This is a genomic window from Providencia sp. JGM181 (genome assembly GCF_018257375.1).
Classification (GTDB): Bacteria; Pseudomonadota; Gammaproteobacteria; order Enterobacterales; family Enterobacteriaceae; genus Providencia; species Providencia lanzhouensis.
Genome location: NZ_JAERJY010000003.1, coordinates 1 through 83,568, shown reverse-complemented (window position 1 = coordinate 83,568; position 83,568 = coordinate 1). Strand labels below are relative to the sequence as shown.

The following is an 83,568-nucleotide window of genomic DNA, read 5'->3' as shown; positions in this document are numbered from 1 at the left end:
GATGAGAACAAGAAGATTTTTGAATTTATAAATCTAGATAGAAAATGGCAAGGTATAAAAATGAGGATTTTATTAATTGTGATAATGCTCATGAATAAAGGCTAGGATTAAAACAAAACGAATTTATTTATAAAATATATGATTTGCGTATTAGAAAGAAGGGTGATTATTAAAAGGAAGGGGGTAGTGTTCAGATCGAAAGGGACAAAAAAAGCCCTTTCTAAAATCAGAAAGGGCTTCTAAAAACACTGCATTAACCGACTAGGATTAGTTCATGCCGTATTTTTTCAGTTTCTTACGCAGAGTTCCGCGGTTGATACCCATCATCAGGGCTGCACGGGTCTGGTTTCCACGGGTATATTGCATAACCATGTCCAACAAAGGCTGTTCTACCTCAGCCAATACCAGCTCATATAAATCGTTAACATCTTGATTATTTAATTGAGCAAAATAGTTCTTCAGTGCTTGCTTAACTGAGTCACGTAACGGTTTTTGAGTTACTTGATCTTGTGAATTTACAGTAGCAACGGTTAGTACGTCAGAATTTACGCGTTGTTCGAACATAGTTCTGTCAGCTCTTATCTTTTATTTACGCAAAAATTTTCAAAAAATGCTTCCAACACCTCCAGCTGTTCGCTGGCATCCTCAATGGCGTTGAAGGAGCGCCGAAACTGGTCATCAGGTGCATGTTCTTGTAAGTACCAAGAAACATGTTTGCGCGCTATACGGGCTCCCTTGCCTTGACCATAAAAGTCGTGCAGTTCCCGTACATGCCCTAACATAATGCTTTTCACGTCAGCCATTGGCATCGGTGGCAATATTTCACCTGTGTCCAGATAATGTTGGATTTCCCGAAAGATCCAAGGTCTTCCCTGAGCTGCTCGTCCTACCATCAAGGCATCCGCCCCTGTGTAGTCTAAAACAGCCCTGGCTTTTAGCGGGTCAGTAATGTCGCCATTGGCAATAACCGGAATGGAAACAGTCTGCTTAACTGCCCGAATGTTGTCATATTCAGCTTCGCCGTTGAACAGACAGGCTCTGGTTCTGCCATGAATGGTCAGGGCTTGAATACCACAATCTTCGGCCAATTGGGCAATCTCTATGCAGTTACGCTCTTCAGGTGACCAGCCTGTGCGGATTTTCAGTGTGACTGGCACATCCACAGCGTTTACAACGGTCTCTAGGATTGATTTTACAATCTCCGGATAACGCAGTAAGGCTGAGCCTGCTAGCTTACGATTCACTTTCTTAGCTGGGCAGCCCATATTGATATCAATGATTTGAGCGCCGCTCTCAACGTTAATTTGAGCTGCAGCAGCCATTTCATCGGGATCATTGCCAGCTATTTGAACGGAACGTACCCCGAGTTCATCGCGGTGAACCATCCTGAGTCTCGATTTATCTGTCTTCCAAACTTGTGGGTTAGAAGAAAGCATCTCCGATACCGTCATTCCAGCACCCATCGCATAACACAGGGACCTAAACGGTTTATCTGTGATGCCTGCCATGGGGGCAGCAATAAGACAGTTTCTCAACTGATATTGTCCGATTCGCATAACTAAATGGGGGCCATACTGTGACTGCAAGGGCGCGTATATTACGCATTTTTTACGAGATATGAAAGGACAAACTTTGAGCAAACGGTTATTTATCACTAACTTTTTTATCTTGCTTTTTAGAAAATAATAAAATTAGTGTTATTTAACAAGTTGTTAGGTGTTTTTTAACAACAGGCGCTAAAAATAACGATTACGTTGAATATCCAAGACTCACTTCTCGAGCAGAACAGATTATCATCAGCTATTGAGCAATATTTGAGCTGTAAGATAATCCATTCTGCAATTAATTTCAAAGAAATTATTCTTTGATTTTTACCACAAAGCCATTAAAAATGCTTGACACCAGTGATACGGCACCACTCATCTTTCTCTGCAACAGGGTCAATATTGAAGTCAGCACGATAAGCATCAGCAACGCCTTCAGCTTGGCTGGCTAATACGCCAGACAGACCTAAATGACCACCGGCGCGCGGTAGCACACTGATCATCGGTGCAAGCTCACGTAAAGGGCCTGCAAGGATGTTAGCGACTACGACGTCAGCCTGAAGGTCTTGAGGTTGGTCTTTGGGTAAATAGAGCGACAGACGCTCTGAGACGCCATTACGCTCCGCATTATCGCGGCTCGCAAGAATCGCTTGTGGATCGATATCGATCCCGATCGCACGCGCTGCACCGAGCTTTAATGCCGCAATAGCTAAGATCCCTGATCCGCAACCAAAATCGATAACGGTTTTGCCTTCAAGATCCAATCCATCGAGCCATTCAAGGCATAATGACGTCGTCGGGTGGGTTCCCGTACCGAATGCTAAGCCAGGATCTAACATTACGTTAACAGCGGTTGGATCTGGCACATCGCGCCAGCTAGGGCAGATCCATAAACGTTGGCCGAAACGCATTGGGTGGAAGTTATCCATCCATTCGCGCTCCCAGTCTTTATCTTCAATTTGTTCGATTTTATGAACGAAGCCAGCGCCGAGTAACGGGCTGTTTTCTAACTGAGCGACCACCCATTTCATATCGGTTTCAGCATCATACAGACCGATAACATCGGTATCGCCCCACAGACGAGTTTCTCCAGGAAGAGGCTCGAAAACAGGGGTGTCGTGGCTGTCTTGGAAAGTGACGGACACGGAGCCCGTTTCCATGAGTTCATCGCCAAGGGCTTCTGCGTCTTTGGCGTTTGAGTTTAGTCTGATTTGTATCCAAGGCATTGTTTTTTCTCTTTTAAAATGCTCGTCATTCTTCACGCTATAGGGTTGCTCTTCATTCTTCACGCCATAGCGTTGTTGGCTGCGCTCGCTAACCCTAGTCACATACTTGTGTATGCTCCTAGGGATTAGCTCGTTTGCCGCCTAGCTATGACGCGAATTATTTAGAGCATTGCATTTGTTCATTTACATTAGGTAAAGCCAAAATCAATGAGTGCTGGTTACCTGTTCATTTGGTGCCGATTGTACTGGGTTTTTGCCAAAAAGATTACCGATTAAAAAGGCAATTAGGCTCAGAATCAGTGATGGCACAATGGCGTGGAAGCCCATAATTTCAATCTTAAATGAGGCGAAAATGGCGTAGCAAACACCGCCCACGATCATGCCGCTCAGGGCGCCAGTGCCGTTGGCTTTTTCCCAATATAATCCAAGAACCAGTGGCCACAGGAATACCGCTTCTAATCCACCAAAAGCTAATAAATTCAGCCAGATAATCATTTGTGGTGGGTTCCACGCAGCAATCAATAATAGTGCCCCTAAGATTAAGGTTGAGAAGCTGGAAATGCGCGCCAGTTTTTTCTCATTTTTAATTTGTTCAGGTGCGGCATTAAGGTAGATATCTTTCACGATCGTCGCCGAAGATTGCAGTAACTGGGCGTTAATGGTGGACATAATTGCGGCCATTGGTGCTGCCAGGAAAATCCCCGCGGCAAATGGTGGAAGAACCTGAACCATCAAGGTCGGGATCACTTGGTCTGGGATGGTTAAATCTGGCAGTATGGCACGCCCCAAGGCGCCCGCAAAGTGCATACCAAACATCAAGATTGCCATCACAATCGTACCGATGATAATACCTTTATGAACCGCTTTGCTGTCTTTGTAGGAAATACAGCGTACTGCGGTATGTGGTAATCCGATAACTCCAAAACAGACTAATACCCAGAATGAGGCCATGAATGGTCCGCTGAGGATATCGTTGGCTCCTTCTGGAGAGACCAGTTTTGGGTCAATAGCATGCATTTTTTCCACGGCAGCAGGTAAACCCCCCGCATGGTAGATAATGGCAACCAGCAAAATAACCGTACCCAGTAACATAACCAGCCCTTGTAAGGCATCGTTAAGAACACTGGCTCGGAAACCACCAATCGCGGTATACAGCGCGATAGAGACGCCAAAAATAACGAGTCCATAAGTGTAAGGAATGCCGGCAGCGGTTTCGAGTAATCGAGCACCTCCGATAAACTGCACCGTCATCGCCCCAAAGAACGCGACTAATAAACTTACGCTAGCAAACCAAACCAGAAAACGACTTTGGTAGCGGGCGTAGAGCATATCGTTGAGGGTTACGGCGTTATAGCGACGCGCTAAGATGGCAAATTTTTTGCCAAGTACGCCCAAAGAGAGCCAGATTGCAGGTAGTTGGATCATGGCGAGGAGTACCCAGCCTAACCCGTATTTGTAGGCGGCACCGGGACCACCGATGAAGGAGCTAGCGCTGATATAGGTTGCGGTGATGGTCATGGCTAAGACAAAGCCGCCCATCGAGCGATTACCTAGAAAATACTCGTTAAGAAATTCGCCTTTCGTGCGTTTTTTATAAGCGTAGAGCGAAAGGAGAAAAACGAGGAGCAGATAGCCGATTAAGGGCAGGAGAACTTCAGTCTGCATCTTTCTCCTCCAGCGAGATATCTTTGAATACGAGTTTAACCATCATGATGCATAGCAAAATAAAGATGATAGGGAGAATCAGACATGACCATTCAAACCATAACGGTAATCCGGTAACACCAAGTGTGTTACTGGGTAGATAAGCACAAAGTACCCAACCTATCATGTAGGCAATAGTCAGATATAGCGCCCAACGAGCTTCCCTGTTTGATTGAAGAAAACGTTTGTCCATCCGCTTTTCCTCCTCATGTTGACAAAAATAATCGGGGATTGTACGACAATCTGAAGAGGGAGTGTGAAAAATAGCGTAATAAAACCGATAATCCTGCCATTTATAGGCAAAAAAATACCGGAAATTGATTTTCCGGTATTTGTTTTTAATGACGAAAATGTCGATTATTCAGGGAATTATTCTTGAATACCGAGTTTTTTCTCCAAATAGTGGATGTTGGTTCCACCTTTGGCAAAGTTTTCATCATTCATGATCATCTGTTGTAATTCGATGTTGGTTTTAATCCCATCGATGATCAGTTCGTTCAGCGCGTTTTTCATACGAGCAATCGCGATTTCACGAGTTTCACCGTAAGTGATTAATTTACCGATCATTGAGTCATAGAACGGAGGAACAGAGTAGCCTGCGTAAATATGAGATTCCCAACGAACACCGAAGCCACCCGGAGAGTGGAAACGAGTGATTTTACCTGGGCTAGGCAGGAATGTGTGCGGGTCTTCTGCGTTGATACGACACTCAATCGCATGACCGTGAACATTGATCTGATCCTGAGTCACAGATAATGGTAAACCGGATGCTACACGCAGCTGTTCTTTGATTAAGTCAACGCCGGTGATCATTTCGGTCACTGGGTGCTCAACCTGAATACGGGTGTTCATTTCGATGAAATAGAATTCGCCGTTTTCAAATAAGAACTCAAAAGTACCTGCGCCACGATAGCCGATTTCGATACAGGCTTTTGCACAGCGTTCACCGATATTACGGCGAATTTCTGGGGTGATCCCCGGAGCTGGTGCTTCTTCAACCACTTTTTGGTGGCGGCGCTGCATTGAACAGTCACGTTCAGCTAAATAAACAGCATGACCTTGACCATCTGCCATCACTTGGATTTCAACGTGACGTGGGTTTTCAAGGAATTTTTCCATGTAAACCATGTCGTTGTTGAATGCGGCTTTTGCTTCTGCACGGGTCAGGTTAATGGAAGATTCGAGATCTTTCTCATTACGAACCACACGCATACCACGACCACCACCACCACCAGATGCTTTGATGATAACTGGGAAGCCGATGCGTTTAGCAATTGCTTTGTTCTTTTCAGTGTCGTTACCCAGTGGACCATCAGAACCTGGTACACATGGAACGCCTGCTTTTTTCATCGCGCTAATCGCAGAAACTTTGTCGCCCATTAGGCGGATGGTTTCAGCTTTTGGGCCGATAAAAATGAAACCTGATTGTTCTACTTGCTCTGCAAAGTCAGCGTTTTCAGACAGGAAACCGTATCCTGGGTGAATCGCTTGTGCGCCTGAAATTTCAGCCGCAGCAATGATTGCAGGGATATTCAAGTAGCTTTTTGCTGAGGCAGCCGGACCAATACAAATAGTTTCGTCTGCCAGCAATACGTGTTTTAAATCTCTATCTGCCGTGGAGTGAACCGCAACAGTTTTGATGCCGAGTTCTTTACATGCACGCAGAATACGCAGTGCAATTTCCCCACGGTTAGCGATAACAATTTTTTCCAGCATGGAAACGCCTCGTTATTCGATGACAACTAATGGCTCGTCAAATTCTATTGCATCACCGTTTTGCAACAAAATAGCTTTAACAACACCAGCTTTATCTGCTTCGATTTGGTTCATCATTTTCATCGCTTCAACGATGCAAAGAGGATCGCCAACTTTGACAGTTTGACCAACTTCAACGAATGGTTTTGCTTCTGGGCTTGGTGAGCGGTAGAAAGTACCAACCATTGGTGAGCGAACTTGGTGACCAGAAACTGCCGCAGGTGCTGCTGGAGCCGCTGCTTCTTGTGCTGGAGCAACCGCGTTAGCTAATGCAGGTTGTTGAGCAACTGGTGCTGAGTAGAACTGTTGAGGTGCAGCCATCATTTGAGATGCTGGTGATACACGACTGATACGTACTGACTCTTCACCTTCAGAAATTTCCAGTTCAGAAATGCCAGATTCTTCAACAAGTTCGATCAGCTTTTTAATTTTACGAATATCCATGGATATGATTCCGTACTCTTATATTTGAATTGAATTAATTAGTCGCACACGATTAACCGCGGCTTGTAATGCAAAACTGTAACCATCTGCGCCAAGACCACAAATAACCCCATTGGACATATCGGAGAAATATGAGTGATGACGAAAGGGTTCTCTAGCATAAATATTAGACAGATGGATCTCGATAAATGGGATACAAACTGCTAATAGCGCATCACGCAGAGCAACACTTGTATGCGTGAATGCGGCCGGGTTGATTAGGATATAATCAACATTACCTTGTGCTGCATGAATTCTATCGATAAGTTCATGCTCTGCATTTGACTGAAAATGGCTCAGTTTTACGCCTAGTTTTTCTGCTTCTTGCATCAGGTTCGATACAATTTCAGAAAGCGGTCGAGCCCCATATTTCTCAGGTTCTCTGGAACCCAGCATATTTAAGTTCGGGCCGTTAAGGAGCAAAATATGAGTATCTTCTGTCATTGTGTTGCTAACTCCGACGATATGTCAATAATCCGACAACATAACGCGATGTCGACGTTTTGTCATCTTTTATCATAAAAATAAATAGATTTTCCACTGACAAGGAAGAGCATTATAATTATTTCGTTGCATATAGCAGCAAAATACTGGTCTTATCAGAGAAATTACCCGAATTTATTTTATAAATTGTGCCGTAATCCACATTGTGGCGACACAATCACGCGTGTTGATGATTTAATTTTGAAGGTTTACTAGGGTACGCCCAGTGACTTCGTTTTTTAAGAGTTTTTTTGCGTGTTCGACACACTCTTCTAATGAAATCTCGCTGCTAACTTGCTCATAAAACGCATCAGGCAAAAGTTGCGCTAAGCGTTCCCACACTTTTTGGCGTTTTGCCGCAGGGTAGTAAACGGAATCGACCCCTTGCAGACGGATATTACGCAAAATAAATGGCATGACTGTTGTTGGTAGTGAGAACCCGCCAGCCAGCCCACAGGCCGCAACCGCACCATTATAATTCACTTGCGCCAAGATATTGGCCAGCACGTCACCACCAACCGTGTCGATAGCGCCAGCCCAACGCTGCTTATCCAGCGGTTTGGCTGGATGAGTAAATTCACTACGAGGTAGCACGCTTTTCGCACCAATTTTCAGTAAGTAGTCGTGATTTTCTGTGCGACCTGAAATAGCCACAACTTGATAGCCTAATAAAGAGAGCAATTGGGTGGCGACACTACCGACACCGCCACTAGCGCCGCTCACAACAATTTCGCCACTTTCTGGGGTGATCCCTGCATCTTCAAGGGCGTTTACGCACAACATGGCGGTAAATCCAGCGGTGCCGATGGTCATGGCATGCTTCAGTGATAATGCTTCAGGAAGAGGCGTTAAATAATCGGCGGGAACTTTCGCTTGTGTGGCGAGCCCACCCCAGTGTGTTTCTCCAACTCCCCATCCTGTTAATAGTACGTGTTGGCCAATATGAAAACGGGGATCCTCACTGTGATGAACGATGCCTGAGAAGTCAATTCCAGGTACCATTGGATATTGACGGACAACGCCGGCTTTTCCATTAATAGCTAGCGCATCTTTATAGTTAATTGTCGACCAGTGAATATCGACGATGACATCGCCAGCGGGTAATGACTCTGTAGGTACATTGAGGATTTCTGGGACGACTTTATCGCCTTGTTGCTGTAAAACGAGCGCTTTCATGATCCACCCCTAATTTTTTGATTAAATAAGTGTTTTTTTTAATTTACACACAGGTAAAATCGTTTTCATTGACGCCAGAATGGTATTCAAGCTATTACTTATGTAATTAATTTGTAAAAATGCATTTTTTTCTGGCATAACTAGGCTTTTATCATGCAAAATGTCCTACTCTGACTAATACATCAGCGTGTCGACATGGTTATGGCTTAATTTAAAGTTGATAATAGAATCAGCGAAATTTAAGTTCACTTATTTTGTTGTTAAAAAGCTAGATGTATAGCAATAATTAAAATATAAAAAATTTATTTGAACTTGTAGACATAATCGCTTGTCACACTGGGAAGAACGCAAAGATGGAGTATATAACAACCAGAGGGCTGTCCATTTTTCGTGCGCGAATGATGAAAAATTTCAAAGGCGTTTGAATTAAGGGTGATTTTCGGGGTTTTTATCTGCTTCGTTTTGTTATAGAAGCATGTACGATTTTAGTATGTGAAAATAGATGAATTAACCATATTTATGAAGTGATTGATTTACGCCTTGAGGCAGCTTCAAGTGGTTGGTAGAGTAGACGGGTTTTTATTCGTCCCCAGCTTGCAGGATAATCCTTTCGTTATGTTTAAAAAATTTCGTGGCATGTTTTCTAATGACCTGTCGATTGACTTGGGTACGGCCAATACCCTCATTTATGTCAAAGGACAAGGCGTCAAATTAAATGAACCCTCTGTAGTTGCAATTCGTCAGGATCGCGCGGGCTCGCCAAAAAGCGTTGCTGCGGTTGGTGGTGAAGCGAAACAGATGCTGGGGCGTACACCGGGTAACATTTCCGCAATTCGACCAATGAAAGATGGTGTGATTGCAGACTTTTTCTTAACTGAAAAAATGTTACAACACTTTATCAAGCAAGTTCATAGCAACAGCTTCCTGCGTCCAAGCCCTCGTGTTTTAGTCTGTGTGCCTGTTGGTGCAACTCAAGTTGAGCGTAAAGCTATCCGTGAATCTGCATTAAGCGCAGGCGCCCGCGAAGTTTTCTTAATTGAAGAGCCAATGGCAGCGGCAATCGGTGCTGGTTTACCTGTTTCTGAAGCGACAGGTTCCATGGTTGTCGATATCGGTGGTGGTACCACTGAAGTGGCTGTTATCTCCCTGAACGGGGTAGTTTACTCTTCTTCTGTCCGCATTGGTGGTGACCGTTTTGACGAGTCAATCATCAACTATGTGCGTCGTAATTATGGTTCCTTAATTGGTGAAGCAACGGCTGAGCGTATCAAGCACGGTATCGGTTCTGCTTTCCCAACTGATGAAGTTTATGAAATTGAGGTTCGCGGTCGTAACTTGGCTGAAGGTGTGCCACGCGGATTCAAAATGAACTCCAACGAAATTTTAGAAGCATTACAAGAGCCTCTGACCGGTATCGTGAGTGCGGTAATGTTAGCGTTAGAACAGTGCCCACCAGAATTAGCGTCTGATATCTCAGAACGCGGTATGGTATTAACGGGTGGTGGTGCTCTTCTGCGTAATTTAGATCGTTTATTAATGGAAGAGACTGGCATTCCGGTCATCGTTGCTGAAGATCCTTTAACCTGCGTTGCTCGTGGCGGCGGTAAAGCGTTAGAGATGATTGACATGCACGGCGGTGACCTGTTTAGCGAAGACTAAATCACGCCATAAGTGACTGAAGTTTTTTAGCTCCAGTCACTTTGACTATTTTTTTATTCTCCGACCATTAGCGAAACTTAGCCATACATGAAGCCAATTTTTAGGCGAGGTCCTTCCCTACAGTTACGCATTTTTATTGCAGTGATAATTGCATTGGTGCTGGTGGTGATTGACCATCGATTTGAGCCTTTCAATAAAATCCGTAATTATTTAGACACGGCGGTTAGCCCATTCTATTTTTTAGCTAACGGACCACGTCAATTCCTTGATAATATCTCTGACACCCTTTCAACGCGGGATCAGCTCCAGTTTGAGAATAAAGCCCTACGCCAAGAGCTATTATTAAAAAAAGCGGATAACTTGCTGCTTGAGCAACTCAAACAAGAAAATGCCCGTTTACGCGAACTGTTAGGTTCCCCATTACGCCAAGATGAACACATGATGGTGACGCAAGTCATTTCAGGTGCGAATACGCCTTATCGCGACCAAGTCGTGATAGATAAAGGCAGTAATGACGGCGTTTATGAAGGCCAGCCAGTTATTAGCGATAAAGGTGTGGTAGGTCAGGTTGTTGGTACCAGTAATTTTAATAGCCGCGTTTTATTGATTTGCGATACTGCCCATGCATTACCTGTGCAAGTCTTACGTAATGATATCCGTGTTATTGCTGCGGGCTCAGGATGTGCGGATGACCTGCAATTAGAGCCACTTCCTGGAAATACGGATATTCGTGTTGGTGATGTGTTAGTGACTTCGGGCTTAGGTGGACGATTCCCTGAAGGGTATCCTGTCGCGGTTGTTTCAGCGGTGAAGCATGATACTCAACGTGCCTATACTATCATCTCTGCAAGACCAAGCGCTGAGTTACAACGTCTACGTTATTTACTCCTGCTGTGGGGCAATGAAAGTGATCCGAAAACCCCATTACAACCATCCGATGTTTACCGAGCTGCAAATGAGCGTTTAATGAAAGTGTTGCCGCAGGTGTTACCAACACCAAGCGAAATTCAAGGACCACCATTACCACCGTCCATGCAACCTGCACAGCCTCAACCTCAGCCATAAGATAGAGTGAGGGAAACGGTATGATGAAAGGGTGGAGAGGAAGTCATAATGGATGAGTATCGCGGTAATGGGCGCATCATTATCTGGCTATCTTTTGTTATTGCACTGATTTTGCAGGTAATGCCATGGCCTGAGCAATTGGCATTTTACCGACCATCATGGTTACTGCTGATTTTAATATACTGGGTAATGGCATTACCGCATCGCGTCAGTGTGGGTACCAGTTTTATCTTAGGAATTATTGTCGATTCTATTCAAGGATCAGCTCTGGGCGTACATGCGCTCTCCTTCAGCATCATTTGTTATCTCGTGGCATACAAGCATCAGCTTTTACGTAACATGGCACTGTGGCAGCAAGCTTTGATTATTGTTGCATTAACGGTGGTGCAAGACCTTGCTGTTTTCTGGGCAGAATTCCTTTCCTCACAAGTCTTATTCCACCCACAAGTATTCTGGAATAGTTTGGTGAATGGTATTCTGTGGCCATGGTTATTTTTACTGTTACGAAAAATTCGCCGCCAATTTTCAGTATGTTAAGATTGTGGCCGTTGATGATAACTGGAATGACAATTTATGAGCTTAATTTATCTTGCATCAGGTTCACCGAGACGACGTGAATTAGTCCAACTGCTAGGTTATTCCTTTGAAATCTTGCGTCCCGAAGTGGAAGAAAAATGGCAAGAAGGGGAATCGCCTCAGGCGTATGTCCAGCGCTTAGCGCGAGATAAATCCCGAGCAGGCGTGGCAATTGCCCCGGCAGATCATCCAGTTTTGGGCGCAGACACTATTGTAGTTCTTGACGGTAAAATATTAGAAAAACCGCGAGATGCTGCCCATGCTCAGCAAATCCTCAGTGACCTTTCTGGTAAAACGCATCAGGTAATGACCGCCATTGCTGTGTCGAACAAGCATGAGACTCTAACCTCATTGATTACGACAGATGTGACATTCCGCGAGTTATCTTTGCTGGAAATACAGGATTATATACAATCTGGCGAGCCAATGGATAAAGCCGGTGCTTACGGTATCCAAGGTTTCGGTGGACGTTTTATTCGGCGCATAAATGGCAGCTATCATGCAGTGGTGGGCTTACCATTGGTCGAAACAGAAGAATTAATACAACGATTTTTAGCGTTAGGTGATGGGAAGGGGAATTCATGACTACGGAACTATTAGTAAACGTAACACCATCTGAAACGCGCGTAGCTTATATTGATGGTGGGATCTTACAAGAAATACATGTTGAAAGAGAGGCGAAAAGAGGGCTAGTAGGGAATATCTACAAAGGTCGTGTGAGCCGCGTTTTACCTGGTATGCAGGCGGCCTTTGTTGATATTGGTCTGGATAAAGCAGCCTTTTTACACGCCTCGGACATTATGCCTCACACCGAATGTATTGCGGGTGACGAGCAGAAAAACTTTCATGTTAGAGATATCGCTGAGCTGGTGAAGCAAGGGCAAGATTTAATTGTCCAAGTGGTTAAAGATCCACTCGGCACCAAAGGCGCAAGACTCACCACAGACATTACGTTGCCTTCGCGTTACTTGGTTTTCATGCCGGGAGCTTCCCATGTTGGCGTGTCTCAGCGTATTGATAGTGAAGAAGAAAGAGAGCGTTTAAAAGAGTGCGTCGCACAATATTGCGATGAAAACGGCGGGTTTATCATTCGTACCGCCGCAGAAGGTGTGGCTGAAGAGGATGTTAAACAGGATGCCGCATTTTTAAAACGCTTATGGGCGAAAGTGATTGAACGCAAAAAACGTAATGTTACGCGTACTAAAATTTATGGTGAGCTTTCATTGGCATACCGTATTATTCGAGACTTCGCTGGCGCATCCCTCGACCGTATTCGTGTGGATTCTCGTTTAACCTACACGCAGTTAGAAGAGTTTATTGCGGAATATGTGCCGGAAATGACGGCGAAGCTTGAGCTATACCAAGGCAATCAACCTATTTTTGACTTGTTCGATGTGGAAAATGAAATTCAACGCGCGATGGACAGAAAGGTTGAATTGAAATCGGGCGGGTATCTGATCATTGACCAAACTGAAGCGATGACCACCATCGATATCAATACGGGCGCATTTGTTGGTCACCGCAATTTAGAAGAAACTATCTTTAATACCAACGTTGAAGCGACTCAAGCCATTGCACGCCAATTACGATTAAGAAATCTCGGTGGTATTATTATCATCGATTTTATCGATATGTCTGATGTAGAACATCGCCGCCGTGTGTTAGCCTCACTTGAACAAGCTTTAAGTAAAGATAAGGTAAAAACCACCATTAATGGATTCTCTCAGCTAGGATTAGTTGAGATGACACGTAAAAGAACCCGTGAAAGCTTGGAGCATGTGCTGTGCGATACCTGTCCAACTTGCCAAGGTCGTGGTACGGTAAAATCGGTTGAAACTGTATGTTATGAAATTTTGCGTGAAATCGTGAGAGTTCACCGCACAATCGATGCTGATAGATTTTTAGTGTATGCATCAAAAGCAGTGGTGGATGTGTTGACCGGGGATGAATCTCACGCATTAGCGGAAGTTGAAATCTTTGTAGGGAAACAAGTTAAAGTGCAGATTGAGCCGTTATATAGCCAAGAACGCTTTGATGTTGTCATGATGTAGCATTCTGCTTGAAGGAGAAACTGGTGAAACGACTGCCACGTATCGTACTCGTGACAACCGCTGCCGTATTGTTGCTGTGTGCGTTGGTACTCACCAGTTTGCGTTTTCTATTACCCAATATCGATAATTATCGCCAAGAAATTATCACCTACGTTGAAAATCACAGTGATATCTCACTGGATATTGGTCAGATTGAAGGAGCTTGGCGCTATTATGGTCCCGAGCTTATCATTTCCGATGTTGTTGCCAAAAATCCAATAACCGATATACAAGTTAACAAAATCACCATCGAATTAGATATTTGGAATTCGCTATTATCTTTGCGTTGGCGTTTTCGTGATTTGACGTTTTATCAACTGAATGTGGATTATAAAGTCCCGCTGAGTTTTGATGGAGCGGAAGATGAAACCACGAACTATGATGGCGTAGATGACCTGTTTTTACGGCAGTTTGACCATTTTATTTTAAAAGATAGCCAAGTGACATTTTTGACGCCATCAGACCAAAAGATGACGTTACTGTTGCCTGAACTTTCATGGCTTAACCAAGATGCCCGCCACCGAGCCCAAGGTTTCGTTAGCCTTGAAACACTAAATAAGCAAAATAGTTATCTGCAAGTGAAGCTGGATGTGTCGGATAAAAACGGCGTACTCAGTGACGGCATGTTCTATTTGCAGGCTGATAATATTGATATGCAGCCTTGGCTCAGCAAGTGGTTACGGGATAACACGGGTCTGCGAGACGCCAACTTCAGTTTATCATCGTGGATCACCCTCAAGAATAATCGTATAGATAATGGTCTGATCCAGCTACGTCAAGGTGAAGCGAACTGGGGGGAAGAGCCTCTGTCGCAAAATCTTCAAGTGAATGATTTACTGGTGCGCATGAAGCGCCAAGGCAACGGTTGGCTGTTTAATATTCCTGAGCTAGATACCCTGAAAACTAATGAATACATCTGGCCGCAAGGGAGCGTCTCCGTTCTGTATTTGCCTTCATCGGCAAAATATCAAAATAAAGATCATTGGCGCATTCGCGCAAAAAATATTGAGCTAGAACGTCTAAGTGAAGTCTTGCCGACATTTTCGTTTGTTACGCCAGAATTAGTGCAAGATTGGCAGCATCGTCAACCGACGGGATTAGTCTCGGAATTTGCTCTCGACCTAACGCAAGACACTGAGGACCATACGCAAATCAGTATGGACTGGCAGGATGTTAGCTGGAAAAAATGGAAAGAGCTTCCTTCTGTAAACCATTTTTCCGGGGTACTTATTGGCGGTGCTCAACAAGGGATCCTCTCATTTTCGCTTAAAGATAGCATCGTAGACTATCGCGATGAATTTAAAGCACCTTTTGAGATTAGTAACGCCAGCGGTAAATTAAATTGGATTAATAACAGCAGCGAATTCAAATTGTGGAGTTCCGGTGTGAATTTGCAAGCTAAGGCCGTCAAAGCTAATGGCGACTTTAGCTATGCGAAAGCGAAGCAGCATGATATTGCCGATTTGGCTATTTTAGCGGGGATCAGCACCGATGATGCAGGGGAAGCTTGGCGCTATTTCCCTCAAAAGCTGATGGGACAGGAGCTAGCGGATTATCTGACCAAAGCGATCATTGCTGGACATGTAGACAATGCGACGTTGGTGTATAAAGGCGACCCCGCACATTATCCTTACTATAAAAATGACGGGCAGTTCCAAGTGTATGTGCCGCTGCGTGATGGCACATTCGAATACGATGACCAATGGCCTGCATTACTGGATTTAAACCTCGATTTAGACTTTAGCCGCGCAAGTTTAGCGATGCATACGGACTCGGTGAAATTAGGGGATGCAACGGCAGAAAATCTCGATGCAGTAATTCATGATTACTTCGATGAAATGTTATATATCGATGCGGGAGTGAGTGGAACGGGCAAACAGATCCAACAATATTTTACCCATACACCACTCAAACATTCCCTTGGCGATACGCTGGATGAGCTACAAATTGATGGCACCGTAACCGGTAAGCTTAATCTCGCCATTCCATTATCGGCTGGAAAAGATGTTGTCGCGAAAGGGCAGATCAATCTTAATAAGAATAATGTGTTTGTACGGCCAATCGATAGCACATTGCACGGATTGACTGGCAGCTTCAAATTTACCAATGGGGATTTAGTCAGTGATAACATCACAGGGCAATGGTTAGAACAGCCAGTTTCTTTGGATTTCACGACATTAACGCGCCCGAAAGATTATTTGGTGGATATTAACCTTGGCGGAAATTGGGAGCTCAATAAAGTTCCCATGCTGCCAAGTGATATCAAAGGGAAAGTCTCTGGCGTGAGTGATTGGAAAAGCCAAATTCATATCACGTTACCAGAATCATCCAAGCAAGCGACAGGCTTACAGATTGAGGTAGCCGCAGGGTTAAATAAGCTAAAAAGCCAGCTACCTGCGCTGAATACCGAACTACTGCAACAGCTTGGTAAGATAAATATTCAAGCGAAAGGCACGACGGAACAATTAACGGTAGGTGGTGATATTGGTCAGCGTCTTGGTTTTAATTCTCAGTGGTCGCTCACCAGCTCTCCATTGAAATTACAAAAAGCTCACATTGCCCCGTGGAGTAATCAGGTTCCTGCATTACCAAATAGCTCGACCATCTTAGTTGATTTACCAGCCGTAGAGGATGTCAATTGGGAGAAATTAGCGAGTGGCTTTTTATCTTCTTCTGCCAGCGAGCATGTGGGGCAAATTGGCTACCCGGATACCCTTGAGGTTAAAGCGCCATCCGTTTATTTGGCTGGACAGCGTTGGAAAGATTTGAGCTTCTCTTATGATTTATACCGTGATGAACAGCAAATCAATGTAGAAAGTGCAAACCTAAAAGGGCAGCTACAGATTTGGAAGCAGCAGCCATGGGCGTTAGATATTGAATACCTGTATTACAATCCTGAAGGTTCACTGACTTCAAGCGAAAAAACCTCTCCATCGGAAGTATTCGACTTTAGCCAGTGGCCTAAAGTGAATATCCATTGTACCGAGTGTTGGGTGAGTGGGCAAAAACTGGGCGAAATCACGGCGAAAGTCACGCCAGTGGGGCAGCACACTTTGAAATTAACTGGTGGTTCACTGAAAAACAGTGCCAGTGAGTTAAAGCTAGACGCTTTATGGCGCAGTAATGATGGTAATAAAACTGAGATTGCAGGCTCGCTTACTGGCGAGGCGTTCGATGAAACTGCTGCTTATTTTGGTGTCTTGGTACCAATTATCGACTCCCCGTATTCGATTGAATTTGACCTGAATTGGTCGCAGGTTCCTTGGGAGCCTGAGGTTGCCACGCTGAATGGGAAAATGTCAGCGAAATTAGGGAAAGGCGCGATTGCTCATATGGGGGGCGGGCGTGCTGGGCAGTTATTACGTTTAGTCAGTTTTGATGCATTATTGCGCAAGCTTCAGTTAGATTTCCGGGATACGTTCAGTAATGACTTTAACTTTGATTCGATTAAAGGCAATGCGGTCATCAATCAAGGTATTCTAACCTCGAAGGATCTTTATATTGATGGATTAGTCGCGGATATTGCCTTGAATGGGGATATTGACCTTGTTAAGCGCCAAATTAATGCGGAAGCGGTCATTACCCCTGAAATTTCTGCTACAGTAGGTGTAGCCACCGCATTCGTGATTAACCCGTTTGCGGGCGCGGCAGTATTTGCGGCATCGAAAGTCCTTGGTCCGTTGTGGAGTAAAATTTCGGTTATTCGCTATCGTGTAAGCGGTAGTTTGGATGAACCTAAAATTGATGAAGTACTACGTCAGCTTAAGGAGACTCAAGAGTAATGAAAACGGGTAATGTTGCACTTTTGCAGTTATGTAGTGGTAAGAATACAAAACACAACTTGGCACAGATAGAGCAGCAAATTAAACAGTTGCCTGATACCGTGCAGTTAGTTCTTACTCCTGAAAATGCATTGCTATTTGCTGATGCTGCAACCTATCGTAAACAGGCTGAAGCAGAAGGTAATGGCCCATTACAAGACGCTATCCGTGGGATGGCTATCCGTTACAATGTGTGGATCCTGATTGGGTCAATGCCATTGATTAGCCGTGAAGATCCTGAACGAATTACCAGCAGTAGCTTGCTGTTTGATGCGAAAGGGAATATCACTGCGCGTTACGATAAAATTCATATGTTCGATGTGAACATCGAAGATGAACAAGGCGAGTATAACGAATCGGTTATTTATCAACGTGGTGAGCACCTGACTGTGGTTGATACGCCAGTAGGTCGCTTAGGTTTAACCATTTGTTATGATTTACGTTTCCCTGGCTTATTCCAAGCATTACGTGAACAAGGTGCAGAGATTATTTCCGTCCCTGCGGCGTTTACTCGTTATACTGGGCAAGCTCACTGGGAGCCACTGTTAAGAGCCCGTGCGATTGAAAATCAGTGCTATGTTTTAGCGCCAGCGCAAGTTGGGGTGCATGGTACGCGTCGTACATGGGGACATACTCTCGCCGTAGATGGCTGGGGTAAGGTGATGAAAAAGAATGTGGATGCTGTTTCCGCGTTGGTCGTGAATGTCCAGCCAGACAGCTTAAAAGTGATGCGTGAACAGATCCGAGTGGTGAAACATAACCGCTTTAGACCACAATTAACATCATTGATTAAAAAATAAACTAAATAAGAGTAACGAATATGAGTTTAGCTTCTGTCAGCGAACATTTGCTGGCTGCCAACGGTCTTGGTCAAGATAATCTGTATGATATTTTAGGGCTGCTATCTGAGCGCCGTGTTGATTATGGGGATCTGTTTTTTCAGTCTAGCTACCATGAATCATGGGTTTTAGAAGACCGAATTATTAAAGATGGTTCCTACAATATTGACCAAGGTGTTGGGGTTCGAGCGATTACGGGTGAAAAAACGGGTTTTGCCTATGCTGACCAAATTTCACTGCTAGCATTAACTCAAAGTGCCACGGCAGCTCGTAGTATCGTCACTGAGCAAGGCTCTGGAAAGTCACAGATTTTAACCAATGTAGACTACAAAAAACTCTATTCTGAAGCGGATCCTTTGCGTAGCTTACCACGTGAGCAGAAAATTGAATTGCTGCATCGCGTTGACCAAGTAGCGCGCGCTGAAGATCCTCGCGTAATTGAAGTGAATGCCAGCTTAACAGGTGTGTACGAACAAGTGTTAGTCGCTGCCACCGATGGCACATTAGCAACGGATATTCGCCCACTGGTACGTTTATCGGTGAGTGTGCTGGTGGAACATGATGGCAAACGTGAACGCGGAGCAAGTGGTGGCGGTGGTCGTTATGGTTATGAATATTTCCTCGAAATCCATCAAGGGCAAGTAGTCGCGGAGCAGTATGCCCGTGAAGCGGTACGCATGGCGTTAGTCAACTTATCGGCAGTTGCCGCTCCTGCTGGCATGATGCCTGTAGTATTAGGAGCAGGTTGGCCGGGCGTTCTACTCCACGAAGCGGTGGGTCATGGTCTAGAAGGTGACTTTAACCGTCGTGGCACCTCTGTTTTCTCAGGAAAAATGGGCGAGCAAGTCGCATCTTCCCTGTGTACTGTGGTGGATGATGGAACCATTGCGGGGCGTCGCGGTTCATTAGCGATTGATGATGAAGGGGTTCCGGGTCAGTACAATGTGTTGATTGAGAATGGAATTCTACGTAACTACATTCAAGATAAGCATAACGCGCGTTTAATGGGTGTGGCACCAACTGGGAATGCGCGCCGTGAATCTTACGCTCATTTACCAATGCCTCGCATGACAAATACCTATATGTTAGCGGGTGAATCAACACCGGAAGAGATTATTGCCAGTGTTGAAAAAGGGTTGTATGCACCAAATTTTGGTGGTGGTCAGGTGGATATCACATCGGGTAAATTTGTATTTTCAACCTCAGAAGCTTACTTAATTGAAAATGGTAAAATTACCTCGCCAGTAAAGGGCGCGACCTTAATTGGTTCTGGCGTAGAAGCTATGCAGCAGATCTCCATGGTAGGTAATGACCTTGCGCTGGATAAAGGCGTGGGCGTTTGTGGTAAAGAAGGGCAAAGCGTGCCAGTGGGTGTGGGGCAACCAACACTGAAACTCGATAAAATGACCGTGGGTGGCACCGCGTAATCACACGTTAAGATAGTCTTTTATTTATTCGCCCTAGTTACGGATGTGACTGGGGCGATTATTTATCCGCACAGCAAAAATAATTGAGGTGTTATGAATAAGCGTATTATTTCTTTAGTGTTAATGGCAATTTTGATTGCGATTAGCCTGTACTTTAAAGGTGGCGAGCAGGGCGCACCAGAACCGTCTTCTGGAGCATCATCAACCACGCAAACTACATCAAGTACACAAAGCACACCGCCTTCCCGCGAAGCGATAACTCCGCGTGAGACGCCAAAAACGATTGATCAGCTGACCGCTCAGAATAATGTGGTCAGTTTTATGGAAAAATACCAAAAGCTCCCTGCATTTTACATGACGAAAAAACAGGCAAGAGAAGCGGGTTGGGATGCTAAAAAAGGGAATTTATGTGAAGTTTTACCTGGTAGAGCCATCGGTGGCGACCGTTTTTCTAACCGTGAAAAAGGTTTACCTATTGCTGATGGGCGCCAGTGGTTTGAAGCTGATATAAATTATCGTTGCGGGCATCGTGGTGCAGACCGTCTACTCTATTCCTCTGATGGAATGATCTTCGTTAGTACAGACCATTATAAAACGTTCCAACAAGTTAAATGATTGGGGGATAGCGATGAGCAAGACCGTCGTTTTTGATTTTCGTGAAATAGATAGCCTTGAGGAATTTTATCGGCAATTTCAGCAACAGTTCTCGCTTCCTAAATGGTTTGGTCATAATCTCGATGGGTTATGGGATGTGATTACTGGGGAAATAGAGTTGCCCGTTACGCTGATTTTTAGTCATTTAAAGGCGGCTCAGCGTACGCAATTTTCATCGGTGATTGAATTGATGAATGAAGCAGAAGAAGAGCTGGACGAAGCGTTTATTTTTCTCATAGATATTACGAATAATGAGAATGATGCTTCACAAACCCCATGATAGATTTGCGCAATGATTCTGCGTTTAGCCATTTTTTGTGGCGATTAATATTGAGGACGATTAAGTGGACGGTAAAAAAGTTATCATTGTTCATGGTTATACAGCATCACCGAATGATAATTGGTTTAACTGGTTAAAAGATGAATTAGAAGCGGTAGGGGCGACGGTTGATGTACCTGCATTACCAGAATCAAATTCTCCTGATCCGCAAAAATGGCAGAAATGTTTACTTGATGCCAATATTCAGTTTGATGAAAATACGATTTTAGTTGGGCACAGTTTAGGGTGCATTACGGTATTACGCTTTCTGGAAAATAATGCACCAGAAGGGGCTAAAATTGGCGGCTATGTGCTAGTTTCTGGGTTTGATCGCTCGCTGGATTCGTTGTCTGAGTTGGCTGACCATACTCAGTTTTCATTGAATTATAATAAGCTGATTGGCATAACGGATAAGCGAGCTTCGATTATCTCTTCCAATGATTGGGTCGTGGATCCTGATGCTTCAATTGAGTTAGCAAAAGCATTAAAAACCTCTGTCACGATGGTGGAAAGTGCTGGGCATTTTCTTGATAGAGAAGGTTATACTCGACTTCCTGCATTACTCAATCTTCTACGATTTTGGTATTAAAAAATCCCCCTATGTTTTTACCACATAGGGGGATTTGAATATTTTGAATTTATTTACTTTAGATAACTCGGCACAGAGGATTCAAATAGTTGAATCAGCTCAGGATCCATATATAGGTAGTCGTCGGGAATATCTAGTACATGGATGGGCTTATGTTCAAGTAAACGAGAAAAATCGGCTATGAGCCGATTTTTATGTTTCAGCTCCATCACAAAAATAACATCCGCCCAGCGAATGAGATTGACATTGATGGGGCGTTTGGCATTGCGGCTAGTTCCCGCTGAACGAGTTACCCAGCGCGGGTGATTGCGCCAGATCTGTTCAGCGGTAGGGCTACGCCATTGATTTCGACTGCAGATGAATAAAAGGTTCATTTGTCATTTTGCATATCTTCAAGGCTACGTCGCGCTAGTAACGCGTTACTCACTTGAGGATAATCAATGCCTAGTTGTGTGGCACGAGCCAATTTTTCACTTCGAAGGTACAAATACTTCCAGTTTTTTTCTGGAGTAAAACATTGGGTTTCTTGTGAATTTAAATTGTCGCGTGATTTGTTAATACGATCTTTGGCTCGACGCCAAGCTCTATTTCGGGTGTTATCCATATTTGCCTCATTAATTTATCGTGGTTCAGCAGCCGCGATAATACGGGTCAAAATATGACGTTGAAGATGATAGTGCGATTTGGTATCGCAAGCAACAATGGGGTGGGTTTTTAAGAATACTCCCCTAAACCACTGTGGGTATAGGGGAATAGATGATTAGTTGCTATCAGAAAGTTCTTTCAGATATTGGAAAATCTGGCGGAATGCTTTTGGTGGTTTATTTCCATCACGCTCTTTCTTCGCGTTGCGGACTAGTGCTCGCAGTTGCTGGCGATCGGTTTGTGGGAATAGCGCAACGACTTCTTCAATGACTTCATCGCCATCGGCTAATAAACGGTTACGCAGATCTTCCAGCTTGTGCAAAATAACAACTTGCTGGTTATGGCGGTTTTTCAGCTTATCAAGGGCTTCAGTGATCGGTTCAACCTCACGGGAACGTAGCAGTTTACCAATAAGCTGTAATTGACGACGACGACCTTCACGCTTAATTTTTTGCGCTAATTCGATAGCTTCAAGTAATTGCGTGTCTAATGGGATGCGCTCAAGCTCGCTTTTACTTAAATCAACAAGTTCCGCCCCCAGTTTTTTGAGGATCTCGGCATCGCGTTTAATTTCGCTTTTGCTGACCCAAATAATCTCATCGTCCTCATCATCTTGGGGCGCTGGGATATCATCCAGCCAATCTTCAGGCTGTTTGGCCATAGGGATTTTCCTTTTTACTAAACGCCGCCGTGCAATTACGAGTAATTAGCATGATTTACGGCGTTGTGAGTGTTAACATTTATAGATTAACTCTATTGTAACTGGGAAAACCCCCTTATGACTACCTGACATTGATATGTCGAGGTAGAAAATCACTTTTCCCCTCTTTATTGGACAAAATGCATGAGTGTTACTGAACAAGTTGCCGAACAACGTAAACAATTAGAACAAGCCGTCGCCCACGCATTGGAATTCGCCAAAAGCCGTTGTGATGGCGCTGAAGTTGCAGTCAATAAAAGCACCGGCATTAGCGTGAGCACGCGCCAAGGTGATGTGGAGAATGTGGAATTTAACAGTGATGGGGCGCTCGGGATCACGGTTTACCATAAACAGCGCAAAGGCAGTGCATCTTCAACAGATTTAAGCGACGAAGCCATTGAGCGTACAGTTCAAGCCGCGATTGATATTGCGTCTTATACTTCTGAAGACCCGTGTGCAGGCCCTGCTGACAAATCATTACTGGCATTTGATGCGCCGGATTTAAACCTATTCCAAGCTACAGAGCTTTCCCCTGAGGAAGCCATCAAGCTGGCATCAATTGCGGAAATGACCGCATTAAATGCAGATTCACGTATTGTGAATACGGAAGGCGGTAGCTTCAATGGACACTATGGTATCCGTGTCTTTGGTAACTCTCTAGGTCTATTAAAGAGCTACAGTTCTAGCCGTTATTCGATGTCGAGCTGCGTTATCGCTGAGCAAAATGGCGAAATGGAGCGCGATTATGCGTATACCATCGCACGCAGCATGCAGGCATTAAAATCCCCTGAGTGGGTAGGGCAAGAGTGTGCTCGTCGTACATTATCGCGTTTATCACCACGTAAATTACCGACTATGAAAGCACCTGTAATTTTTGCCTCAGAAGTGGCGACGGGGTTATTTGGTCATTTAGTCGGTGCTATCAGTGGCAGCAGCATTTATCGTAAATCATCATTCTTAATGGATAGCCTTGGCAAACAAATTTTACCAAGCTGGTTAACTATTAATGAGCAGCCACATTTAATGGGCGGCTTAGCCTCATCCCCATTTGACAGTGAAGGTGTGCGTACTACTGAGCGCAATATTGTGGAAAATGGCGTTCTGCAAACTTGGCTGATGACCAGTTATTCTGCGCGTAAGCTGGGTCTGCAAAGCACAGGTCATGCGGGTGGAATTCATAACTGGCGCATTGAAGGACAAGGCTTATCTTTTGATGCTTTGTTAAAGCAAATGGGAACAGGCTTAGTGGTCACTGAGCTGATGGGACAGGGTGTGAGTGGAATTACGGGGGATTATTCCCGCGGTGCATCCGGTTTTTGGGTAGAAAATGGCGAAATTCAGTATCCGGTGAGCGAGATTACCATTGCGGGTAATTTGAAGGATATGTGGATGAATATGGTGACTATCGCCGATGACATCGAAACGCGCAGTAATATTCAGTGCGGTTCTGTGTTGATCCCTGAAATGAGTATTGCAGGGCAGTAAGTTCTAGTTGAACAATAAGCGCTAAATAGCAAAAAGGCACTCAATGAGTGCCTGAATACCGCCTGAAGACTAACGACAGTTTCTTGATGGAAACTTTTTTCGGCTAGTCTTCTTTCTCTTGTAGATCATCGCAACTAGCGATGGAACTCGCCAGCCGCTTCAGGTTGATAAACAATCTCTAACACACGAACACGGGTTTCTACGCCATTTGGTAGTGCCCAGCTAATTTCGTCGTTAACATGTAAACCTAATAACGCTGCACCGATTGGCGCCATCACGGACAGTTGTTCTGCACTATCTTTGAGAGAGGCAGGATAAACCAGTGTGCGTGTGCGCTCTTCGTTACTGATTAAATCTAAGAAACGAACAGTGCTGTTCATTGTAACCACATCCGCAGGGATCTCTTGTGGAGAGACGATATCTGCGCGATCTAATTCGTCGTTTAGTGCTTCAGCAACAGGCGTACCCGCATAAGCGGCTTGCTCCATCAGGGCATCTAAGCGTTCTGCATCTAAATCATTGATAATAATTGTTGGCTTTGTCATACCACACTCCAATAGGGACGTACAAAGCAAACACCCCCCACCCAGAAGGCAGGGGGTGTTTGCTAGAAAATAGATTATGTAAAATATTAGGCGCTATAGGCGTTAAAGGGAAGAGATCGGGATCACGAACTCGGTGCCTATGCGTGTAAAACCATGTATATCGCTCTGTTCGCTAAGATGTAATGACGCAATGAGTTGGGCTACTCTTCGTCAAATCCACTTTCAAACAGTTTAATGATTGCGGATAACGCCAAATCTTCATCGGGTCCGCTAACCTCGATATCAATTTTACTGCCTTGTTCCGAGTCTAACATCAACATCGCAATAACGCTATCCGCCTCGGCCTCAATTTGACTGTCATTTTTTAAAATGACTCTAGAGTTAAATTGTTTAACTAAATCATAGAGAAGCATTGCTGGTCTGGCATGCATACCAAGACGGTTTTTCAGCGTAATCGTTGCTTTGACGGTCATTGCTTGCGTTTTTCCAACGTTCTGTGGCGTGACTGGACGTTTTTCCCTCGGGAACGGAAATAATCAGCCAGCTGTTCTGCCACGTACACCGAACGGTGTTTTCCTCCCGTACAGCCGATGGCGACGGTGAGGTAGCTGCGGTTATTGGTTTCTAACATCGGCAACCATAACTCTAAGTAACTACGAGTCTGGTAAATAAAGTTATGAACTTCTGTGTGTCTGTCCAAGAAGGCCGCAACGGGACGATCTAAACCGGTCATTGGACGCAGTTTTGGATCCCAGTGTGGGTTTGGTAAAAAGCGCACGTCGAAAACGTAGTCAGCATCAATGGGAATACCGTGTTTGAAACCGAAGGACTCAAACACCATGGTCAGCTCACGCTCGCGTTTGCCCATTAAGCGGGTTCTGAGCATTTCCGCTAATTCGTGCACTGACATTTCTGAGGTATCAATGACCAAGTCAGCGCGGGAGCGTAGCGGTTCTAATAGCTCGTTTTCTTCGTCGATGGCACTTTCTAAGGATAAATTTTTACTTGAAAGTGGGTGTAATCGACGAGTATCACTGTAACGACGAATTAATGTGTTGCGATCTGCATCCAGAAATAGCAGTTGTGGCGAGAAGGTTGATGGCAGTTTATCAATCGCTTCTTCAAACACTTCTGGATTGTCGGGCATATTACGCACGTCAATGCTCACGGCCGCAGAAATATTGCGATCGGCAAGTGAATTAGCCAATTCCGGCAGTAAGACTACCGGCAGGTTATCCACACAATAGAAACCCATATCTTCCAGCGCGCGTAGGGCAACGGATTTTCCCGAACCGGAACGGCCGCTGACAATCATCAGCACCATGAGCTAACTCCCTTCTGTCTCTTAAGGATTTATATCTTAATGATCGATTTCTCACTGATCACACATTTCTAATTGATCAAACACGTCTGACTATTTTGCATTTTGCGGTGTTTTACGATGCCGAATGAAAGAAATCATAACAATATCATTAGGCTGGCATCAACACATATCAGTTATTACTTACTCAATGATGATCTGGTATAACTCTTCGTCACTTTGCGCACTACGCAGACGCTTACAGAACGCTTTATCCGCTAATTTTTTAGCGATAAGAGACAACGTATGTAAGTGAGTTTTACATTGATCCGATGGAACAAGTAATGCAAAAAGCAGATCAACAGGTTGGTTATCAATCGCATCAAACGCAATGGGCTCTTCTAAATGCAAAAATACGCCAGCGGCGCGTGCACTTTCGCCTTCATTGAGTTTGCCATGAGGGATTGCAATTCCACCACCAATACCCGTGGTGCCAACTTTTTCTCTGGTTAGTAACGCTTCAAATACCGTATTTTCCGGCAATCCCAACTCGGCGGCCGCTAACTCACTAATAATTTCTAATGCTCTCTTCTTACTGGTGCAAACTAAATTATTACGTGTGCAACTGGCGGATAAAACATCGCTTAATTGGATTTCTATATCACTATTCATTTTATTATTCACTTAGGACTACAAAACCAGATGATGTATGCCACCATCTGGTTCAGAACATTAATCAGTCAACGACTGGCTAAATGTATTAGTGTTGTCTCAGTTTTTCTTTATGTTTGGTTAATTGGCGTGACAGCTTATCAAGGAGTAAATCAAGTGCCGCGTACATATCGTCGTCTTCCGCTGATGCGTGAATTTCTGCGCCGTTGAGTTGCAGGGTGGCTTCAGCAATTTGCTGAACTTTTTCCACTTTCAGAACAACTTGGATACTGTTAATACGATCAAACAATTGCTCTAATTTCTTGAGTTTTTTCTCAACCGTTTCGCGCAATGCCGGTGTAACTTCAATATTGTGTCCAGTAATCTGAAATTCCATACAATCTTCCTTATATTATTGGGTTAAACCAACTGTTTACGTTGATTTGATGGCGGAATAGATAATGACTCACGATACTTAGCAACAGTTCGACGAGCAACTTGTATACCTTGCTCTGCCAGCATACTCGTCAATTTACTGTCACTCAATGGTTTTGCTGGGTTTTCCGCAGCAACCAGCTTCTTCACCAGCGCACGAATCGCAGTGGAGGAGGCTTCTCCTCCGGTGTCCGTGCTGACGTGACTGGAGAAAAAATACTTCAACTCAAAAATGCCTCGTGGACTATGCAGAAATTTTTGAGTTGTCACACGGGAGATAGTCGATTCATGCATGTCCACCTGATAGGCAATGTCTGCCAAAATCATTGGTTTCATATACTCTTCGCCTAACTCAAAAAATTCTTGTTGTTGCTCAACAATACAGGTCGCCACTTTAAGTAATGTTTCATGGCGGCTCTCTAAGCTTTTAATCAGCCATTTCGCATCCTGCAAGTGACTGCGAATATATTGCGTGTCACTTTCGCTGGCTGAATCATTTGCCATTGAAGCATAATGATTATTGATGCTTAACTTAGGGATGCTATCTGTATTTAACTCAACTTGCCAGTGCCCACCGACTTTTTTCACCAGCACATCGGGAATAACATATTCCGATTCACCCGTATTGATTGACTGCCCTGGCTTGGGATTCAGCGTAAGGATCAGGTCAATTGCTGTTTTCAGCGCATCTTCTTTTAAGCGGGTCAGTTTGCTCAGTTGCCGAAAATCACGATTTGCCAGTAAATCAATATGATTGCTAATAATCAGTCTAGCTTCTTGCAGACCAATTGTCTCTTTTGGGTATAAAGAGAGCTGGATCAACAAACACTCTTTGAGATCCTGAGCTGCCACGCCTAATGGGTCAAAATGCTGGATACGTTTTAAAACGGCAACGACTTCTTCTAAGGTGATATCGGGGTCATCAATCCCTTCGTGGATCTCACTGATTGAGCTTGTTAGATAGCCTGAATCATCAATTGAATCGATAATCGAAGTCGCAATCGCGCGATCGGTATCGGTAAACGGGGTGAGATCCGCTTGCCAGATTAGATAATCTTGCAGTGTTTGGGTAGTTTCCCCTTGGTAAACAGGAAGTTCATCGAAGCTGTAGTCGTTGCTAGTGCCCGACGGGGTACCTGCTGTATAGATTTCATCCCAATCAGCATCTAGTGGAAGCTCATCGGGCATATCCGCGTTTTCAAGGGCATCTTTGGTATCGATTTCGCTGCTGTCAGTGTCGTTGCCTAGGTTATCTAAGTTCTCTTGCTCAGAGGATGACTCTTCTTGTTCAAGCAGAGGGTTGGTTTCAAGTGCGAGTTGAATTTCTTGTTGAAGCTCAAGTGTGGATAACTGCAACAGGCGGATGGCCTGTTGCAATTGAGGTGTCATTGCAAGTTGTTGACTGATTCTGAGCTGCAAACTTTGCTTCATGAATGTGCTTTATTCTCCATTACCACTTACACAACCAATGTCATGACAACCAACAAGGCAATACTACAAACGACAGTCTACAAACTACAGTCTACAAACTACAGTCTAAAGCCTTCACCCAAATAAACACGTTTCACTTGCTCGTTTTCAAGGATCATCTCTGGTGAGCCGTGAGCAATCAAGTGCCCTTGGCTGACAATGTAAGCACGCTCGCAAACATCGAGAGTTTCGCGGACGTTATGGTCGGTGATTAACACGCCAAGCCCATAGTCACGCAAGTGTTGGATGATTTTTTTGATATCCAAAACGGAAATCGGGTCAACCCCTGCAAACGGCTCATCTAACAGGATAAATTTTGGATTAGCAGCGAGGGCGCGTGCAATTTCTACTCGACGACGCTCACCACCGGACAGTGACTGACCTACGCTATCACGCAGGTGAGTAATACTGAACTCCTCCATCAGCTCTTCAGCGCGCTCTTTGCGCTGTTCTGAGGTTAAGTCAGGGCGAATTTCTAACACGGCCATCAGGTTATCATACACACTGAGGCGGCGGAAAATAGATGCTTCTTGAGGAAGATAGCCAATGCCACGACGAGCGCGCTCATGCAGAGGAAGTAAGCTAATATCCTCACCATCAATTAAAATTTTACCAGCATCCCGCTGAACAATGCCGACTACCATATAAAAAGTGGTCGTTTTACCCGCACCGTTAGGGCCTAAGAGACCGACGATTTCCCCTGATTTCACTTCCAGGCTGACGTCAGTGACTACGCTGCGTTTTTTATAGGATTTCGCCAGATTCTCTGCGGTTAGTGTTGCCATAACAATTATTTACTCTTACTTGTTGATGAACCCTGCGCTGCTGGGCCTTTCTCTTGTAACTGGGCTGGTAATAAGACAGTTGTTACGCGCTTGCCTTTATCGCTGAACGCTTCCATTTTTTGCGTTGGAACGACGTAAGTGATCTTATCGCCTTTGATATTACTATCGAGCTGCTCAAGGTAGGCATCACCCGTTAATGTCACCAGCTGCTGATCAACTTCATAACGTGCTTTGGATGCGTGACCTTTAATTGGTTTGCCATCGTCTTGTAACTGGAAGAAAGTCACTGGCGTACCAAATGCTTCAATGACGATTTTATCGGAATCGCTGCTTGGGCGAGTCACAACAACTTTGTTGGCACGAATATCAATGGAACCTTGCTTGATAACAACGTCATCAGTAAATGTGGTGATATTTTTTTCTAAATCAAGAGATTGCTTAACCGAATTAATGGTCATCGGTTGTTGGGTATCTGTTTTCAGTGCCATTGCCGGTAGGCTAAGAGCCAAAATTGCACTTGCAATAGCCCCTTGAATAAAACTTTTCTTAGTTACTTGATTCATTGTGTTGCTCTTTTGGTTGTAACTCATAGTGAGTTTTAACATCTTCAATTAATTCAGCGGTTCTTGTACGAAGGTTCCCCTTCATTTTTAAGCCCGTTGAATTTAGCCCGTGTCCGATAATGGTAACTTTATCGTCAGATGAAACATCTTGTGTGACTAGATTGACCACCGCATTATCTGTGGTAATGCGCTGGATTTGAGGCTCAGGAGTCAAACTGTCAACTTGAACATCGCTATACAGGTAGAGCACACGCTCTTTGGTTAATCTTGCCTTAATGGATTTCACCGTCCAAGTCGGCGTACCCGCATCGTTATAAGTGGTTAATACCGGATTGGTAAACCACGTGATTTTCCCATCGGTATAATTATCAACTTTGCTCGCGGCGAGTTTATAGGCTAAATCGCCCGCAGGATTATAGACGAAAGTTACCGAATCATCAGTTTGATAATTAGGTTTCCCGTCATTGATTTCGGTTGTTAATGGTTTGGAGTCATCGTAAACCGAAAAGTTCCAACCAATTAGCCCCAGTACAATGAGGGATAAAACAATGATTAACCACTTTTTTGCGTTGCTCATGAATGATATCTGTTCTTTAAATCGACAAGCCTTTAGCTTCTTCCAGTTTATTTTGGGATAACAGAATCAGGTCGCAGAGTTCACGTACTGCCCCTTTTCCGCCACCAATATGTGTTACATAGTCTGCTTTAGGTAATAACAAAGGGTGTGCATCAGCAACCGCAACGGATAACCCAACTTTTGCCATCACGGGCCAGTCAATGAGGTCATCACCAATGTAAGCTGTTTGCTCTTCTGTTAGTTGTAGTTTATCTAACAGTTCGCGATACGCCAAAAGCTTATCGCTTTGTCCTTGGTAAAGATATGTAATACCTAACGTTTGGGCTCTGTCTTCCAGCAATTTAGCTTTGCGTCCGGTGATAATAGCGACTTCGATACCTGAGGTTAATAGGCAGCGAATGCCATACCCATCGCGGACATTAAAGGCTTTTAATTCTTCGCCATTATTCCCCATATAAATTAAACCGTCGGACATCACGCCATCGACATCACAGATAAGCAGTTTAATTTTGGTCGCTTTTTCTATCACAGAATTTGCTACAGACCCATAGCAAGTATTCTGATAATTAGGGTTCATTCTATTTCCTTTATGTATACTTTCGACTTATACCACACCCGCTTGCAGTAGGTCGTGCATATGGAGAACACCCACTAATTGGTCGCCATCTGCCACTAATAACGACGTGACATGGCGAGATTGCATCAGGTTCAGCGCTTCAACAGCTAGCATACCTGGCGCGACTCGAATACCGCCCGGCGTCATTAAATCGGCAATTTTGGCATTATTAAGGTCGATGCCCATATCAAAAATACGGCGCAAATCCCCATCCGTGAATATCCCTTGAATATTCATATCGTCATCACAAATGACGGTCATACCCAGCTTTTTACGGGTAATTTCCACAAGGGCTTCGCGTAATGTGGCACTTTTCGGAATATGAGGGACATCGTCACCGGTACTCATTAAATCACGAACTAAGAGTAAAAGTTTGCGCCCAAGTGCGCCCCCTGGATGAGATAGCGCAAAATCGTCTGCGGTGAAGCCGCGGGCGGTTAATAATGCAATGGCTAACGCATCGCCCATCACTAATGTTGCCGTGGTACTTGTTGTTGGTGCCAAACCTAGTGGGCAGGCTTCTTGCGGCACTTTTATGCATAAATGGATATCTGCATATTTGCCCATGTTACTGTCTGGGTTATTGGTCATGCAGATCAGTGGGACTTTGATACGCTTTAACACTGGCAGAAGGGCTAAGATCTCTCCTGATTCACCAGAGTTCGAAATCGCTAATACAACGTCTTTATTGGAGATCATCCCTAAATCGCCATGGCTAGCTTCTCCAGGGTGCACGAAAAATGAAGGCGTTCCTGTGCTGGCAAGCGTCGCCGCAATTTTCCGTCCAATATGCCCTGATTTCCCCATCCCCATAACGACCACTTTTCCCTGACAAGCAAAAATTTGCTGGCAAGCAAGGTCAAAGTCATGATTAATATATTGTTCTAGGTTTTTCAGACCTTCGCGTTCGATATGGAGAACTTCTTTACCTACTTTCTGAAAATCGATATTTGACATGTCTAATTCCATGTGTGTTTTCGGGTGAATCAAAAGTGTCGGTTGGATCCAAAGTTTCGGTTAGATCAAAAAAGAGAAATCGGATTGTATAACGAATACTTAGTATCAGTAAGTATTTTGTCTCTAAGCTTTTATGAATGTCATGGTTATGAGTCTTTATTAGCGATTTGAGCTCAAAAGAGCCTTTTAGGGATTAACCGCACCGATGCCCAAAAAAAATTTTTTTAATTCTCTTACCCTTATGGTTGGATATATAAATTTCTAAGAGCTATCTTCTATTAATTAGGTAAAATATTAGTTAATACTATTTGGTTTATGTTTCTGTAAAACCCTGAATTTATTTAGGCAGAATCATAGTTTGACCTATAACGAGCTATTAAACGATGCAAGCACAGACAGAGAACTTAATCGAAGTCAAAAACATGTCATTTACGCGGGGCAATAGGAAAATATTCGAAAATATTAACCTAACTGTGCCTCGTGGTAAAATTACTGCGATTATGGGGCCTTCAGGGATTGGTAAAACCACATTGCTCAGACTGATTGGCGGACAACTGCGCCCAGAGGAAGGTGAAATCTGGTTTGATGGCGATAATATTCCTGCGCTGTCTCGTTCTAAGTTATACCAATCGCGTAAAAAAATGAGCATGTTATTCCAATCCGGTGCCTTGTTTACCGATATGGACGTTTTCAATAACGTGGCTTTCCCTTTGCGTGAGCACACTAATTTACCGGAATCATTGATTCATACGACGGTGATGATGAAATTAGAGGCGGTGGGGTTACGCGGAGCCGCTAAATTAATGCCATCAGAACTTTCAGGGGGAATGGCACGCCGTGCGGCGCTGGCAAGAGCTATCGCTCTGGATCCTGACCTGATTATGTTTGATGAGCCGTTTGTAGGGCAAGACCCAATTACGATGGGGGTTTTGGTCAAACTGATTGATGAACTCAACCAAGCGTTAGGCGTTACTTGCGTGGTGGTTTCCCATGATGTTCCTGAAGTGCTAAGTATTGCCGATAAAGCGTATATTGTGGCGCAGCAGCATGTTATTGCGAAAGGAACTGGGGAAGAATTACGTGAAAACCAAGATCCGCGCGTCAGACAGTTTATGGACGGTATCGCTGATGGCCCTGTGCCATTCCGCTTTCCTGCCAATGACTATTCGGCTGATTTATTAGGGTAAATGAACATGATAATTAAGGCGATTGCTGCCTTCGGACGTCGATGGATTGAAACATTTGCGGCTTTTGGTCGAGCAGGCTATTTATTATTTGGTGCACTATTTGGCAAACCTGAGTTTGGCAAGCAGTGGCCGCTGTTAGTTAAACAGCTTTATTCGGTAGGGGTTCAGTCTCTACTCATTGTGGCGGTGTCCGGTCTGTTTATCGGGATGGTGCTCGGCTTACAAGGTTATTTGGTACTGACGACGTTCAGTGCAGAAGCGAGCCTTGGCATGATGGTTGCGCTCTCACTATTGCGCGAACTGGGGCCTGTGGTCACTGCGCTGTTGTTTGCGGGACGAGCTGGTTCGGCATTAACCGCAGAAATTGGTTTGATGAAAGCCACTGAGCAGATTTCAAGTTTAGAAATGATGGCGGTGGATCCTCTGCGCCGTGTTGTTGCCCCAAGATTTTGGGCTGGATTCATTAGCATGCCGCTGTTATCGCTGATCTTTGTTGCCGTCGGTATTATCGGTGGTGCCATTGTTGGTGTGGATTGGAAAGGGATTGACCCGGGCTTCTTCTGGTCATCCATGCAATCTTCCGTCGAGTGGCGATTGGATTTAGTGAACTGTTTTATCAAGAGTTTAGTCTTTGCAATCACGGTAACGTGGATTGCACTATTTAATGGTTATGATGCGATTCCAACCTCGGAAGGAATTAGCCGTGCAACGACGAAAACTGTTGTGCATGCATCATTATCGGTTCTAGGGTTAGATTTCGTACTGACAGCACTGATGTTTGGGAACTAAGTCATGCAAAGTAAAAAAAGTGAAATATGGGTGGGTTGTTTTATGTTGCTGGCGATCGCCGCAATTGTGTTCCTCTGCTTAAAAGTGGCGGATTTACAATCGATTGGTAGTCAGTCAACTTACCGAGTTTCCGCCTCTTTTGAAAACGTGGGTGGCTTAAAAGTCGGCTCTCCAATCAAAGTCGGTGGCGTTGTCGTGGGACGGGTTGCGAATATTTCTTTAGATAAAAAGAACTATATTCCCGACGTTCAAATCGATTTACTCAGCGAATATGACAATATTCCTGATTCCAGCTCGCTATCAATTCGTACTTCAGGCCTGCTTGGTGAACAGTATATCGCCATGAATATCGGTCCTTATGATGAAGATATGGGGATTGCGATGTTAAAAGATGGCAGTCGTTTAGAAGACACCAAACCGGCAATGGTACTGGAAGATTTAATTGGTCAATTCTTGTATAAGAGTGGTGATAGCCAAGGTTCTGCAGCTGCGCCAGCATCTGCGCCAGAGGCTCATGTTGCGGCACCGTCAGAGCCTGTTGCTCACTAAGTTGTAATTCCCTGTGAACTTAAAAGGAATGAATTATGTTTAAACGTTTAATAATGATAGCTATGTTAGTGGTTGCGCCATTTGCGATGGCGATTGACCAAACTAATCCTTATAAGCTTATGGAAGAAGCCGCAGCGAAAACTTTCGATCGCTTAAAAGCACAGCAGCCTCAAATCAAACAAAACCCAGATTACTTACGTACCATCGTGCGTGAAGAGTTACTGCCATATGTGCAAATTAAATATGCGGGCGCGTTGGTATTAGGGACTTATTATAAAGATGCTACCCCAGCGCAGCGCGATGCGTATTTTAAAGCATTTGAGTCTTATCTTGAGCAAGTTTACGGTCAAGCACTGGCAATGTATCACGGTCAGACGTACACCATCGCTCCTGAGCAGCCGATTGGCGACAAAAATATTGTCGCTATCCGTGTGACCATCAATGATACTAATGGTCGCCCTCCAGTACGTTTGGATTTCCAATGGCGTAAAAACAGTAAAACAGGTTACTGGCAGGCGTATGACATGATTGCAGAAGGCGTGAGTATGATTACCACCAAGCAAAATGAGTGGGGTGATATTCTGCGTAAGCAAGGTATTGATGGATTGACTGCTCAATTACAACGTAGTGCTCAGGTGCCGATTACGTTAGAAGAGAACAATTAAGATGAGTAGTCTGTTATCTTGGACGAAAAATAACAAAACATTGGCTTTTTCCGGTATTTTAAATCGCGATTCTCTGGTTGAATTTTGGGACAAGCGCCAAACACTATTGACCCAAGTTGAGCAAGTTGATGTTTCTGCTTTAACTCATGTGGATTCTACCGGACTGGCAATGCTAGTACGCTTAAAAGGTGAGTATCAGTCCCAACAAAGCCATTTAGGTATTGTTGGTGTGAGTGATAATTTGAATACCTTGATGGAATTGTACGGGGTAAAATCCCTGCTGATGGATTAAGTCAAGTTATGTAAAAAATAGCGCTTCTGAGTGTTTTTATACACCAGAAGCGTTTTCTTTAGTTTAAGTGTTAAGCTGAATCCTTTAGGATAGATGGCTATATTTATTATCATAATTAATTACAAAATTGAGTCATTATGGATACCAACGAAATTAAACAAGTCTTAATGGAAAAGCTGTCACTGGATGAAGTGATAGTGAATGGCGATGGCAGTCATTTTCAAGTTATCGCTGTTGGCAGCCTTTTTGACGGCATGAGCCGTGTTAAACAGCAGCAAGCAGTCTATGCGCCGTTAATGGAATATATTGCGGACAATCGAATTCATGCGCTTTCAATCAAAGCTTATACCCCAGCGCAGTGGGAGCGTGATCGTAAGCTGAGCGGCCTATAAGTTTGAAAATGTAAGCGAACAGTTTGTAAAAATCTGACACACGAGAATACCAGAATGGATAAATTTTTAGTTAAAGGACCAACCCGCTTAGAAGGGGAAGTCTCTATTTCAGGCGCTAAAAACGCCGCACTGCCAATCCTGTTCGCTGCTTTACTGGCTGAAGAGCCAGTTGAATTACAGAATGTCCCTAAGCTGAAAGACATCGACACCACAATTAAGTTACTGAGCCAACTTGGCGTCAAAATCGAGCGTAATGGTTCGATTTTTGTTGATGCTAGCAATGTGACTGAATATTGTGCGCCGTATGATCTAGTAAAAACCATGCGTGCCTCTATTTGGGCATTAGCGCCGCTGGTTGCACGCTTTGGCCATGGTGAAGTTTCTCTACCGGGTGGTTGTGCCATTGGCGCTCGTCCAGTGGATTTACATATTAGCGGGTTAGAGAAGTTAGGTGCCAATATTGTCCTTGAAGATGGTTATGTTAAGGCAACGGTGAATGGTCGCCTGAAAGGCGCTGACATCGTGATGGACAAAGTGAGCGTGGGTGCCACTATCAGCATCATGACAGCTGCTGCGCTTGCTGAAGGAACCACTTCCATCGAGAACGCCGCTCGTGAGCCTGAAATTGAAGATACTGCTAATTTCTTAAATGCATTAGGTGCGAAAATCACTGGTGCAGGAACTGACCGTATTGTCATTGAAGGTGTGGCTCGTTTAGGTGGTGGTGTGTATCGCGTTCTGCCAGATCGTATTGAAACAGGTACATTCTTAATTGCTGCAGCGGTTTCTCGCGGTAAAGTAGTTTGCCGTAATGCACGTCCAGACACTCTGGATGCGGTGCTGGCGAAATTACGTGAAGCTGGGGCTGATGTTCAAACGGGTGAAGATTGGATTAGCCTAGACATGCATGGTAAACGTCCAAAAGCGGTTACATTGCGTACAGCTCCACATCCTGGTTTCCCTACTGATATGCAAGCGCAATTTAGCCTATTAAACTTGGTGGCTGAAGGTACCGGTGTTATCACCGAAACCATTTTCGAAAACCGTTTTATGCATATTCCTGAGTTAATTCGTATGGGTGCACACGCGGATATCGAAAGTAATACCGTTGTGTGTCATGGCGTTGAAAAGCTCACGGGGGCGCAAGTGATGGCAACAGATTTACGTGCGTCAGCAAGTTTAGTGATTGCAGGTTGTATCGCGGGTGGAACAACGACAGTTGACCGTATCTATCATATCGATCGTGGATATGAAAATATTGAAGCGAAATTAAATGCGTTAGGCGCTAATATTCAACGCGTTAAATCTGAAGACTAATCCCAGATTGCGTTGATATCATTGCAAAAACAAGATTGCAGAAACAAAAAAGGTTGTTCTTTATCGGAACAACCTTTTTTTTGGGCTTATTTTGGGTGAAAGATTTGACTGGGCAGAATTGAGGGGTTAGTTTGCTTGCCCTTCAGGAAGTTCTTCAATCACGATATCGATGTTTTGCACATTACCATCACGTAAAATCTGAACGGGAATTTTTGTTCCGGGGCGAATTTCGGCGACATAATCCATGGTTTCTGCGGCAGAAACGGCAGGTTTTCCATCTAAGGATAAAATAACATCCCCTTGCTCAATGCCTGATTTTGCAGCAGGTCCATTGGCTGAAACTTGGAAAACCCTTAACCCTTGAATTTGGTTGATATTATTTGTATTTGTGCGAATTTGCGGTAATTCACGAGCCGTAATGCCGATGTAGCCTCGCACGACACGACCATCACGGATCAGTTTTTCCATGATTTTGGTTGCTAGGGCGGTTGGAATAGCAAAACTCAATCCTTCGGAACTGACTCCTTGCCCTGCGCTGAATGAAAGGGTATTTATGCCAACCAATTCCCCTTCCGTGTTGATAAGGGCGCCACCGGAGTTACCCGAGTTAATCGAGGCATCGGTTTGCAGGAAATTTTGGCGGCGGGTGGAGCTTAAACCGACTCGTCCTGTCGCGCTTATGATCCCTTGGGTGACTGTTTGCCCGAGGTTATAAGGGTTTCCAATCGCCAGAACCACATCCCCAACATGGGTGATGCGCTTGGTATTAATGGGGATAACTGGGAGATTTTCAGCGTCTATCTTTAAGACTGCGAGGTCGGTGAGGGGGTCTGAGCCGACTAAGAACGCATCGAAAATGGCACCGTCTTGTAGAGCGACAAGGATTTGGTCAGGGTTATCTACCACATGTTTGTTGGTCACTATGTAACCATTAGCACTTAATATCACCCCTGATCCAAGAGATTGTAATTCCCGGCCAGATTGGGAAAAACTCCCCTTAGAACTGCTATAGACATACACCACCGCAGGCGCGGCACGGCGTACGGCTTTGTTATAGCTTACAGGCTCGCTATTGGTTTTCCCATACAGTAAATCAGCCAGTCCCTGTGGGCGTAATGAGGGGACAGCCACAATAATGATTGAGGCAGTGACCAATCCAAGCAGGACAGACACAAGCAGCTTTTTGACCATGTTAAAGGTTACCAAGTTCGCTATGGTGGAAATGACAGACAGAGAAATGCTTTGAGCATAACATAAAAAAACGGGTACAGCAGAGTGATACTGTACCCGTTTTATTGATTTATGTGCGGTAACTTAATGAATTAGTTTTTCATTAATAAGTAGAGCGTTTCACCACCACGCAGCACTTTCATCGCTAATACTGGCGGTTTGCTATCGATGATTTTGCGGAATTGGTCGATACTTTCTACGCGAGTGTCATTCACGCCAAAGATAAGGTCGCCTTTCGCTAAACCAACTGCTGCGGCCGGAGACTTAGGTGCTACGCTGTCAACTTGTACCCCTTTGGTATTGCTGACAACCGCATTGGAAATGGTGGCGCCTAATAAGGATTCACTCAGTTTTTCCGCGTTGGTCGCTGAACCTTCATCGCTTTCTAGTACCACTTTCACTTCCATTGGTTTGCCTGAACGGATCAGACCAAGGGTGATTTCTTTGCCTAACTGGCTGGTACCAATTTTTGCTCTTAATTCAGCGAAGCTATTGATACGTTTACCATCAACGGAGACTAAAACGTCACCCGATTTAATGCCTGCTTTTGCCGCTGATGATTTTGGAATCACTTCACTGACGAAAGCGCCACGCTGAGCATCGATATTGAAGGCTTTAGCGATATCAGAGTTCATCTCTGTACCTTTAATACCTAAAATTCCGCGTTTAACTTCACCGTGTTTAATCAGCTGCTCACTCAGGCTTTTCGCCATGTTGCTCGGGATAGCAAAGCCGATGCCAATATTTCCGCCACCCGGTGCTAAAATTGCAGTGTTAATCCCAATCAGCTCACCGTTTAAGTTAACCAGTGCACCACCAGAGTTACCACGGTTGATTGAGGCATCGGTCTGGATAAAGTTTTCTAAGCCTTCCAGATTTAATCCACTACGACCTAACGCAGAGATAATCCCGGATGTGGCAGTTTGTCCTAAACCGAATGGGTTACCAACAGCGACGGCAAAATCACCAACACGCAGTTTATCGGAGTCCGCAATAGAAACCGCGGTGAGGTTTTTGATATCTTTTGCATTGCTGATTTTTAACAGTGCAATGTCAGTTTGTGGATCTTTACCAATCAGTTTAACGTCAATTTCACGACCGTCATTGAGCTGAATTTGGATTTTGTCGGCACCATCAATAACGTGATTATTGGTTAAAACATAACCTTGTGTCGCATCGATGATGACACCAGAACCTAAACCTTCAAATGGGCGCACGCTTTGTTGTTGTGAAGGTGCATTTGGACCAAAGAAGAATTTCAGTTCTTCAGGAATCTGTTGATTTTGTACACGGGTGCCTGAAACATGGATATTCACGACGGCAGGCAGCACTTTTTCCAGCATAGGCGCTAAACTCGGCATGTTTTGGCTTTGTGCGGTTGCCGGTAATGTGGCCGGTAAAGCGGCGCTGCTGATTGCTGGGATCGTGGACAGGGTTAAACCTAAACTCATTGCGACTGCTGTCAGAAAGAAATTTTTTCTTTTCATCATTCCGTAGATTCTCTCAATAGAAAATATCAGCTCATATGAATGGTACCTATAAACGGTACACTAAGGTCATATGGGCGGAGGTATTTTGGGGTCTCAAATAATATTTTACTGATGACTATGACCACGGATTATGCGGAAAAGTTCCCTATGCGGATAGTACTTATCCACAATTTTACATCCATTTACATGATGTTTAGGTGAAACGCTAACTTCTATACAGTAGCTAAACTAACTATAAGATTTTATTCGGAATTGGAATGATACAGTGAGGGAAATAACACCACCAGTAACGGGCGCTACTGGTGGCATAATCAAAAATTACTTCTCTTTTTCATCGAGAGGGCGGAACAGCCCTGAAGCACCTTCAGAGTAATCTCTCGGTGGCATTTTAACCGGTGCTTGGTCATTATCGGCTTCAGATTCAGTTAAACGATAATGGAATGGGTTATCTTGCATATCCGGCATTAACTCGGAAGAGCTTTGCGCCATATGTTGATACAGTTGGCGATAGTCGCGTGCCATTTTATCCAATAACTCTGCGCTGCGAGCAAAATGGCTAACGAGTTCTTTACGATACTCTTCCAACTCAGTGCTTTTTTTGTCTAATTCAGCTTGTGCTGTTTTTTGTTGACGAAGTTTTGGATTGCCATAACGCACAACCAATGCGCCGATGATAAAGCCAACAACTAATCCTATTAGTGCATACTCCCAAGTCATGCTAACTCCTTCGTTTACTTCAATCAAAATTCACAGAAAATGGTCGCCAAAATTTAGCTCGATTACCCTAACTATACCTGCTAATAGCAAATCTGTTAATGCTAAAGAGTGGAATAATAAAGCGAAATTCCTTACTCTATGCCGAATAGTTAATCGAAAGTTAAATGCTAACAGAATCTGGTTATAATAAAGGCAGTGTATATCATATAACGGTAAAAAAAACCGAAAATTTTAAGGATCACTGAGTTGATGTCACCGATGACCCCTACCATGCGTTACCAACAAGCTCTTGAGCAAGGCAATTACCAGCCGGATGACGTACAAAAACAAGCCGTAGAGCGATTAGACAAGATTTATCAGCAACTTTGCAGCGCTACGCCTTGCTTCCCAAATGAAAAACCAAACGGTCTAAAACAGCGCTTTGGGCGCTTGTTAGGGAAATCATCCACAAAAACCTGTGAGCCAGTTCAGGGGTTATATATGTGGGGGGGCGTAGGTCGCGGTAAAACATGGTTGATGGACATGTTCTACGACAGTTTACCGGGAGAACGCAAATTGCGTTTACACTTTCATCGCTTTATGAAGAAAGTGCAGGAAGACTTAATGGCGCTACAAGGACAGGAAAATCCGCTCGACATTATTGCTGATGAATTTAAAAAACAGACGGATGTTTTGTGTTTCGATGAGTTTTTTGTCTCGGACATTACCGATGCGATGATTTTAGGAACCTTATTAGAAGGGCTCTTTGCGCGAGGCATCACGTTAGTCGCGACATCCAATATCATCCCTGACAACCTTTATCGCAACGGTTTGCAACGCGCTCGCTTTTTGCCAGCCATCGAACAGATAAAAAAATATTGTGACGTAATGAATGTGGATGCGGGGATTGACTATCGCTTGCGTACGCTGACTCAAGCGCATCTATTTTTATCGCCAATAAACGAACAAAATCGCCATCATTTAGATGAGGTGTTTGTAAAACTGGCAGGTAAAGAAGGCCAGCAAAATCCGGTATTAGAAGTTAATCATAGGAAAATGCAGGCAATTCGCTCCGCGGAAGGAGTATTGGCAATCAGCTTTAAGGTTTTATGTGAAGAGCCTCGCAGCCAAAACGACTATATCTACCTCTCAAATTGTTATCATACGGTATTGCTTTATGACGTTCCCGTGATGGGGATGAAAGATGAAAATCCTGCCAGACGTTTTCTCGCGCTTATTGATGAATTCTATGAACGTAAGGTAAAATTGATGATCAATGCACAGGTGCCGATGGATTCACTTTATCAAGGGCAACTTTTGGCGTTTGAATATCAGCGCTGCCTTTCTCGCTTGCAAGAAATGCAAAGTGAAGAATATTTGAAAATCCCGCATTTATCATAGAAGCCAAAGAGGAAATGGGTCTCAAGGACGCCATTTTCTCTCGGGATTTATGCGTGCTTTTTGAATAGGTGGCACTAATTATTTATTTGAACGTAAAAAAAATGCATTTGGGGTCGATTTTTGTTGCTGACTTCTCTATAATCTTGCGACCCCACGTTACGGCGTTGTTTTTTATTTCCCAAAAAATAACGCATTAATGCCAGCTAGGCTGCTCGAAGGGGTGGGTTTGCTGGACAATGAGTCGCGTGAACCTCGCTATATTTTACGAACATGAGTGTTCACACAACGTGTAACTTCAATATTGGGTAAGTTTTAATGAAAACTTTTACAGCTAAACCAGAGACCGTAAAACGCGACTGGTATGTTGTTGATGCAGATGGCAAAACTTTAGGCCGTCTTGCAACTGAAATTGCTAGCCGTCTGCGCGGTAAGCATAAAGCGGAATATACTCCGCACGTGGATACTGGTGATTACATCATCGTTCTGAATGCAGAAAAAATTGCTGTTACCGGCAAAAAACGCGAAGACAAAATCTACTATCGCCACACTGGCCATATTGGTGGAATCAAGCAAGCAACTTTCGAAGAGATGATTGCTCGTAGTCCTGAGCGTGTGCTTGAAATCGCGGTTAAAGGCATGTTGCCAAAAGGACCTCTGGGTCGTGCAATGTACCGTAAACTGAAAGTTTACGCAGGTAATGAGCACAACCACGCGGCACAACAACCGCAAGTTCTTGACATTTAATCGGGATTATAGCAATGGCTGAAAATCAATACTACGGCACTGGTCGCCGCAAAAGCTCATCTGCTCGTGTCTTTATTAAGCCGGGTAGCGGTAACATCACAATCAATCAACGTACACTGGAACAATACTTTGGTCGCGAAACTGCGCGCATGGTAGTTCGTCAGCCGTTAGAACTGGTTGAAATGTTAGAAAAACTGGACCTGTACATCACTGTTAAAGGTGGTGGTATCTCTGGTCAGGCAGGCGCAATCCGTCACGGTATTACACGTGCACTGATGGCTTATGACGAGACTCTTCGTTCTGATCTGCGTAAAGCTGGTTTCGTTACCCGTGATGCGCGTTCTGTTGAACGTAAGAAAGTGGGTCTGCGTAAAGCACGTCGTCGTCCACAGTTCTCCAAACGTTAATTTATTGCCTTCTGGGCATAAAATTGATGAAAAAGCCCGTCTTTATGGCGGGTTTTTTATTGCCTAAAATAAATCAAATATTGAGCCAGTCTTATTTAATTAAAATAAAGACAGACAGAAGACATTATTTTATTATTCCACTCTATTTTTGTGTCATATTTCAAATGCAGTAAAAATATAACCCATCAAGAATGGAGTTAACTTTAAGGTTTTAATGTTTGTTTATTCAAAATTTAAGGCTAATAACACTGATTTTTATGAATTTATTCCTCTCTAATAAAATTAACCGATGATTTTCTCTAGGTTAGCCCCCTAAGCTGTACAAAATCTGTTAGACTATGTCCCAGTTTTTTATTTGATTATTTCTCGCTTTCATGAAGCGAGAGGGTTGTGCTGACTTTCAAAATGGATCTTGAAGGTTAAGTACATGGGATTTTAAAAATGAAAATAATGAATTAATCCTTATTTAAGGATCATTATTTTTATCATTTGGAGGTTTTAATGGCTGTTGCTCCTAATAAACGTTCGGTAATGACATTGTTTTCAGGCCCAACTGATATTTTTAGCCATCAAGTACGTATTGTGCTTGCTGAAAAAGGTGTTAGCGTTGAGATTGAACATGTCGAACCTGGTCATATGCCTCAAGACCTTATTGATCTTAACCCATATCAAAGTGTTCCAACGCTAGTGGATCGTGACCTGACTTTGTATGATCCAGATATCATTATGGAATACCTCGATGAGCGTTTTCCTCATCCACCGTTAATGCCTGTTTACCCAGTGGCTCGTGGTACTAGCCGTCAGCTGATGCATCGTATTCGCAGAGACTGGTACTCATTGATGGCTAAAATCGAGAAGGGTACAGCACAAGAAGCAGATGCAGCTCGTCGCCAATTAGCGGAAGAACTGATTGCAGTTTCACCTGTACTGGCTGAAATGCCATTCTTTATGAGTGATGAATTCAGCTTAGTTGATTGCTATTTAGCACCGCTATTATGGCGCTTACCTGTTTTAGGTATCGAATTAAAGCCTGCAATCAGCAAACATTTACAGATGTACATGCAGCGTGTATTTGAGCGCGATGCATTTTTAGCATCATTAACTGAATTAGAGCGTGAAATGCGCCTGTCAGCACGAGGCTAAGTCGGATGATGGAAATGGCACCAATGACACCACGTCGCCCTTATCTGCTGCGCGCCCACTATGAGTGGTTGCTGGATAACGATATGACTCCGCATTTGGTGGTTGATGTCACTCTTCCCATGGTGAATGTTCCAATGGAATTTGCGCGTGATGGGCAAATTGTTTTAAATGTTGCCCCGCGTGCAGTGGGCAACTTTGAAATTACCAATGAAGAAGTGCGGTTTAATGCGCGATTCGGCGGTGTACCTCGTCAGGTATATGTTCCAATGGCGGCTATCATGGCGGTATATGCACGTGAAAATGGCGCTGGTATGATGTTTGAACCTGAAGCGGCTTATGATGAGCACTTTGATGGGGAAGGCAACACGACTGATGAAGCACTGTCTGACAACATCGTATTGGTTCATGATGAAGCCTCTCAAACTGAAGAACCTTCATCCCCAGACGATGAACCACCAAGACCACCGAAAGGTCGTCCAGCGTTACGGGTTGTGAAATAAGCACAAATCGTGGCAGCTAAGACTGATATAGTAAATGCTAAAAAGAGGAAGAAATTCCTCTTTTTTTATACCTGAAGAAAACTCATTATCCCTTCTGCGGCTCCACGCCCTTCGGCAATCGCTGTTACCACCAAATCAGAACCGTGCACCACATCTCCCCCTGCAAAAATTTTAGAGTGCGAAGTCTGGTAAGCATAAGGATGATGGCTAGGTGCCACTATTCTACCGTTCGTATCGCGCTGTATGGCTTGTGCGCTAATCCACGGCATATCATCAGATTCAAAACCAAATGCAATAATGACCACATCAGCAGGGTGTGTAATATCTTCCGATTTTGTGGAATTCGATAATGTGCTGGCGAAATGGACACCAATAACTTGCCCCTCAGCATCGGTGTTAATCCCAATGGGTTGTAAGTGAAAATGGAACTGTACGCCTTCTTCTTGAGCGTGCAAGACTTCTCGCGGCGTTGCAGGTATTTCCGAAGCGCCTCGGCGGTAGATACAACTGACTTTGCTTGCGCCTTGGCGGATAGCGCTGCGGACACAATCCATCGCGGTATCTCCTGCTCCCAACACGGTTACATTCTTATTTGCCAGTGACACGTAAGGATATCGGGGATCGTCAGAATAGCCTAATAAGTGACGTGCATTGCCCACTAGATAAGGAAGTGCTTGATAAACGCCTATGGCGTCTTCGTTGGGGAGATTGCCTGAAACGGGATGATGGGTGCCGGTTCCAATAAAAATCGCATCAAACTCATTGAGTAACGTTTCTAACGGGATATGTAGCCCAATCTCGGTATTAAGTTTAAAGATAATCCCCATTTCTTCAAAAATACGTCGTCGGTGCTGCATTATCTGCTTTTCTAACTTAAATGCGGGTATACCAAAAGTGAGTAACCCACCGATTTCAGGATGTTTATCAAACACCGTTGCTTGAACGCCGTGACGAGCCAGTACATCGGCACAGGAAAGACCTGCGGGACCCGCGCCGATAATCGCGACCCGCTTACCTGTATCCCTAACATGGGAAAGGTCAGGGCGCCAACCTTGCTCAAACGCAGTATCGGTAATATAGCGCTCCAAATGCCCAATCGTGACGGAACCAAAAGTTTCATTCAGGACACAGGCGGCTTCACACAATTGTTCCTGTGGGCAAATTCGACCGCAAATTTCAGGCAAGCTGTTGGTGTGATGACAAAGCTCTGCAGCCTCAAGAATTCGACCTTCTCCAGCCAGCTTTAACCAATTTGGGATAGGGTTATGGAGTGGGCATTTCCACTCACAATAGGGGCTGCCGCAAGACAAGCAACGCTGGGCTTGATGCTGAGCTTCAATGTTGCTGATTGGCTGGTAAATTTCCACAAACTCAATTTTGCGGATCGTCAGCGCTTTTTTACGAGGTTCAAGACGGGGCGAACCCATATTTGAAGAGGACATAGGCACCTTTCCAGCCAAATTCTTTTACGGGAATGATATAAATTAAAGTTTACTTTGATAGCATTGATATAAATAGTGATTATCGTAATAAAGTTACTAATACACGGGTGAATATCCCATTGTGACCGACGATTTAATGAGCAGGATCGATATTTCGTATGAAACCCCATCCGAAACAGCCCTGTTTGATATATGATTCAGTGAGAATTTAACTAAGGGGTGGTTATGAAAGTACTTCGCGGTCTTGCACAATACTATGTTGACCTGATGATGAAGCTAGGCTTAGTGCGTTTCTCTTTGCTTCTCGCGTCAGCGTTAGTTGTGCTCGCCATGATAATGCAAATGGCGGTAGCGATTTTTCTTCGGGGACAAGTCGATAGCCTCGATATGGTCGGCTCCATTTTCTTTGGCTTAATTATTACGCCATTAGCAGTTTATTTTCTTTCGGTGGTGGTAGAGCAATTAGAAGAGTCTCGCCAGCGTTTAACGCGCATGGTTGATAAGCTCGAAGTGATGCGAAAGCGTGATGCGGAACTGAATACTCAGCTTCAAGGCAATATTGAGCAACTTAACTTAGAAATTTTAGAGCGTGAAAAAGCCGAAAGCGCCCATCTTGAGTTGTTAGAGCAACTCAAACAAGAAATGAAATACCGCGAACAGACTCAAATTGAGTTCGAACAGCAATCTGTTTTACTGCGTTCGTTCCTCGATGCTTCCCCTGATCTTGTCTATTATCGCAATGAAAACAATGAATTTTCTGGCTGTAACCGTGCGATGGAGCTGCTCACCGGTAAGAGTGAAAAACAGCTAGTCGGTTTAACGCCACTGGACATTTATGATGAAGAAATTGCCGCCAAAGTGATGGAAACGGATGAGAAAGTTTTCAGACACAATGTGGCATTAACCTATGAACAGTGGCTAGTTTACCCTGATGGGCGAAAAGCCTGTTTTGAGCTGCGAAAAGTGCCATTTTATGACCGCGTAGGGAAGCGCCACGGGCTAATGGGGTTTGGGCGTGATATTACCGAGCGTAAGCGCTATCAGGAGGCGTTAGAGAATGCCAGTAGAGAGAAGACTACCTTTATCTCTACTATCAGCCACGAGCTTCGTACGCCGCTTAATGGCATTGTGGGGCTTAGCCGTATTTTACTAGATACCAAGCTGACCAAAGAACAATCGAGCTATTTAAAAACCATTCACGTCAGTGCCGTCACTTTAGGCAACATTTTTAATGATGTGATTGAAATGGACAAAATCGAGCGCCGCAAAGTCCAATTGGATAACCAACCTGTGACATTGCCCGAATTTGTGAACGATTTAGAAAACCTGAGCGGGTTACTTGTTCAGCCGAAAGGCCTGAAATTTGTCATGGATGTCGCTCACGGTTTACCGAAAACCATTTTGACGGACGGTACGCGTTTACGCCAAATCCTGTGGAACTTAATCGGTAATGCGGTGAAATTCACGCAGAAAGGCGAAGTGAAACTGAGTATCTGGCGTGAAGCGGATGACAAGCTATTTTTCCAAGTCAAAGATAGCGGCATCGGTATTCCGAAAGACGAATTAGATAAAATCTTTGCGATGTATTATCAAGTCCGTGATTCCGCAGGTGGACGTCCTGCAACAGGAACGGGGATTGGGCTTTCTGTATCCCGTAGGTTAGCACAAAGTATGGGCGGTGATATTCGTGTTGAAAGCGATATTGGACAAGGTTCAACATTTACATTGTCGATTATTGCCCCTGAAGTAGAGGCTGAAATCGAAGAGCAGCAACAGCACGACGATGATTATCCATTACCGGCGCTCCATATCTTACTAGTGGAAGATATTGAACTAAATGTGGTTGTGGCGTGTTCTGTGCTAGAAAACCTTGGCAACACGGTTGATGTCGCAATGACAGGTAAAGACGCGCTAGAGATGTTCGCACCTGGAGAATATGACTTAGTTCTACTGGATATCCAACTTCCTGACATGACAGGGTTAGATATCTCTAAACAGCTTAAACAACAGTATGATAAGGATGATTTACCACCATTAATCGCCCTGACCGCGAATGTCCTCAAAGATAAGAAAGAGTACTTTGATGCGGGAATGGACGGTGTTCTGAGCAAACCATTATCGGTTCCTGCGCTCACTCAAGTGATTGAGCAATTTTGGGGCGAGAATGCATCTTCAAATGACAAGCATGAGGAGCAAGTGGATATGGCAGAAGTTGATGAATCAATTTTAGATTGTGAAATGTTAGAGCAATACATTGAATTAGTTGGGCCAAAACTGATTTATGACGGTTTAGAGGTATTTGAAAAAATGCTACCGGGCTATTTAGCGATCCTCGATTCCAACATGGTGGCTAAAGATCAGAAGGGAATTGTTGAGGAAGCTCACAAAATTAAAGGCGCTGCGGGTTCAGTAGGACTGAAAAATTTACAGAAACTCGCTCAGCAGATTCAATCCCCTGAATTACCAGCATGGTGGGACAATGTGCAAGAGTGGGTTGATGAGTTAAAACAGGATTGGAAATCAGATATAGAAACATTAAGAAACTGGGTGGATGGCCGCACAAAAAAATAACCCCAACCTAAGTTGGGGTGCGCGAATACTGCGCCAACACCAGGGAAATCATTGATTCGCTTATAATTTTTATCTTAGGCGAATCATTAAAATGCATTTGTCACGACTCAGACGTTATCAAGATACCAAAATTTATCGAACCTGTTACAAGATTCATTAAAATCTGTGATGAAGATTGATGTTTGTCTGCTTTCGCTCTGGGGAGTAATTTACTACAAAAGGACGAAGATATGAAATCAATTGCGGTAATTTTAAGTGGCTGTGGTGTTTTTGATGGAAGCGAGATCCATGAATCAGTATTAACTATGCTTGCTTTAAGTAAAAATAATGCAGAAGTTCACTTTTATGCGCCAGATGATTATCAAGCTACTGTAATTAATCATGTTAATGGCGGATTAAAAACAGAAAAACGTAACCAAATGGAAGAGTCTGCACGTATTTCTCGTGGGAAAATAGCGCCTTTGTCATCAGCAGATGCCTCTAAGCTAGATGCCCTTATAATTCCTGGTGGTTTTGGTGTGGCAAAAAATTTATGTGATTTTGCGGTGAAGGGAAGCGAATGTGAAATTAATAAACAACTATTAAGTTTAGTACAGGCAATGCACCAACAGAAAAAGCCGCTAGGGCTGATGTGTATTGCTCCTGTCATGCTACCGAAGATGTTAAATACATCAGTGAAATTGACGATTGGTAATGATACTGAAACGATTGCCCAAATTGAAAAGATGGGTGGACAGCATGTTGTTTGTACGGTTGATAACATTGTGGTTGATGAATATAACAAAGTTGTTACAACACCTGCTTATATGCTGGCTCAATCCATTGCTGAGGCAAATATAGGTATCAATAAGCTGGTTGAGAAAGTATTAGAAATGGCGTAATTAACTCAATGCAAAAGTTTGTTTCTCGCTTGTGGTATTGGTTAAAGAAGATCACACTTTCATTACTTGCCCTCTGGCTAGTATCTGTTGTGATCTTCAAATTTATCCCTGTCCCCTTTTCTGCGGTGATGGTCGAAAGGCAGCTTTCTGCATGGTTAAACTTTAATTTTTCTTATGTTTCTCATTCGACTTGGGTGAGTGAAAAACAGATTTCCCCCTATCTTTATCTCGCTGTCATTGCTTCTGAAGATCAAAATTTTCCTCATCATTGGGGATTTGATCTTGATGCAATTGAGAGAGCATATAAACATAATTCGAGTAATAAACAGACAGTTAGGGGGGCTTCAACAATCTCTCAACAAACAGTGAAAAACTTATGGTTATGGGATGGACGAAGCTGGATAAGAAAAGGCCTTGAAACAGCAATGACACCAGTTATGGAGTTAATGTGGTCAAAAACCCGGATCATTACTGTTTATCTTAATATTGCGGAGTTTGGGGAAGGGGTTTTTGGTGTTGAAGAGGCGGCAAATAAATACTTCAATAAGCCTGCTAGCAAGCTTTCTCGGCAGGAAGCTGCACTTTTAGCAGCTGTTTTACCTAATCCTCACCGGTTCCATGTAAAAAATCCATCTTCATATGTTTTGAAAAGACAAGCATGGATACTTAATCAGATGAGCTTATTAGGAGATAGGAATTATCTGAAAAATAACGATATAGGTGAGGAATAAGAAAAAAGCCATGAATTTGACTTCATGGCTTGGCTCTTTGTAACAATAGGTTACTAATTATAATCAATTGAGATAAGTAAATGCCGTCGTTACACGACGAACGCCATCCGTTTCACTCGCAATTTTTGCTGCTGCAGCACCTTCTTGCTGAGTGAGTACACCTAATAAGAAGACTTCACCATTCTCAGTGATGACTTTAACGCTGCCTGATTTCACTTCGTCACTGGCTAAAATCTTAGATTTTACTTTGGTGGTTAACCAAGTGTCTTTTGACGCGGTACCTAAATCAACGGGCTGACCTTGTCGAACCTCGTTATACACTTTTTCTGTACCATCAACGTTACTGGCGATTTGTTTGGCTTTATCTGCCCATGACATGTCGGGAGATTGCCCAGTTAACAATACATTGCCTTTATACGCAGTTGCGATAATACGGGCTTTGCTGGTGATATCTTTATCTTTGTTAAGTTGACCACTGACCCGGGCTTCTAATGTGCCATCATCAACTTGCTGACCAACAGAACGAGGGTCTGTAGCGCTTTTGGTAGCTACTGCGGCAGTACCTACAACGGCAGCACCAATACAGCCTTGTAAAAGAGCCGCGCTAAACACTATGGCAAAAATCGGAAGTAATCGCATTTTGTCTCCTTAGTCGTTCTGGTGAGGAAAGAGCGTGTTATCGATAAGGTCACACAAACAATTCACTGTGAGTAAGTGTACCTCTTGAATTCTGACACTATGCTGGGATGGAATACGAATTTCAACATCCTGTGGTCCTAAAAGACCCGCTAACTCGCCGCCATCATAGCCAGTGAGTGCGACGATGGTCATATCGCGCGTTACCGCAGCTTCTACGGCTTTAATAATATCGGCACTGTTACCGTGGGTTGAGATAGCCATTAATACATCGCCATGCTGACCTAATGCTCGAACTTGTTTTGCATAGATTTCAGTTGGTTGCTTGCTTCCTGATATCGCGGTGAGCACAGTATTATCCGTATTTAGCGCGAGAGCAGGTAAGCTTGGGCGCTCAGTTTCAAAACGGTGGATCATGCTCGCAGCAAAACGCTGTGCTGTTGCTGCGGATGCGCCATTGCCACAACACAAAATTTTATTACCATTAAGCAGTGACTGCACCATCATCATTGCAGCTCGAGAAATTGCATCGGGCAGGGCTTCCGCTGCGGCAATTTGAGTTTGGATGCTTTCAGTAAAGCAAACTTTTATTCTATCTAGCACTTACTTATATTCCTGTTCACTAAGATTAAATGCGTTTTGAATCCACTGAAATTGCTTGCCGGTGATTGCACAGATATCAAAGCGGCAGGGTGTTGTTTCAAAACTTTCTTGTCGTTGAGCAAGCCAATATTGTGCGGTGGACAATATTTTTCTGCGTTTGTGCCAGTTTACTGATAAAAGTGCGTCTCCGTAATCACTATTCTTGCGAAAACGAACCTCTACGAATACCCAGCCTGATTTATCTCGCATGATCAAATCGATTTCTCCCGCACGGTTTCGAACATTGCGTGCGACAAAAGCGAGCCCTTGCTGCTTTAAATAGGAGAGCGCTTGGTTTTCGTAATATCGACCAGTCAACCATTTTAATGATTTTTTAACGGTTTTCATGACATCCTTGTCTGAAAAATAGGCAGCAATAAAGCGACCTCGTTTAATTTATTGCGCAGACTTTACTTGTCCTTGCTTGAATTGCAACCACGGCAATTCACGGTAAATAACACAGTTATCATGCACACTTAGCGTACCGGATGCCCCGTTAACACGGAATTGGTCACTGTGTTGCTGTAAGTTATCGTAGTTATTTGCCAGCGACCATGCATCAATACCCATCGCATACAGGCGGAACAGCGAATAATCGTTATTCACTTTACCTTGAGCTTGTTTGCGTAAGTTGTTGTTTGCACCAGCAAGTAATGGAACTTCGCTGAATTTCACGCCTTCCATTTCGAAACGATAATCCGCATTTGAGTTCCCTTGGTTACTGCGCGAACTGGCATATAAAGCAGGGCGCTGACGGGAACTGATCGCCATATCGATCATCGGTTTGACGAGGGTTAATTCATCGCGTGTTGCCACGATATAAACCGCATCAACACCGCCACTGGTTGGTGCCATTCCTTGGGTATCGACACTGATAGGGGTACCTGTCATGCGGATCCCTTGACCACGGTTGATTGACTCTTTTAAGGATGCAGTAGAACCAAATGTTTGCATCAATGCTGTGCCACCGCCTTTTGCTTGCCACTCCTCGGCAAATGCTTTGGCGATGCGATCACCAAATGGGGATGCAGGTACTAACACTAACGGCATCTGTTTACCATCTAATCTCATTTGGTTAGCGGCATTTTTCGCTTCATCTTCAGGGGATAAAGAGAAATAACATAAATTTGCACGTGGCTGTAATTGGTTAGCGTCTAATTCATTCAGTGCCAATACATTGATGGGCGCATTCATTTGAGCAATGGCTTGCACCTCTGATTTCAGTAGAGGTCCAACAATTAAGTTATACCCTTCAGAAGTGGCTTGAGCGACTAACTGAGGGATCGCTTTGCCTTGGGTATCAAAGACTTTAACGCTTTGGGTATTGGTTGGTGCTGCATCAATGCGCACGCTAGATGAAGCTACTTCGGAATTGGCATTTTCATTAACCGTCGCAGCCACCTCTTGGTAAATCTGGTCTAGTACATCATTACCGGAGCTTTGTGGCGCAGTTGGTGCTGCGGCAGCTTGAGATGCAGGGCCTGAAGGTAAACCTTTTTGTGCATCAAGGAAGCCTTGCATGATGGCTTGACCAAAGACTTGCCCCTGCCCGCTCATCGGTAAAAATAGCGCAATACGTGGGTTAGCACCGACTTTGGTGATGGTTCCTTGAACTAATGCGCTTGGCAGATTTTTGGCGCCTGGATTATGTGGGTAACGAGTTTTCCAGTCTTCGATGCCAGTACGGAGTGCCTCTGGGTCATCTTTATTATTTTGGTAGATATCCAGAAGGTCGACCCAGCCCAGTAGAATATTTTCGTCAGCTTCGATTCCTTGAATCTGTTCTGGCTTCATCTGTGTTAACATCAGCCACAGAGAATCAATATTCGCCTGATGTTGTACAGGATCGGTTAGCAGAGGTTCTTGGCTGATAAAAGCACGCAGGACATCCATTGACGGTTTGCCTTGAGCGGCATCGATAACGGACTGGTAATGGCTGGCATCAGAAACGCTAGGCTGCTGGGTTGTTGTCGAGGTTGTCGAGGATTCGATTTGGCACCCTGTTAATGCCAACGTGGACAACATCGCAGTGCAGATTAATCTTTTTTTCAAATGCAAAAAAATTGAAGGACGCATACTGTATCCAATGGTGTATTTTTCAATTGCTTAATTTTAAACCGGCTATTCGGATGAAACAATGAATCAACCTAATCAAGCAGTGGTTATGGCATCTACGCTGTACATCGTGCCAACCCCAATTGGTAACATGGGAGATATCACGCAACGCGCGTTAGATGTGCTTAAACATGTTGACCTAATTGCTGCGGAAGACACAAGGCACTCAGGCATTCTCTTACAGAATTTTGCCATCAATGCGCGCATGTTTGCGCTACATGATCATAACGAGCAGCAAAAAGCAGATCAATTAATTAGCAAGCTTCAACAAGGGGATAGTATCGCATTAGTCTCGGATGCAGGTACACCTTTAATTAATGATCCTGGCTATCACTTAGTCAATCGCTGCCGTGAGGCTGGCATTCGCGTTGTCCCACTACCGGGCGCTTGTGCGGCCATCACCGCCTTGTCAGCGGCGGGTTTACCTTCAGACCGTTTCTGTTATGAAGGGTTCTTACCCGCGAAAACCAAGGGACGCAAAGATGTTTTGCAATCCTTAGAGCAAGAGACTCGAACACTGATTTTTTATGAATCCACTCATCGCTTATTAGACAGTTTAGCAGACATGGTGGAAGTGTGGGGACCTGAGCGTCGTGTGGTTTTAGCCCGTGAATTGACCAAAACCTGGGAGTCGATTGAAGGGCGCCCAGTTGGTGAATTACTCGAATGGGTAAAAGAAGACGAAAATCGTCATCGCGGTGAAATGGTACTCATTGTGGAAGGGTATAAGCCACAAACGGATGAATCGGCGATTACGCCAGATGTTATTCGTACGTTGGGTTTGCTGCAAAAAGAGTTACCACCGAAAAAAGCCGCTGCGATCACCGCAGAAATTTATGGTCTGAAGAAAAACCAGCTCTACAAATTGATGCTAGACCAACAAGACAGCGAGTGATTTTTGTCCAAGTGCCGGTTTTGACGTAATTTGCCTGTCATTGAGTCTGTACAAGCTAGTGTAAAGTGCCTATAATTCGCCGCGGAGTTGGTCAGACAACCGCTGCTTTATCGTAGTCCCTTCGGGAGACGGGTAGAGGGGAGGAAAGTCCGGGCTCCATAGGGCAGGGTGCCAGATAACGTCTGGGAGGCGCGAGCCTACGACAAGTGCAACAGAGAGCAAACCGCCGATGGCCTGTTTACAGGATCAGGTAAGGGTGAAAGGGTGCGGTAAGAGCGCACCGCGCGACTGGCAACAGTTCGTGGCATGGTAAACTCCACCCGGAGCAAGACCAAATAGGGGTTCATATGGTGCGGCCCGCATTGAACTCGGGTAGGTTGCTGGAGCCAGTGCGCAAGTGCTGGCCTAGATGAATGGTTGTCCACGACAGAACCCGGCTTACCGACCAACTCCAATTTTTTCGTCATACTTCAAGTTGTGACTGCGTTGGCTTCACTCGTCAACCCTAGTCACATACTTGTGTATGCTCCTAGGGATTTCCTCATTTTGCCGCCTTGGCACACCTCGAATTATTTAGAAAAAATCTCGGCTTGAATTATATAAAGAAAACGACAATCCAAATTATTTAGAAAAAATCTGAGTTTATTATCTTTCATTTGCACATTTTCCTATCAACACGCCATATCTATCGTCAACATCACAAGGCAGTGATGCAAATCAATACGGGTGATAGGGACTTAAATACAATAATGGTATTTAAAATGCATGTTAAAGAGATAGGCGGACATGGCAAAGAAACCCTCAGTACGATACCCACGTCGTCCAGGAACAATTGGCGGAAAACTCCCTTGGAATGATTGGCGTAACGCCTCGACATGGCGGAAAGTCGTGCAAATCACGCTTTTGGCGATCAACATTTATATTGGCATTACCTTCTATTACTGGGTGCGCTATTATGAAACGGGCGGTGCGACGTTGTATCTTCCGCGTCCGGGAGGCATCGAAGGCTGGCTGCCTATTGCGGGGTTAATGAACTTAAAATACACCATTGAAACAGGGGGATTACCTCCCATACATGCCGCAGCAATGTTTCTCTTGGTTTCCTTTATCATCATCAGTTTATTACTGAAAAAATCCTTTTGCTCATGGCTGTGCCCGATAGGCACAATATCGGAATATATCGGGAAAATAGGTCAGAAACTGTTTCGTTTTCAAATCAAAGTACCTAAATGGCTCGATATCCCCTTAAGAGGATTAAAATACCTACTCTTAGCTTTCTTCCTCTATATCTCGCTCTCCATGCCAGCACAGATGATCCAATACTTTATGATGTCGCCTTATGGGATCATCATTGATGTGAAAATGCTGGATTTCTTTCGTTATATTAGTAGCGCTTCACTCATCACAGTTTCTGTTCTTGTCGTCGCTAGCCTGTTTATTCGTAATGCATGGTGTCGTTATCTTTGTCCTTATGGTGCATTACTAGGGATATTTTCGCTATTCTCGCCGGTTAAAATTCGCCGAAATGTAGAAAGCTGCATTGATTGCGGAAAATGTGCCAAAAATTGCCCATCACGCATTCCTGTTGACCAATTAATCAACGTCAGAACGGTTGAATGCACGGGATGCATGACGTGCGTTGAATCTTGCCCAGTGGCGTCAACATTGGCTTTCTCATTACAAGCGCCGACTAAAAAACGCCAAATCCCTTTATCAGGAATGGTGATGGCCATTTTGACCCTAGGTATTTTATTCGTCACTATTGCGGTTGCGGCTTACCTAGGCGTTTGGGATAGCCCGGTTCCTGATAACTATTGGTTTCATATCATACCGAATGCCAGAGGAATCGGTCATTGATTCAAAATGAAGAATCAAGAATAAAAAATGCCCCGCGGCACAAAAAGTGAGTGGGGCATTGGGTGCTTTGTCATGGTTATGGTAGTAAGTACTTTAACGTCTCGCTAATATTTATTTTCTTATGTGTAGCTTATTGCTACATCAATTTACCGCTTTTTTAACCATGTTTAGCAATTGGCGGACATCCTCTGGGCGGGTATCTCCAGTGGTTTTATCAATGATAGAACTGTAAATATGTGGGATGATTTTCTTCACTCCAGCGTCGAGGGCGATTTGCAAAATCTCGGCGAAATTCTCTAAATCAATACCGCCCGTTGGCTCTAAAGAAAAATCAAACTTAGCGCAAGCTTCTGCAATAGCTTTATATTCCTCAATGTACTTCAAGCCCTGCATATTAAAGAACTTCACAGAATCTGCGCCCATATCTTTGAGCATCATAATGGCAGTTTCAATCGGCACGATACCATCAGGGGCTTGAGCGCTTAATGGGCCTGTTGAAATTTTCACCATGCCCACTGTACCCGTGGGGGAAATTAGCGCATTCACAAACGTTTCATTCTGACCCAATAGTGCGCGGCTAATCGGTGCGCCCGTAAACACTTGATTCACATGCTGAGGTTGAACTTCTTTTGAAATAAGAGACACCATGGTGGACTGCTTAGGGTCGCCGGCACCTAAACCGACAGACAGCGCATTATCCACTTCTTTGGCATACACCTTCATATCCGCAATGGCACTTTCAAGGTCAGGATAATTCTTGGATAACACCCCAACCACCACAAAACTCTCCGCCGCGGCATAAATATCTTTTGCGTTTTGATGGCTCCCTGCTAGAACGTTCAGGCACACACGATCATGGTAAAAATTTGGTGACAACTTCATGTTAAATTCCTTCTACTAACGTACGAATTTGCTGCGAAATGACGTCAAGTTGCTCGGTGCTGACGCTGCGAATATCGGCTTCAACCTTTCCTTCATTGGCTTTGTACTCGCGAAAATAAATCGCGGTATTGCCTTGTTTCAGCTCATCCATGATTTGGTAGGTGGTTTTGCCAATCGCTTTTTCATCAAAACTGATCTCGGCTCTGGCGATATCACGCCCAGCGGCATCCCAAACAATACGGGCTGAAATACCGGCTATCGCATTTAAATCTTTAAGGAATTTATCCATACGGCTAACCATTTCCGCCCCAGTTTCTTTGGTAGCGGTGAGGTACTGCTCGATAGCCAGTGTTAAGCCTAAAATGCCTTCTTTACCAACTTTCATCGCACGGCCAATACCTTGAGATTGGCGTTTTACCCATTCAACATACTGTTTTTTACCGACAACTAAGCCACTGGTTGGTCCTTCAATTGCTTTGGCGCCACTGTAAATCACAATGTCGCCACCCGCTTGGTAATAGGCAGTTAAATCTTCTTCCGCGGCCGCATCCACGATCAAGGGAAGCTGATGGGCATGAGCGACTTTGGCGGCTTCCGCCACGGTTAACATGCTCTTTTGTACGGTATGGTGGGATTTGATATATAAAATGGCAGCGGTTTGCGGGGTAATTTTTGCCGCTAATTGCGCAGCGCTACATTCATTCGCAAAACCTGCTTCAACCACTTTACCGCCACCTAAGGTGACCATGGTGTCCACGGGGGCGCCAAAGTTCACGTTATGTCCTTTTGGCAAAATAATTTCGCGAGGAACGGATTTGCTGGAGGAGTGCAAATTAAGCAGCAAATCCTCATCATCTTGCACAATCACCGCCGCCACCGCTTGAGCAATACCCGCAGAGGCGCAGGAAACCACAACCGCGGCTTCAACATTGAGCAGTTGAGCGATGTACTCCCCAGTTTTGTTCACTAAGTCTTTAATTTCAAAATAATGGTTCAGCCCATATGCTACGCGCTCGACGACTTCAGGTGTTGGGGTTGAAACGCCTAAAAGGGTCATACGACCGGAGGCATTAATAACGTGTTTTAACTGATATTTTTCATAGATTGATTGCATGTTCAGATTCGCCTTGTGCAGGAATAATGTGCTTTCCACCAACGATGGCAGCAACAGGAACAAAACGATGGGTACCGATGCGATGCTCGCCATCGGCATCCGTCAGCTCGGTTGCCTCTTCTTTGAGGTCAAATAACGTGATGTCAGCATCAAAGCCTGGTCTTAAATAACCTTTAGCAGGAAGCGACAGTAAATCCGCGGCTTTCTCAGTGACACAGCGTAAAATTTGTTCGGCGCTAAAGCCCATACACAGGAATTTCGTCATCACGAATGCAAGGCTATAGACGGGACCATTCACGCGGTTACGGTGATAGATATCTGAGCTGATAATGTCTGGATAGGTGCCAATTCGCATGGCTTGCTCTGCGACTTTGAAGCTAAAGCTTTCACCGCCGTGACCCACATCGAGGATCACGCCACGGGCGAGGGCGCGGGCAATAGATGGTTTTAGGTATCCATCATCCCCTAAAATTTTATTCGGTTTGCCATTAAAGCAGTGGGTAATGATGTCTCCACGGGTGAGTAAGTCTGCGACTTCATCAATATTGGGCGGGTTATTCCCAATGTGCACCATTAATGGAAGATGATGTTTTTTCTGCATTTCTTTGGCTTTAACCAAAGGCGCAATACCATTCTCGCCCACCACACTTTTGCTCATGCGCGCTTTCATACCCACCACAAAGCCGGGATGGCGCTCAAGTGCGGCTTGGAAACTCGCATCGTCGATATTGTCCATGTTGGACAGCTCATTCTGAGCGATAATGCCAATGCGCGAAATATTCAGCAGAGAGAAGACATTAGTTTTGGATTGAGTAGTTAGCCGATAAAACCTGTCAATATCATCAGCACCCACACTGCCCGCATCAACCAGTGAAGTGACACCGCCAGCGGCACCGGCGAGATCAGGCTCATCGAAGTAAATCGGCGACTCAGCAAAACAGTGGGCGTGAGAATCAATCCACCCAGCGCTAACATACAGCTTTCCTTCAAGATCAATGATTTTTTCAGCTTGCTGATTATGGGAAAGCTCAGAACCCGCAGCTTCGATTTTTCCGTCTTTGATTAGGATATCGATAATTGAGCCATCGATACGCTTTCCCTGTTTGATGATTAGTGAATACATAATATCCCTCTGTCATACTCGTCATACTTCAAACCGCAGCGTTGTTGGCTGCTCTTCCGCTACCCTAGTCACATACTTATGTATGCTCCTAGGGATATCGTCGCTTGCCGCCTAGCTGCAGCTTGAATTATTTAGAGTATGCTCAAGTGTTTGTTCTAAATGATACAAACCGTAGTATTTGTTCTAAATGATGCTAGGCAGTGAGTGGGAAGAAATACCCAAACAACATCGCACCTAAGATAGCGCCACCGGCGACTGGTTTTTGCCATACATAGAAAATCAGTGAGCCAATCAGTGCTCCGATACCAATCGGAATAGACGCGGCCATTGCAGCAAGGATAATCAATGGACCTAAGAAACGGCCGGAGGTGTTACCTGCGCCCATCATTACGTCTGCACCAAACGTTGAGTTAGCTTGCGCAATGGTAAACTTACGGGCGAACACGATAATTAAGCCGATAAGCACACCAAGGAATAAACCAGTGATCAGGGAAATCCAGAAGTTGGTGACTAAAATATCCCAGCCTGCGGCTAAAAATAGGGCGGGAACCCCTAAGCCAATACCGGTTTGCAGTGCACCACCGATATCCAAAATCCCCACGAGAGACCCTTCGATAATTCGCGCAAACAGGAAGCTTGCACCGAAGGCGGCGACAGCACCGTAAACCCCCGTATCTAGCCCAGCGCGTAACATGGCGACGAAAGCCACTTCGTTAAATGCGCCGAACCCGTACACGACGTACATATGGGTACCCGCGAAGATCCCCGCTGATAGCAGCCCAACAAAGATAGGGAAAGACCATTCCGCGTACCAAAAGTCTTGTTTATTGATTTCAGTTGTCATGATTATTTCCCGCTCAGCAGTCCGTGGACATATTCAAGCCACAGTGGTTTGTCTAAGTTGAAAGAGGTGATCATCTTCAGGTCAAACTCGCGGAAGAAGCCACTGAGAACGAACAGCAGAATAACGGTGATCATCATGGTACGAGTGATGCGGTTCCAGCCATTGTCATCCACGCCTTTACCAATCAAGATCCCTAACACTAAACCTGGGATAGCGTTACCCATGATTAATTGTGCGCAACCACCAAATAAGGTTGCCCAGAAACCGGAACGACGACCAGCATCCATCGCGGCTAGCCAGAAAATGACGGGCATCACGGTGTTAACCAGTAAGTTAGCTGCCGGAACCAGCACGTTAATAGCGGTGGTTTGCAGCGCGGCTGGGACTGCGGACGCCGTGGTATTTAAGAAGGCGACCACCAATGCTCCGATAATGGCACAGGCAATCGCCATTTTTTTCGGGTTATGCAGGGTATCTGCCACACTGCGGTTTTTAGTTAATAGAGCAGCAGCACCCCAGTTAGGGATGATGCGGTGGTCAACGTCTTGGGTGAAGGCACCCGCAGCGACTGATGATGCCCATGCGTTGAAGAAGAATCCTAAGCCGAATGAGAAGTGTGATGCGGGGTCTCCCTCACAGGCGTTTAACTCACCAAGGGTACGGAATGCTCCCATACCTTGAACGGTTGGCGCGTGGAACATACGTGCCGCCCCTGCGCCTAAACCAAAGCCGCAGAGGCCGCCGATAATGAGGGACATGCCCAATATTTCTAAGAAAGATGCAGTTTCACTCATGGAATTTACTCCAGACCTGATTGCTTTTATTGTTCTGTAAATGGAATTTCGTTGACAGAAAGTAAGGTAACATCCAGCGAAACGTCGAGAACAACTCGGAAATGTTCACGTTTGCGTGGCAAAAAGAGAAAGAGAAACTTTTCTGTCCGCGAATGAGAGTGAGCACTAACAACCTCAACATCCTTGGGTTCTATCCGCAGAATGATGTCGGTGCTGTTCTTAAGTACGGTTTTTTGAATCGAATTTAAGGCGTCAGCAATCGCTTTTTGCTTTGTGTCGCCTTGCCCTGTCACCCGTACGGTCGTTTCGATAGATTTTTTCATTAAGCGTTGCCGTATTTTTTATTAAAAGCTTTAACTAAGCGCTCGCCTAACTCTTCCTTGTCCATAAAACCGAAACCTAAAACATTGCAACCTTCAGCAATGGCGGTTTCTCCCTCTTCAATCGAACGCATCCCATAACGCGCTTTGTAGCCATATTTGGTTTGAGCTGTAATGGCGCCTGCACCACCGCTACCACAGAATGAAATGCCAAGATCAGCTTGTTCTTGGTTCATCACATCCCCCAGTTTCATGTCAGCAGCGACACCAGGAACAACGATGGCTTTTCCGCCGGCAGCTTCAACGCCCGCAGCCACTTTTTGCCCTTTACCTAAACGATCGCCGATAACAATAACTATCTGTTTCATAAAATATTCTCCAAGACCGAATGCTAAAAATTGAGTGCTAAAAATAAGATGCTAAAAATTAATCATTAGAACGGGCAACTTCAAAGTGAACTGAGAGCAAATAAGTTTCTTCTGGCGCAAGCCCCGGCAAGGTATCGACGACGCGCTGCGCTAATGCAATGGAATGGCTCGAAATTTCATCGAACAGACTGATATCCACTTCCGGTAAGGCTTCACCGGTTTTGGCTCGAGCAACCATGGCACGTAGATGAGACTCCAGCATTTGTTGCTGTACATCCGTGGTGTAGCAACCCTCCAGTTTGAGCCAGTCAGTAATCACTGCTAGCAGTTCTTGTGTGACCTGATGGATATCAAGGTCGTCTTCTAACATTTTGAAAACCACAACTGATTCATTCATAACTGTTTAAAATCCAAGGTAATATTTCAAATCAAATCACTTTTTTCTTCATGACTAATACCTTAATCGCTTCTTGAATAATTTTGCAGACAGGGAATTTCCAGTTCAAAGTGGAAATATTTTGGAAGTGTAACTGGAAGATCGGCGGTTAATTTTCGATCTAAGAGGAAGCTAACTGGAAAAACTAACACATTACGAGGGGTATTTGGGCGGGTCAAATAACGAGTGAGTAATTAAAATCATTTAAATTCAAATTATTAAGGTCGATTTCTTATGAGTGGAAATGGCTCTCAGGTTAATAAATAAAAGTGGAAATGAATTTGTGGAAATCTACATAGAGTGGAAATCATCACTTCCACTTACGTTGGTTTACGCATGAAATGGACAATTTAGATTAAAAATCATTTGGTGGAGTTGTGGTTAGGATCACGTAAATAGTGGCCACCTCCCTTTTTCCACTGAGAAGTGGAAATGATGGGAAGTGGGGGGATGGTAGTGGGAATTATTGATAACTATAAAATTCGCGCGAGACTATCTTTAGCAATTGCTTGGAATTCATTGAAATTTTTGACATTAACTAGGCGGCGGGTGGTTTTCTCTTTGACGAAGGTGACAAACAAATCATAAATCGCCATTGCTTCTTCATAGTCAGTTTTGCTGATTGCCAATAAGAAAATCACATAGGCGTTCTCTTTGGTCTCTTTGTTCCACTCGATGCCTTGCGGAGCAAGGATAGTTGTCACGATAGTTTTATTGGCGAGTAACCCCAAGGAGTGAGGAAGGGCGATCCCTTCGCCCAGCAAAGTCGAGACAATCGATTCCCGCTCTTGCAGTGACGGGTAAAAATCTGTGGTGACATAGCCTTCTAATTGCAGTTTCTGGCAGACGGTTTTGAACAGCGTCTCTTGGCTAATTTTTTCATTGATAACCATAAAGAAACGCTCATCGAAGAAGCGCTCAATAATATAGGGACGGGTCTGATCCACCATCGCTAAGCGACCCACTTGTTCGAGCTGGTAGGGGGTTGGGAAGGGCGCAATTTTAATAACTGGTTTATTTTTCTCAGAGATCCGTACGGTGGTGATCACAAAGTCTTCTGCGACTTCATTCAGCGATTCATACTCTTGCAGTGTTAACCCGCGGCTAAATTTGAGCTGTGGAAATTCACGCATAATTTTGGACTCCACCACACGAAAGGTGGAATTTCCTGCATCCGTGACTACTAGTACTTCCGTTTGGCGTGCGGAGCCTGCCCCATAATTTCGTTCAAGGCTAACCCCAATGTGCACCGCTAAGTAACCTAGTTCATCTTCATTAATGGGATGTGGAAGCAGCTGCTTACTGGCACTGGTTAAGGCGCTTAACGTGACATCATAAGCAAACGGATAATACTGTTTGATGTCTGAAAGCAGCGGGTTTGGGGTGGAAATATGGTATTGAAGGCGAGTCATTAAGGCTGAAAGATGGGTATTCAGATCTTTCTTTAGCTTTTCGTCATTCCGCAAATCATAGTTATACAACTCGTTGATATAATTTAAGATATATTCAGATAACTCATTGTGATGGTTATGTTTTTGTGTTGATGCATGCTGGTTACTGATACGCTGCGCGATGATTTGGTCGTGCAAAAAGCTCAATTCAGCTGGGGATAAATCATTACCCAGGAAGTAAATTAACCCTTTAGAAATTTCATCACAGGCTTGAGTAATGACTTCTTCTAACTCTTCGTTATTGACGCTGGCAGTGAGTTCATGACCGCGGGTAATACGCAAAATGGTGACGGCGCAGTTAAATACAAGATAAAGATGACCTTCATTGCTGATACGAATATCAAAGCGATTCAAGCTGTTATGAACCACTTTATCGATGTAGGTTAAATCGAGATTATCCAGACTTTCTGGGGTGAATGTGGCGAGGTCGGGGGTGATTTGCTCGCTAAACTGTCGCCAGAGTGCTTCGGTCATACAAGCGCGAATAGCCCACTCACTGCCATTTAAGCGGATCCCTTGATGGGGAATGCTCTCCAATTGCACTTGATAGCGGTGAAGATGCTCGCGAACAGCGCCCATATCTTGCTGAATGGTACTGCGGCTGACAAACCACTCTTCGGCAATATCATCGAGCTTGACGGGCAGGGATAACATCAAGAGTTTGAGCAACAGCGCATCAATACGCTCTTTGCTGGTGCGCGGGATCTGGTTATTTTTGTCATTAAGCTTAGTAAATGCAGAAAAAATCTCATCATTCTCGATTTTTAATCGATATCCACGCCCACGCTCATACACAATATGAGCGCTATGATCTTTAATTAATTCATTGATTTCATTGATATCTGAGCGAATGGTGCGGGTGGAAACGGAAAACTGTTTCGCTAATTCATCTTGAGGGACAACCTCATTGAGGATCCGAGAGAAAATTTGATTGTGTCGCTGCAAAATGAATAAAGCCACAAGAACCCCTTTAAAATCAAAAAATAAAGTTCGGAGTTAAAAACTGATGGTTTTTTAACTGTCTTATGGCTGGACTCTATCACAGTGATATCAGGATAGCGGAAATATAAATGATGAAATTTGCGAATCTATTCGCAAATTTTGCGCAATTTATGGAGTAAATTCACATTTCCGCCTCCTGAATAGGATTACAACGATTCCCCTAAATCAATTAATAAACCTCTAAATGCTCGGTCGCTGGTGAGCGTTAGGGAATTTTCATCTTGGATAAATAAGCCGTCGTTACAACTCATTGATAAAGATTGCGATTCTTTCCCGCTAACCAGTAAACCACCATGAATAGATTGTAGATAGGCATTTTTACCTCGTAATGCGAGGGTTTTCGATTCATTAGGCTCAAGATAAATCTGGCTTATCCAAATTTTTTGGCGAAGTTGTAGGCTATTATCGTCCCCATCGGGTGAGGCGATAAGCTTGTTATCTTTCTCCGCTAATGCCAACTTTTGGGGTGGCATAGATTCCTGTTGTGGGCACGCATTTAGCCACAGCTGAAGCCGTGTTAATGATGTTGTCTCACTGATATTGTGTTCACTGTAACTCAGGTCAGGGCGAGGCGAAAAGCTGACGCATTCCCCTGCTTTTGCACTGACGGTATTACCTAAATTATCGCGGTATTCAGCTTGACCTTGCAGGATGATGTTCACAATATCAACATGAGGATAAACTCTTGGTTGAAAAGCATTATTTGGCGCAAGCACTTCTTGATTGAGCACTTTTAGGGTTTTAAAACCCATTAGGTCTGGATCAAAATAGTGACCAAACGAAAAAGTATAGCGTGCTTGTAACCAACCGTAGTCTGCTTTCCCACAATGGTTAACTGATCTTAATTTCATCATAATGGTTAACCCTCACTCAAAATATATAGCTAGTAATATATTGTTATAATAAATATCTGGACGTTGAATTGTTAGCCAGTTAATCTGTTTCCATCATTCAAATTTCCTGAAAGAGATACATCATGAGCAAAGAGAGAGCATTAACACTTGAGTCGTTAAGGGTGATGGATGCAATCGATAGGCGTGGCAGCTTTGCGGCAGCGGCGGAAGAGCTAGGTCGCGTTCCTTCGGCATTGAGCTATACCATGCAGAAGTTAGAAGAAGAACTTGATGTTATTTTGTTTGACCGTTCAGGACATCGAACCAAGTTTACCAATGTAGGGCGCATGCTGTTAGAGCGTGGGCGCGTGTTGCTTGAAGCCGCAGATAAACTCACATCGGATGCGGAGGCGCTAGCTAAAGGTTGGGAAACTCATCTGACTATTGTGTGTGAAGCGCTGGTTCCGGCTGAATCTTTATTCCCGCTGGTGGACAAACTGGCTGAGAAATCCGACACCCAACTCTCTTTAATTACTGAGGTGCTAGCAGGGGCATGGGAGCGACTTGAATCAGGACGTGCGGATATTGTTATCGCACCAGATATGCATTTCCGTTCATCCTCTGAAATTAACTCCAAAGTGCTGTATACCTTGAACCATATTTATGTGGCAAGCCCGAACCATCCTATTCACCAAGAACCAGAACCGCTTTCTGAAACCACGCGAGTGAAATACCGAGGTATTGCGGTAGCAGATACCGCCCGCGAACGTCCAGTGATCACCGTGCAACTGCTGGATAAACAACAAAGATTGACGGTATCGAGCATCGAAGATAAGCGCAAGGCGCTGATTGCAGGGCTCGGGGTGGCGACAATGCCGTATCCGCTGGTGGAGCAAGATATTAAGGAAGGGCGCCTGCAAGTGGTGGGGGCGGAGTTTAGTCATGAGTCGAATATGATTATGGCGTGGCGACGGGACAGCATGGGGGAGGCGAAGTCGTGGTGTCTCCGAGAAATCCCTAAATTATTTAGGGGGTGATCTCGTCATACTTCAAGCTGTAGCTGTGTTGGCTTCATAAAGTCACCCTAGTCACATACTTGTGTATGCTCCTAGGGATAACTTCACTTGCCGCCTTGCTACAACTCGAATTATTTAGAGATCACTCGTGAGGCGACTCGGAAAAGCAAAAAAGAAAATAAAAAGAAAGTAAGAATAAAAAAAGCCAAGATGGAAGCAGATCTAAAGCAAAAAAAGCACCTCGGATGGGAGGTGCAAAGGCATTTAACTTATAGATAAGGATGTTGATATGAGGGTATTGCTGACTCCCTGCCTATAGGTAGCTATAGGCGAGGAGGTTGGAGCTCATTACCATTTTTTATTTAATAAATGGTCGATACTGAATTTGCCTGGACCCGTCACTGCTAACAGGATGTAGCCGCCTGCAATGGTCATGTTTTTCATAAACATCAAGCTGTTTGGCTCAACGCTGAAATTCGTGTGGAACAGCATCGCAGTTAAGAATGTGAACACAGCAGTGAAAATTGCGGTTGTACGTGTTAACAGACCGAATAACACCGCCAGGCCACCACCTAACTCAAGTAAAATTGTCAGTGGCAGTAAAAAGCCTGGGACGCCCATTGCTTGCATATATTGCTGAGTGCCTTCATATGCCCCGCCTAATTTGCCGTAACCTGCAACGATGAACAGAATTGGCATCATAATACGTGCTAATAAAATAGCTCCACTTTCTAAATTTTTCATTGAGTCTCTCCAGATAATACGGTCATTAAATATAAATAAAGTGCGATATATATCGCGTTATAAGCTAAGTTTCAGCACGAAAAGGCTAGAAATCTTGGATGTGCGTATCTTATTACTTAGCTCATTCAATAAAAAGCTAAGCTTATTAACAAAGATAGACAAAAAAATTGAATGTGTATAATTGAGGGCGAAAAAAAGTGCCAAAGGGCACTTTTATCTATCATATTGACAAATAATGATTATTTTTATCTTAAGGGGATGGGTTATTTCTGACTTGAACTGTCTAAACTGCTTCTTAGGGTACGAATAAGCCCCCAAGTCGCGATGGCTTTCTTGCTCAGTGAAATAAATCGATTGGGGTGCTTTAAGGTAAAAATGGAAATAAGACCCGTCGCAGCGATAACAATTGGGCGAAAGGTCATTAGGGTTTGCCAAGCGCGGTCATAAGGCGCTGTGGCTTGTAGCCACTCTTTCTTACTGGCCGATAACTGGATGCGTTGTAGCTCAATATCAGAGACTAAGCGTGACTTTCTTTCTGCAAGTAACTGACGTTTACTTTTGCTCATCATCGGTCCCTGCCAGTGCTTTAGCGTCATTGCGAAGTTGTTCACGGGTTGCGCTGAGCAGCGTGGACTGTTTCGCTTTTTTTAACGTCCAAATAGCAAAGATAATGGCGAGTAAAATCAGTGTTCCGGTTGTGATAGCGAAAGCCTGATAACGATAGACGGGATCCACAGACCAAAAAATTAGCCCAATAAGGCACATCAGACCAAATGCAGAAAATAGAAGAGTCAGCCCTGCGAGTAATAATAACTGAACAAGGTTGAGTTTCTCTTCTTCTAATTCTACTGCAATAAGTTGAATGCGGGTTTCAACCATATTAACGGCGATACCCGCAATTCTTTGCAGAGAATCTAGAACCCGCTTAGCGGGTCCTTGACGTGGCGACTGTTCCATAAGCTGTGATTAGCGCTTGGTGAGCAGCATGCCTAAGACCACACCGACCGCTGCACCGATACCCACGCTTTTCCAAGGATTTTCACGCACATAGCAATCTGCTTGGCCTGCAATTTCTTTGGTTTGCTCGGTGATTTTATCACTGGCTTGACTGAGTTTAGCTTTTGAAGAGGAGAGGGCTTCACGGGCTTTCGCCTTTAAGTTTTCGATCTCTTCTTTTGATTTGTCTTGAGTACTATTCAGAATGGATTCGAGAGAGTCTGCGAGTGATTTAAGTTCAGCACGTAGATCTTCAGAAGAATGATTGGATGACATAGTAGAACCTCCTATCAATAGAAAAATAACGCAATGCCTTAATAAAGTATGACCTTAATAACATTACAATAGCTTTTTTTAGCTTAAGTGCAATCACTAATTGGTATAGATTTCGAATTGAGATAGAGGAAAGCGGGAATTGCTAAAAATTCCCGCTGTTCGATTTGATTCAGTGACGGCTATTTATTTGCGGGCGAATTTTTTCTTGATGACAACACCAATGCTGCCGATCAGACCCAAAATTAATAACCCAACTGGAATAAGCATCAAGACATTCATAATTTGATGTTCATATTGTTGGAAAATAGGGCTTTTACCGAATCCGTAGCCGATAGCGGTCAAAATTAGCACCCAAAGGAGCCCACTTAACCAGTTAAACAGTTGGAAACGCCCATTTTGCAAGCCTGCAAGCCCTGCAATAGTCGGTAGCAATGTTCTGACAAAGGCAAGGAATCGACCAATCAGTAATGCGGCTAAGCCGTGACGATGGAATAGCCCATAGGCACGCTGGTGATAGTGTTCGGGGAGGTGTGATAACCAGCCTTTGACAATTTTTGTATTACCTAGCCAGCGGCCTTGGATATAACCCACCCAGCAACCAATACTGGCGCCAGCAGTTAAAATCACTAAAGTTAATGGGTAGCTAAGAGCACCTTTTGCGATGAGTACGCCAACAAGGATCAGTAAACTATCACCGGGTAAGAATGCAGCTGGGAGCACGCCGTTCTCCAATAATAGGATCATAAACAGCATGAAATAAATCGACCATATCAACGATGGGTTAGATAAGGTTTCGTAATCTTGGTGCCAAAGGGCGAAAAAAAGTTCTCTAACTAATTCCATTAATGTTTCCTAAACGGCAATCACAGCAACAAACATGTTGTTGGGCAGAAATGGATTAAGTAAATGCCGGAAGAAAACGGCTGTTTCTTCGGGCTGTTAGTGTAAAACCCGATCACTTTAACAAAACAGAAAATAACTAAACAGTAAATTTTAAGCTTATTTTGAGAATTCATTTAAATTGCGGCTGATTTTTACATTTTAGGTTCTTAACTACTGGCTTTCTAAAATGGTAAAAAACGTGAATGGCGCTGGATAAGAGGATTTAATCTGACTATTTATCAGTATATTTGTGTTTAGATAACGAAAAATAGCATGAACATATTGGTAGCTAATCATTGCTTTTTAAGACTAATTACCTTATTGTGTGCGCATAGCAAAGGGGAGTAACTTCTTCTGTCGGATTATCGTCATTACGGTGCACACAATTGCATCCGGTAACCGAGCACCACAATTTCCTTATCTTAGGTTATCTGTGTTGTAAGTGAGACCTTGCCAGAAGGCGAGGTTTGCTCATCGTTTACAACCGTATAGTGATAACTTAGGGTGAAAACAGTTTAAGCGGCTGATGTCTTCTGGATATCAGCCGTTTTTTGTTTTTTAAGGAATCAAAATGAACTCTGTTGGAAATCCTGTTTTATGGGGCAGCTTTGCTGTCATGATCCTTGTAATGTTACTCATCGATATGTTTTGGCAAGGAAAACATAAAGGTCAGGCGATGTCGATGAAGCAAGCGGCGGGCTGGAGTATCTTGTGGGTGACTCTATCTCTGATTTTTGCGGGCGGCCTGTGGTGGTACTTCAATGATACCGTTGGACCTGAAGTGGCGAACACGCAAACTATGGCGTTCTTAACCGGTTACCTGTTAGAAAAAGCCCTTGCCGTGGATAACGTGTTTGTTTGGTTAATGCTATTTGGTTACTTTGCTATTCCGGCAAATTTACAGCGTCGCGTACTTGTTTACGGGGTGCTTGGAGCTATAGTCCTGCGTACGATTATGATTTTCGCAGGTAGCTGGTTAGTTACACAATTTAGCTGGATCCTCTATGTTTTCGGTGCGTTTTTACTGTTTACGGGGATCAAAATGGCGTTCGCTAAAGAGGACGATTCACCGATAAATGAAAAGCCATTGGTCAAATGGGTTCGTTCACACTTACGGATGACGGATGAGTTACACGGTGAAAAATTCTTTATTAAAAAGAATGGATTGCTGTTTGCTACCCCATTAATTTTGGTTCTGATCTTAGTGGAAATCAGTGATGTTATCTTTGCGGTAGACAGTATTCCCGCTATCTTTGCTGTGACCACCGACCCGTTTATTGTATTAACGTCTAACCTGTTTGCGATTTTAGGCTTACGTGCAATGTACTTCTTATTAGCGGGTGTTGCTGAGAAATTCTCAATGCTTAAGTACGGTTTAGCTATTATTTTAAGCTTTATCGGCGTGAAGATGTTGCTGATGGATATTTTCCATATTCCTACCGCGGTTTCGTTAGGTACCGTTGCTGCAATTTTAGTCCTAACACTGGTGGTTAACACCATTGTGAATAAACGCAACGAAGCGAAGAAATTGATTAAATCATAATGTTGTTGAGATGGAAAAATTCATGTCGATGACGCGTGATTATCTGGTCGTGATTTAACCAATAGTTAAATCTTACTAGAACAAATCGATACTATTTTAAAAAACACCTTGGATTCATCTGAGGTGTTTTTTTATTTTAACTATCTGAAAATACTCACTCATTTTCGATGCCCTCTGTTTCCTATAAGAAACAAAATTCTATTGCGATCACAGATATGTAAAATTAATGTTAACTGCAATCAATCATTGTGTATATTTTGAATAATAGCCTTTTCAGGAGATTAATATTCCTTATACTGGCTCGGCAAACACATTTAATTCCTAAAAAAGATAAATTATAAAGGTCTATTATGGATACAAATAAAGCAGGGTTATGGCGAGTAATTAGTCAAGGTAGTTTGGTCAAACAAATCCTAGCAGGCTTGATTGCAGGTATCTTATTGGCATGGTTATGGCCATCGGCAGCAAAAAACGTTGGCTTACTGGGTGACCTGTTCGTCAGTGCGTTAAAAGCGGTTGCTCCAATTCTTGTTTGGGTGTTGGTTATGGCGTCCATAGCTAACCATCGCCAAGGGCAAAAAACCAGCATTCGTCCAATTTTAGTGCTGTATATTCTAGGGACATTCTTCGCGGCTGTTGTGGCGGTGATTGGCTCATTTATGTTCCCATCAAGCTTGATCTTAGCTGTAGGCGATACTCAACTGACGCCTCCGGGTAACATTGCTGAAGTGCTCAAAGGTTTGTTGATTAATATTTTCGCTAACCCAGTCGATGCTCTGATTAAAGGGAACTATATTGGTATTTTAGCGTGGGCGATTGGCTTAGGTATTGCATTGCGTCATGCTAATGAATCCACCAAAACGATGATCCACGACTTTTCTTTAAGCGTGACTCAGCTGGTTCGTGTGGTTATTCGCTTAGCGCCATTAGGTATTTTCGGGTTAGTTTCTTCAACAATTGCGACAACCGGTTTTGAAACTTTAAAAGGTTACTTCCACGTATTGGCGGTATTGCTGGGCTGTATGATTATCGTGGCATTAGTGGTTAACCCGCTGATTGTTTACTGGAAAATCAAACGTAACCCATACCCATTAGTCTTCGCTTGCTTACGTGAAAGTGGTGTAACCGCCTTCTTTACCCGTAGCTCAGCTGCTAACATTCCTGTGAACATGGGGATGTGTCGCCGTATGAACCTGCATGAAGATACGTATTCCGTTTCTATCCCGCTAGGTGCAACCATTAACATGGGTGGCGCAGCGGTCACTATCACCGTGTTAACATTGGCTGCGGTTCATACTCTGGGCATTCCTGTTGATATCCCGACGGCGCTGTTATTAAGCGTGGTTGCAGCGGTTTGTGCGTGTGGTGCATCCGGGGTTGCTGGTGGTTCGTTATTATTGATCCCACTGGCGTGTAATATGTTCGGTATTTCGAATGAAGTGGCAATGCAAGTGGTTGCAGTGGGCGTGATGATTGGCGTGCTGCAAGATTCAGCTGAAACTGCACTGAACTCTTCAACGGACGTGCTTTTCACTGCGGCGGTATGTTTATCGGAAGACGATAAACTGGCGCAAGCGGATTCTGAGTTATCTCAAACTCAAGACTAAGCTTTCACGTTGTTCAAAAAAGAAAACCCGCTGAAATAGCGGGTTTTTTTATGAGTCAAGAAAACTTACAACTGATAAGCCACTTTCATACCTTGTTCAATGGCTCGGCGGGCATCTAACTCGGACGCCACATCCGCTCCTCCAATCACATGAGGGTGAATTCCAATATCTTCTAATTGCTCTTTTAATGGGCGATAAGGTTCTTGCCCAGCACAAAGGATGACATTATCAACGGCAAGGCAGATATATTCATCTTGATAGCGAATATGCAGCCCATCATCATCCACATTCATATATTCCACGCCATTAAACATCTGAACGCCACGTTTCATTAATGACAGGCGGTGCACCCATCCTGTGGTTTTTCCAAGTCCTGCGCCGACTTTGCTGTTTTTTCGCTGCAATAAATAGAGGTGGCGAGGCGTTGGTTCTAACTGTTTTTTCATCGGGAAAAGCCCGCCGCGAGTGGTGATGGCGGTATCAATATTCCATTCATGGTTAAATTTATTATCATCTAAACTGCTGCTGATCCCTTGTTGGGTAAGGAGCTCCGCAACATCGAACCCAATCCCTCCGGCGCCAATAATAGCTACGCTTTTACCGACATTATCGGGCTGTTTTAAAGCCTCAATATAGGACATGACTTTGCGATGATCGGCGCCAGCTAGGTTGATAGTGCGGGGGATAACGCCTGTGGCGATAATGACCTCATCAAATTGAGTTAAATCATTCGCTTGTGCAATCTGCTCGAGTCGAACATCCACATTGAGTAGTTGTAGCTGTCGGGAAAAATAACGCAAAGTTTCATAAAACTCTTCTTTGCCGGGGATCCGTTTAGCGAGATTAAATTGCCCACCAATTTGGTTGCTGCGTTCAAATAGCGTGACTTGATGCCCTCGTTTGGCGGCATAGATTGCACAAGAAAGCCCCGCTGGACCCGCCCCGACAATTGCCACTCTTTTGGGTTTATCTGCTAATTCATTAGGATAGTCCATCTCGCGTACCGCTTGTGGATTCACTAAGCAGCCAGCCAGTTTGCCATTAAAAATTTGGTCAAGGCAGGCTTGATTGCAGCCAATGCAGGTGTTTATTTCATCAAATCGACCGTCTTGGGCTTTTGACACAAACGCTTCATCGGCAAGGAAAGGGCGCGCCATGGACACCATATCAGCTTGACCGCTAGCAATGATTTGTTCCGCCACAAACGGGTCATTGATGCGGTTGGTGGTAATCAGTGGAATATTCACCTTGCCCATTAATTTTTCGGTTACCCAGCTGAAGGCTTTGCGGGGGACCAGCGTCGCAATGGTCGGCACACGGGCTTCATGCCAGCCTATTCCTGTATTGATCATGGTGGCACCCGCACTTTCAATCTCTTTAGCCAATAGCTCAATTTCATCCCACGTTGAGCCCCCTTCAACAAGGTCAAGCATGGATAACCGATAGATAATAATGAAATTTTCCCCAACCGTTTGGCGAATGCGCTTAACAATTTCTAGCGGAAAACGGATACGGTTTTGGTAGCTGCCACCCCATTCATCAGTTCGATGATTGGTACGCGATGTAATAAATTGGTTGATTAAATAACCTTCCGAGCCCATCACTTCGACGCCATCGTAGCCCGCTTGCTGGGCAAGTTTAGCGGTGTTCACGAAGTCGTCGATGGTTTTCTGAACTTCATCGGTGATTAATTCACGGGGGGGAAATGGGGTGATCTCGGATTTAATCGGGCTAGGCGCCACTAACGCCGGATGTAGAGCGTAACGACCTGCATGCAAGATTTGTAATGCAATTTTTCCATCCGCTTGATGCACTGCATCGGTGATTTGTTGATGAAATGGCAATTGGTCTTGATGATTCAATACAGCACCATGAGGTGCTAAAGCTCCTTCAGGGTTCGGGGCTATTCCACCAGTAATAATCAGGCTGACTCCATTTTCTGCACGAAGTCGGTAAAAGTGGGCAAGGCGCTGGCTTCCTTGAGGATGTTCTTCTAAGCCAGTGTGCATAGAGCCCATCAAGATACGGTTTTTAAGAACGGTATGCCCCAAATCAAGCGGGGTAAAAAGGTGTGGAAAATTGCTCATATTGGCTCCCATTTGGGACTATTAATAACAGGTCAGATGAGTTAACTGTAGCCTAATGGACAATTGAATTAAGAATAATGTTAAAAAATTGTGATTTTTATCATATGTTTTACGAGGAATAATTAAACTTACAGGACTATTTCTTTTGTTTTATTTTTCTGTCATAAAAAATGGTTACAACAAAGAAGAATGGTTATTTGCATCATAATTTGATGGTTTTTCACTCCACACAACCGAGTTATTCAGGAAATACGCCGATGAAAGAGATTTGCCAAGCGGTTACCTTAGAAGGCAACCATGTTCGATTAGAACCACTGACCCATCACCATGATGCTGTTTATGCTGAGATTATTGAAAGGGATAAGCTGCATCACTTGTGGTATACCTCGGTACCTGAACCGGAAAATGTCGCGAAAGATGTCGATATGCGCCTTGCGCGTTTTGCCCAGAAAGAGATGGTGCCATTCGCGATTATTGATAAACGTACAGGCAAAGCCGTTGGCATGACCTCGTATATGCGGATCGATCAAGGGGTTCGCCGTGTTGAAATTGGGGCAACATGGTATGGAGCCGAAGCTCAGCGCACACCAATCAATACGGAAGCTAAGTACTTGTTATTAAAAAATGCATTTGAAGAATTAGAGTGTGTTGCCGTGGAGCTAAGAACACATTTTTTAAATCATCAAAGCCGTAAAGCGATTGAGCGTTTAGGGGCAAAACTCGATGGGATTTTACGTAACCATATGCTAACTCGTACGGGTGAGCTACGAGATACCTGCGTTTATAGCATCTTAAGTAATGAGTGGCCGGCAGTGCGTCGCCACTTAGAATGGCAGATGACAAAGCCTCGCTAAGTCAAAAAAATAGCCCATGGGATGTGGGCTATGTGATTAATATTCAATCAAGTCAGTTGATTATAAATATTCGTGCATCGGTTTGGTCATATACACGTTATTTGGCATTTTTTCTGTGGTGGTGTAGCCCGCAGGGCTGTTGATCAGCGCTGGGATACGGTTAACCAGGTTTGCGCAGGTGAGTTCCACGGTTGCTGGGTTATTCACTTCAATCGCCGTATCTGGCTCGCCAATGAGCTGCCAACTGTTTTTGTCGCACTCATCCGCCGTTAAAATTTTACCGATACATTCCGTTTCTAAGGTGACACCTTCTGCTGTTTCAGTGATCACCACGGCAGACAACCCTAAAACATCGCCTTTTTTCACCGTCATTTTTAAAGTATCTGAATAGATATCTTCTTTGGCAATTTGCGGCACGCAGCGCTGAGTTTGATTGGTAATGGTCAGACCTAAACGGCTGCACAGCCAACCATTTTGTGTCCACATGTACGGTGGTGCATATTCACCGCTCTCAATTTTCTCGGCGATAACCGCGTATGGCAGGTCGTTATAGTTACCAATTTGCTGATTGAACTCATCGACGGTTAAGCCTGCACCGTGACCTTTTGCCAGCGCGATACCATAATCTTCCACGTTGTAGCAGCTAGAGCCTTTGATTTTGACCAGTTTGTGCATAGAACCTGCCAAGGTATCGATAAGCACGCCCCAGAACATATCTGGATAGCCGCTGCCCGCTAAAGTGCAGTTATTCGCTTTCGCTAACGCATCGAGTTTTTCAGTAATTTCAGGGGAAGAGTTCCACGGATAGAGAGCTTCTTCACCCGTTGAAATAGCATTAACACCATGACGAGCGAAGAGGGAGAATGCATCTTCTAAGTCTGCCATAGTGCTGAGGGTCGCAATAATTCCCACGTCAGGTTTTAAGGTTTCTAGGGCTTTATCGGCTTCATTCAGTGGCTGGATTTTTACGCCAGTTGGCGCCGTGCCTGCGATTTCGCCAATGTCTTTGCCAATCACGGCAGGGTTGATATCAAAAGCCGCCACAACTTCAGCACCGTGTTCTTGTAGGTAACGGATGAGAAATTTGCCCATCTTTCCACAACCATATTGAACTGCACGTACTTTTTTCATCATTATCGTCCTATAGCTGTTTGTCTAATATCATCATGTTCTATATGAAGTATAAAATTATTGTTTTATATCAATCAATTGAATAAAGAATGCTTAATAAATTAGAACAGGAAAACTCAATCTTTACGCCCGATTATTTACTATAGGGTAGTCGTTAACGCAGGTTTGTTCATAAATGGCGTTCTAATAAAGAATGGAATCCTAGAATAAAATCCGATAATTAAGATAGGAATGATGGTTTTTGATGATGCCATGCCATTGAATTATATGGCATGGCTATGGCTTGGATACAAATTCACCATACAGTATTGAAATACTAGACCTTCACCAAAACAGCACGTATAATCGGCACCACTTTGGCCCCTTAGCTCAGTTGGTTAGAGCAGGCGACTCATAATCGCTTGGTCACTGGTTCAAGTCCAGTAGGGGCCACCAAATTTTAGCTGTTAAATCAGCGCAAAAAGCCACTTCTTAGCAAGTGGCTTTTTTGTGTCTGGAGCACTGGGAATAAACTACCTTCTCTTAAACTACCTCTCATATATCTCAACAAACCCTCTCCCACAACTTCTTCATTATTAAGCCGAAATCTCTATGTTTGACTCTCTGAAGGCTTCCCCAGCAATAGGGCTTAACGATGAGTACTAACTGTGGGTATTGGAATAGTTCAGTTTGGTATCGAAGCTTTTATTTCCATTATTTTTACACGAAAACACATCAAGCTTGAATACAGACTCACCTCAAATGCTACCAAACTCATCCAATCATAACTCAAGCTAGTAGGTAAAACTTTCTTTTATTCAGTTTTGTTATATTCGCCCAATGTCATCTTGGCCAGCAGTGGAACTGACCAAGATGAGAGAAATTCACTTTATAGGGAATACAATTCTTCGAAATTGCTCATCGTAGCATGTACCTTACAGGTATTTCTGAAGGATGGCCTGCTTACGAGCGTCTGCAGCATCGATTACTGCTTGTGCATCTTTAATCTCCTTTTCTAGTGCTTCTATTCTGTTAACAAACAATTGTTGTTCTGCAATCGAAAGAAGCGGCACTTTGATATTTCGCATAGTAGTTGCATTGATATTCACCTGATTAATAGATTTGGATGCTTTACTCTTAGCTTCCGATTGGAAGGTGGATGAGTTCATTATTTTTTCCAAGTATTTCGGTAGTACTATGCTGATATCAGGCACAATACGCACGAGGTAAGAGGCAAAGCAATACTCCCCCTCCAGATCAAACAGTCCAGTTTTACCAACATGCTCAATACTGTTAGTACGATTGAAAAGCAAATCCCCCTTATTGAGCTTGTACTTAGCAAATTCCTCGGCGCTAATATCTACGCACTTCATGCTGCCGTTGTCCATCATTCGACCACGAATGATTTCGTTCATGCGGAAAATTTTGTAGCCTACACCACCTTCGTTCATGGCCTCACTCAGTCCATACTGAATGTTGACAGCTAGTTTGTCGATTTCTGTACGTAGGGTAGAAGATCTATAAACGCCAGCTACTTCTAACTCAATACGTGCAATTGCTTGCTCAATACTGGTTTGTGAAGAATTGACATTATTATCAACCGACTTGCACTCCGAAACTATCATCCCCAATGTGGTAGGGTCAGGCACCGCAATCTGGAGAGTCTCAAGGTCTTTTGGATAAACGTGGGGTTGTGCTGCGCCACGAGACAATGCCTGAATTTCGCTTTGCCTGCTTTTCAGCACGTAGTACAGATATTCAGTATGTTCGTCATTTTTACCACGTATCGTTGTGCAGTCAGATGCAAAAATTGGCTCCTTCCAGAAGGCAACAAAGCCCGCGCTGGCACCTGATGCGCTGATAGTGATGATATTGGCATCTCGATTGGAAGTATTGTGTGTATATGCGTAAGTCATTCCTCCTGCAACAACTTTAAAAGGTCCTGATACAGCCTTTTTCTGCGTAATGGAAGTGCCTTTTCGTATTTCAGCCTGACTCCTCAAAGAGGAAATTGGCCACTTAGATACGAACTTTCCCCCCCCCTTTACTGCTAAGTTAAACTGCTTATCAAATATAGGGCGAGAAAAATCCAGAATATCCACCAATTCTATCGTGCGTGCCAGACTTTGTAATGCTGGTGGGATAGCTACGGGGTTGCCATTGAAATTTGCTGCAATGTAGTAATTCAGCTTTTCCGCATTATCCCTGCTTATCTCATCGTAAAGTGGTGTAAGGTGCCGACCGTTAGCATCCTTGATGAGTTTGATTCCTTCGTCACCCTTGGCGGAGCTCCATTCGTAGCCGAGGAATTGCTTGATCTCTTTAGTTCCTATCGGGCTGCGAATGATTAGCACTGGGTTTGGTTGATTGCAGGCCATCACGAAGTGGTATAGCTTGTCTCGCTCAATGTTTTGGACAAATGCTAGATAGCGTTTGTTAATTTCGGCTGCTTTATCTTGAGGGCTCAATGCTTTGAACCATTTTACCTTGTTGAGATTGGTGATCTCGGAGCTGCCGTTGAATTTTTCAAGATAAACAGAGTTAAAATGGTCAGCCCAAACACCGGCGGGATCGCCTTTGAGTAGAGACTTATAAACATTCAGCTGTATATTAACGTGATCGGCATAGCGTGCAATTAGATGTTCATCCTGATAGATGCTGTCAGCATTAGCATTGTCTCCTTTGAACCATTCTGCCACACGCTCACGGTAGTGTGCAGCTGTGTCAGGAGATGTCTTTTTGCGACGCAAGAAGAGGGTAACGGTGTTTGTGCCTGTCTTGCCAAAAGTGCCGCTGCCAAATTCTACAATTGCTACGATATCGAAATACTGGATCAATATTTCTCGGGTACGAATATAGGTGCTACCACCGTTGGACAAAATACTGGATGGCAGGATGATAGCGGCCAAACCATCGGCTCGCAGCAACTGTTTGGCTCGTTCAATGAAGAAGGCTTCAATGCTATTGGATGTTTCGAGATCGCTGATAGTATCAGTGAGGGTGTAGGCCTCACGCTCCTTCTCGGGCAGCGTTTCTAGAAAACCGCGCACACTATAAGGCGGATTGGCAACCAGTAGGTCAAAGGTTCCATCCTTGATCTCTGGAAATGCTTCGTGCTGGTTGATCAGTGCATCACCATAGCAGATATTAATCTCCTGCTGACCATACATGAAGGCCGAAACTTTGGCTACCTTCGACAGCCGGTATTCTTTCTCAATACCAAACAAGGACTTGTGATAAGCGGTCAGCTCAACTGTAGGATTGTAGTCTTCTACGAGAGGTTTGAGCTGTAAGGCTAGCTCGGTCAGGAAATGGCCTGCACCGCAGGCATAATCGATAGCTTTGGGGGGGGCGACGCTACGTTGGATGAGTGAGGTCAGTGGAAGACTCTTCATGATGAAGCGGCAGATAGGCATTGGTGTGAAGAACTGGCCCTCACTTTGCTTGACACCCTGATCGAGGAAACCCTCGAACATATCGCCCAAAAATTGGTTGTGACCGTGCGGATCGGTCAGGCGAATGTCCTGCCACATTTGCAAGATCTTCAATAGTACTTCGGCGTTCTGGTAGAAAAGCTTTTCATTGTGAACGTCAATCAGAGAGAAATCGTTATTGGTAAAAAATTTCTGTTGGATGAATAGATTCCAGACAGCACGTTGGGTAGCGTCAGGATTCTGTTTGATAAAGCGCAAGGCATTGCTTACATCTCCTTGGTTAATATAGGTGATGTCTTCACCGAGAAATTTCCCCATGCCTGCTTGATACAGCTGCTGCAAACGATCCATCAGATCGAAATGGGTGTCGTAGGCGACACCTTTCCAATAAAATTTCAAGTCGGATGGATTTTCAATTTCATCGACTAATTTGCATAGGAACAAATTGACTAATTTATCAAAGGCATTTTCTCGTCCTGACACATTATGCTGTCGCAAAATAGTGGCGAACTCATGGTACTTTTTCTGTTGATCTCTGGCGGAGATTGCATGCAAGTCGTCCAGAGAATATTTGTCTTTGCCAATATGGTACGGTTGAATGTTTTCTTCAAAAATCCCTTTTGTTGTGTAGTCAAGCTTGTAGGTGTCACGCCAGACAGTGTAGCGTTCTTTTACATCGCTAGCTGACTTAAAACCTTTGAATATGGGGTTGTCGATCAGATATTTCTCGTTGTCACGGTGCGCAATGATATGGCTGGTATAGGTTAGAACATCAGCATCTAGATCAGACGTGTACAGGCAGAGAAATTGAGTTTCGCTGATTTGTTGTGAATAGCTGAATAGCTGATCGCCATGTTGCAGAGTTCTACCCCAGGCTCGTTTGAATTCGGAGCCAGCTGTTTTACATTCGATGATCAGTAAAGGCCGACCATTGTTGTCCTTGATTAGAATATCAGCACGGCCCCCACTAGCACCACGACCTAGCTTCCATTTAGGCTCCAGCTCGATGTGCTCAGGTTTATAACCCTTTTTTAACAGGCGGTGAACACATTCGAATACAACGAAATTTTCATTGGCGTTGAAGTTGCATGTCTGCCGCTCATTGATAATCAAGCCAGCAGCTTCTGGATAAATGATTTCCTTCTTTATGAAGTTCACTTCCAACACAGCAGCACCAAATGTCTTGCTATAAATCGCGCCCTTTTTTTCAAAACTGAGGACGTGTAATAGGTCGGCCAAATTGTCTTGGGTTAGCATCTCATTCATTCCTGCTCTATTTTATTGGCCCTTCTTCAATTTTTTGATGAGGATGGGGCTGTTTTCATAACTTTGTTTACGCCACCAGCGCATACCCAGTTATCCACTTTTGATACCTTGAATTTCCACAATCTACCAATACTGTGGGCGGTATATTGAATCACGAGTCACGCCAAGATGCCTATAATCAGTTGTGCGGACATCCAAGGTTCAGCAACATAATGAATCTTTAGCAGAAATATGCTGAGTAAGACAAAGCTAGTTTAAATCGTAGAGGGCGTAATTTATCAGCTTGACTACTCTCAAGCGAGCACTTATCACAGAAGTCTTGCTAGAAAAGTGAGTTTACCTAATCTTAGTAAACTTGTAGTTAAGTGGGTAAATATTTAATCAAAAGTGATGTTAGCTACCCATTTAAGGTTCACCCAACAAATCCTCTCCCCGTAAACTCTTCAATCAACCGCTCGCCTTCATGCCATTCGCCATATCCTGCATCAGTATTTAAATGCTCACCGCCTTTAACCAACATAAGCTGGCTGCCCCATATTTCTGCAAGCTGATGGGCTTTCTCTGTGCCAAGATGCGGATCATTATCGGTATAAATAAGCAAAGAAGGGCTTGGAAGCTTTTTATTGGGTAGAGGTCGCTGTTGTTGAATATCGAGTAGGGCTGAAGGGGAATCAACATCCGCAGGGGTGGCTAGGATCATCGCCTTTACTTGATGGTTGGGAAATTGGCTTGCCCATTGCGCGACACAAACAGCTCCGCAACTGTGTCCAATCAGTACCAATTCACCCTCTGTATTTTGAACTACCTCGTTTAGGCGCTCTATCCATTTATGGTTAGGGGCATTCCAGTCATCCTGAATGACGCGCACAACATTATGGTATTTTCTTTCTATATAGGATTGCCAATGTTGAGAACCGGAATTGGTATAGCCGGGAACAATAATAAAAGTGGTGGTCATCTTGCTTCTCAGGTTGTCTGGGAAAATTTAATCTTAATCTGTGCGAACTAAAGTTAGCTAGCAATTTATCGGCTAGTGTTAAATCAAAATGTTATTTAAGTAAGCCATTCGGAATAATACGAAATAGCTTCTGATGGTTTTGCTTTTAACGCATTCAATGCGTTAATTATGAGTTTGTAATAAATAATTAAAAATAAAATCAATGTATTGCAGTTAATCCTATTTTCATCACACATTATGATTGTCACCATTGCAATGACTACTAAAGTCAAATTATTTAAGGTGGGATGAGTTTCAATTTAACTTATGTAAAGGTTGCTCATATGAAGGATAATACTTCACTAGATAATGAATTTTCAGGTTTCAATGCATTTCATCTGATTTGATAAAGGTTCAATGAATGTATTTGAGCCTTTGTGTTTCTTTTTACCTAAAGAGCATTTGCCATTCTAATTTCCTACCTAGCTATTCTTATATACCAGTCAATACATCCCTGAAATAATCACTATGGTCATCATATTTGAGTGTGAAATAGTACCTTAATGAAACACTGATTAGACCAGAATATATTTTATTCACATTGAATAATTCTCATTAGGTATAATAAATGAGACTGAGTTCTTATTTATTAGAAAAAATAGCGGATGGAGATAAATTAGAATTAACTATTTTCTTTTTGATACATATAAATTTGGATTAAAACCGAAAAAAACTATTACGCTAAATTGTGGTAATTGGATAATTGAAGATAATAATACACGTCAAAGATGTAACCAATTGCAAAAAAGTAATGTCCGATGTATGTGAAAGAAATGTTGTTAAGTATGAACCATTGACACATTATCTGTAACTGATTGATTTTTATAGTATCAAAATAATCGTAATATGATTAAATGTATCAAAAAATAACTGCCTAT

General features: G+C 43.9%; 83 protein-coding genes, 1 tRNA gene and 1 other RNA gene. 35 read left to right on the top strand and 50 right to left on the bottom strand.

Annotated features, from left to right (window positions below; genetic code table 11):
* Positions 1-267 precede the first annotated feature (267 nt).
* The 9 genes from fis to acuI form a co-directional block, all read right to left on the bottom strand.
* Positions 268-564: a DNA-binding transcriptional regulator Fis gene (fis, locus tag JK188_RS01295; protein ID WP_004258438.1), complete on the bottom strand. Its 297-nt coding sequence runs from the start codon at positions 562-564 to the stop codon at positions 268-270.
* A gap of 14 nt (positions 565-578) precedes the next feature.
* Positions 579-1,556, bottom strand: coding sequence for a tRNA dihydrouridine synthase DusB (gene dusB / locus JK188_RS01290; RefSeq protein WP_036956067.1), 978 nt, complete (start codon positions 1,554-1,556; stop codon positions 579-581).
* A gap of 329 nt (positions 1,557-1,885) precedes the next feature.
* Positions 1,886-2,770 carry a 50S ribosomal protein L11 methyltransferase gene (gene prmA, locus JK188_RS01285; RefSeq protein ID WP_211887537.1) on the bottom strand — a complete coding sequence of 295 codons (885 nt, stop codon included), beginning with the start codon at positions 2,768-2,770 and terminating at the stop codon, positions 1,886-1,888.
* A 204-nt stretch (positions 2,771-2,974) separates the two neighbouring features.
* The gene (gene panF, locus JK188_RS01280; protein WP_211887348.1) at positions 2,975-4,435 is read right to left on the bottom strand and encodes a sodium/pantothenate symporter; all 1,461 of its coding nucleotides are present in this window, start codon (positions 4,433-4,435) and stop codon (positions 2,975-2,977) included.
* The gene (locus tag JK188_RS01275) at positions 4,425-4,667 is read right to left on the bottom strand and encodes a DUF997 family protein (protein ID WP_108478429.1); all 243 of its coding nucleotides are present in this window, start codon (positions 4,665-4,667) and stop codon (positions 4,425-4,427) included. The genes panF and JK188_RS01275 overlap by 11 nt, the downstream gene beginning before the upstream one ends.
* Positions 4,668-4,843: 176 nt before the next feature.
* Positions 4,844-6,190: an acetyl-CoA carboxylase biotin carboxylase subunit gene (accC, locus tag JK188_RS01270; protein WP_036956076.1), complete on the bottom strand. Its 1,347-nt coding sequence runs from the start codon at positions 6,188-6,190 to the stop codon at positions 4,844-4,846.
* 12 nt (positions 6,191-6,202) lie between these two features.
* Positions 6,203-6,673, bottom strand: a complete 471-nt coding sequence (accB, locus tag JK188_RS01265; protein ID WP_006659070.1) for an acetyl-CoA carboxylase biotin carboxyl carrier protein — start codon at positions 6,671-6,673, stop codon at positions 6,203-6,205.
* Between the two features lie 18 nt (positions 6,674-6,691).
* Entirely contained in the window at positions 6,692-7,156 is a 465-nt protein-coding gene (gene aroQ, locus JK188_RS01260) for a type II 3-dehydroquinate dehydratase (RefSeq protein ID WP_036956081.1), read from the bottom strand.
* 234 nt (positions 7,157-7,390) lie between these two features.
* Positions 7,391-8,371: an acrylyl-CoA reductase (NADPH) gene (gene acuI / locus JK188_RS01255; RefSeq protein ID WP_211887349.1), complete on the bottom strand. Its 981-nt coding sequence runs from the start codon at positions 8,369-8,371 to the stop codon at positions 7,391-7,393.
* 615 nt (positions 8,372-8,986) lie between these two features.
* Here acuI and JK188_RS01250 point away from each other — a divergent pair.
* From JK188_RS01250 to JK188_RS01200, 11 genes are all read left to right on the top strand, one after another.
* A complete protein-coding gene (locus JK188_RS01250; protein WP_006662897.1) occupies positions 8,987-10,030 on the top strand; it encodes a rod shape-determining protein in 1,044 nt (347 codons plus the stop codon).
* 87 nt (positions 10,031-10,117) lie between these two features.
* A complete protein-coding gene (mreC, locus tag JK188_RS01245; protein ID WP_154603468.1) occupies positions 10,118-11,095 on the top strand; it encodes a rod shape-determining protein MreC in 978 nt (325 codons plus the stop codon).
* A gap of 48 nt (positions 11,096-11,143) precedes the next feature.
* Positions 11,144-11,632, top strand: coding sequence for a rod shape-determining protein MreD (gene mreD / locus JK188_RS01240; protein WP_211887350.1), 489 nt, complete (start codon positions 11,144-11,146; stop codon positions 11,630-11,632).
* Between the two features lie 36 nt (positions 11,633-11,668).
* Entirely contained in the window at positions 11,669-12,256 is a 588-nt protein-coding gene (locus tag JK188_RS01235; protein ID WP_211887351.1) for a Maf family protein, read from the top strand.
* A complete protein-coding gene (gene rng / locus JK188_RS01230) occupies positions 12,253-13,722 on the top strand; it encodes a ribonuclease G (protein WP_036956090.1) in 1,470 nt (489 codons plus the stop codon). Before JK188_RS01235 ends, rng begins: the two co-directional genes overlap by 4 nt.
* 23 nt (positions 13,723-13,745) lie before the next feature.
* Positions 13,746-17,543 (top strand): AsmA2 domain-containing protein YhdP, encoded by a 3,798-nt coding sequence (gene yhdP / locus JK188_RS01225; RefSeq protein WP_211887352.1) that lies wholly within the window; start codon positions 13,746-13,748, stop codon positions 17,541-17,543.
* Positions 17,543-18,382, top strand: coding sequence for a deaminated glutathione amidase (gene nit1, locus JK188_RS01220; RefSeq protein ID WP_211887354.1), 840 nt, complete (start codon positions 17,543-17,545; stop codon positions 18,380-18,382). Before yhdP ends, nit1 begins: the two co-directional genes overlap by 1 nt.
* A 20-nt stretch (positions 18,383-18,402) precedes the next feature.
* Positions 18,403-19,848, top strand: a complete 1,446-nt coding sequence (gene tldD / locus JK188_RS01215; protein ID WP_211887356.1) for a metalloprotease TldD — start codon at positions 18,403-18,405, stop codon at positions 19,846-19,848.
* A gap of 93 nt (positions 19,849-19,941) precedes the next feature.
* A complete protein-coding gene (locus JK188_RS01210) occupies positions 19,942-20,463 on the top strand; it encodes a ribonuclease domain-containing protein (RefSeq protein WP_211887357.1) in 522 nt (173 codons plus the stop codon).
* A gap of 13 nt (positions 20,464-20,476) precedes the next feature.
* A complete protein-coding gene (locus tag JK188_RS01205) occupies positions 20,477-20,782 on the top strand; it encodes a barstar family protein (RefSeq protein ID WP_211887359.1) in 306 nt (101 codons plus the stop codon).
* Positions 20,783-20,846: 64 nt separating this feature from the next.
* A complete protein-coding gene (locus tag JK188_RS01200; protein ID WP_211887360.1) occupies positions 20,847-21,410 on the top strand; it encodes an RBBP9/YdeN family alpha/beta hydrolase in 564 nt (187 codons plus the stop codon).
* A 53-nt stretch (positions 21,411-21,463) separates the two neighbouring features.
* On the opposite strand, the gene JK188_RS01195 is transcribed toward JK188_RS01200, so the two are convergent.
* The 3 genes from JK188_RS01195 to yjgA all read right to left on the bottom strand — a co-directional run bounded on the left by JK188_RS01195 (position 21,464) and on the right by yjgA (position 22,716).
* Positions 21,464-21,784, bottom strand: a complete 321-nt coding sequence (locus JK188_RS01195; protein ID WP_036956099.1) for a low molecular weight protein tyrosine phosphatase family protein — start codon at positions 21,782-21,784, stop codon at positions 21,464-21,466.
* Positions 21,781-22,014: a hypothetical protein gene (locus JK188_RS17920; RefSeq protein ID WP_211887361.1), complete on the bottom strand. Its 234-nt coding sequence runs from the start codon at positions 22,012-22,014 to the stop codon at positions 21,781-21,783. Before JK188_RS17920 ends, JK188_RS01195 begins: the two co-directional genes overlap by 4 nt.
* A gap of 156 nt (positions 22,015-22,170) precedes the next feature.
* Complete coding sequence (gene yjgA / locus JK188_RS01185; protein ID WP_036956102.1) at positions 22,171-22,716, bottom strand: ribosome biogenesis factor YjgA; 546 nt, start codon at positions 22,714-22,716, stop codon at positions 22,171-22,173.
* Positions 22,717-22,899: 183 nt separating this feature from the next.
* On the opposite strand from yjgA, the gene pmbA reads away from it, so the two are divergent.
* Positions 22,900-24,240, top strand: a complete 1,341-nt coding sequence (gene pmbA, locus JK188_RS01180; protein ID WP_036956103.1) for a metalloprotease PmbA — start codon at positions 22,900-22,902, stop codon at positions 24,238-24,240.
* A 134-nt stretch (positions 24,241-24,374) separates the two neighbouring features.
* Here the strand turns inward: pmbA and rnk are convergent, their stop codons facing one another.
* The 11 genes from rnk to kdsD all read right to left on the bottom strand — a co-directional run bounded on the left by rnk (position 24,375) and on the right by kdsD (position 32,139).
* On the bottom strand, positions 24,375-24,785 hold the full coding sequence (rnk, locus tag JK188_RS01175) for a nucleoside diphosphate kinase regulator (protein WP_006659086.1): 411 nt from the start codon (positions 24,783-24,785) through the stop codon (positions 24,375-24,377).
* 200 nt (positions 24,786-24,985) lie between these two features.
* Positions 24,986-25,258, bottom strand: coding sequence for a PTS phosphocarrier protein NPr (gene npr, locus JK188_RS01170; protein ID WP_036956105.1), 273 nt, complete (start codon positions 25,256-25,258; stop codon positions 24,986-24,988).
* Positions 25,255-26,109: an RNase adapter RapZ gene (gene rapZ, locus JK188_RS01165; protein WP_036956106.1), complete on the bottom strand. Its 855-nt coding sequence runs from the start codon at positions 26,107-26,109 to the stop codon at positions 25,255-25,257. Before rapZ ends, npr begins: the two co-directional genes overlap by 4 nt.
* Positions 26,110-26,289: 180 nt before the next feature.
* Positions 26,290-26,757, bottom strand: a complete 468-nt coding sequence (gene ptsN, locus JK188_RS01160) for a PTS IIA-like nitrogen regulatory protein PtsN (protein WP_132496594.1) — start codon at positions 26,755-26,757, stop codon at positions 26,290-26,292.
* An 88-nt stretch (positions 26,758-26,845) separates the two neighbouring features.
* A complete protein-coding gene (hpf, locus tag JK188_RS01155; RefSeq protein WP_036956108.1) occupies positions 26,846-27,133 on the bottom strand; it encodes a ribosome hibernation promoting factor in 288 nt (95 codons plus the stop codon).
* 23 nt (positions 27,134-27,156) lie between these two features.
* Positions 27,157-28,602 carry an RNA polymerase factor sigma-54 gene (gene rpoN / locus JK188_RS01150; protein ID WP_036956109.1) on the bottom strand — a complete coding sequence of 482 codons (1,446 nt, stop codon included), beginning with the start codon at positions 28,600-28,602 and terminating at the stop codon, positions 27,157-27,159.
* Positions 28,603-28,700: 98 nt separating this feature from the next.
* On the bottom strand, positions 28,701-29,426 hold the full coding sequence (lptB, locus tag JK188_RS01145) for an LPS export ABC transporter ATP-binding protein (RefSeq protein ID WP_036956110.1): 726 nt from the start codon (positions 29,424-29,426) through the stop codon (positions 28,701-28,703).
* A 5-nt stretch (positions 29,427-29,431) separates the two neighbouring features.
* Complete coding sequence (lptA, locus tag JK188_RS01140; protein ID WP_036956111.1) at positions 29,432-29,989, bottom strand: lipopolysaccharide ABC transporter substrate-binding protein LptA; 558 nt, start codon at positions 29,987-29,989, stop codon at positions 29,432-29,434.
* Positions 29,973-30,566 (bottom strand): LPS export ABC transporter periplasmic protein LptC, encoded by a 594-nt coding sequence (lptC, locus tag JK188_RS01135; protein ID WP_154603452.1) that lies wholly within the window; start codon positions 30,564-30,566, stop codon positions 29,973-29,975. The genes lptA and lptC overlap by 17 nt, the downstream gene beginning before the upstream one ends.
* A 16-nt stretch (positions 30,567-30,582) precedes the next feature.
* Positions 30,583-31,143 (bottom strand): 3-deoxy-manno-octulosonate-8-phosphatase KdsC, encoded by a 561-nt coding sequence (gene kdsC, locus JK188_RS01130; RefSeq protein ID WP_036956113.1) that lies wholly within the window; start codon positions 31,141-31,143, stop codon positions 30,583-30,585.
* Between the two features lie 27 nt (positions 31,144-31,170).
* Positions 31,171-32,139 (bottom strand): arabinose-5-phosphate isomerase KdsD, encoded by a 969-nt coding sequence (gene kdsD, locus JK188_RS01125; protein ID WP_036956114.1) that lies wholly within the window; start codon positions 32,137-32,139, stop codon positions 31,171-31,173.
* Between the two features lie 383 nt (positions 32,140-32,522).
* On the opposite strand from kdsD, the gene mlaF reads away from it, so the two are divergent.
* The 7 genes from mlaF (at position 32,523) to murA (ending at position 37,330) form a co-directional block, all read left to right on the top strand.
* Positions 32,523-33,326, top strand: coding sequence for a phospholipid ABC transporter ATP-binding protein MlaF (gene mlaF / locus JK188_RS01120; RefSeq protein ID WP_006659099.1), 804 nt, complete (start codon positions 32,523-32,525; stop codon positions 33,324-33,326).
* A gap of 6 nt (positions 33,327-33,332) precedes the next feature.
* Positions 33,333-34,115, top strand: a complete 783-nt coding sequence (mlaE, locus tag JK188_RS01115) for a lipid asymmetry maintenance ABC transporter permease subunit MlaE (protein ID WP_036956115.1) — start codon at positions 33,333-33,335, stop codon at positions 34,113-34,115.
* 3 nt (positions 34,116-34,118) lie between these two features.
* Positions 34,119-34,664, top strand: a complete 546-nt coding sequence (gene mlaD / locus JK188_RS01110) for an outer membrane lipid asymmetry maintenance protein MlaD (RefSeq protein WP_154609981.1) — start codon at positions 34,119-34,121, stop codon at positions 34,662-34,664.
* 35 nt (positions 34,665-34,699) lie between these two features.
* Positions 34,700-35,329, top strand: a complete 630-nt coding sequence (gene mlaC, locus JK188_RS01105; protein ID WP_036956117.1) for a phospholipid-binding protein MlaC — start codon at positions 34,700-34,702, stop codon at positions 35,327-35,329.
* A gap of 1 nt (position 35,330) precedes the next feature.
* Complete coding sequence (gene mlaB / locus JK188_RS01100) at positions 35,331-35,621, top strand: lipid asymmetry maintenance protein MlaB (protein ID WP_036956118.1); 291 nt, start codon at positions 35,331-35,333, stop codon at positions 35,619-35,621.
* Between the two features lie 137 nt (positions 35,622-35,758).
* Positions 35,759-36,013, top strand: coding sequence for a BolA family iron metabolism protein IbaG (ibaG, locus tag JK188_RS01095; RefSeq protein WP_036956119.1), 255 nt, complete (start codon positions 35,759-35,761; stop codon positions 36,011-36,013).
* A gap of 54 nt (positions 36,014-36,067) precedes the next feature.
* Positions 36,068-37,330, top strand: a complete 1,263-nt coding sequence (murA, locus tag JK188_RS01090) for a UDP-N-acetylglucosamine 1-carboxyvinyltransferase (RefSeq protein WP_036956120.1) — start codon at positions 36,068-36,070, stop codon at positions 37,328-37,330.
* A gap of 126 nt (positions 37,331-37,456) precedes the next feature.
* Here the strand turns inward: murA and degS are convergent, their stop codons facing one another.
* The 3 genes from degS to zapG all read right to left on the bottom strand — a co-directional run bounded on the left by degS (position 37,457) and on the right by zapG (position 40,767).
* Positions 37,457-38,521 carry an outer membrane-stress sensor serine endopeptidase DegS gene (gene degS, locus JK188_RS01085; RefSeq protein WP_211887362.1) on the bottom strand — a complete coding sequence of 355 codons (1,065 nt, stop codon included), beginning with the start codon at positions 38,519-38,521 and terminating at the stop codon, positions 37,457-37,459.
* A 131-nt stretch (positions 38,522-38,652) separates the two neighbouring features.
* Positions 38,653-40,047 (bottom strand): Do family serine endopeptidase, encoded by a 1,395-nt coding sequence (locus tag JK188_RS01080; protein ID WP_036956406.1) that lies wholly within the window; start codon positions 40,045-40,047, stop codon positions 38,653-38,655.
* A gap of 321 nt (positions 40,048-40,368) precedes the next feature.
* Positions 40,369-40,767, bottom strand: a complete 399-nt coding sequence (gene zapG / locus JK188_RS01075) for a Z-ring associated protein ZapG (RefSeq protein WP_036956122.1) — start codon at positions 40,765-40,767, stop codon at positions 40,369-40,371.
* Positions 40,768-41,016: 249 nt separating this feature from the next.
* On the opposite strand from zapG, the gene zapE reads away from it, so the two are divergent.
* The 5 genes from zapE to sspB all read left to right on the top strand — a co-directional run bounded on the left by zapE (position 41,017) and on the right by sspB (position 44,941).
* Positions 41,017-42,147: a cell division protein ZapE gene (gene zapE / locus JK188_RS01070; protein WP_211887363.1), complete on the top strand. Its 1,131-nt coding sequence runs from the start codon at positions 41,017-41,019 to the stop codon at positions 42,145-42,147.
* Positions 42,148-42,462: 315 nt separating this feature from the next.
* On the top strand, positions 42,463-42,891 hold the full coding sequence (gene rplM / locus JK188_RS01065) for a 50S ribosomal protein L13 (RefSeq protein WP_006659112.1): 429 nt from the start codon (positions 42,463-42,465) through the stop codon (positions 42,889-42,891).
* Positions 42,892-42,905: 14 nt separating this feature from the next.
* Positions 42,906-43,298 carry a 30S ribosomal protein S9 gene (gene rpsI, locus JK188_RS01060; protein WP_004258235.1) on the top strand — a complete coding sequence of 131 codons (393 nt, stop codon included), beginning with the start codon at positions 42,906-42,908 and terminating at the stop codon, positions 43,296-43,298.
* Positions 43,299-43,799: 501 nt separating this feature from the next.
* The gene (gene sspA / locus JK188_RS01055) at positions 43,800-44,441 is read left to right on the top strand and encodes a stringent starvation protein SspA (protein WP_036956125.1); all 642 of its coding nucleotides are present in this window, start codon (positions 43,800-43,802) and stop codon (positions 44,439-44,441) included.
* Between the two features lie 5 nt (positions 44,442-44,446).
* On the top strand, positions 44,447-44,941 hold the full coding sequence (gene sspB / locus JK188_RS01050; protein ID WP_442959108.1) for a ClpXP protease specificity-enhancing factor: 495 nt from the start codon (positions 44,447-44,449) through the stop codon (positions 44,939-44,941).
* A 65-nt stretch (positions 44,942-45,006) separates the two neighbouring features.
* On the opposite strand, the gene JK188_RS01045 is transcribed toward sspB, so the two are convergent.
* Positions 45,007-46,383, bottom strand: coding sequence for an FAD-dependent oxidoreductase (locus tag JK188_RS01045; RefSeq protein WP_211887364.1), 1,377 nt, complete (start codon positions 46,381-46,383; stop codon positions 45,007-45,009).
* 225 nt (positions 46,384-46,608) lie between these two features.
* Here JK188_RS01045 and arcB point away from each other — a divergent pair, with 225 nt between their 5' ends.
* The 3 genes from arcB to mtgA all read left to right on the top strand — a co-directional run bounded on the left by arcB (position 46,609) and on the right by mtgA (position 50,566).
* Entirely contained in the window at positions 46,609-48,954 is a 2,346-nt protein-coding gene (gene arcB / locus JK188_RS01040) for an aerobic respiration two-component sensor histidine kinase ArcB (RefSeq protein WP_211887365.1), read from the top strand.
* 230 nt (positions 48,955-49,184) lie between these two features.
* Positions 49,185-49,835, top strand: a complete 651-nt coding sequence (gene elbB, locus JK188_RS01035) for an isoprenoid biosynthesis glyoxalase ElbB (protein ID WP_036956130.1) — start codon at positions 49,185-49,187, stop codon at positions 49,833-49,835.
* Positions 49,836-49,843: 8 nt separating this feature from the next.
* Complete coding sequence (gene mtgA, locus JK188_RS01030; protein WP_211887366.1) at positions 49,844-50,566, top strand: monofunctional biosynthetic peptidoglycan transglycosylase; 723 nt, start codon at positions 49,844-49,846, stop codon at positions 50,564-50,566.
* A gap of 63 nt (positions 50,567-50,629) precedes the next feature.
* Here mtgA and dolP read toward each other — a convergent pair whose 3' ends face one another.
* From dolP to JK188_RS01010, 4 genes are read right to left on the bottom strand one after another with little or no spacing between them, the layout of a single operon-like run.
* Entirely contained in the window at positions 50,630-51,205 is a 576-nt protein-coding gene (dolP, locus tag JK188_RS01025; protein ID WP_211887367.1) for a division/outer membrane stress-associated lipid-binding lipoprotein, read from the bottom strand.
* 9 nt (positions 51,206-51,214) lie between these two features.
* Positions 51,215-51,805, bottom strand: a complete 591-nt coding sequence (diaA, locus tag JK188_RS01020; RefSeq protein WP_006659121.1) for a DnaA initiator-associating protein DiaA — start codon at positions 51,803-51,805, stop codon at positions 51,215-51,217.
* A complete protein-coding gene (locus tag JK188_RS01015; RefSeq protein ID WP_154603437.1) occupies positions 51,806-52,192 on the bottom strand; it encodes a YraN family protein in 387 nt (128 codons plus the stop codon).
* 48 nt (positions 52,193-52,240) lie between these two features.
* Entirely contained in the window at positions 52,241-53,920 is a 1,680-nt protein-coding gene (locus tag JK188_RS01010; protein ID WP_211887369.1) for a penicillin-binding protein activator, read from the bottom strand.
* A 61-nt stretch (positions 53,921-53,981) separates the two neighbouring features.
* Between JK188_RS01010 and rsmI the strand changes: the two genes are divergently transcribed.
* The 3 genes from rsmI (at position 53,982) to JK188_RS00995 (ending at position 56,711) form a co-directional block, all read left to right on the top strand.
* Complete coding sequence (gene rsmI / locus JK188_RS01005) at positions 53,982-54,854, top strand: 16S rRNA (cytidine(1402)-2'-O)-methyltransferase (protein ID WP_187129659.1); 873 nt, start codon at positions 53,982-53,984, stop codon at positions 54,852-54,854.
* Positions 54,855-54,937: 83 nt separating this feature from the next.
* Positions 54,938-55,311: RNase P RNA component class A (gene rnpB, locus JK188_RS01000), an RNA gene on the top strand.
* A 329-nt stretch (positions 55,312-55,640) separates the two neighbouring features.
* Positions 55,641-56,711 carry a 4Fe-4S binding protein gene (locus JK188_RS00995; RefSeq protein ID WP_132496584.1) on the top strand — a complete coding sequence of 357 codons (1,071 nt, stop codon included), beginning with the start codon at positions 55,641-55,643 and terminating at the stop codon, positions 56,709-56,711.
* A gap of 141 nt (positions 56,712-56,852) precedes the next feature.
* On the opposite strand, the gene dagF is transcribed toward JK188_RS00995, so the two are convergent.
* The 10 genes from dagF to JK188_RS00945 form a co-directional block, all read right to left on the bottom strand.
* Positions 56,853-57,593 (bottom strand): 2-dehydro-3-deoxy-phosphogluconate aldolase, encoded by a 741-nt coding sequence (gene dagF, locus JK188_RS00990; RefSeq protein ID WP_132496583.1) that lies wholly within the window; start codon positions 57,591-57,593, stop codon positions 56,853-56,855.
* A 1-nt stretch (position 57,594) separates the two neighbouring features.
* Positions 57,595-58,707, bottom strand: coding sequence for a DgaE family pyridoxal phosphate-dependent ammonia lyase (locus JK188_RS00985; protein ID WP_211887371.1), 1,113 nt, complete (start codon positions 58,705-58,707; stop codon positions 57,595-57,597).
* Complete coding sequence (locus JK188_RS00980) at positions 58,691-59,830, bottom strand: amidohydrolase/deacetylase family metallohydrolase (protein WP_211887373.1); 1,140 nt, start codon at positions 59,828-59,830, stop codon at positions 58,691-58,693. The genes JK188_RS00985 and JK188_RS00980 overlap by 17 nt, the downstream gene beginning before the upstream one ends.
* A gap of 193 nt (positions 59,831-60,023) precedes the next feature.
* Positions 60,024-60,674 (bottom strand): DUF4310 family protein, encoded by a 651-nt coding sequence (locus JK188_RS00975; RefSeq protein WP_211887374.1) that lies wholly within the window; start codon positions 60,672-60,674, stop codon positions 60,024-60,026.
* Between the two features lie 2 nt (positions 60,675-60,676).
* The gene (locus tag JK188_RS00970) at positions 60,677-61,468 is read right to left on the bottom strand and encodes a DUF4311 domain-containing protein (protein WP_036956155.1); all 792 of its coding nucleotides are present in this window, start codon (positions 61,466-61,468) and stop codon (positions 60,677-60,679) included.
* 26 nt (positions 61,469-61,494) lie between these two features.
* Positions 61,495-61,791 carry a DUF4312 family protein gene (locus JK188_RS00965; protein WP_006659132.1) on the bottom strand — a complete coding sequence of 99 codons (297 nt, stop codon included), beginning with the start codon at positions 61,789-61,791 and terminating at the stop codon, positions 61,495-61,497.
* The gene (locus JK188_RS00960; RefSeq protein WP_036956157.1) at positions 61,791-62,156 is read right to left on the bottom strand and encodes an SFCGS family glycine-rich protein; all 366 of its coding nucleotides are present in this window, start codon (positions 62,154-62,156) and stop codon (positions 61,791-61,793) included. Before JK188_RS00960 ends, JK188_RS00965 begins: the two co-directional genes overlap by 1 nt.
* Positions 62,157-62,214: 58 nt before the next feature.
* A complete protein-coding gene (locus JK188_RS00955; RefSeq protein WP_036956160.1) occupies positions 62,215-62,553 on the bottom strand; it encodes a transcriptional antiterminator in 339 nt (112 codons plus the stop codon).
* 512 nt (positions 62,554-63,065) lie between these two features.
* Positions 63,066-65,003 (bottom strand): BglG family transcription antiterminator, encoded by a 1,938-nt coding sequence (locus JK188_RS00950; protein ID WP_211887376.1) that lies wholly within the window; start codon positions 65,001-65,003, stop codon positions 63,066-63,068.
* A 188-nt stretch (positions 65,004-65,191) separates the two neighbouring features.
* Positions 65,192-65,899 carry a pirin family protein gene (locus JK188_RS00945; protein WP_211887378.1) on the bottom strand — a complete coding sequence of 236 codons (708 nt, stop codon included), beginning with the start codon at positions 65,897-65,899 and terminating at the stop codon, positions 65,192-65,194.
* Between the two features lie 122 nt (positions 65,900-66,021).
* On the opposite strand from JK188_RS00945, the gene JK188_RS00940 reads away from it, so the two are divergent.
* Positions 66,022-66,915: a LysR family transcriptional regulator gene (locus tag JK188_RS00940; protein WP_154599776.1), complete on the top strand. Its 894-nt coding sequence runs from the start codon at positions 66,022-66,024 to the stop codon at positions 66,913-66,915.
* A gap of 327 nt (positions 66,916-67,242) precedes the next feature.
* Here JK188_RS00940 and JK188_RS00935 read toward each other — a convergent pair whose 3' ends face one another.
* The 5 genes from JK188_RS00935 to JK188_RS00915 form a co-directional block, all read right to left on the bottom strand.
* The gene (locus JK188_RS00935; protein ID WP_132496578.1) at positions 67,243-67,638 is read right to left on the bottom strand and encodes a DoxX family protein; all 396 of its coding nucleotides are present in this window, start codon (positions 67,636-67,638) and stop codon (positions 67,243-67,245) included.
* A gap of 263 nt (positions 67,639-67,901) precedes the next feature.
* Positions 67,902-68,204, bottom strand: a complete 303-nt coding sequence (locus JK188_RS00930) for a YqjK-like family protein (RefSeq protein WP_249215471.1) — start codon at positions 68,202-68,204, stop codon at positions 67,902-67,904.
* Positions 68,191-68,595: a phage holin family protein gene (locus tag JK188_RS00925; RefSeq protein ID WP_036956172.1), complete on the bottom strand. Its 405-nt coding sequence runs from the start codon at positions 68,593-68,595 to the stop codon at positions 68,191-68,193. The genes JK188_RS00930 and JK188_RS00925 overlap by 14 nt, the downstream gene beginning before the upstream one ends.
* 9 nt (positions 68,596-68,604) lie before the next feature.
* The gene (locus JK188_RS00920; RefSeq protein WP_211887381.1) at positions 68,605-68,910 is read right to left on the bottom strand and encodes a DUF883 family protein; all 306 of its coding nucleotides are present in this window, start codon (positions 68,908-68,910) and stop codon (positions 68,605-68,607) included.
* 183 nt (positions 68,911-69,093) lie between these two features.
* Positions 69,094-69,753 (bottom strand): DedA family protein, encoded by a 660-nt coding sequence (locus JK188_RS00915; RefSeq protein ID WP_154603423.1) that lies wholly within the window; start codon positions 69,751-69,753, stop codon positions 69,094-69,096.
* A 610-nt stretch (positions 69,754-70,363) separates the two neighbouring features.
* Here JK188_RS00915 and JK188_RS00910 point away from each other — a divergent pair.
* Both JK188_RS00910 and sstT read left to right on the top strand, forming a co-directional pair.
* Positions 70,364-71,335: a TerC family protein gene (locus JK188_RS00910; protein WP_211887383.1), complete on the top strand. Its 972-nt coding sequence runs from the start codon at positions 70,364-70,366 to the stop codon at positions 71,333-71,335.
* Positions 71,336-71,685: 350 nt separating this feature from the next.
* Positions 71,686-72,942: a serine/threonine transporter SstT gene (gene sstT / locus JK188_RS00905; protein ID WP_036956183.1), complete on the top strand. Its 1,257-nt coding sequence runs from the start codon at positions 71,686-71,688 to the stop codon at positions 72,940-72,942.
* 65 nt (positions 72,943-73,007) lie between these two features.
* Here sstT and JK188_RS00900 read toward each other — a convergent pair whose 3' ends face one another.
* On the bottom strand, positions 73,008-75,029 hold the full coding sequence (locus tag JK188_RS00900; RefSeq protein WP_211887386.1) for an NADPH-dependent 2,4-dienoyl-CoA reductase: 2,022 nt from the start codon (positions 75,027-75,029) through the stop codon (positions 73,008-73,010).
* 257 nt (positions 75,030-75,286) lie between these two features.
* Here JK188_RS00900 and JK188_RS00895 point away from each other — a divergent pair, with 257 nt between their 5' ends.
* Positions 75,287-75,883 (top strand): GNAT family N-acetyltransferase, encoded by a 597-nt coding sequence (locus JK188_RS00895; protein ID WP_211887389.1) that lies wholly within the window; start codon positions 75,287-75,289, stop codon positions 75,881-75,883.
* Positions 75,884-75,943: 60 nt separating this feature from the next.
* On the opposite strand, the gene JK188_RS00890 is transcribed toward JK188_RS00895, so the two are convergent.
* Positions 75,944-77,017, bottom strand: a complete 1,074-nt coding sequence (locus tag JK188_RS00890; RefSeq protein WP_132496573.1) for an NAD(P)H-dependent amine dehydrogenase family protein — start codon at positions 77,015-77,017, stop codon at positions 75,944-75,946.
* 355 nt (positions 77,018-77,372) lie between these two features.
* Between JK188_RS00890 and JK188_RS00885 the strand changes: the two genes are divergently transcribed.
* Positions 77,373-77,449, top strand: a tRNA-Ile gene (locus JK188_RS00885).
* Positions 77,450-77,928: 479 nt separating this feature from the next.
* Here JK188_RS00885 and JK188_RS00880 read toward each other — a convergent pair.
* Complete coding sequence (locus tag JK188_RS00880) at positions 77,929-81,684, bottom strand: N-6 DNA methylase (RefSeq protein ID WP_211887391.1); 3,756 nt, start codon at positions 81,682-81,684, stop codon at positions 77,929-77,931.
* A gap of 421 nt (positions 81,685-82,105) precedes the next feature.
* Entirely contained in the window at positions 82,106-82,651 is a 546-nt protein-coding gene (locus JK188_RS00875; protein WP_211887393.1) for an RBBP9/YdeN family alpha/beta hydrolase, read from the bottom strand.
* Positions 82,652-83,568: the final 917 nt, after the last annotated feature.

Excerpts from the sequence above, each read along its gene's own strand:
- elbB (WP_036956130.1), top strand. The coding sequence starts at position 49,185 with ATGAAATCAATTGCGGTAATTTTAAGTGGCTGTGGTGTTTTTGATGGA.
- JK188_RS00875 (WP_211887393.1), bottom strand. The coding sequence starts at position 82,651 with ATGACCACCACTTTTATTATTGTTCCCGGCTATACCAATTCCGGTTCT.
- ibaG (WP_036956119.1), top strand. The coding sequence starts at position 35,759 with ATGGATACCAACGAAATTAAACAAGTCTTAATGGAAAAGCTGTCACTG.
- npr (WP_036956105.1), bottom strand. The coding sequence starts at position 25,258 with ATGACCGTCAAAGCAACGATTACGCTGAAAAACCGTCTTGGTATGCAT.
- mlaC (WP_036956117.1), top strand. The coding sequence starts at position 34,700 with ATGTTTAAACGTTTAATAATGATAGCTATGTTAGTGGTTGCGCCATTT.
- arcB (WP_211887365.1), top strand. The coding sequence starts at position 46,609 with ATGAAAGTACTTCGCGGTCTTGCACAATACTATGTTGACCTGATGATG.
- accB (WP_006659070.1), bottom strand. The coding sequence starts at position 6,673 with ATGGATATTCGTAAAATTAAAAAGCTGATCGAACTTGTTGAAGAATCT.
- JK188_RS00880 (WP_211887391.1), bottom strand. The coding sequence starts at position 81,684 with ATGCTAACCCAAGACAATTTGGCCGACCTATTACACGTCCTCAGTTTT.
- kdsD (WP_036956114.1), bottom strand. The coding sequence starts at position 32,139 with ATGTCAAATATCGATTTTCAGAAAGTAGGTAAAGAAGTTCTCCATATC.
- sstT (WP_036956183.1), top strand. The coding sequence starts at position 71,686 with ATGGATACAAATAAAGCAGGGTTATGGCGAGTAATTAGTCAAGGTAGT.
- mlaF (WP_006659099.1), top strand. The coding sequence starts at position 32,523 with ATGCAAGCACAGACAGAGAACTTAATCGAAGTCAAAAACATGTCATTT.
- JK188_RS01015 (WP_154603437.1), bottom strand. The coding sequence starts at position 52,192 with ATGAAAACCGTTAAAAAATCATTAAAATGGTTGACTGGTCGATATTAC.
- mreD (WP_211887350.1), top strand. The coding sequence starts at position 11,144 with ATGGATGAGTATCGCGGTAATGGGCGCATCATTATCTGGCTATCTTTT.
- JK188_RS00915 (WP_154603423.1), bottom strand. The coding sequence starts at position 69,753 with ATGGAATTAGTTAGAGAACTTTTTTTCGCCCTTTGGCACCAAGATTAC.
- JK188_RS00895 (WP_211887389.1), top strand. The coding sequence starts at position 75,287 with ATGAAAGAGATTTGCCAAGCGGTTACCTTAGAAGGCAACCATGTTCGA.
- sspB (WP_442959108.1), top strand. The coding sequence starts at position 44,447 with ATGATGGAAATGGCACCAATGACACCACGTCGCCCTTATCTGCTGCGC.
- panF (WP_211887348.1), bottom strand. The coding sequence starts at position 4,435 with ATGCAGACTGAAGTTCTCCTGCCCTTAATCGGCTATCTGCTCCTCGTT.
- mlaD (WP_154609981.1), top strand. The coding sequence starts at position 34,119 with ATGCAAAGTAAAAAAAGTGAAATATGGGTGGGTTGTTTTATGTTGCTG.
- JK188_RS00965 (WP_006659132.1), bottom strand. The coding sequence starts at position 61,791 with ATGAAAAAATCTATCGAAACGACCGTACGGGTGACAGGGCAAGGCGAC.
- JK188_RS00980 (WP_211887373.1), bottom strand. The coding sequence starts at position 59,830 with ATGTATTCACTAATCATCAAACAGGGAAAGCGTATCGATGGCTCAATT.
- zapE (WP_211887363.1), top strand. The coding sequence starts at position 41,017 with ATGTCACCGATGACCCCTACCATGCGTTACCAACAAGCTCTTGAGCAA.
- pmbA (WP_036956103.1), top strand. The coding sequence starts at position 22,900 with ATGAGTGTTACTGAACAAGTTGCCGAACAACGTAAACAATTAGAACAA.
- JK188_RS01010 (WP_211887369.1), bottom strand. The coding sequence starts at position 53,920 with ATGCGTCCTTCAATTTTTTTGCATTTGAAAAAAAGATTAATCTGCACT.
- rpsI (WP_004258235.1), top strand. The coding sequence starts at position 42,906 with ATGGCTGAAAATCAATACTACGGCACTGGTCGCCGCAAAAGCTCATCT.
- mlaB (WP_036956118.1), top strand. The coding sequence starts at position 35,331 with ATGAGTAGTCTGTTATCTTGGACGAAAAATAACAAAACATTGGCTTTT.
- JK188_RS00910 (WP_211887383.1), top strand. The coding sequence starts at position 70,364 with ATGAACTCTGTTGGAAATCCTGTTTTATGGGGCAGCTTTGCTGTCATG.
- JK188_RS00935 (WP_132496578.1), bottom strand. The coding sequence starts at position 67,638 with ATGAAAAATTTAGAAAGTGGAGCTATTTTATTAGCACGTATTATGATG.
- dagF (WP_132496583.1), bottom strand. The coding sequence starts at position 57,593 with ATGAAGTTGTCACCAAATTTTTACCATGATCGTGTGTGCCTGAACGTT.
- JK188_RS00890 (WP_132496573.1), bottom strand. The coding sequence starts at position 77,017 with ATGATGAAAAAAGTACGTGCAGTTCAATATGGTTGTGGAAAGATGGGC.
- JK188_RS01080 (WP_036956406.1), bottom strand. The coding sequence starts at position 40,047 with ATGAAAAGAAAAAATTTCTTTCTGACAGCAGTCGCAATGAGTTTAGGT.
- JK188_RS01195 (WP_036956099.1), bottom strand. The coding sequence starts at position 21,784 with ATGAACCTTTTATTCATCTGCAGTCGAAATCAATGGCGTAGCCCTACC.
- JK188_RS00955 (WP_036956160.1), bottom strand. The coding sequence starts at position 62,553 with ATGAATGAATCAGTTGTGGTTTTCAAAATGTTAGAAGACGACCTTGAT.
- JK188_RS00970 (WP_036956155.1), bottom strand. The coding sequence starts at position 61,468 with ATGAGTGAAACTGCATCTTTCTTAGAAATATTGGGCATGTCCCTCATT.
- JK188_RS00900 (WP_211887386.1), bottom strand. The coding sequence starts at position 75,029 with ATGAGCAATTTTCCACACCTTTTTACCCCGCTTGATTTGGGGCATACC.
- JK188_RS00945 (WP_211887378.1), bottom strand. The coding sequence starts at position 65,899 with ATGATGAAATTAAGATCAGTTAACCATTGTGGGAAAGCAGACTACGGT.
- sspA (WP_036956125.1), top strand. The coding sequence starts at position 43,800 with ATGGCTGTTGCTCCTAATAAACGTTCGGTAATGACATTGTTTTCAGGC.
- murA (WP_036956120.1), top strand. The coding sequence starts at position 36,068 with ATGGATAAATTTTTAGTTAAAGGACCAACCCGCTTAGAAGGGGAAGTC.
- rapZ (WP_036956106.1), bottom strand. The coding sequence starts at position 26,109 with ATGGTGCTGATGATTGTCAGCGGCCGTTCCGGTTCGGGAAAATCCGTT.
- JK188_RS01045 (WP_211887364.1), bottom strand. The coding sequence starts at position 46,383 with ATGTCCTCTTCAAATATGGGTTCGCCCCGTCTTGAACCTCGTAAAAAA.
- JK188_RS00995 (WP_132496584.1), top strand. The coding sequence starts at position 55,641 with ATGGCAAAGAAACCCTCAGTACGATACCCACGTCGTCCAGGAACAATT.
- rpoN (WP_036956109.1), bottom strand. The coding sequence starts at position 28,602 with ATGAAGCAAAGTTTGCAGCTCAGAATCAGTCAACAACTTGCAATGACA.
- JK188_RS00920 (WP_211887381.1), bottom strand. The coding sequence starts at position 68,910 with ATGTCATCCAATCATTCTTCTGAAGATCTACGTGCTGAACTTAAATCA.
- JK188_RS01250 (WP_006662897.1), top strand. The coding sequence starts at position 8,987 with ATGTTTAAAAAATTTCGTGGCATGTTTTCTAATGACCTGTCGATTGAC.
- accC (WP_036956076.1), bottom strand. The coding sequence starts at position 6,190 with ATGCTGGAAAAAATTGTTATCGCTAACCGTGGGGAAATTGCACTGCGT.
- acuI (WP_211887349.1), bottom strand. The coding sequence starts at position 8,371 with ATGAAAGCGCTCGTTTTACAGCAACAAGGCGATAAAGTCGTCCCAGAA.
- rng (WP_036956090.1), top strand. The coding sequence starts at position 12,253 with ATGACTACGGAACTATTAGTAAACGTAACACCATCTGAAACGCGCGTA.
- aroQ (WP_036956081.1), bottom strand. The coding sequence starts at position 7,156 with ATGACAGAAGATACTCATATTTTGCTCCTTAACGGCCCGAACTTAAAT.
- mlaE (WP_036956115.1), top strand. The coding sequence starts at position 33,333 with ATGATAATTAAGGCGATTGCTGCCTTCGGACGTCGATGGATTGAAACA.
- rnk (WP_006659086.1), bottom strand. The coding sequence starts at position 24,785 with ATGACAAAGCCAACAATTATTATCAATGATTTAGATGCAGAACGCTTA.
- kdsC (WP_036956113.1), bottom strand. The coding sequence starts at position 31,143 with ATGAACCCTAATTATCAGAATACTTGCTATGGGTCTGTAGCAAATTCT.
- nit1 (WP_211887354.1), top strand. The coding sequence starts at position 17,543 with ATGAAAACGGGTAATGTTGCACTTTTGCAGTTATGTAGTGGTAAGAAT.
- dusB (WP_036956067.1), bottom strand. The coding sequence starts at position 1,556 with ATGCGAATCGGACAATATCAGTTGAGAAACTGTCTTATTGCTGCCCCC.
- JK188_RS00925 (WP_036956172.1), bottom strand. The coding sequence starts at position 68,595 with ATGGAACAGTCGCCACGTCAAGGACCCGCTAAGCGGGTTCTAGATTCT.
- JK188_RS00985 (WP_211887371.1), bottom strand. The coding sequence starts at position 58,707 with ATGCAATCAATCTATGAAAAATATCAGTTAAAACACGTTATTAATGCC.
- JK188_RS01235 (WP_211887351.1), top strand. The coding sequence starts at position 11,669 with ATGAGCTTAATTTATCTTGCATCAGGTTCACCGAGACGACGTGAATTA.
- yjgA (WP_036956102.1), bottom strand. The coding sequence starts at position 22,716 with ATGGCCAAACAGCCTGAAGATTGGCTGGATGATATCCCAGCGCCCCAA.
- JK188_RS00930 (WP_249215471.1), bottom strand. The coding sequence starts at position 68,204 with ATGAGCAAAAGTAAACGTCAGTTACTTGCAGAAAGAAAGTCACGCTTA.
- rsmI (WP_187129659.1), top strand. The coding sequence starts at position 53,982 with ATGAATCAACCTAATCAAGCAGTGGTTATGGCATCTACGCTGTACATC.
- hpf (WP_036956108.1), bottom strand. The coding sequence starts at position 27,133 with ATGGAATTTCAGATTACTGGACACAATATTGAAGTTACACCGGCATTG.
- JK188_RS17920 (WP_211887361.1), bottom strand. The coding sequence starts at position 22,014 with ATGGATAACACCCGAAATAGAGCTTGGCGTCGAGCCAAAGATCGTATT.
- JK188_RS00975 (WP_211887374.1), bottom strand. The coding sequence starts at position 60,674 with ATGACAACTGAAATCAATAAACAAGACTTTTGGTACGCGGAATGGTCT.
- rplM (WP_006659112.1), top strand. The coding sequence starts at position 42,463 with ATGAAAACTTTTACAGCTAAACCAGAGACCGTAAAACGCGACTGGTAT.
- lptB (WP_036956110.1), bottom strand. The coding sequence starts at position 29,426 with ATGGCAACACTAACCGCAGAGAATCTGGCGAAATCCTATAAAAAACGC.
- tldD (WP_211887356.1), top strand. The coding sequence starts at position 18,403 with ATGAGTTTAGCTTCTGTCAGCGAACATTTGCTGGCTGCCAACGGTCTT.
- JK188_RS01205 (WP_211887359.1), top strand. The coding sequence starts at position 20,477 with ATGAGCAAGACCGTCGTTTTTGATTTTCGTGAAATAGATAGCCTTGAG.
- lptC (WP_154603452.1), bottom strand. The coding sequence starts at position 30,566 with ATGAGCAACGCAAAAAAGTGGTTAATCATTGTTTTATCCCTCATTGTA.
- degS (WP_211887362.1), bottom strand. The coding sequence starts at position 38,521 with ATGGTCAAAAAGCTGCTTGTGTCTGTCCTGCTTGGATTGGTCACTGCC.
- JK188_RS01275 (WP_108478429.1), bottom strand. The coding sequence starts at position 4,667 with ATGGACAAACGTTTTCTTCAATCAAACAGGGAAGCTCGTTGGGCGCTA.
- mreC (WP_154603468.1), top strand. The coding sequence starts at position 10,118 with ATGAAGCCAATTTTTAGGCGAGGTCCTTCCCTACAGTTACGCATTTTT.
- mtgA (WP_211887366.1), top strand. The coding sequence starts at position 49,844 with ATGCAAAAGTTTGTTTCTCGCTTGTGGTATTGGTTAAAGAAGATCACA.
- zapG (WP_036956122.1), bottom strand. The coding sequence starts at position 40,767 with ATGACTTGGGAGTATGCACTAATAGGATTAGTTGTTGGCTTTATCATC.
- fis (WP_004258438.1), bottom strand. The coding sequence starts at position 564 with ATGTTCGAACAACGCGTAAATTCTGACGTACTAACCGTTGCTACTGTA.
- ptsN (WP_132496594.1), bottom strand. The coding sequence starts at position 26,757 with ATGAATAGTGATATAGAAATCCAATTAAGCGATGTTTTATCCGCCAGT.
- prmA (WP_211887537.1), bottom strand. The coding sequence starts at position 2,770 with ATGCCTTGGATACAAATCAGACTAAACTCAAACGCCAAAGACGCAGAA.
- dolP (WP_211887367.1), bottom strand. The coding sequence starts at position 51,205 with ATGCGATTACTTCCGATTTTTGCCATAGTGTTTAGCGCGGCTCTTTTA.
- lptA (WP_036956111.1), bottom strand. The coding sequence starts at position 29,989 with ATGAATCAAGTAACTAAGAAAAGTTTTATTCAAGGGGCTATTGCAAGT.
- JK188_RS01210 (WP_211887357.1), top strand. The coding sequence starts at position 19,942 with ATGAATAAGCGTATTATTTCTTTAGTGTTAATGGCAATTTTGATTGCG.
- JK188_RS00940 (WP_154599776.1), top strand. The coding sequence starts at position 66,022 with ATGAGCAAAGAGAGAGCATTAACACTTGAGTCGTTAAGGGTGATGGAT.
- JK188_RS00960 (WP_036956157.1), bottom strand. The coding sequence starts at position 62,156 with ATGAAACAGATAGTTATTGTTATCGGCGATCGTTTAGGTAAAGGGCAA.